The organism is Pseudomonas sp. BT-42-2 (assembly GCF_025847435.2).
Taxonomy (GTDB): domain Bacteria; phylum Pseudomonadota; class Gammaproteobacteria; order Pseudomonadales; family Pseudomonadaceae; genus Aquipseudomonas; species Aquipseudomonas urmiensis.
Genome location: NZ_JAOYTM010000013.1, coordinates 115,344 through 226,337 on the forward strand (window position 1 = coordinate 115,344; position 110,994 = coordinate 226,337).

Below are 110,994 nucleotides of genomic sequence, written 5' to 3' on the forward strand. Positions count from 1 at the left end.
AAGGTGATCAATCAATTGCCTGAGGCGACCATGCTGCGCATCGAAGGGCAGGGTGGCCAGCGCCAGGTCTACAGCCTGCTGCGCAACCGCGCGCACAGCAACGTGGCATTCCTGCTCGGTGAGGCTTATCGCTATCAGCCGGGGCTGGATACCTTGACCTTGTATCCGGGGGTGCTGAGCAGCTATCCCAACTTCATCTTCAACATTCCGGCGAGCGATGTGCCGGAGTGGGTCGAGGACATGGAAGCGGCTCGCGATGACCCTGCCAAGTTCGAACGGATCGTCATGCGCTGGGGCGTGCGGCGCAGCCACCCTGAGTTCTGGCGCTACTTCCATGACCTGAACAGCTTCATCAAGCAAACCCAACCGCTTGAGGCGGGGGTGCTGGACATGAACCGCTACGAGAATCTCTGAGGTGACCGCCGGGAAGATCGGCTGATCTTTCCCGGCATCCTGCGGTCCGACTCTGGGAGTGGTCCCGGATTGTGCTATCGCGGGGCAAGCCCGCTCCCACGCCATCGCTCGAATGCCAAGGGGCCTGGGAGCGGGCTTGCCCCGCGATAACCATTGACGCCGATACGGGACCTGAATGCACCCGGACACGCAGGGCTTTTCATGCTGTATTCGCTTCAGGCACTTCGGGCGTTCGCCGCCTGGGTGGTGGTCTGCCACCACTTCATGCAGATCTTCTTCGACTTCCACGCAACCGGCCCGGTCGGTCAATTGCTCAGCGATCGCGGGGCGGTGGGCGTGGACATCTTCTTCGTCATCAGCGGGTTGGTGATCTACCTGTCGACCCGCGACAAAGACATTGTGCCCAGCCAGTTCCTGCTCAATCGAGCGCTGCGGATCATTCCGGCCTACTGGTTCTATACGGTATTGATGGCGGTCCTGCTGCTGGCGGCCAGCCGCTGGATGCCGCACCAGGTGTTCGACTGGCAGCACCTGCTGTTGTCTTTGCTGTTCATTCCGGCGGAAAACCCCGGCGGATATGGGCTGTATCCGACGCTTAACGTAGGTTGGACGCTGAACTTCGAGATGTTCTTCTATCTGTTGTTCGGCTTGGCATTTCTGGTGCGTCAACGCCATCACCTGCTGCTGGTGACTGCCGCATTGCTGCTGGTGAGCGAGGTGCTGGGCCGGCTTGGCGTGCTCAGCCGGTTCTACAACAACGACATCATCTATGAGTTCGTGCTGGGCATCGGCCTGGGGGTGCTGTACCGCCGCGGCCTGATCCGTGAAGGGCTGTGGCTACCGCTGGCGATGCTGATGACCGCCGGTTACGCCCTTTATCACCTGGATGCCTCGCTGCGCCTGCTGCACTGGGGCCTGCCCAGCGCACTGGTGGTGTTGGCGTTCATCTCCCTGGAGCCGTACTTTCGCGGCAACCAGCTGCTCAAGGCGCTGGGTGATTGCTCCTATTCGGTGTACCTGATTCACGTGCTGGTACTGTATGCCGGCTGGTTCGTCAGTGAGCGATTCGCGCTTAACCCGTACCTGGTATTCGCCTTCTGCGTGCCGTCCATTGGACTAATGTCGTGGCTCAGTTATCAGTGGCTCGAACGTGGCGTGTATCAGCGGATGAAGGCCTGGTTCGCCACACGTTCGACGCAGGAGCCGGCATTGGCGCTTTCCCGAGTCAAATGCTAGGACTTTGTTCAAGGCCTGGGTTGGCGTACACTTGCCAGCAAGTCTGTGAGGAACTTCCATGAGCGCTATAACCATTACCGACGCCGCCCATGATTACCTGGCCGATCTGCTCTCCAAGCAGAACACCCCGGGTATCGGCATTCGTGTTTTCATCACTCAGCCGGGCACCCAGTACGCAGAGACGTGCATTGCCTACTGCAAGCCAGGCGAGGAAAAGCCCGAGGACACCGCCTTGGGTCTGAAGAGCTTCACCGCATACATCGACGCGGTCAGCGAGCCGTTCCTCGAGGACGCGCTGGTCGACTACGCCACCGACCGCATGGGTGGCCAGCTGACCATCAAGGCGCCGAACGCCAAGGTGCCGATGGTCAACGAAGACAGCCCGATCAACGAGCGGATCAACTACTACCTGCAGACCGAGATCAACCCAGGTCTGGCCAGCCATGGTGGCGCGGTGAGCCTGGTCGACGTGGTCGACGATGGTATCGCGGTGCTGCAGTTTGGCGGTGGTTGCCAGGGCTGTGGCCAGGCCGACGTGACCCTCAAGGATGGCATCGAGCGGACCTTGCTCGAACGTATTCCTGAGCTCAAGGGTGTTCGCGATGTGACTGACCACACGCAGAAAGAGAACGCCTACTACTGATAGTCGGTGGTTGTCTTGCCGGCCTCATCGCGGGCAAGCCCGCTCCTACACGAATCGTGTCGAGCACAGGTTTCGCGTAGGCGCGGGCTTGGCCCGCGATGAGGGCTGAATAAGCGCCCCAAGAATCAGCTCTCTAGCAACAATCTGTTACCGATTCAACCCCTGCGACAACAGGCCGCAGCCGCGAAATTCGTGGCTTGCAGCCCTATCGACCCCATCGTCGGGTAGAACACCCCAAGGTGTCATGCCAGAATGCCGCGGTTTTCGACCGGCCCTGCCCAAGGGCTGGCACCTTCCCTGTAAAGGATGGTTCCATGAATGATCTGTTGACCCGGCGCGCGGTTGTCGCCGGGATGGGCGTACTCGGGCTTGGCCTGCTGGCGGGTTGCAACCCGGCGCGGAGCTTGGACTTCAAGTACGGCAAGAACATGAGCAACGAGATCCTCGGGCGTTCTTTCCGCCTCAAGGACACTCAAGGCAATGTGCGCACCCTGTCGAGCTTCTATGGCTCGATGCCGATGATCTTCTTTGGTTTCACCCAGTGCCCGGCGGTCTGTCCGACCACCCTGGCGCGTGCGGCGCAGATCAAGAAGCTGATGGGCCGCGATGCCGGCTTCCTGCAAGTGGTGTTCATCACCCTCGACCCTGAGCGCGATACGCCAGAAGTGCTCGACGCCTACGTCAAGGCCTTCGACCCGTCGTTCACCGCGCTGACCGGCACCCCTGAGGAAATCGCCGAGGTGGCCCGGGAGTTCAAGGTGTTCTACGAGAAGGTGCCAGCGGGCGATACCTACACCATCTCCCACTCGTCCACCAGCTACGTCTATGATTCGCGCAGTACCCTGCGCTTGAGCCTGGGGCACTCCTTGAACGCCAAGGAATGCACAGAGGACCTGCTCACTTTGATGGAGATTTGCTAATGGCTGTTTTGCTGCAACCGATCAAGCGCGGCCTGGCCGCCCTGGCCCTGTTGGGCATGACTTTACCGGCCCTGGCTGAAACCAGCGTAAGTGATGCATGGGTACGCGCCACTGTGCCGCACCAGCAGTCCACTGGAGCCTTCATGGTGTTGACCGCGACCAGCGACAGCAAGCTGGTCGGCGTTGCCTCGCCAGTGGCCAAGACCGTTCAGGTGCATGAAATGACCATGAATGGCGACGTGATGGGCATGCGTGAAGTCAAGGCGGTCGAGCTGCCGGCAGGCCAGAAAGTGAGCCTCGATCCCAACGGCTTGCACGTGATGCTGATGGGTTTGCATGAGCAGGTCAAAGAAGGCCAGCAAGTGCCGCTGACCCTGACTATCGAAGATGCCAAGGGGGCCAAGCAGACCCTGCAAGTACAGGCGCCAGTACGCGCGCTGACCGCTGAAGCGGGAGCAGGCCACGGGCACGCCCACCAGCACTAAACGCTTGGGCTGCTGTGTAGCTCATTAGCGGCTCAAGGCCGCTCTGGCAGGGGCCGCGTTGCCCTCTGCGGGAGCGGCCTTTTTGCTCGACGGTGGGCTCAACCGCGAAAACGTGGCAGTGGCCGGTCGATCGTCAGCGAGGTCAAGGTTTTACGTACTTGTGCCTCTTCTGCCTCCAGCGCTTTGAGGCTATCGCGAATCTTGCCAGCTGCGGGCACATCGCCCTGCCGGTCGATCCATTCGGCGATTTCCTTGCACGCACTGGTCAAGCGGGTTTGGCGCTGGTTCATCAGCGTCAGGAGGGTGTTGAGCTCTTTTGCGGACATGACAGGATCCTCCGTTCAACCCTGTCAGTGTAGCAGTGGCTGGCATTGCTGCCGGATCCGGCTACAGGCTCAGGCAGGCCGTGCGATAGGCGCCGGGAGTCACTCCATAGGCCTGCTTGAACTGACGACTCAGATGGCTCTGGTCAGCGAAACCCAGGACAAACGCCACCTCGGCGGCGGCCATGCCCTTTTTCAATAGCTCCCGCGCGCGACCCAGTCGGCGTTGCTTGAGCCAGGCATGCGGCGGCAGGCCAGTGGCTTGGCGAAATACCCGGGCGAAATGGAAAGGCGAGAGGTTGACTGCCGCCGCCAGGCTTTCCAGTGACGGTGGATCGGCCAGCTGGCTTTCCAGCAGCTCGCGGGCGCGAGCTACCGCCAACGGTTCGTTACCCGGTGCGCGCGGCTGGGCGCCATGGCCGTGCCGCTGCACCAACGCCAGCACGGCGTGGCGCCAGGCGGTCTGCTGTTCCAGGGCGCTGGCACCGGATTCGGACAACTGATGCAATTGGCTGAAGGCAGCGGCCAGGGTTGGGTCCTGGATCACGCTCTGCTGAAAATGCGGCATGCCATGACGGCCCAGCTCCAGCTCTTCCAGTACCCCGGTGACCCGGGCATGTTCCGGATAAAAGCCGCGATAACGCCAACCGGCTTCATGAGCGGTGGCGCCGGTGTGCAGTTCATCGGGATTGATCAGTACCATGCTGCCGACCGGCGCCAGGTGCTCGCTGCCGCGGTGCCAAAAGCGTTGCGCGCCGGACTCGATCACGGTGAAGACGTAGCCTTCGTGCACGTGTGGGGCGAAGCGCTGCTGGAAATACCGCGCATGCAGCATCTCGACATCGCCAAGTGCAGGCGCCTGCCACAGATGGGTTTGTTCGCGCAGGGGCATGCTCATGCCAGCCAGCCGCGCAGCAAAAAGAAGATCAACATGCTCACCAGCATGCTCAGCAACACGCTGCGGGTCAACAGCACCAGGGCTATGGCGGCCAGGGCCCCGAGTAGGTAAGGGTTGCTGGGGCTCAGGTCGAGCTGATGGCCGGGCAGGAAGATGATCGGCCCGCAAATCGCAGTGAGCATGCCCGGTACCGCGAAACCAAGAAACTGCCGGGCATTTGAGCTCAGGCGCAGCGGCAGGCGCGGTTCCAGAAACGCATAGCGGTTGAGGAACACCACCAGGCCCATGGCCAAGATCAGTAGCCAAGTCATGTGCGTGCTCCCGAGAATTTCTGGCAAATGAAGCCGGCGCCCATGCCCAGCAGGCCGGCGGCGACCAGCGCGGTTTCCCAATGCCAGGCACTGAACAGCACCGAGCAAAACAGCGACACCGCCACGCACACTACGGTCGGCAGATTGCGCACTACCGGCGCGATCAAGGCGACGAACGTGGCGACAATCGAGAAGTCCAGGCCGAGTTGGTCCAGGTGGGGGATGTTCTGGCCCAAGATGATGCCGGCCAAGGTGAACAGGTTCCAGGCGACATAGAAGGTCAGGCCCACGCCCAGGGCATACCAGCGGTTGAATTGCTGCTGGTCGTAATGGCTGGTCAGGGCGAAGAATTCATCGGTCAGCAAGAACCCCAGGCCCAGCCGCCAGCCCAGCGGCTGGCCCGACAACAGCGGACGCATGGACAACCCGTACAGCAGGTGTTGGGAGGTCAGTAGCAGCGTGGTCAGCAGGATCGAGAGCAGGCTGGCGCCGCTTTTGAGCATGCCAATGGCCACCAGTTGCGCAGCCCCCGCAAACACGATGGCCGACAGGCCTTGGCCCTCCCAAGGGCTGAGGTTGGCTTCGATGGCCATCGAGCCTGCCAGCAGGCCCCATGGGGCTACGGCCAGGGATAGCGGCACAATGGTGATGGCGCCATGGAGGAAGGCGGTACGGGCGATGGGCTGACGACTGGACATGGTGGCTCAAACACATCTACAGGGCAGAGCAGCATGGCAGAGGGCGGGGGGCGCTGGCTTGAACGATCTTGCTTGTTTGTCTCCTGCCCGGCGCTATCGGCGGGCAGAGGACTTGGTCAGCGGTGGCTGGTCAAGCGCTGCTGCGCGGCAGCACAGCCATTGATCTCCACGGCTTTTTGCAGCAGCAGCTGACGATGCTGCGGATCAAGGTCGCCCAGCAGACGGTATACCTCGGCCTGATAGTCGCGCTGACGGCCCCACTGCATTTCCAGCCCCTGCGGCTGGCTGCGGTTGCAAGCCAGGCGTACCGCTGGCTGCGGATAGTACGGCGCATACAAGGTGGCCATGTTCGGAATCGCTTCCATGGCGTCACGGTAGGCAGGGCTGGCGTTATAGGGCGGGCACCAGGTAGAGATCGCTGGCGCGGGAGGCGCAAAGCCTTGCTTGAGGCTGGCTTGCAGCAACGGGCAGGCCGCATCGGGGATTTGCGCCGCTGGCAGGTAAGTCATGTAGTACAGCGCCAAGCGGTATTGCGCCACCGGATGACCCAGAGCGACCGACTTTTTCAGCAGGTCTACCGCAGTTGGCAGGGTACGGGCCAGCGCTTGGCCCTGACGGCTGAGTTCTGGATCGCTGTCGATCGCCGTGCGCAGCGCGCTGGGGCTGGCTTCGCGGTTGTCTGCCTGTTCCAACAAGGGTAGGGCCTGGCGGTACAGCAGATCGGCGTGCGGATCGATCTGGATCTCCAGTGCCTGCGCGCCGAGCGGAGCCAGGGCCATGAGCAGGGGCGAGAACAATACAGCGCGACTCACGGATGAGCCTCGTAGGCGGTCAGTTGCGACCAGATGGCGGTGGTGTTCATTGCGGTTACGCATGTGCCTCAGGCAAATCAGAGCGACGACGGCGTATTCTAGCCACCCCAAGGCCCCTGCCGAAAGACCATTGCCGCGTTTATCAGACGAGCTTGATCGGCGTCACTTTGCGTTGGCTGTACTTTTCCTGGGCCAGGCCCAGCTTTGCGGTGATCACCTTGGCCAGGGCATTGTTGCCTAAGTCATTGAAATGCAGGCGATCGACGAACAGCGACTGGCCAAAAACCGGCGAGCTGCTGAGCATGCTGTTCATGTCGTAGCAGGGCACCGACTCGGCTTCGCTTTTGATTCTTCGGAAAAAGGCTACATGCTGTTGACTGTCCTGCACGTCTGCCAGCAGGCGATCGAAGTTGGTCGGTTGACGTTGCGCCGCCATCATCCGTTGCTCGCCATCGGGCAAGCTTTCCCGGCACCAGGGCAACAATGGCTGGAGAATGAAGGTCAGGGTGGCGTGGCTGTCGGCCAGCAGGCGATCCCATTGGCGCAGAGTGCGCCCGATGCAGTCGGCGGCGCGCATCAGGCGTTTGTCCGGTGCGGGCAGTGACCAGTCGGGGGGTGGCGCCTCATGACGCGGCAGCAGGGCCTGGCCCAGGCGCTGCCACAGCGATTCGCGGCGCGGCGTGTCGAGCATCGGTACGCCTTCGTTGAAGCTGTTCAGGTAGCTCTGATAGGCGCCGCCCTGGTGCTGCGCATGACCGGCCGCCATGATTTCGCCCAAGGCTTCCTGGGCGAGGGTGTTAAGCCCGCTCAGAACCACCACGTGGCCAATGTTGCCCAAGCGATGCTGGTGACTGAGAAACATCAGCAATTCTTGAGTGGCATTGAGGCCACACCCGGCCAGGCTCAACCAGACTTCGCCGGTGAGCATCGACAGGTGCGAGGCCACCGTGTGTTCATCGTTGCTGGCGCCGATGCCTAGTGCGGTCGATCCGCCTACCAACAGGTTGACCCGGGCACTGGCGCCGCGCTCGGCGGGCGAGTAGCGCTTGCCCGCACAGTGGCTGTAGCGCAGGCCTAGCGCATCGGTATTGATCGTGTCGGAGCGATAGGCACGCTCGTGCATATATAGGGTATGCGGGGCTCGGCGACTGCCCAGTTGCAGGAAGCGTTGGTAGTCCTCCTGCAAGGGGAGGGGCGCGCCCAGGACGTCCGTAGCGGTGTCGATCGGTCTCATGGGCGTTCCTTGTGGGTGGGGAGTTCGGCGGCCGCGTCAGGCCGTCAGCTCCTTGAGGTTGTAGAGCAGGCCGCCAGCGGCAATCAGCAGCAAGGCCACGCCCGAAGCCAGGCTGATCAGGCGGTTGCTGCGCTGCGAGGCAATCTTGCCGATGGCGAAGATGTACAGGCTGAGCACGGCGAAATCGATGGCGATCCACAGCAATGACAGCACCACCATGCTCTTTTCGAACGACTCGGTGATCTGGATGAACTGGGGGAAGAAGGAGATGAAGAAGATGATGTCCTTGGGGTTGGAGATGCCCACCATGAACCCTTGCAGCAAGCCGCCACGCCCCGGTTTTACCGGCGCTGGCGCCATCTCGGTGTCCGCTACCGGGGCATGCAATGCTTCACGCAGCGTGGCGACGGCGATGTAGCCGATGAACAGGCAGCCCAGCAAACTCATGCCGTTGAGCCAGACCTTGTCGATGGCGGCGCTGGTCATGATGATCCAGGCTGCGGCGCCAATCAGCACCAGCGACGCCCAGTTGGTGCCGATCGCGGTAAACAGGGCTTTGCGCGACCCGGAGGCGGCGGCAGTGTTGACGATCAGCGCGACGACCGGGCCAGGGGTGGCGATCAGCAGCAGCACGGTCAGGGCGTAAGTGGCAGTCAATGCGGTATTCACGGTCAGTTCTCGATCAATGTGTCGGGTGTCGCATGGGCGTGGAATGGGCAACGTGCGGGGTTCAGCGAGCCGTGCTCCTGCAACTGGTATTGCTTCCACTCGTAGTTGTCTTGTTGGCCGAAGAAGCCCAGGGAGTCGGGCATCACGCCATCGTTGTAGTGCCTCACCCGCTCGCGGATCTTGCCGCGAATGCGCTGGCCGCTTTCGGTGGCAGCGCTGGCTACTTCGTCGAAGCTTTCCCGTGGGTTGATCACAAACACGATGCTGTCACCCAGGTTGCGGCTCTTCATCACGCGGTGGGCGGGAAAGTTCATGTTGATGAACAGCGGCATGCCGGCGAAGCAGAATGACCATTGGCTGTCATGCGGGTCACCGGGTACGTCCTGCGGCCAGGGTTGGGGGTCGCGCGCATGCACGCCCTGCAGGACTTTCCAGGCCAGTGCCTGCTGTTGCTCAAGGCTGCCGCCGGGGGCCGTTTCGAGAAACACCAGCAGTGGCGTGCCGATGCGCTGCTTGAGCGGGATCGGCTCGATGGTGCGGACATAATCGGCCAGGCCCTGAGCCATGTCGTCGGCCATGTGCTCGGCGCGGGCGAAGACGATGTGACAGGTCTTGGCGGCTACCGCCTTGCGCCCGAACAGGCAGGGAAAGTCGGGGTTGGCGAGAATGTCGCGAAAATGTTGGATAGTTTTGTACGTCCAGTGATTGGCATTCTGGACATGTTCATTGGCCAGCTCTAGCGCATCCAAGCGATAGCAGTTTCCGTAACCCGTAAACATGGTTTCCCCAGGAGTTCTAATAATCATTTCCGCCGTTAGTTAGACGGTTTCGCTCTATGTATTTGTTGTTTTCAAGCATTTTCTGAGAACCACTTGCAGTTGTAAAACGCCTGGAACTATGACCTACTATTAGTCTCACTCATGATTGGGAAGGCATCGATGTCGGAACGGATTCAGGCACTGCATGCGCTGCGCGCCTTCGAAGTGGCCTCGCGCTATGGCTCGTTCACCCGCGCGGCAGAGGAGCTGGCGCTGACCCAAGGCGCAGTGAGCCATCACATCAAGACCCTCGAGTCGCTGTTTGGCTGCGACTTGTTCGAGCGACGCGGCCCCAAACTGCGCCTGACCGAGCACGGCCGGCTGTTGGCTCAGGAGCTCAAGGTCGGCTTCAAGATCATCGAGAACGCTTGCGCGCTATTGCGTCAGGACCGCTATGGCCTGCGCCTCAAAGCGCCGTCGACCTTGACCGTGCGCTGGCTGCTGCGGGCGCTGGATGCGTTCAAGAAGGTCGAGAACAGTTGCAGCGTGCAACTGTCGAGCGTGTGGATGGACATCGACAGCGTCGATTTCTATTCCGAGCCCTACGACTGCGCCATCCTTCTGGCCAACGGACGCTTTGCGGCCGACGTCGAGAGCTTCAAGCTGTTTGATGAATGGCTGATCCCGGTCTGCCATCCCGACTACCTGCAGGACGATGCCCCCGCTCTGTCGGCGCTCAAGCAGTGCGAGTTTCTCCATCCCTCGACCGACCGGCGCGACTGGCGGCGCTGGCTGGCGCGGATGGACGCGCTGGACATCAGCATCGACCAGGGCCAGGTGTTCGACACACTCGATCAAGGTATCTCGGCGGCCCAGCAGGGGCTGGGGATTTCCGTGGTCGACCTGGTGCTGGCCAGTGCCGATATCGGCGCCGGGCGCTTGGTCACGCCGTTCAAGCACGCCGTGGCCACCGGTGATGGCTATTACATGACCTGGCTCAAAGCCAGCCCCAAGGCCCGGCAGATGCAGCGCCTGCGCGATTTTCTCCTGGCCCAGGTGCCGCCGCTGGCCTCCAAGGAGATCAACTACCTGTATGGCTAGGCCTGCGGTTCCTGGAACACCCGCTGCAGCATGAAGTCGATAAACACCCGCAGCTTCGGCGGCATCTGCCGACCTGAGGGCCACAGCAGGTAGAAGCTGCCGCGCCGCTCCATGAAGTCGTCGAGCACGCTCACCAGGCTGCCGCTGGCCACTTCTTTGCGCACGTTGAAATCTGGCAGGCAGGTAATGCCGCGGTGGTTGAGGGCGAAGCAGATGCGTGTCTCGACATGGTTGCAGACCATCGAGATGGGGATGTCATAGGCCTGCTCGGGATGTTCGCGGCGCAGTGGCCAGCTCTCCAGTTTGCCGTTGCTGGGGAAACGGTAGTGCAGGCAGGTATGGCCGCTCAGATCACGCGGATGGTCCGGCACGCCGCGTTCGCGCAGGTACTGCGGCGAGGCTACCAGGCGATGCTGGAAGTGGCCGAGGAACTTGGCATTGAGCCGCGAATCCACTGGCTGGCCGCCGCGCATGACCACGTCGAAGCCTTCGCCGATGATATCGACCATGCGGTCGCTGAAATCCAGGTCCAGTTCGATCTGTGGGTACAACGCCATGAAGTCGGCAAGGGCCGGCATCACTAAGCCGGTAACCTGCGGCAGGCTGACTCGCAGCCGTCCGCTCGGTGTTTCGCTGGCCTGCGACAGCGCCTGCTCAGTGGCTTCTATCTCCGCCAGGATGCGCCGACTGCGTTCCAGGAACAGCGTGCCCTCGGCGGTCAGGGTGATGCTGCGCGTGCTGCGATGGAACAAGCGTACTCCCAGACGCGCCTCCAGCCTCGCCACCCGCTTGCCCACCGCCGATGCACTGATGCCCAGCGATTGCCCGGCGGCGACGAAACTGCGGGTTTCGGCGACCCGGTTGAAGACCACAAAGCCGCTGAGGCTGTCCATGTGCTGCTCCCGATTACGGACATCAACGTCCGAGGTGAGCGGAATTCTACCCATCTTTTTCCGTAATCTACACCGACGCAAGATGCCTGCCTCTTGATCAGCAACATGAGGCATTCTTGCCATGCACCAGACTTCTCAAGCGGCCATCGCGACAGCGGCCGATACTCCCTCCTCAGCGCAGCGCTTGCCGCTCAGTGGCCTGCTCGCGCTGGCCATGACCGGCTTTATCGCCATTCTCAGCGAGACCCTGCCGGCCGGACTGCTCGGCCAGATTGCCGGTGGTATGCAAATCAGCCAGGCGATGGCCGGGCAATGGGTTACCGCCTATGCCTTGGGTTCGCTGCTGACCGCGATCCCCTTGGTGACCCTGACCCAGGGCTGGTGGCGGCGGCGCACGCTGCTGCTGGCGATTGCTGGGTTCATTGTGTTCAACGGTTTGACGGCGATCTCCGAATCCAATGGCCTGACCCTGGTGGCGCGCTTTCTTACGGGGGCCGCCGCGGGTTTGGCGTGGGGGCTGATCGCCGGGCATGCCCGGCGCATGGTGCCGGTGGCGCGCCAGGGCAAGGCGATGGCAGTGGCCATGGTCGGCGCGCCGATTGCGCTATCGCTGGGGGTGCCGGTTGGCACCTGGCTAGGTGAGTGGCTGGGCTGGCGCGCGACTTTTGTGCTGGTTACCCTGGCTTCGGTAGTGTTGGCGCTGTGGGTATTGCGGGCGGTGCCGGATTTCCCTGGACAGGCGCCAGGGCAGCGCGCCGGAGCCTTGCAGGTGTTGCGCACACCCGGTGTGGCAGTCGTTTTGCTGGTCATCCTGGCGTGGGTTCTGGGTCATAACATCCTGTACACCTACATCGTGCCGCTGTTGGCGGCAGCAGGCATGGCGGCGGACACTGGCCTGGTGCTGCTGACCTTTGGCCTGGCGGCGTTGCTGGGCATCGTGGTGGTTGGCCTGTGGGTCGATCGTCACTTGCGACTGCTGGTGTTGTTGAGCTTGGCAGGTTTTGCCTTGGCAACCCTGGCGCTTGGCCAGGAGGCGCCGACGCCTGGTTGGGTGCACGTGAGCGTAGCGCTCTGGGGGCTGACCTACGGCGGCGCGCCGACCCTGCTGCAAACGGCCTGCGCAGATGCCGCAGGCGAGGGCGGTGATGTCGCCCAGTCGATGTTGGTGACCGTGTGGAATAGCGCGATTGCTTTGGGTGGCGTGGCGGGTGGCTTGTTGCTTAGCGGTAGCGGGGTCGGCGCGTTTGGCAGTGTGGTGCTGGTGATGATCGCGCTGGCCGGGATTCTCGCCTGGTCGGGTCGCCGGGCCGGATTCGTCGCGGGCGGGCGCTGAAGCGAACGGCTGGCGATAAGGTCGACAACGCCGCAACAGGGTAGAATCGGCGCCTATCAATGTGTGGAGTTCAACGCGGTGGAGTTGCAGCAGGGTTTCGTTCTCACCCGGCACTGGCATGACACGCCCGAGGGCACCTGCGTGGAGTTCTGGTTGGCCACTGACCAAGGCCCGCGCCAGCTGCGCCTGGCGGTTCAGGCGTCGGTTGCGTTCATTCCAGCGATCCATGCCGCGCATGCCCGTGCCCTGCTCAAGGATGAGCAGGGCGTTGAGCTCAAGCCACTGCGTCTACGTGACTTCGAGCAGCGTCCGGTACTTGGCCTGTATTGTCGCCAGCATCGCCAGTTGATGCAGTTGGAACAGCGTCTGCGTGGCGCCGGGGTCGAGGTCTACGAGGCCGATATCCGCCCGCCGGAGCGCTACCTGATGGAGCGCTTCATCACCGCGCCGGTGCTGTTCGATGGCAAGCCCGATGCCCATGGCGTGCTCTGCGACGCCCAACTCAAGCCGCACCCCGACTACCGCCCGCCGCTGCGCCTGGTGTCGCTGGATATCGAAACCACTGAGCGCGGCGAGCTGTACAGCATCGCCCTGGAAGGGTGCGGGCAGCGCCAGGTGTACATGCTCGGCCCGGCCAATGGCGAGGCCAGCGGCTTGGATTTCGATCTGCAGTACTGCGACGACCGCGCGCAGCTGCTGCGTTGCCTGAACCAGTGGATGGCCGATCACGACCCCGATGCAATCATTGGTTGGAACCTGGTGCAGTTCGACCTGCGCCTGCTGCATGAGCACGCCGCCCGGCTGCACGTACCGTTGGCCTTGGGGCGCAATGGTGCGCCAATGACCTTGCGCGCCCATTCAGGCCGCAACCATGTGTTCGCCGACGCCCCGGGCCGGCTGTTGATCGACGGTATCGAGGCGCTGCGCTCGGCGACCTGGAGCTTTCCTTCGTTCAGCCTGGAAAACGTTGCCCAGACCTTGCTTGGCGAGGGCAAGTCGATCGATACGCCCTACCAGCGCATGGATGAGATCAACCGCATGTTCGCCGAGGATAAACCGGCCTTGGCCCGTTATAACCTCAAGGACTGCGAGTTGGTCACGCGGATCTTTGCCCACACCCGGCTGCTCGAATTTTTGCTTGAGCGTTCTACTGTCACCGGTTTGCCGGTGGACCGCAGCGGCGGTTCGGTAGCTGCGTTCAGCCATTTGTACATTCCCCACATGCACCGGTTGGGCTACGTCGCGCCGAACCTGGGCAGTCGACCTGATGAAGCCAGCCCGGGCGGCTTCGTCATGGACTCGCGACCTGGTCTGTACGACTCGGTACTGGTGCTGGATTACAAAAGCCTTTACCCATCGATCATTCGTACCTTCCTGATCGATCCGGTGGGCTTGGTCGAAGGCTTGCGTCAGCCCGACGATGATCACTCGGTAGAGGGCTTTCGCGGGGGGCGTTTTTCGCGCGCTCGCCACTGCCTGCCGGCTATCGTCGAGCGGGTGTGGCAGGGGCGCGAGGCGGCCAAGCGCGCCGATAACGCGCCGCTGTCTCAAGCGCTGAAGATCATCATGAATGCCTTCTATGGCGTGCTCGGCTCTAGCGGCTGTCGTTTCTTCGATCCGCGCCTGGCCTCGTCGATCACCATGCGCGGCCACCAGATCATGCGCCAGACCCGCGCGCTGATCGAAGCCGAGGGCTTCGATGTGATCTATGGCGATACCGACTCCACCTTCGTCTGGCTAAAAAGCGCCCACGATGAACAGGCTGCGGCGCGCATTGGCCGCGCGCTGGTGGCCAAGGTCAATCAGTGGTGGCGAGAGCATCTACGCCGGAGCATGGGCCTGGAGTGTGCTTTGGAGTTGCAGTTCGAAACGCATTATCGGCGCTTTTTGATGCCGACCATTCGTGGCGCTGAAGAGGGCAGCAAAAAGCGCTATGCCGGCCTGGTGCAGCGTGTCGATGGCCAGCAGCAGATGGTCTACAAAGGCCTGGAGTCGGTGCGTACCGACTGGTCGCCGCTGGCCAGGCAATTTCAGCAGGAGCTCTATGAGCGGATCTTCCGTGGCCAGCCCTATCGCGACTATGTGCGGGAGTATGTGCGTGCCACCCTGGGTGGCGAGCAGGATCAGCTGCTGATCTACCGCAAACGCCTGCGCCGGCCACTGGCTGACTACCAACGCAACGTCCCGCCGCATGTGCGCGCCGCGCGACTGGCCGATGAATTCAATCTGCGTCTGGGCCGACCACGGCAATACCAGAATGGCGGTTGGATCAGCTACATCATCACCACGGCAGGGCCTGAACCGTTGGAGAACCTGCAATCGCCGATTGACTACGATCACTACCTCAGTCGCCAGCTTCAACCGGTTGCCGACGCCATTCTGCCTTTTGTCGACGATGACTTTTCCGCGCTGACCGATCGGCAACTGCTGTTGTTCTGAGCGCCCGTAGTAGATATTTAGCTCTTCTCCTGTGCAGCGATCCTTAGGCTGGTCGTTTTAAATTCACAGGAGGTCCTGCCCATGGGTGCCGACCAGGTATCACCAGCAAACACCGATAAAACCACCGCAAGCGCGGACGATCCACGGCTTCAGACGCTGCGCAACACAGCGGCAGCGTTTCAGGACAGCATCATCGGCAAGCGCTTACCGGCTTGGCTGCTCAAGGTCCCGGTCGACCAGATGATCGTATTGGGCGAGGCACTGAGTAAAAGCCTGGAATATCGTCAGCAGTTGGCTCGAATGCTTGCGCGAGTAGACAGCATTGACGATTTCGTCGCATCCGCCCTGCAGACCGAATTGGACGAGCGATATGCACCAGGATACAACGTGCGGCGTTTGAGGTTTTTACAAGGCCACGGTGAGCCAATCATCAATGCGCAACCGGTGGGTAGCCATCTCACCAAAGTCGTGTACGAAGAGAAACCCTTGCTCGAAGTCGCCATGCGAAACTTCACCGCCAAGCAGGCCAAGGCTGACGGCCAGCCTAGTGGTAATCGCCTGCTTATCAGTCGCCAGGGAAAGCGCCCGGCACCCACTGCGATCGAGTTTGCCGCGTTGTGTCGCGAGCTCGACCTGGGTGAACACGACCAGCGTCACCTCAGCGCTGTTCTCAATCCAAGCGATGATCCAAAAGGTGTGGAGTCGCTGCTGGTCGACGCATACCGCTACGCCATGGCGGTAGATGCCTATCAGGCGCGGTTCACGGGCATCTTGGATGATAGCGAGTTGCAGTTGGTACTGGGGATGTCGTTCGAGGGCAAAACGAGGCGTCTGGCTGGAGATCTGGTGGTAGCCAAGCAGTTGCGCCTGGTAGGGTGCATGCTGGAGCAAATTGTCGTGCTCGAGGTCATCGACCAGGGTCCGCTTTTTAATACCACCCGCCAGATACTGTTGTACATCCCAGGTGATCCCTATGGCGCTTGGAGCAAATTCTCAAGTTTGACCCGGATGTCCAGAGCCCTCGGCCAGCGCTTTCGGAGCAACGCTTATCTGCAGTTTTTCAGGCGGTTTGTGCGCCTGCGCGATAGTCAGGCGTTTTTTTCCGTCATCATTCCTGCCTATGCAGACTTGCCTGTCTGGGCCAGTTTCGACTTGCAGGAGTACCTAGAGCCGTATCCGGTGCCCCTGTTCAACAGCCTGGCGCGTGCGCGTATCCGCCAGATCAAGGATGATGCGGCGCTGATTGCAACGCCCGTTGCCCAGCTTGATCGTGAAATTCAGCGTATGCATGACCAGCGTTTGGCTGCCGAAGGCTGGACGCTGGTCAATATCGCAGGATTGTTTGTTCCGGAGATTGGCATCGTGCTACTGGCGGTGACGGCTTGGGAATTGCTGGGCGAGGTTTACCACGGTATTGAGACATGGCGTGAGGGTGACACCAGCGAAGCGCTTGAGCACCTGCACAATGTTGCAGTCGATCTTGCGACAATCGCCGCCACTGCTGTCGGTGTAACGGCAGTGCGACGGATATGGAATCGCTCTGTGCTGGTCGACAACCTAGTACCCGCACGGTTGGAGGATGGCAGCACGAAATTGTGGCGGCAAGATCTGATGCCCTTTCGCAGTTCTATAACCCCCAGTGAAGCAGCGGTTGATGCGCAGGGAATCCAGCATCTGCATGGACAGTCTTGGATCGAGATGGACGGCCATACCTATCCAGTCATCCGCCCTGGTCCCCATCGACCTTGGCAACTGCGCCCGATTGATGGGCATGGTCCGCAACTGCAGAGCAATGGGGCGGGCGCCTGGCGTCTGTGGCACGAGCAGCCGGCTGAATGGGACGACAGATTTCATCTGTTTCGGCGTCTAGGTGGCAATTTTACTGGACTGGATGACGAGCAGATCGATCAAGTTTTGAGCTGTCATGGTCTTGAGGCCGATCATCTGCGGGCGCTGCATGTGAGTGACAAGCCTGCGCTGGCGGGACTGCTCGACAGCGTGTTGCGCTGCCGGTTGGATGCGCGTATTCGCCGCTTGGTTGGTCACTTGCGTTCAGGCAAAAAGGTTGAGGACATTACTGTGCTCCAGCATGCGCAAAGATTGACCGGAGCGTCCGGGCTTTCTGATCAGGCGCTTGCCGAACTGGCCTGGTCTGAACGTAGGCAGTTGTTCCAGCGCCTTTACGATGCCATGCAAGCCACTCAAAGCCCTGCCAGCAGCGCGCTGCGGCGGGTTTTCCCAAGCCTGCACCAGCCGGCTGCCGATGAGCTGATAGAGGCGGCGATCAGCAATGACCGGCGCCGCCTGCTGGAAAGTGGGCGGATCCCTTTGCGCCTGGCCGAGGCTGCGCGGGCCAGTTCGCTGGCCATCCGCGCGGTCCGTGGCTATGAAGCGTTCTACCTGGATACGCCACAGACTGCAGATTTGGCCAGGATAGCCCTTGGCATGTTCAAGCATCTTGCCGGGGCCGCACCGCGGCTTCGCTGGCGCTTGTTTGAAGGCGATGTCCATGGGCCCTTATTGCTGGCGACGGAGGAAGGTGGGCAAACGGTGGATCTGGCACATGTCAGTGGCCGATTCCTGCGCCTGAATGCTCAAGGGCAGGCCGACGGCGTGGCAGGCGAGTTGTTCGAAGTGATGGCGAGTGCCCGAACCGCGCAGCAGTGGGCTTCCATGGGTATTGGCGAGCCGTTCTCGCACAACTTGCGTGTGCTGCTGGCGCGCCAGGCTGTACAGCGGCGCGAAGAGGTCGCCCAGCTATTTACCCGAGTGCAGCGCAGTGGCACCTTCCGCCCACCGCAACGCCTGGCAGATGGACGCCTTGGCTATCTGATGGGAGGGTGTACGCCCAGTGGCTTGTGTGGTCGAGATAGGTCGATGCCCGCGATGTTGCGAGAGCTGTTTCCTACCTTCACTGACGAGCAAGTCATCGCCTGGGTCGAGAATGTCCTCCAGTCTGGTCGCAGGCCAGAAATCGTCATGGCCAGCCTGCGCGCGGAGCTGGCTGATCTCAACAGTTGCCTGGATAACTGGGTCATGGAGGGCGACGTCGAGCTGGCAGCTGAGCGCGTTTTCGTCAGGCGGACGCTGCTCAATGGCTGGCGACGCCGGACGGCCGCTCCCTACGATACCAGCCAACCAAACGCCAACTTTCACATGATGCTGTATGGGGCCAAGCCAGAAGGTTTGCCGCAGTTGCCGGCGCGGGTCAGCTTCGGTCATATATCCAATCTCGCACTGCTACACATGGATCTCGAGGAGATACCGACGAGTTTCCTGTTGGCGTTCAGTCGCCTGCGGGTGTTGGACTTGGGTGATAACCACTTGACCCGACTGCCGCAACTATTGTTGCAGATGCAGCACCTGCGCTCGTTGGTGCTGACCAACAATCAGATCGTCCTGGATCGGGCCCAGGCATCTGTTTTAGCCAGTTGTGAAGGGCTCGAGTACATCGACCTGTCTCATAACCCCTTGGGTCGTACCTTTACCCTGAGCGGAATGAGCCGACTGCGCTGGTTGAACCTGCGCGCCACCCGCATCAGCCAGCTCCCTTCGGCACTGACCGATCGACCGATGATGTATTACGCGGACTTGCGCGACAACCGCATCACCCACTTACCAGAACAGTTCTATCAAGCGCCGTTGCAAGTCAGGCGCAGGATCCGCCTGGCTGGTAATTCATTCGGGACGGCTGAGGTCTTGCGTTTGCAGAGGGCATTGATGGCACCTATGGAGCCAATCGATGCAGAAGCTGCAGGAGAGCAGTCGATCAATGCGCGCGAACTGTGGGGCGATGCCGTGGGGCCGGATTATCGCGGTTCGATGGTTAGTCGCTGGGACGCGATTGAGCAGCGGCCACAGTCAGAGCGTTTTTTCCAGGTATTGCGCCAGTTGCTGCACTCGGCGGACTTTCACCGTCGACCTCATCCGGTCGCGTTACGTGTGTTGGCGTTACTGCAATTGATGACTGACAACCAGGTACTGTGCGATGAACTGCTCAGCGTGGCCAATGATGAATGGGGCTGTCAGGACGGTGCTACCTGGTGTCTGAGTAATCTGGAATTAAAAGTCCTGGTGTGGAATGCCCGGAACAATATCCAAGGGGATCCAGAAAGCGCATTGCTGGACTTGGGTAAGCGCCTGTGGCGTCTGGATGAGGTCGATCGTTTGGCAGTGCAGGACATCGTTGCTCGCGCTGGCAATCCTGACGAAAGCGAAGTTGGCCTTGCTTATCGACTTGGTCTGCGTGAACGCCTGAACTTACCGCTGGAGGTGGGCGACATGAGCTTTCGGCCCATTGCCGGAGTTGATGAGACGCGCCTGGAGCAGGCGCATATGCAGGTCTTGGAGGCTGAAACACAAGAGCGACTGGCGCGTTCGTTGGTAGAGCGCGATTTTTGGCAGGCCCATCTGGAGCGCGCCCGGGCTGACGAATTCAGTCGCATGGATGAGCCATTTCATGAACGGCTCGAAGCGCTCTTGGATGATCAGGCATTGTCCGACCAGGACAAGAAGCTGCAATCGGACGCGATCAGAGAAGAGCAGCTGGCCGCGCGTCGAGGGCTGATGCTTGAGATGACGATCCGCGCCCTGGAGGAGGGACCGGCGGACCCGCCAATTCACGTACGTTGAGTATCGTCTAGCTGAAAGCGGCATGTCAGCTCGCCTCAGGCGGCTTTGAACTATGCTCTGTTTGGGTGTCGGCATTTTCCGGAGATGCCGATATCCCGGTCTGGATAAAGCTTGGAAATCGCCGGTAACTTTTCCTCTAACCACTTGCTCTGTCAGGTGGTTTAGTCTCCAGAGCGGATTTTTCTCCATGATCTGTAGTCACTGATTTATCGAGATAGTAAGGAGATGCACATGCTCGTCCGGTCACTGACCCTCGCCACCTTGCTCGCCGTTAGTGGCCCATTGTTCGCCGCCGACAGCGATGCCCCCCTGGCCAAAGAATTGGGTAAGGCACGGCCTTTGGTAGTCATTGCCCCAAGCTCGGCGGATCCAACCCTGCGTGGATTGAATGAAGCCCTGAAAGATCCTGCTACCCAGGCTGCTTTCAAGGAGCGTGGGCTGGTCCTGTATAGCGTTGCCAACATGATGGGCATGCGCGAGGACAAGAACCTTGAACAACAAACCACCATGGCCCTGATCCGTGAACTCAAATTAGGCGCAAGCAAAGGCACCAAGGTGATCTTGGTGGGCAAGGACGGCGAGCGGCACGTGCTCAAGGATGATGACAGTGGTGAGAAGATCGACCCGCAGGCGATCATCAAGGCTGTAGACGAACTGCCCGCTAACGAGAAAGCCGTAACGGCTCCAGAACCTGTCGCTGCCGCTGTGGCCGAGCCCAAGGCAAAGGACGCTAAACCGAGCAAACCGGCCAAGCCCGCGGCGCCTCCCAAGCCGTTGGAAGACTGAGGATCAAAGCCCCCGGTTAAAACCTTAGGCCGTCGTACCCAAGTCACCCCAACCTTAGGTACGATGGGCGATCAATTTTGTGCTTTGAGGATTACTGTGGAATTTCTTGCCGAATACGCAAGCTTTCTCGCTAAGACCGCAACCCTGGTAATTGCCATTCTGGTGGTGCTGTCGGCCATTGCTGGCCTGCGGGGCAAAGGGCGGCGCAAGCCAGGCGGGCAGTTGCAGGTCACCCGCCTCAACGATTTTTACAAGCAGCTGCGCGAGCGTCTAGAGTCAGGCCTGTACGACAAGGCTGAGCTAAAGGCCTTGCGCAAGCAGCAAGCCAAGGCGGATAAAAAGCTCAAGAAGACCAAGGCTGAGGATAAGGCCCGGGTCTTTGTGCTCGACTTCGATGGTGATATCAAAGCCTCGGCCACTGAGAGCCTGCGCAATGAGATTACTGCTTTGCTCACGCTCGCCACCCCTAGAGATGAAGTGGTGCTGCGCTTGGAGAGCGGCGGCGGCCTGGTGCACAGCTACGGCCTGGCAGCTTCGCAACTGGCGCGCATTCGCCAGGCTGGTATCCCGCTGACCATCTGTATCGACAAGGTGGCTGCCAGCGGCGGTTACATGATGGCCTGCATCGGCGAAAAGATCATCAGCGCGCCGTTCGCCGTGCTTGGCTCGATTGGCGTCGTGGCACAGCTGCCCAACGTCAACCGCTTGTTGAAAAAGCACGACATTGACTTTGAAGTGCTGACTGCGGGTGAATACAAGCGCACCTTGACCGTGTTTGGCGAGAATACCGAGAAAGGGAAGGAGAAGTTCCAGGAAGACCTGGACGTCACCCATCAGCTGTTCAAGGATTTTGTCGGACGTTATCGTCCGCAGTTGCACATTGATGAGGTGGCAACCGGCGAAGTCTGGTTGGGTGTCGCTGCATTGAACCGCAAGCTGGTTGACGAGCTGCGCACCAGTGACGAGTACCTGAGCGATCGCGCTCGCGAAGCGAATCTGTTTCACCTGCATTTCGCCGAGCGCAAGAGCCTGCAGGAGCGCATTGGCATGGCGGCGAGCGGAACTGTCGAGAACACGCTGGTGGGTTTATGGAGCAAACTCGGCCGCCTACGCTAAGACCTTGAACCCCTTGAAGATTTTTTCGGTTCAGGGGTTGCAAGGAACATCGAATGCAGACATAATGGCCTCCATCGAAACGCAGGTTGCTTGAAAAAGCGCTTAAGTTTCAAGGAGATAGCAAAGCGTAAGCCGCTAGATCCGAACTTTTTGAGGCCGAGTAGCAAAGTGGTTATGCTCCGGATTGCAAATCCGTCTACGCCGGTTCGATTCCGACCTCGGCCTCCATATTCGAAAGCCCCGCAGATTAACGTCTGCGGGGTTTTTCTTTGTGGGTCGGAAAATCTGTGAGTGGCTAAGCGGGGGCCTGCGCCATCCGGCCGATTGTATCTTGTCGAGATCTGCAGAAATTTTGCGGCGATTGGGCTTTATTTGTCATTTAAGCCTGCCTTGCCGGGAGTAGGTGTATAGTGGCGGGCGAGTCCTCTCTTTGGGTGGCTCACCAATGAGGTGTCAGCATGTACCATTCCACTACCCAGCAGGCGCAACTGCGCTTGAATGAGCAAATCGAGCAATTCCTCTCCAAAGGCGGCACGATCAAGGAAATTGCCAGGGGCGTTAGCGGATTTAATCCTGCCGCGCCTAAGGTGCACTGGACCAAAGCTCAGGCTGCCAAGGCCTGAGAGTCAATTGGGTGGTTGATTCATTCAAGGTCATCATGGCCACTGAGCTTGGTCAGCGACTGATTGGCAGTTTAAAGGTCAGGATCTGCCGAGCCTCAGCAGTGGCTCGGCAATTGGATCTTTCCTGATTCCCCCTGGCGCCGTTGAGCGCTCTTCGCGATCAGAGATTTGACACCTGCGGTTCGACAACTTCAGTAGAAGCTTCGGCGGTTGATGCTGCTGGCGTGTTGGAAAGTGGGGAGATCGTTACCGCATAGCGGCCAAGATCGCTCTCCTGGCGCTGGAAGTTGATCGCGACGTTCTCGCCTTTCCAGCTCATGACCTCGGCCAGATAGGACGCGCCCGAACTCATCTTGATCCAGTGACTCTGCTGAACACCAGGTTCGCCGAAGCGATCAGTGAGCATTTCAGTGACCAGATAGAGGCTGTTGGCGTTGCCGCTGAAAACCAGCTCATTCACCTTTCCGTCGGTGATGCTGGCGATCAGGCTGTAGCCTGGCGAGATAGGCAGGTAGGGCAGTCCACGAACTTCGAATTGGTTCGGTTGCGCGGTGGTGACACGGCACAGGGTGGTGGGTCTGACGCTATCGGTAGGGCACTCTTCAACTTGTTCGAGGAAGTTGCCCTGTAGGTCGATGCCGAGAAAATCCGTAGGTTCCTGGGTCCAGGGAGTAACGGATTCAGCAGCGGCAAATGCCGCCCACGCAGGAAGCGCGACGCACAGGCTCATCCTGGCGGCCAGGGAGAGAAGCGGTCTCATAAGACCTTCCTTGGATATAAGTGGATAAAGGCAGCAGAATACTGCCCTGAGAATGATTTTCAATAATACTAGTATGACATCATTCTGGGCTCTAAATCAACCTTCAGGTCGGCCTGGGGGCGGCTTGGCCTACCTCAAGATTGGGCAAGAAGGCGTGTTTAGCGGGGCGAGGAAAAGCCGGCAGAAAAAGAAAACCCGCCAGCAAAGGGGCGGGTTGAAAGAACGTACGAAGCACCATGATTCTGCCTACGCAGATGTCAGAAATTTGTGAAGACCATGTCGCCAGTCTGTTGAGGGCTTTCTGCTGAGCAGGCGTGCGTTCAGACCGATGTCAGCCAGCAGCGTTGCACTAGGCGCTGGTGCCTGGTGGTGCCCACAAAAAAGCCCGCCAGGAGGCGGGCAAGGACGTTTTGAAGGGAGAGGTTGCAGTCTGGTGTCGGGCAGTTAAGTCAGCATTAACGGCTCGGTGATTGACCGCGGCCGTTGAACGGCCTATACAGGCGTGCTTATTTCAGGAGCCCGGCATGCACGACGAAGATGACCTTCCAGAACCTGAGCATGATCATCTGCTCGACCACGAGTTTCTCTACCAGGATCTGGATTCCGAGGCCGATGCCCAGGGCCTGGAAGATGACATTGAGGAAGATGAAAATACCCTCGATGACTTCGATGAGCAGGATCATCCCGCCTGGCATGATGATGTCGACGGCGACTGAGCCTGCGCTGAACGGCCCTTACGCAGCGCAGCTCGGTACGCTGTCTTCAGCGACGATCAAGCGAGAATCGTCCAGCCCCAGTGACTGCCAGCAAAAGTAGACCGCCGACAATACTCAGGTTCTTGAAGAACTGGGTCATGTTGGCGCTACGTTCGGGGTCGACCATGTTCCAATAGGGATGGCCGATCAGCGCCGTTCCCAGCACGAACAGGGCAAACAGAAACGCCAGCGGCCGAGTATAGAAGCCCAGGATCAACACGATGGCGACGAAGAACTCCATGATCACCGCGATTGCCGCCGCCAGCGTTGGGGCCGGAGCGCCCAGTGAGCCGAGGTAGCCAACCGTGCCTTCGAAGCCAGTGAGTTTGCTCCAGCCAGACATGACGAACAGGATCATCAGCAGGATACGCGCAAGCAGAATTATCGCATCGCGTTGACCGTCGAACAGGGAGTAGCGCATGGCGGCATTCCAATGAACCGAGACATGTTCCACTCTAGCAGGCGCGCAAAGGTTTTGCGCCAGGCATGAAAAAGGCGCCTCATGGGCGCCTTTTCAAAGAAGATTGGTGCGAGTGGCGGGACTCGAACCCGCAAGGCTCACGCCGACAGATTTTAAGTCTGCTGTGTATACCAATTCCACCACACTCGCACGCTTGAAAGGGCCGCAAGGACCGGGCGCATCGTAGTTAAGGGCCACACAATCAAGCGCGCTTTATAACCCATCGTTATAGGTGAGTCAACTCAGCGGCTGGTAGGGCCCGATCAAACCGAGGCGTTCTCAAGGCTTTAGGCCATAATTGGCAAAGATGCAATTGACACGGTGCCAGCATTAGGCCACTGTTCGAAACTTTGGATCCAATGAGCTAAATGCCATGTCTGCTGAGCTCTCGTCTGTACCCTCAACGCGCGTCGTACGGCCTAGGCTGTTCTGGCGCATAATGTTCGCTCAGGTCTTCGTTCTAGCGGCTTTCCTTTACTTCAGCCTGTTGTGCCTGGGCGGCTATCTGCTGATGATCGGCTTCGACGCACAGCACACGGTTCAGCAGAGAGGGCTGGCAATCGCGGCTGGCGGCGGCGTTGTGTTGGCATGCCTGTGGCTGCTTAGGGTAACGATGCCGCGCAGACTCAGCCCGGTTGTAGTAGAGCGCATGACCTGAAGAGTTTCGCTTGATGGCCCGAGGGCGAGTAGACTCTGAACTACGCTCAATTTGTCTTTCCCTGCGGTGCCTGTGGAGCTTGCATGGTTTCAACCGACCGCCTGGATCAGCCTGAAGTGCCCACCAACCGCTATGAACAGCTGGTTCAGTCGGTAGTGGACTACGCCATCTATATGCTCGACCCTGACGGTAACGTGGTGTCGTGGAACGCCGGTGCCGAGCGCATCAAGGGTTATCGCGCCGATGAAATCATCGGCAAGCATTTCTCGCTGTTTTTCACGCCCCGAGATTGTGCCGAAGGGCGCCCTGCGCAACTGTTGCGCCAGGCACTGGAGCAGGGCGTTGCCCAGGATGAGGGCTGGCGAGTACGCAAGGACGGTACGCAGTTCTGGGCCTTGGCGGCCCTGGATGTGATTCGTGACGAGCACGGCCAGATTGTCGGCTTGGCCAAAGTTACCCGCGACATCACCGACCGGCGCGAGTCGGCACTGCAACTGGATACCATGCGTGCCCAACTATTCCAGGCGCAGAAGCTCGAAGCCCTAGGACAGTTGACCGGCGGCTTGGCGCATGACTTCAACAATCTGCTGACCATCATCCTCAGTTCTGCCCGCCTGGCTGCAAGTAGCCAGGATCCTGAGCGCGTGCGGCGCCTGCTCGAGCATATTCTCGATGCGGGCCAGCGCGGAACCCAGCTCACCCAGCGCTTGCTCAGCTTTGCTCGCCATCAGCAGTTGAACGTCACGCGTATCGCACCAGCCGAGCTGATCGATTCTACCCGTGGTCTATTGGAGCACGCGCTGCCCAGTGAGATAGTGCTTGAGCAACATCTGCAACTGGATGTACCGATGATCCAAGCCGATGCCGGGCAGTTGCAGATGGTCCTGCTCAACCTGTTATTCAATGCCCGTGACGCCATCGACGGTGAGGGGAGTATTCGCCTTGAGGTGAACGCTGTTGAGTTGTCAGGCGAAGTTGAGGGGTTGCACGGCAGCTTTGTGTGTTTCGCTGTGCAGGACACCGGTCAAGGTATCGAGGCGAAGGTGCTGCCACGCATCTTCGAGCCGTTTTTTACCACCAAGGCCTTCGGCAAAGGCACCGGGCTTGGGTTGAGCCAAGTCTATGGCTTTGCCAAGCAAAGCAATGGTGCGATCTGTGTAACTAGCGAAGTAGGGGTTGGCACGCGCATGAGCTTGTACTTGCCCGTTGCCCAGATTGGCCCATAGCACGACATCCAATTAGGTGGACACCATGGTAGAAGCACTCAAACGGCTGACCACTGGCATCGATGGGCTTGATGCGTTGCTCAAGGGCGGCTTGGTGGTGGGTGCCTCCTACATCATCCAAGGGCCGCCTGGCGCAGGCAAGACGATCTTGGCCAACCAGCTGGCCTGGGGGCATGTGGGTGAGGGCGGCAGAGTGTTGGTGGCGACCTTGCTTAGCGAGTCTCACGAGCGCTTGTTCCAATACCTTTCGACGCTGGAGTTCTTCGATCAGGCCCTGGTCGGCGATCAGATCCAGTTCGTCAGTGCCTTCGATACCCTGGAGCAGGAGGGGCTGGAGGCGGTGGTCAAGCTGTTGCGTCAGGAAATCGCCCGGCAACAGGCGACCTTGCTCATCGTCGATGGGTTGCTCAATGCCCGGGTGCGCGCTGAAACGACCCTGGATACCAAGAAATTCGTTGCTGAGCTGCAGGGCCATGCCGCCTTCGCCGGTTGCACAGTGTTGTTGTTGACCAGTGCTCGACTACAGGAAGGCAGCCCCGAGCATACGATGGTCGACGGGGTGGTTGAGCTCAGCGAGCAGTTGGTTGGAAGCCGGGCAATACGCCATATCCAACTGCGCAAGACCCGCGGCAGTGCTGCCCTGGCAGGATTGCATGAGTGCCTGATCGATCAGACCGGGCTCAAGGTATTTCCACGTCTGGAGTCGCTCTACAGCCATCCTAGCCAACCAGGCACCGCGACCCTGAGTCGGGTCACCAGCGGTGCGCCTACGCTGGACGAGATGCTTGGCGGTGGTGTGGCCACTGGCTCAACCAGTCTGGTGATGGGGCCCTCGGGGATTGGCAAGACGTCGCTGGGGCTGACCTTTCTGGCTGCCGCCACCGCGCAGGCGCCGGGTTTGCATTTTGGCTTCTATGAAACCCCAGCGCGCTTGCGCCTGAAGGCCGCCGCGTTGGGTTATGACTTTGCCACCCTGGAACGCGCGGGCGCCGTGCAGCTGTGTTGGCAACCAACCACCGAAGGCTTACTCGATCAGCTAGGTGCGCGCTTGCTTGCTCAAGTTAAGGCGTTGGGCGCCAAGCGAGTGGTCATCGATAGTCTGGGGGCGTTCAGTCGGCTGGCTGCTGACCCTGCGCGGCTCAATGGTTTTTTCCGTGCGCTGATCGGCGAGCTGCGCGCTCATGACGTCAGCGTGCTGATGACCTGGGAGATGCGTGACCTGTTCGGCGCCGAGATCAGCGCGCCCGCGCCGGATCTGTCGAGCATTGTCGACAACCTGCTGCTGACTCGCTTCGTCGAGCTGGATGCGCAGTTGCGGCGGATGCTATCAATTCTCAAAGTGCGCGACAGTCACCACGATCCTGCGCTTCATGAACTGTGCCTGGGGCCTCAGGGTGTCACTCTGCGCAAAGCGTTCGAGGGGGCCTCGGGAGTGCTCTCTGGTAGCGCTGTGCCGCAGGAGGGTGGGTGATGGGATGAGGCGATGAATACCATCCTGATCGTCGATGACGAGTACCTGATAGTCGAAATCCTTGCCTATGCATTGGAGGATGAGGGCTTTGCGGTTGAAAAAGCGGGTGATGGCACCAAGGCACTGGAAACCTTGAAGCAGAAGCGGGTAGACCTGGTCATTACTGACTTCATGATGCCGAAGAAAAACGGCGAAGAGCTTGCCAGGGCAATCCGTGACGAGCTGGAGCTTGCAGACCTGCCGGTGATTCTCATGAGTGGCGCGCAAGCCAGCCAGGCCAGTCCTGATCTGTTCGTTGCGGTGTTTGAAAAACCATTCAATCCGATAGAGCTGATCGCCAAAGTGCGGGAACTGCTGGGCGGCTGAAGGCCAGGCAAAATCCCGCATCGGCGGGCCGATCGGTCAAGCGCATCCGTGCGGCTTCAGGCGATGCAGATCAGTGCTATTCGTCGTTATGTTTTTCCGGCGCCGGGTTGCCAGCCTGGATACGTTTGAAAATCTCTTCACGATGAACCTGAACATCCTTCGGTGCATCGATGCCGATCCTCACTTGCATCCCTTTAACGCCCAGAATGGTGACTTTGATGTCATCGTTGATGACGATGCTTTCGCCAACCTTGCGGGTGAGTATCAGCATGTAGTTCTCCTTGGTAATGATGAAAACCGTGCGGCCATTTACCGCTGCGGCGGGAGCTTGTCCCTCTTCCTTCTCATTAAAGACGCTTTCGGCGGACAGGAATTCCCCCGCTGACAAAATCTGTTGCCTGTCTCTAGTTGCAGGTGCCGACTTAACCCATTAAAGCGCTATCGGCGAAGGTGCTCGGTGGCAAGAATAGGGGGCTTACGCTCATATTGGAAATTTCTCTGCTTGATGGTGAGGATAGGGTGAGTCAATCGAGGGTTTGCAGGCCCTGCAGAAAACGCAGCAAGGCGACTTCTTCAGGCTCCAGGCCCTTGCGCGTGCGGCTTTTGGGCAGTGTGGCGAGCCGGCCCAGGTGGAAGTGCTCGAGCACCGCTGGGTGAATGTAGCAACGGCGGCAGACTGCAGGGGTGTTGCCCAAGCGGCTGGCAACCTGGCGAACGATTGCGCTGACCTGGCGCTTGGCTTCGCTGTCGGGCTCCCAGGCCAGTGGGCGCAGCAGGCTCAGAGCCAAGCTGCTGCCGGCCCAGGTGCGGTAGTCCTTGGCCGTGAAGTCGGCACCGGTCAGCTGTTGCAGGAACAGGTTGATTTCACTGGAACCGATGCTGTGGCGTTGGCCATTTTCATCCAGGTATTGAAACAGCGACTGCCCCGGTAGCTCCATGCAACGCTTGATCAACCCGGCAAGACGGCGGTCGCGTAGCGTCACGTTGTGCTCCACGCCGCGCTTGCCGCGAAACTGAAAACGAATCGTGCTGCCCTCGACCTTGACGTGCCGCGCGTGCAGGGTGGTCAGACCATAAGACTTGTTATCGCGCAGGTATTGGCGGTTGCCAATGCGAATCAGCGTGGTGTCGAGCAGGCTGACGACCAGCGCCATGACCTTTTCCCGGTCCAGGCCTGGTCGGCGCAGGTGGTTGTCCAGTTGCTTGCGCAGCGCGGGCAGTACTTTGGCGAACGCCAGCATCCGGCCATATTTGTGCTGGTCACGCAGCTCGCGCCACTCACTGTGGTAGCGGTACTGCTTGCGCCCGCGTGCATCGCGCCCGGTCGCCTGCAAATGCCCCTGCGGGTCGGCGCAGATCCACACATCGGTATAGGCGGGTGGGATTACCAGTGCAGCGATGCGCGCCAGGGTCTGGCTATCTCGCACGCGATTGCCATCGGCATCCAGATAAATGAAGCGGTCGCGCCAACGACGCCGGCTCAGGCCGGGCTGGCTGTCGTCGACATAATGCAGGGTGCGGGGCAGGGGGCAATCGAGCATGAGGCGGCATCCATCGACCAGTTACCTGAGCAATGGACAACGGCAAAGCCGCCGATGCTCAGATCAACAGCGCCACTGATTTGATCTGGGCCCAGAGCATCTGGCCTGGGCGCAGGCAGAGCTGGTCTGCAGAGTAGCGGGTCACGCGTGCGAGCAGGGCGCTGTCGGCAGCGTCCAGACTGACCAGCACATGGGCGGGATTGTCCGCCTCGCGGAATTCACGAACCCGTACCGGCAAGCGATTGAGAATGCTTGAAGTGCTGTCGGCGGCCAGGGCCAGGCTGACGTCGCGCGCCTGCACCTTGAGCCGGTGAGTGCTGCCGACCACCAAAGACGGGTGGGCGATACGCAACACCTGAGCGTCACTGCCGGGTAGGCGCAGATCGAACAGCTGATAGTGTGGATCATGGCCCACCACCACGCCCTCGAGCACCACGCCCGCATCTTCGCCTTGGGCCAGCGACAGGTCGAGGCGGGCCAAGGTCTGGCCAATCGGCCCGCCGGCCACGGCCTTGCCCTGCTCGAGCAGTACCAGATGATCAGCCAGGCGGGCGACTTCATCCTGCGCATGACTGACGTACACCACGGGGATGTCCAGTTCATCGTGCAGCCGTTCCAGGTAAGGCAGGATCTCGCGCTTGCGCGGTCCGTCCAGGGCTGCCAAGGGTTCATCCATCAACAACAGCCGCGGGCTGCTGAGCAGAGCCCGAGCAATGCCTACTCGTTGCGCTTCGCCGCCTGACAGCGTGGCTGGCTTGCGCTCGAGCAAATGGCCGATACCGAGCAGTTGGCAGGCTTGGTCCAAACTGACTTTGCGCTCACTGGCCTTGATGCGTCGCCAGCCGAACTCAAGGTTGCCGCGCACCGAGAGATGCGGGAACAGGCTAGCCTCCTGAAACACATAGCCGACCGGGCGCAGATGCGGGGCCAGAAACCAGCCGCGTGCGCTGTCTTCCCAGACCTCGCCATTGACTTCGATATAAGCGCTGCTGGGGCGCTCAAGCCCAGCCAGGCAGCGCAGGCAAGAGGTCTTGCCGGAGCCGGAGTGGCCAAACAGCGCGCTGATCCCGCGACCTGGCAGGTGCAGGTCGACATCCAGGGTAAAATCGTCGCGGCCAAGGGTCAGCCGCGCCACTATCGATGAGCTCATTTCAGCTCCAGCCAGCCTTGCCGCGCCGGCCCGCATAGAGCAGGAGCAGCACCAGGAAGGAGAATACCAGCATGGCCCCGGCCAGCCAGTGCGCTTGCGAATAGGCCATGGCCTCGACGTGATCGAAGATCTGCACCGAGACCACGCGGGTCTTGTCTGGAATATTGCCGCCGATCATCAGCACTACGCCGAATTCGCCCACGGTGTGGGCAAAGCCAAGGATGCTGGCGGTGACAAAGCCTGGCCGGGCCAGCGGTAGAACCACGTGCACGAAGGTATCCCAAGGGCTGGCGCGCAAGGTTGCGGCGACTTCCAATGGGCGTGGGCCGATGGCGCTGAATGCGTTTTGCAACGGCTGCACCACGAACGGCATCGAATACACCACCGAGCCGATCACCAGTCCGGCAAAACTGAACACCACGCTACCCAGGCCGAGCGCCTGGGTGGCCTGGCCGATCCAACCGTGCGGGCCTAGGGCGATCAGCAGGTAGAAGCCAATTACCGTCGGCGGCAGCACCAGCGGCAAGGCCACCACCGCGCCGATTGGCCCGCGCAGCCATGACTGGGTACGCGCCAGCCACCAGGCGATAGGCGTACCCACCACCAGCAGGATCAAGGTGGTCAAGCTGGCCAGTTTGATGGTCAGCCAAATCGCCCCCAGGTCACTGGCGTCGAGTGGCATCAGATTTCATAGCCGTAGGATTTGATCAGCGCAGCGGCTTTGGGGCCCTTCAGATAATCGACCAGGGCTTTGGCCGCCGGATTGTCCTTGCCTTTATTGAGGATGACTGCGTCTTGACGGATCGGCTCGTGCAGATCGGCAGGCACGATCCAGGCCGAGCCGTTCTCGACCTTGCCGTCCTTGTAGATTTGCGAAAGGGCGACGAAGCCCAGTTCGGCATTGCCGGTGGAGACGAATTGGAACGCCTGGGTGATGTTCTGACCTTCGACGATCTTGCCTTTGGTGGCTTCGGTCAGTTGCAACTTGTGCAGAACCTGGGTGGCGGCCAGGCCGTAGGGCGCGGTCTTCGGGTTGGCGATGGACAGGTGCTTGTAGTCATTACTTTTTAATACAGCGCCTCTGTCGTCGACATAGCCAGGCTTGGCCGACCATAGCGCCAGAGTACCGATGGCATAGGTGAAGCGCGAGCCTGCCACGGTTTGTTTTTCCTGCTCCAGTTTGGCCGGGGTGCTGTCGTCGGCGGCGAGGAACACTTCGAATGGCGCGCCATTCTTGATCTGCGCATAAAACTGCCCGGTGGCACCATAGGCAGCCACCAGTTTGTGGCCGGTGTCCTTCTCGAAGTCCTTGGCAATGGCCTGGATCGGAGCGGTGAAGTTGGCGGCAACGGCAACCTGGACCTCATCTGCCCACGCGCTATTGAGGGTAATCAGGCCGGCCAGTGCGGTGACGGCCAGGTGGGACAGACGAATACGCATGAAGCAGCTCCAGAGGGCAGGTTATCGTTATGTGGTCGACTATATAGCGATAACCCGCTGATCGGGAAGAGGCACCCGCGAGAGGGGCCAGAACGATGACAATCCCTGACTCAGCGCCCCAATTGCGCCAATGCCTTCTCTGCAATGTCCCGGGTCAACTCGCCCGCCGGCATCGCTCGCCCTAGACGCAATGCCTGCCCCGACCACAGATTGCTGAAATCACTGCTGCCTTTGGCATCACTGATTGCCCGCAACGGCATTAACGCACCGCCGGCCAGCGGAAAGCGCGGCGCCAGGTCACTCATGGGCCCTAGCTCGCGCATGATCCGATTATTGATACCACGTGCCGGTCGCCCGGTGAACAGGTTGGTCAGTGCCGTATCGCTGGCAGGTGCGCTGTCTAGCGCCTGCCGGTGGGCAGGCGATACCTTGGCTTCGGGGCAGAACAGGTAGGCTGTGCCAATCTGCACTGCCGAGGCGCCCAGCGCCAGGGCCGCGACCAGTCCGCGGTGGTCGCTGATACCGCCCGCGGCGATCACGGGCACGCGTACCGCATCCACCACCTGCGGCACCAGGGCAAAGGTGCCGATCTGGCTGGTGATCTCCTCGCTCAAGAACATGCCGCGATGCCCACCCGCTTCATAGCCCATGGCGATGATCGCGTCGCAGCCATGGGCCTCTAGCCAGCGCGCCTCTTCTACCGTGGTGGCACTGGACAGCACCTTGGCGCCCGTTGCCTTGACCCGCTGGAGCAGGTCGGCACATGGCAGGCCGAAATGGAAGCTGACCACTTGCGGCCGTAATTGCTCGACTAGCTGGCAGCTGTGTTCATCGAACGGTGCGCGGTTGGAAACTGGCGTCGGGGCGTCAAAGTCTGCCCCCACTTCTTCATAGTACGGCTTGAGTGCCTGCTTCCAGCGCGCGTCACGCTCAACGTCGGCGACTGGCGGTTGGTGGCAGAAGAAGTTGAGATTCAGCGGTCCCAGGCAGGCTGCGCGGAAAGCGTCGATCTCGCTGCGCACCTGCTCCAGGCTGAGCATGGCGCAAGGTAACGCTGCCAGCCCACCGGCATTGCCCACCGCAATCGCCATGGCCGAGCCCGTGGCGCCGGCCATGGGCGCCTGGAGAATGGGTACCTCGATGCCCAACAGATCGAGAATGCGGCGGTCTGACCAGGTGCTCATGCGCGGCTCCTTGTGCGGTGTGACGACGGGGGCTTACCTCAGGGGGGGGGGTTACAGGGCCTTGCTGACCTGGATGTCGCTGATCTTCTCAGCGTCATCGCCATGGATCTTGCGCAACGCTTGCAGGGCCTGCTCGGTGGAGCTGTCGGGCATCAGGGCGAAGTCCCAACGGCGCTCGCCATCGAGTTTGTACTTGATCACGTATTTGATGGTCTGGGTCATGAGGCTTATCTCAGTTGCGACGACGAGCGACGGATGATCTTGATCTTGTGGGTGAAGGTCGGCTTACGCGTGACCGAGATCGGGCGCGGGGTGACGGTATCGATGGTGATGTTCCAGAAACCGGTGCTTGGCACGGTGATCTTGGCCGGGAAGCGATCGAAGGCGCCGCCGTGGTAGGTGTGACGGCCGCCATTCTTGAAGCTGCGGAAGTTGGCGTCGTTCATCAGGCGGATGTTGCAGCGCTGGGAACACTCGATAACGACGATATCGTCCTCGTTGAGATGCTCGCGCTGGTGTACGAATTTCATGTGATGCTCCGCAAGGTTTATCTCTGCAAACGCGAAAGATATCACGATGTAAGGGTACACTCGCGCCCCTGTTGACCGGGCTAGGGATAAATCCGCCAAAGCAGGGAGCAAATCCGCCCGGGCGTTGTCATACACAATCTTTAAAGGACAGAGGTACAACGAATGAAGTGGGTGGTGGCGGCGATGACCTTGACTTTGGGCGGCTGCGTCAGTGTTTCGGAACTGGAGCAATCGCGAGAAACCATGGATGTGATTTCTGGCAAGACCCCGCGCGCTTACGCTGACTGCGTCAAGGCTGAGCTGGCTGATAGCCGCGATGCTTTGCACGAAGAGCAGCGTGGTGATGGCTTGCGCCTGATCGTGCCGCAAAAGTTGACCGCAGGTACCGGCCCGGCCGCGCTGCTGGACATCGACAAACGCGGCAGTGGCAGCAGCATCAAGCTGCGTGAGCGTTTGAACAACTTCCCCCTGCGGTTGGGCGACGTGCGTACCGCCGCGACCAAGTGCATCTCAGGATCTTGATCCAGCTCAGCTCATGAGCAATTAACGGGCAGATTGCCATCTTCTTGTCCGGTAGGCGTTGTTCCCTGCCGGAGGATAAGCCTAGACTTTTTGTGCTTATACCCATTAAGCCTAAGCTTATAACAAGGAAATGGAGCGTCCCGTGATCAAACCGTTGAGTCGCGTCGCGATCAGCACTGCGCTGATCCTGACCTGGCCTGCGGCGCATGCCGCCGATGGCCAGAAAATCTTCACGCAAGGCGGGCAGAATCCTGCCGCCATGGCTTGCCTGGGCTGTCATGGCGCCGATGGCAAGGGCATTGCCGCCGCAGGCTTCCCCCGCTTGGCTGGACTCCCCGCCGGATACCTCAACAAGCAATTAGGCGACTTTCGCAAGGGCAGTCGCAAGCAGGCTGTCATGGAGCCGCTGGCCAAGGCCTTGAGCGAAGAAGAAGCCAAGGCCGTCAGTGCCTACCTTGCCAACCTGCCCAGTGACCCCGCCCCCGAGCAGCGCCGGCAACAGATCGCCACCGATCCGGTGACGCGCCTGGCGCTGTATGGCGACTGGAGTCGGCACATTCCAGGTTGTGTGCAGTGCCACGGGCCGGGCGGTAGCGGCGTTGGTGAGCACTTTCCGCCGTTGGCCGGGCAGCCGGCCAGTTACTTGGTGGCGCAACTCAATGCCTGGCGCGATGGCAGCCGCAGCAACGACCCCAACCAGTTGATGGTCGGCGTGGCCAAGGCGATGACCGATGCTGAGGTTACGGCAGTTGCCGCGTTCTTCGCCGAGCCCGGCAGCCAGGAGGTCAAGCCATGAAGCCGATGATCCCAGCCCTGTTACTGTTGGCCGTGGGCAGCCTTCAGGCGGCGCCGATTGCCATGGAAGATCAGTCCCAGCTCAAGGTGCCAGGCACCCAGGCTGCCCCGCAGTTCACCCCGCCAGCGGAAAGTGAGCTGCCGGACAACGCGTTTGGCAAAATGGTCCGCGAAGGTCATGCGCTGTTTGTCGATACGCGCAGACTGATGCCCGAGGCCGTGGGTAATGGCATGAACTGTAGCAACTGCCACCTTGACCAGGGACGCATGGCCTTCTCTGCGCCGTTGTGGGGTGCGTATCCGATGTATCCGGCGTATCGCAAGAAGAACGACAAGGTCAACACCTTCGCCGAGCGCATCCAAGGCTGCTTCCAGTTCAGCATGAACGGCAAGCCACCGGCTGCCGACAGCCCGCAGATGACTGCACTCAGTGTCTACGCCTACTGGCTCTCGACCCATGCGGCTACCGGTATCGAGACACCTGGTCGCGGCTACCCGGAGGTTCCTCAACCCAAGGGCGGCTACGACTTCAAACGTGGCCAGCAGGTGTATCGCGAGCAATGCGCGATTTGTCACGGCGACCAGGGCGAAGGCCAGCAAGTGGCAGGGGAATACGTGATGCCGCCGCTGTGGGGCAAGGACGCCTATAACTGGGGCGCAGGTATGCACCGAATCAACACCGCGGCGTCGTTTATCAAGTACAACATGCCGCTGGGCCGACCCGGCAGCCTGAGCGATCAGCAGGCCTGGGATGTCGCCGCCTGGATCAACCGTCACGAGCGCCCGCAGGATCCGCGCTTGGTCGAAGGTTCCATCGAAAAGACCCGGCTAAAGTTCCACGCCAATGATGGGGTAAACCTTTATGGACAGACGGTCGAAGGACTGCTGATCGGCCAGGGGAGCGATTAATCGCCGCAGAGGGGGCTGCAAGGCAGCCCCTACGCCTACAGTGCGGTTCTGAATGCTTTGATTCAAAGCGCTTCGCGCAGCTGCAATTGCCGCAGGATCGCGGGGGTGGTTAGTTTTCACTGAGCGCAATATTTACGATTGGCCGGAACTATCTACACTGGGTTATCTCTATCATGGCATCGGTCGCCCGAGGGCGGGGCATTGTAAGGTGCGTGCCGCCTGATTAGACTGCGCCGAATTTCGTACGCAAAGCCCTTGTTAAGGACGTATATGATCAAAAAATGCTTGTTCCCGGCAGCCGGCTACGGCACTCGCTTCCTGCCCGCTACCAAAGCCATGCCCAAGGAAATGCTGCCGGTGGTCAACAAGCCACTGATCCAGTATGGCGTTGAAGAGGCACTGGACGCTGGCCTGAACGAGATTTCCATCGTTACCGGCCGCGGCAAGCGTGCCCTGGAAGACCATTTCGACATCAGCTACGAGCTGGAAAACCAGATCAAGGGCACCGACAAGGAAAAATACCTGGTCGGTATCCGTCGCCTGCTTGACGAGTGCTCGTTCTCCTACACCCGTCAGACCGAAATGAAAGGTCTGGGTCACGCGATCCTCACCGGCCAGCCGCTGATCGGCGATGAACCGTTCGCCGTGGTGTTGGCAGACGACCTGTGCGTCAACCCGGAAGGCGATGGCGTGCTGACCCAGATGGTCAAGCTGTACAACCAGTTCCGCTGCTCGATCATCGCCATCCAGGAAGTCGATCCGCAGGAAACCAACAAGTACGGCGTCATCGCCGGTGACATGATCCGCGACGACATCTTCCGTGTGACCAACATGGTCGAGAAGCCGGCTCCAGAAGACGCTCCGTCGAACCTGGCGATCATCGGTCGTTACATCCTGACCCCGGATATCTTCGATATCATCAAGAACACCCCGCCGGGCAAAGGTGGCGAGATCCAGATCACCGACGCCCTGATGCAGCAGGCGCAGAACGGCTGCGTGATTGCCTACAAGTTCAAAGGCAAACGCTTCGACTGCGGTGGTGCCGAGGGCTACATCGACGCGACCAACTTCTGCTTCGAGAACTACTACAAGACCGGCAAGGCGTACTGATTCGCCACGCCAGGTCGACAAGCCACCCCTCGGGGTGGCTTTTTTGTTTGTGGCGGCCAACGGCGGTATGCTGAGCGCCAGCCAAGGAGACTGAATACATGGCCTACGATTTTGATCTGTTCGTGATTGGCGCCGGTTCCGGCGGTGTGCGTGCCGCGCGCTTCGCCGCGGGCTTCGGTGCAAAGGTCGCTGTGGCCGAGAGCCGCTACCTGGGCGGCACGTGCGTAAACGTTGGCTGCGTGCCGAAAAAACTGCTGGTCTACGGGGCTCACGTGGCCGACGAGCTGGAGCAAGCTGCAGGCTTCGGCTGGACCTTGGAAGAAGGGCACTTTGACTGGGGGACGCTGATCGCCAACAAAAACCGCGAGATCGAGCGCCTCAACGGCATCTATCGCAACCTGCTGGTCAACAGTGGAGTCACCTTGCTGCAAGGCCATGCTCGCCTGACCGGCGCCCACGAAGTGGAAGTCGAAGGCCAGCGCTACAGCGCCGCGCACATCCTCATCGCCACCGGTGGCTGGCCGCAGGTGCCGGACATTCCTGGCAAGGAGCTGGCTATCACCTCGAACGAGGCGTTCTACCTCAAGGAGCTGCCACGGCGGATCCTGGTAGTGGGTGGCGGCTATATCGCTGTCGAATTCGCCGGCATTTTCCAGGGACTGGGCAGCGATACCACGTTGCTTTATCGCGGCGACTTGTTCTTGCGCGGCTTCGATGGCTCGGTGCGTACCCATCTCAAAGAAGAGCTGGATAAACGCGGCCTGAATCTGCAATTCAACAGCGATATCCAGCGCATCGACCAGCAGGACGACGGCAGCCTCAAGGCCACCCTCAAGGACGGCCGCGAGCTGATCACCGACTGCGTGTTCTACGCCACCGGCCGACGGCCCATGCTGGATAACCTCGGACTGGAAAATACCGGTGTGGAGCTCGATCCGCGTGGCTTCGTGCGCGTCGACGAGCAGTACCAGACCACCGAGCCGTCGATCCTGGCCATTGGTGATGTCATCGGTCGCGTACAGCTGACGCCGGTCGCGCTGGCTGAAGGCATGGCGGTAGCGCGGCGGTTGTTCAAGCCTGAGCAATACCGCCCAGTGGACTATCAGAACATCCCGACTGCGGTGTTCAGCCAGCCGCCGATAGGCACGGTTGGACTGACCGAAGAGCAGGCGCTGGAAGCCGGGCACCACGTGCAGATATTCGAGAGCCGCTTCCGGGCGATGAAGCTGACCCTGACCGACATCCAGGAAAAGACCCTGATGAAGCTGGTGGTCGACGCCGACACCGACAAGGTACTGGGTTGTCACATGGTTGGGCCTGATGCCGGCGAGATCATCCAAGGCTTGGGTATCGCGCTCAAGGCGGGCGCCACCAAGCAGCAGTTTGACGAAACCATCGGCGTACACCCGACGGCGGCCGAAGAGTTCGTGACCATGCGTACGGTAACGCGATGAGTAAACGCTCACATACGTTCTGCTATGCAGGTTTCTGATCAGCTCGGTCGAGCTTTCCTGCCTGTTCTCTCTGCTTGCCTTACAGCGTGCTGCTGACGCCTTCTTGATACTGCCCCGGCGCTGCGCAAGCGGCGTCGGTCGGTATTGGCTGATCGTATTCATCAGCGTTGAGAGGAAAGCGAACATGCACACTTTGTCGAAGGTATTCTTTGTAGCGAGCAGTTTGCTGGTCTGGGCAGGGCAAGTGTCGGCTGATCGTGGTCAGATTAACTTCCAGGGTGAGTTGCGCTCATCGACTTGCGCCGTCAGCAACGAGAACGGAAACCCACAAGTTCAGCTTCCTGTCATCGATACCAGCGAGCTGCGCAGGGCAGGGAGTGTTGCTGGGCCAATACTGTTCAGGCTCGAAGTGGAAAACTGCCCACCTGGGTTGAGTGAGATTTCTGTGTACTTCGAGGGCCAGAACATAAGCCCGGAGGGACGCCTTAATGTCGCAGAAGGTGGCGCTGAGAATGTTCAGCTGCAGTTGCTCAATAACCAACAGCAGCCAATGGACCTTGCCGCCGCGAAAGGTTCTCAGAATGTGCAACGCATAGGTGTGCAAGACGGACGAGCCAACTTGGCCTTCTTCGTACGCTACTACTCAACCGGAAATGCCACGCCAGGCCCAGTAAGCTCCAACGTCCAGTACTCCCTCGACTACCTCTGAGTACTTCGCGCAGCTCGCATGCGGCTGCATTTTCCTGCGTATTCAAGTGAAAGTTCATGGAACGTTTTCTCAGCGTATTCAGGCGTGGAGCGCTGCTGGCTGGCTGTTTGCTTTCCATGCAGACCGACGCCGGTGTGGTCATCGGCGCTACGCGCCTCATCTTTCCCGCTGAACAGCGTGAAGTCACCGTGAAGATGAACAATGTTGGCAGTCACCCATCATTGATCCAGTCCTGGGTCGATGATGGCCGCCCTGAGGTCCCTCTCGAGCAACTGCGCGTACCGTTCAGGCTGGCGCCGCCGCTGTTTCGTCTTGACCCCGGCAAGGCGCAAAGTCTCAGACTGTTCCACACGGGCGATGTGATGCCAGGGGATCGGGAAAGCCTGTACTGGCTCAATGTTCTGGAGGTGCCTCCCAAGGGGGCGGGCAATTTTCTGCAGTTTTCTCTGCGTTCCCGGATCAAGCTGCTGTATCGCCCGCAGGGCCTGGCGGGCAACGCTACTGATGGACATAGAGCAGTCACCTGGCGAGTGGTGCGTGATGGCCCCGCCTGGGCGATGCAGGCAGACAATTCCGGGCCTTTTTTCGTCAATCTGGCAAGGGTGGAGATAACCCTGGGTGAGCAGGTAGTCAGCCTTGTGCCTACTCATGTCCCGCCTTTCTCGAGCGTTCGCTTTGCGCTAGAGGCACGCGAGCGGCCTGCCGCCATTGAGCTGCGTTATGCGGTCATTGATGACTATGGTGCGGTGCGTGACGCACCTGCGGTTTCTGTGGCGCAATGGGAGCAGTGAGGTGGGGTGCTTCAGCCCTGGCAAGGGCCGGTTCCTTAGCCCCTGTGGCCAAGTGCTTGTTGGATCGCTTAGCGCACTTGGTGGTGCTGTAGCAGTGGCTGTCGAATTCGACGCCGCCCTGTTACGCCAGGGTTCGTCGGCTGACTTGCGTCGCTTTGAACAGGGCGCTCAAGCGCCGCAAGGCAGCTTCAGCCTCGATATCACTCTGAACCAACAGTGGAAGGGGCGCCACGTCGTGGTGCTCAAGATTCCACCGGGAGCCGTAGAGAGCGCGGCTTGTTACAGTGAAACGCTGCTGCACAGCTTAGGGCTGGATGTGCAGCGGTTTGGTGATAGCGTCCGCGAGGCGTTGGCAGGCAGAGACGCGTGCGTTGCCCTTGACAGGCTCGGTGTAGTTGCCAGTGAAACGCTGGACCTGGGCAATCAGGGTCTGGATCTACAGATCGCGCAGGACGCTTTGCGCCGGCAGCCAAACGGCTATCTACCCCCTGATCAATGGGACAGTGGAGTCAGCGCGGGCTTCATCAATTACACTTTCAGCCACTATCAACGTCAGGACCGGCAACAGCGCAGCAATTTGCAACAGAGCTTTCTGGGGGTGCGCGCTGGGGTGAATACGGGTGACTGGTATTGGCGTCACGATGGCAGTTGGCAGGCTTCAAATAGCCGTGCGACCCGCTATCAAGCGGGTGCTACTTCAGTCAGAACCGACGTCCCGACCTGGTCGGCGCAGATTACCCTAGGTGATGGCTACAGCAATGCGGGTGTGTTCCCCGGTAGCGCATTTCGCGGGGTACTGCTGGGCACTGATGAGCGCATGCTGGCGCAGGAGCTGCGAGGCTTTGCGCCGACGGTAAAAGGAGTGGCAAGCAGCACCGCTTTATTAACTGTTCGTCAGCGGGGCGTACTGCTGCATGAGTCTACGGTCGCGCCAGGCCCCTTCGAGATCGATGACCTGCATGCCAGTGGTCTGAGCGAAGAGCTCGAGGTGAGCTTGCGCCAGGCCGATGGCAGCGTGCGCACGTTTTTTCTGCCAAATCAGGTAGCGCCTCTAGCCTTGCGGCCTGGCGCCAGCCGGTTCGAATTTAGCAGTGGCGTCTGGCGCAACGATTCAGGGCGGACCGGTCCAGGCTTTATTCAAGGTAGCTGGCAACAGGGCGTGGACAATCGCTTCAGCGTGCACGGCGGCGCCTGGCTCGCTGAGGATTATCTTGCCAGCGCTATGGGGGCCGCAATCAATAGCGGTGTCGGCGCCTTTGGCTTGACCCATTACCACAGCCGGACCACGTTATCCTCAGGGCAGAGTGGCAGAGGCCATGCCATGCGCCTGAGTTGGCGTCATCGCCTGTCACGGGCGGGAACGGACCTCGGCGCCACCCTTACCCAAAGCACCAGCGCGGATCACTACAGTTTCGATGAGTTCGCCAACGGAAGTCGCAGAGGCCGCGCAAGGCCGCTGCGAAGACGCCTGCAGTTGAGCGTGCATCAGCACTTGGGCGACAAGACCGGGCGCTTGAGCTTCACCACCAGCGACCGGCTTAATTGGTCTGGGGGTGGGCGCAGGATGGGCTACAACCTGGGCTACAGCAACTACCTCGGCGCGTTGACCTATGGGCTCAATATCAATCGTGAGCAGGGCGCCTTGGGACAAGCCTTCACGAACTATACGTTCAACGCCAGTGTGCCATTTGGAGAGCGCCGACGCTCGACACTCAGTAGTAGTGTCAATGTCGATTCGCTGGGGCGTAGTACCTCCAACCTGCGCTGGAGCGCTGTCGATGGCGAGCAGGGACAATGGGGGTATGGACTGGCAGTGGCCCAGCAGCAGGGCGTGCGCAACGATGCAGGGTTGGATGCCACTTTGCGCCACAGTGGCGCTGGCGGTCAAATCAGTGGCTCGCTGGTCAACCGCAGTGGCTATCGCCAGGCGGCGGTGGGGGCGCAAGGCGCGTTGGTCGCCCATGGGGGAGGGGTAATTGCCGCACCGCCGTTGGGCGATAGCTTCGCCATCGTGCAGGCGCCTGGCGCCGCCGGCGCGGGTATCCGCCAGCATCCACAGGTTCGCCTCGATCAACGCGGATACGCCGTGCTACCGTCGCTCGCGCCTTACCAACTCAATAGCGTGGAACTCGACCCTAAGGGCACCGCTCAGGATGTTGAACTGCAACTCACTGGCCAGTCGGTGGCGCCGCGGGCCGGCGCCGCCACGCTGCTGCATTATCCGACGCGTGTTGGCAGTCTGCAGGTGATCGAGGCTCGACTGAACGATGGCACAGCGCTGCCGTTTGGCGCACAGGTCTTTGATGAGCAAGGCCTGGAGCTGGGATTGGTTGGGCAGGGTAGCCAGTTGTATGTACGTAGTGCTAGCGATCAGCCTAAATGGCAGGTGGTGTGGGGCGATACTGAGGGTGAACAGTGCTGGATCGCATCCGAACCGAGGACTGAGCAAGAGCAGTCCGCGATCATTTGTACGCCGAGTGTTCGGGGCGGGTCTTAGGTCTGCCGGTAGCCTAGGAATCAAACAATCTATCGGTAACCCAGCTTTATAGCCAAAACCAATCAGCAGCATCAGGTTTGCCAATGAGCCTTTATCGGAGTGCGCGGTTAGGATTCTCTGCGTCAACCCATTTCAAACCCCATGAAGGAGCGCATCTCATGCCTATCATCAACAGCCAGGTCAAACCGTTCAACGCTACTGCCTTCCACAACGGCGAATTCGTTCAGGTGAGCGAAGCCGATCTGCAAGGCAAGTGGTCTGTCGTGTTCTTCTACCCGGCCGACTTTACCTTTGTCTGCCCAACCGAGCTGGGCGACCTGGCCGACAACTACGCTGAGTTCCAGAAGCTGGGCGTGGAAATCTACGGCGTGTCCACTGACACCCACTTCACCCACAAAGCGTGGCACGACACCTCGGAAACCATCGGCAAGATCAAGTACCCGCTGATTGGTGACCCGACCCACGTCATCTCGCGCAACTTCGACGTGCTGATCGAAGAAGCCGGCCTGGCCGATCGCGCTACCTTCGTGATCAACCCAGAAGGCCAGATCAAGATCGTCGAAATCAACGACGGTGGTGTAGGCCGCGACGCCAGCGAACTGCTGCGCAAGGTCAAGGCTGCCCAGTACGTTGCCGCCCACCCAGGCGAAGTCTGCCCTGCCAAGTGGAAAGAAGGTGAAGCTACCCTGGCGCCATCGCTGGACCTGGTTGGCAAGATCTAACGTCATGCCCCGGCTGCGGGCGGTGAGCAACCGCCACTTCTAAGTTGTCACCGCCCCGTAAAAAACGCCCGGGCGACCTCGCCTGGGCGTTTTTATTTACACGTTTGAACAAGGAATCGCCCGTATGTTGGACGCCACGCTTAAATCGCAACTGAAAACCTACCTGGAGCGGGTCACCCAGCCGATCGAGATCGTTGCCTCCCTCGACGACGGCGCGAAGTCCCGCGAATTGCACGACCTGCTGGTGGAAATCGCCGGCCTGTCGAACCTGATTACCTTGAGCAAGGATGGCACCGACGCCCGTCGTCCATCGTTCTCGCTCAATCGCCCTGGTGCGGACATTAGCCTGCGTTTCGCCGGCATCCCTATGGGCCACGAGTTCACCTCGCTGGTACTGGCGCTGCTGCAAGTCGGCGGCCATCCGTCCAAGGCCAGTGCTGAAGTGATCGAGCAGATCCAGGGGCTGGAGGGTGAGTTCACCTTCGAGACTTACTTCTCGCTGTCGTGTCAGAACTGCCCGGACGTGGTCCAGGCGCTGAACCTGATGGCCGTGCTCAACCCTAACGTGCGCCATGTGGCCATCGACGGTGCCCTGTTCCAGGAAGAGGTCGAGGCGCGCAAGGTCATGGCCGTGCCGAGCATCTACCTCAACGGCGAGGTGTTCGGCCAGGGCCGGATGGGCCTGGAAGAGATTCTTGGCAAGATCGACACCACCTCCGGTGCTCGCCAGGCCGAGAAGATCAACGCCAAGGACGCTTTCGACGTGCTGGTGGTCGGCGGTGGCCCGGCTGGCGCCGCAGCGGCGATCTACGCCGCGCGTAAAGGTATCCGCACCGGTGTTGCCGCTGAGCGCTTCGGCGGTCAGGTGCTCGACACCATGGCCATCGAGAACTTCATTTCGGTTCAGGAAACCGAAGGGCCGAAACTGGCTTCGGCGCTGGAAGAACACGTCAAGCAGTACGACGTCGACATCATGAACTTGCAACGCGGCGAAGCGCTGATCCCGGCCAGCGATGGCGGCCTGCATGAAGTGCGTCTGGCTGGCGGTGCGTCGCTCAAGACCAAGACCGTGATCCTGGCCACGGGCGCCCGCTGGCGCGAAATGAACGTGCCCGGTGAGCAGCAATACCGCGCCCGTGGCGTGGCCTACTGCCCGCACTGTGACGGCCCGCTATTCAAAGGCAAGCGCGTGGCAGTGATCGGGGGCGGTAACTCGGGGGTGGAGGCGGCCATCGACCTGGCGGGTATCGTAGCCCAGGTAACCCTGATCGAGTTCGACAGCCAACTGCGCGCAGACGCTGTCTTGCAACGCAAGCTGTACAGTCTGCCCAACGTAAAGGTGATCACCAGCGCACTGACGACTGAAGTGCTCGGTGATGGCGAGAAGGTCAACGGTCTGCGCTACAAGGACCGCACCAACGACCAGCAGCACGACCTGGCGCTGGAAGGCATCTTTGTGCAAATCGGCCTGCTGCCTAACACCGATTGGCTCAAGGGCACGGTCGAGTTGTCGCCGCGCGGTGAGATCATTGTCGACGCCAAGGGCCAGACCAACATCCCGGGCGTGTTCGCCGCAGGTGATGTGACCACGGTGCCGTACAAACAGATCGTGATCGCGGTGGGCGAGGGAGCCAAGGCATCGTTGTCGGCCTTCGATCACCTGATCCGGACCTCTGCGCCAGCTTGACTGCGCTAGCTGAATGAGAAACGCCGCCTGCTTGGGCGGCGTTTTTTTGCGCCAGTCAGCCCCGCCCTCATCGCGGGGCAAGCCCGCTCCCACGCCGACTTGCCCCGCGATAAGCTCGGACTGACACCTGATGATCATCGTTCGTACAGAGGCGTTCCAGGTGGGGTGTCTATAGTAAAGACAGACACCTGCCAAAGAGGCTTCTGATGCGTTTGATCAGCCGCGAACCCTGGTGGCTAAAGCCACCCCAGCCTGGGCAGAACGAGCAGGACCTGCACTGGGGCTATCTGGAAATCTACGCCGACGGTAGCACGATCTTTGTCGACCAGCGCCCCAGCGATCAGGAGCTGGCCGAGCGCAAGAGCTGTCGCAACTTCCCCGATCCCGCACCGCCCTGAATCAGCCTTCGAGCAGCGCCAGGCGCTCTTCCAGCGCAGCGATGCGTGCCTCAAGTGCTTCAATGCGCTCTTGCGAGACGCCCGCTGCCGGGCTTCTCTCGCCAGCACTTTGTTGGCGCGCAGCCAGAATGGCCTCGATTTCCGCCGGGTCACCCAGGGCATGGGTGTAGCGGTCTTCACGCTGCCCTGCCTGACGTGGCAAATGCACCGCCAGCTCACGGGAAATCAAGCGCTCCAGCTGATGCTGAACTTGATCGCCATCCTCGAATTCATGCAGACGATTGCTGCGTGTCAGCAGCTCATTAATGGTTTGTGGCCCGCGCAGGAACATCAGGCCCATCAACACCAACTGCGCCGGCACCAGCTCCAGCGCCTTGTCCACACGCTGCTCCCAGCGATCGGCACGGCTGCCCATCTGCAGGCGGGCAAAACCTTGCCCTTCGAGTGCGCGCAGTGCCTGGCCGACCTGGCCTGGAGAGAGGTTCATGACCGGCTCACGGCTGGTTTTCTGGTTACAGGCCAGGACCAGGGCATTGAGGGTCAAGGGGTAACTTTCAGGGCTGGTGGCCTGCTTTTCGATCAGCGAGCCAAGAATGCGGATTTCGGTGCTGGTGAAGCGGCCTTCGCTGGCGTTTTGCTGTTCTGACATGGCCCTGTCTCGTTGCGAGGAAAGGCCCCTAGACTAGGGGCCTGGCAGGGTAAAGACAAGCAGCCTCAGGCGCCGCGACGCGCCTGGGCTTCGCAGGCTGCGGCGGTGAAGATGACGTCGGTGGAAGAGTTCAGGGCTGTTTCCGCCGAGTCTTGCAGCACGCCGATGATGAAGCCGACTGCCACCACCTGCATGGCAATCTCGCTGGGGATGCCGAACAGGCTGCAGGCCAGTGGAATCAGCAGCAGCGACCCACCTGCCACACCCGAGGCGCCGCATGCGCACACCGCAGCGACAACGCTGAGCAGCACGGCGGTCGGCAGGTCGATTGCGATACCCAAGGTGTGCACTGCCGCCAGGGTCAGCACGGTGATGGTGATTGCCGCGCCGGCCATGTTGATGGTCGCACCCAGGGGGATCGACACCGAATAGGTATCCTCGTGCAGGCCGAGCTTGTGCGACAGTGCCAGGTTGACTGGGATGTTGGCCGCTGAGCTACGGGTAAAGAATGCGGTGATACCGCTTTCGCGCAGACACAGCAGTACCAGTGGGTAAGGGTTGCGGCGGATCTTCCAGAACACGATCAGCGGGTTCATCACCAGCGCCACGAACAGCATGCAGCCAATCAGTACCGCCAGCAGGTGCAAGTAGCCAAGCAGCGCTTGCAGGCCGGACTGGGCCAGGGTCGAGGCGACCAGGCCGAAGATCCCCAGCGGCGCGAAGCGGATCACGACGCGCACGATCAGGGTTACCCCGTTGGACAGGTCATCGACCACGGTGCGGGTAGTTTCGCCGGCATTGCGCAGGGCAATGCCCAGGCCGATGGCCCAGGTCAGCACGCCGATGAAATTGGCGTTCATCAAGGCGCTGATGGGGTTGTCTACGGCGCTGAGCAGCAGGTTTTGCATCACCTCGGTGATGCCCCCAGGGGCACTCAGCGCTGCCTCGCTGGCGCTCAACACCAAGGAGGAGGGGAACAGCATGCTGGCCACTACTGCGACAACGGCAGCGGCGAAAGTGCCCAGCAGGTACAGCCACAGAATAGGGCGGATGTGGGTTTCCTGACCGTGACGATGGTTGGCGATCGACGCCATGACCAGGATGAACACCAACACTGGCGCCACCGCTTTGAGGGCGCTGACGAATACCTTGCCCAGAAACGCCATATCACGCGCCACGGCAGGGGCGAGCAGGGCCAGGGCAATGCCGGCGACCAGGCCGATGACGATCTGGGTCACCAGGCTGGTACGGTTGAGCAGACGAAGGACGGGGGACATGTGCAGCACGATCTCAGGGACTTGGACGGGCGCGACTTTACCATAGACCTTTGTCGGCTGGTTTGGGCCTCTGCGCCGGTAATCGCTGCGCCGGACCGCTGGTAAACGCCCTGGCCATCACCAATTGAACAGCTCCCGCCGCGCGCCCTCGGTAATGGCCACGATCCCCGGATGCTTGACCTTGCGCTCCACCGAGATCGCATAGAACGACTCGTTCACTGCCTCGGTCTGGCCAATCAGCACTACCCCATACTGGCGGCAGACCTCCTCGGCAATCACGCTGGGGGCGACGAAAATGCCGCTGCCAGATTGGCCGAACGCCTGCATCAAGGCACTGTCGTCGAATTCGCCAATGATCCGCGGTTGCACATGTTGCTCGGATAACCAACGCAGCAGCCGGCTACGCACCACGGTTTCCTGGCCAGGGATCAGCAACGGCGCATCGTTGAGGCAGGCGGGGAAGGGCTGGTGGTGGCGTTCGGCCAGGGCAGGGGTGGCGAAGAAGCTCAAGCCACATTCGCCGAGCTTCTGGCTATAGCCCTTGATATCCAGGTGGCTCGGCATCGGACTGTCGGAAATCACTAGGTCCAGGCGCTGAATGGCCAGGTCCGCCAGCAAACGCTCGAGCTTGTCTTCCCGGCAATTGATGCGCAGCACGCCTTCAAGCTCCATGGTCGGCGCCAGCAGTCGATAGACGATCGACTTGGGCACCACGTCAGCCACCCCGACCCGGAACAAGATCTGCTCCTGCGGCCCGGCGCGCAGCATGGCCTCCAGCTCCCCGCCAATCTGAAACATCTGCTCGGCGTACACCAAGGCCTGGCGCCCGGTTTCGGTCAGCTCAAGCTGCCGACCCACTCGCTGGAACAGCTCCAGGCCGTGGGTCTGCTCGAACAGGCTGATCTGCCCGCTGATGGTCTGCGGGGTGAGGTTCAATTGCTCGCTGGCGCGGGCAATGCTGCCTGTGCGGGCGACCACCCAGAAATAATGCAACTGCCTGTAGTTAAGCATCTCGGGATTACCATTATTCGGAATAGCCGAAGTATAACCGCTAAAAAAACGAATTTTCCGGATGTTTCCATTTCACTAGAATGCCTTCCCATCAGGCATCGTGCGTGCCGCCCGGACATGACAAGTGAGGAACCCATGCTACAACTGAAATCCATTGGCACCCCATTGGTGCTGGCTTTGGCGCTGTTCACCATGGCAGGCTGCGACCAGGCGGAAAAATCTGCCCAGCAGATGCTCGATCAGGCCGCCGAATCGGCCAAGCAGGCGATCGACGACACTAATAAAGCCGCCCAGCAGGCTTTGAATGACGCCATCGGCGGCGAGGGCGAGAAGTCGTCCAAGCCAGCCGCTGAGCAAGACAAGACCCAGGACATCTGATTTACAGACCCCAAACAGGATTGATTCATGGAATATTTGCTGGAACTCGCCGCAAGCCCGACCGCCTGGGTTGCCCTGGCCACTCTGGTGGCGATGGAAGTCGTACTGGGTATCGACAACCTGATCTTCATCTCGATCCTGACCAACAAGCTGCCGGTGGAATATCGCTCCAAGGCTCGCCGTATCGGTATCAGCATGGCCTTGATCATGCGCCTGGCGCTGCTCAGCACCGTCGCTTGGATCGTCCAGTTGACCGATCCTGTGATCGAACTGTTCGGTAATGCCTTCTCCTGGAAGGACATGATCCTGATTGCCGGTGGTCTGTTCCTGCTGTGGAAGGCGACCAAAGAAATCCACGAAAGCGTCGACCCGCATGGCGCCAAGGAAGAGGCCAAGGTTTCCAGCACCGTCACCCTGGGCTTTGCGGCAGCGATCTTCCAGATCCTGCTGTTGGACATCGTGTTCTCGGTCGATAGCATCATCACCGCGGTGGGCATGACCGAGCACTTGCCGATCATGATCATTGCCGTGATCGCTGCCGTGATCGTGATGATGGTTGCGGCCGACCCGCTGGCCAACTTCATCAACGACAACCCGACCGTAGTCATGCTGGCCTTGGGCTTTTTGATCATGATCGGTATGACCCTGATCGCCGAAGGTTTCGGTGCGCATGTACCGAAGGGCTATGTGTATGCAGCGATGGCCTTCTCGACCGTGATCGAGATGCTCAACATCTTCGCTCGTCGGGCGCGGTTGAAGCGTGAGGCGGCTGAAGGTTAAGCAACAGTTGGCTGCAGGTTGCATTCAGTATTGGGGCCGCAAAGCGGCCCCAAGTCTTTTAAGAGCAACCGCAGTTAGGGGGCAGGCTTAATGCGCCCCAGCATGCCGTCGAGCGCGGCGCACAGACTGCTGCTTGGATTGGACCTGCGGCGGCAGGTGATGGTGCGAGTGCCGACGCACGATGCGCAGTACACCCCAGAGCATGGCGGCAGCGACACTGATCCACATACCCACCAGCATAAGAATTGCCATTGTCAGGCTCATGTGTGCCTCCTTCTCTCAGGCAAGCCCCAGGCTCGCCCTCCAGACACTGCTTTAGTCTAGCTCGCCCCCCGTGACGTTCCATTGACCAAAGGTCTATCCCTTGGGTCGATTTGTTCCAAGCCGGTGTCGGACTATACCCATGCGCGTCTGCAATCTATGATCTGTGCCCACGGCCGGGCGCTGCCTGCCTGGCATCCAGACAAGCGAGTGTCCATGTTGCAACAACCCCTCAAGTCGTCGGGCAGCCTGCCGCGTCATATCCTCGCTGCGTGTCTGCTGGTCGCCAGCCTGGCTGGTTGCGCGGGCGGCCCTGCGCCTGCATCCAAGGGCCTGCCACAGCGGGTCGAGATCAGCAGCGTGCCGTTCTTTCGTGGCAATGCCAACCACAGTGGCGCCATGGCCCTGGCAATGGCTTTGTCCCAGCAGGGCGTGCGCATTACCCCGGGCCTGCTCGATAAGCCCCTGAACTTGCCACAAGGCGTTGACTCGCTGCAGACGACCATTCCTGCTGCTGCGCGTGACTACGGCATGTTGGTCTACCCCTTGGACCCGCGCCTGGATGCCTTGCTGACCCAGGTGGCCGCTGGTAATCCAGTCTTGCTGCGCTATCAGGAAGGCTCTGCCTGGTGGAGCGAGCCGCGTTACGCCGTGTTGGTCGGTTATGACAGTTACAAGCAACGGGTGCTGCTGCGCTCGGGCATGCATCGGCGCCAGCTGATGGCGTTCGACGACTTTGCCGCGGCGTGGGAGAGTGCAGGGAGTTGGGCGGTGCTCGTGCAATCGCCACTGCAATTGCCAGCCCAAGTAGATCGCCAGCGCTGGCTGAAGGCCGCGGACGAACTGGCCCGCGCAGGCCAGGAAACTGCCGCCAAGCAGGCCATTGGCAGTATCGGCCAGTAACTCGAGACATAAAAAAGCCCACTCCTACCAAGACGCTATCGTCCCTGTAGGAGCGGGCTCGTGCCGCGATGAGGCGCTTAAAGCCCCCGTACCTCTATCAGAAGCCTAGGCGATCGCGCAGGCTGTAGTACCAGGCACCCATGGCGCTGAACGGAACCCGCAGCAGCTGGCCACCCGGGAACGGGTAGTGCGGCAGGCCGGCGAAGGCATCGAAACGCTCTGCCTGGCCACGCAAGGCCTCAGCCAGCACTTTGCCCGCCAAGTGGGTGTAGGTCACGCCGTGACCCGAGCAGCCCTGCGAGTAATAGATGTTGTCGCCGATGCGACCAACTTGCGGCAGGCGCGACAAGGTCAGCAGGAAGTTACCGGTCCAGGCGAAGTCGATCTTCACATCTTTGAGCTGCGGGAAGGCCTTGAGCATCTTCGGCCGGATGATCGCCTCGATGTTGGCCGGGTCGCGCGCGCCGTAGACCACGCCACCACCGAAGATCAAACGCTTGTCGCCCGTCAGGCGGTAGTAGTCGAGCAGGTAGTTGCAGTCTTCGACGCAGTAGTCTTGTGGCAGCAGCGTGCGCGCCAGCTCATCGCCCAGTGGCTCGGTGGTGATGACCTGGGTGCCGCACGGCATCGACTTGGAGGCCAGCTCAGGGACCAGGTTGCCCAGGTAAGCGTTGCCCGCAACGATGATGAACTTGGCACGGACTTTTCCCTGCGGTGTATGAACCACTGGATTGGCGCCGCGCTCGATGCGCACGGCTGGCGTCTGCTCGTAGATCACGCCACCGAGCGATTCGACCGCTGCCGCTTCGCCCAGCGCCAGATTGAGCGGGTGGATATGGCCGCCGCTCATGTCCAGCATGCCGCCGACATAGCTATCGCAAGCGACCACTTCGCGGATGCGTTTTTGGTCCATCAGCTCTAGTTGGGTGTGGCCGTAGCGTTCCCACAGGCGCTTTTGCGATTCCAGGTGGCCCATCTGCTTGCTGGTCAGTGCAGCGAATACACCGCCATCTTTGAGGTCGCACTGGATGTTGTACTTGGCCACGCGCTCACGGATGATGCGCCCGCCTTCAAAGGCCATCGCGCCCAGCAGTTCGGCTTGCTTGGGGCCGACGGTGCGTTCGATGACGTCGATATCACGGCTGTAGCTGTTGACGATCTGACCGCCGTTGCGGCCCGATGCGCCGAAGCCAACTTTGGCCGCTTCGACGATGGTCACTTTGAAGCCGTTTTCAAGCAGGAACAATGCGCTGGAAAGACCGGTGTAGCCGGCGCCGATTACGCAGATATCCGTCTCCACCTCACCCTGCAGCGCCGGACGTGGCGGCACCGGGTTAGCCGAGGCGGCGTAGTAGGACTGGGGGTAGGGGGTATTGGCCATGCTCGAGAAACCTCGTGTTTTATATTTTTAACGAATGTACCGATGCTATCAATAATAATAAACACCCGCTAGTCGTATGGTGAAAATCCTTTACGAGCAGCGCTTCTTTAGGCATGAGCAATAACGTTTAAGATTCAGCGGGTTAGCGTGAAAAAAGTGTTGACAGCTCATCTGCAATGCGTAGAATGCGCCCCACGACAGGCACATAGCTCAGTTGGTTAGAGCACCACCTTGACATGGTGGGGGTCGTTGGTTCGAGTCCAATTGTGCCTACCAAATCGAAGAAGGGCGATCCGAAAGGATCGCCCTTTTTGCATTTCGGCGGGTGGCTTTTGCCTCGTGGCTGCGGCGCTTTCGCGGGCAGGCTCGCTGCCCTAGGCTTGGTTGCTGCAAATGGCAAAGTTTTTGATTTTTCTGAAAAAAACGCTTTACAGCTTGGTGTATCACTCGTAATATGCGCCCCACACGACAGGCACATAGCTCAGTTGGTTAGAGCACCACCTTGACATGGTGGGGGTCGTTGGTTCGAGTCCAATTGTGCCTACCAAATCAGAAGAGGGCGATCCGAAAGGATCGCCCTTTTTGCATTTCACATTCCGGCTGGAAACACCTGCGGCAGCCTGCCCATCGGCGAGAGAGGGGCGTCATGCTAGACTGCGCCCCTTCGAATCTGGAGATACACGCGTGCGCAAACTGGCAGTGGTAATGGCAGTGCTGGCCCTGGCGGGCTGTAACAACGAAGTTGATGGCGTGCATAAAAAGGTAGCCGAGCACCTGAGCAACCCCAAGACCGCCAAGTTCGCCAACGTGCGCTTCGACACCCAGGGCTCCATCTGTGGTCAGTTCCGCGGCAAAGACGACGCGGGCAAGTTTGAGGCCTATCGCAGCTACGTGGCGATCAAGCACGATGGCCAGTACGAAATTATCGTCGATGACACCGGCAATAATCTGCGCATTCGTGAGATCTGCGGCGGTGCCGACTTGCAGCGGCGTGCCGAGGCAGTGGCAGATCAGCCGGCGCCTGAAGGCTGGGATGTGGAAGTGATCCAGGGGGCCAATATGGGCGCCTTGAGCGACATGACTGCGCGCCTGATCGAAAAGGGCATCCCCTCTTCGGTCGAATACCGAGATGGCAAACCGGTGGTATTGATGGGGCCTTTCCCGACCAAAGAAGAGGCTGAGGCGCGCAAGGCCGATGTCATGGCGCGGCAGGGTACTGATTCGATCGTTATTCAGCACGGCGTCCAGCGCTGAGCTTCATTGGTTTTCCGGACTCTTTCGCGGGGCAAACCCGCTCCCCCACCGATCGCGCCAACCTTTCGTTTGGGGTGAGTCTGTGGGTGCGGGCTTGCCCCGCGATGAGGCCCACATCTGCGATAGAGCCTACGCTTGCCATGTGCGGGCTGTCCTGCAACGCCCGTCCCAGCTATGCTTGCCCCTGAAGGCGCAGAGCAGGGAGGGGCCTCATGTCTACACTGGAGCGGGCCATCGTTGTGGCCGCCAGAGCGCATGAAGGGCAGTATGACAAGGGTGGCGCGGCGTATATCCTTCACCCATTACGGGTGATGATGCGGGTGTCCACGCCTGAGCAGCGCATTGTTGCCGTGCTTCACGACGTGTTGGAGGACACCCAACTGACCGTTGCCGATCTAGCACGCGAAGGCTTTCCACTGAAGATTCTCGCGGCGCTGCTGTCGCTGAGTCGGCGCAGGGGTGAGAGCTACGAGGCATTCGTGGTGCGTCTGGGTGATGATCCATTGGCCAGAGAGGTCAAGTTGGCCGACCTTGCCGACAATAGCGATCTCACCCGCATTGCCTGTCCGGGGCCTGCTGACCTGGCCAGGTTGACCCGTTATCGGGAGGCCAGCGCCTACTTGCAGACGCTGGCTTGAGCTTCAGCTGCAGGCCTTGAGGTTCACCGGGCCGACAAACTCGTTGCCGCGCCCCATCACGCAGGCCACCTGCTGGTTGCGTTGCAGCTCCCAGGTTTGCGGCGGGTAGGTCTTGTTCCAGGCTTCGAACAGTTGCCGGTCCTGTTTGGACAGGCGCAAGTTGTACTGTTTGCTCATGTAGAAGTAGGTGCGCGCGATCATCCCGCGGATCGAAGGCCGCGGCATGACTTTCTTGGCCTTGAAGTCCACCTGGGTCAGGCAGCTGCCATATTGCCCATGCTGCTCAGGTAGCCAGCCGAAACTGTAGTTGCTGCGGTCGCCATTAACCTCGCCAATACTGGGCACCAAGTTGTGCAGGTCAGCTTCTGCGCGTTTGTACACGGTGTCATTGCGCGAGCAATTCTTACGCCCGCCGTCTTGCCAGCACTGGCGTTGATGGCCAATCTGCCAGGCTGGAACGATGTGCTCCCATTCAATGCGGGAGGCGCGCTGGGCATTCTTGCGTGGCTGGTAACCGCAGGATGCCAGGTCAACCTTGTTGCCGTTGTACTTGCAGCCGCAATAGAACTCGGTGGATTGCGGCGCATACAGCCGCCACGCGACCTTCTTGGCTTCCTGGAAGGTGCGCGGGGCGTCGGCGTGGGCAAAGGGGGTGGTAAACAGCAGGCAAGCGGCGGCGAAAAGTGAAACTCTCATGTGCGATCAATCTTCCTTCGGCACGGTCCAGAAGATTTGCACGCCGCCGTCATCGCGGTGAGCGAGGGTGACGTTGTCGTTCTCGGCGATCTCATCGAGCAGGGTTGCCCAGTCTTCGGGCAGTTCATGTTCAAGGCGGAAAATCAGTGCGGCGCGGCTGCGCTGGGCAGTAGGGCTGTTGATGATCTTCTGAATGCGCTCCCCGAGCAGCTGATAGGGCGTAGGGATGGCTTGAGAGGTACTGGCCATTGGGCTTTTCCTTGTTTTGCTGTATGCGTATACAGTATTTCACTGTAGGTTATTTCGCAACAGCATGTAAGTCAAAAAGCCTATAAGACCGTGGTAGAGGGTTTCGTTCCGAGCGATACGATATTTTGCTTACTCAAAAGAAGATTAAGCTTATTGCTCTTGGGGCGGACTTGCCCGCGCGATAGGGTCGCAATGGTTCACATTGCGACCCCCACTTACGCGCCTATCAGTATTCCCAGAAAATCCGCTGCAGCTCTTTACTGTCCTGGGTCTTGGTCATCGCGACCATGGCCAGGATCCGCGCCTTCTGCGGATTCAGGTCATGGGCGACCACCCAGTCATTCTTGTCATCGGGCTGTTCTGCGTTGCGCAGGACAAAACCGCCAGCATTGACGTGTGAAGAGCGAATGATCTGCACGCCATTCTTACGCAGCTCTTGCAGGGCAGGGACTACCCGCGACGACACCGAGCCATTACCGGTGCCGGCGTGGATCAGTGCCTTGGCGCCATTTTGTGCCAATGCCTTGTAGGCGGTATCGGTCACGTTGCCGTAGCCATAGGCGATGTCCACTGCGGGCAGGCTGCTGATCTGTTTGATGTCGAACTCGGAATTGACCGTATGGCGCTTGGCTGGCAGGCGGAACCAGTACGACTTGCCCTCGACCACCATGCCCAGCGGCCCCCAGGCGCTCTTGAATGCTTCGGTCTTGATGTTGACCATCTTGCTCACATCGCGGCCCGACTGGATTTCATCGTTCATGGTCACCAGTACGCCTTTGCCACGCGAATCTTTGTTGCTGGCCACGGCGACCGCGTTGTACAGATTGAGCATGCCGTCAGCGGACATGGCGGTGCCTGGGCGCATCGAGCCAACTACTACGATCGGCTTATCGGTCTTTTCCACCAGGTTGAGGAAGTAGGCAGTCTCTTCCAGGGTGTCGGTGCCGTGAGTGATGACGATGCCGTCGACATCATTGCTTTCGGCCAGCTCTGCAACACGCTTGCCGAGCTTGAGCAGGTCTTCATTGCTGATGCTCTCGGAGGCAATCTGCATCACCTGCTCGCCACGCACATTGGCCAGTTGCGCCAGTTCAGGCACCCCGGCAATCAACTTGTCGACCCCAAGCTTGGCGGCCTGGTAGGTGGCGCTGTTGGCAGCGCTGGCACCGGCGCCAGCGATGGTTCCGCCGGTGGCGAGGATCACCACATTGGCCAGTTTCTGTTGTTGCTCGGCTTCTTTGGCCGAGACGGCGGTGGGCAGAATCATCAGTAGGGCGAGTGCCCCAGGGGCGAAGGATTTCAGTGCGGTTTTCATCGTTATTGTTCTCTCTCTTCCTAATGAGATTTATGAGTCGCACAGCTTTGAAGGCAGTTTTCGTACCAGATAGCGGCGTTCATCCTGGTGAGCCAGCAGCAATTGCTTCTCGGTCAATTCGCCCCCCTCAGGTACAGGGGAGGGCAGAGGTGTGTGCGAAGTCTACGGCCGATGTTTTGAGCAGCAAAAACCAGGCAGCAGCTACTGTCGTTCGGCTTCCCGAACAAGCGTAGGAAAAGATGTTCGGTTTTCCGTGTATTTTCCGGATATTCTCCACGCTCATGGCCAGGCGACACTACGGCAGAGGGATTTGACAAACGCGGGTCTTGTTTCCATAGTTATTCACCGCAAACGTTTGCGATCCGATAAAAAACACAAGATTCGGAGTCATCTTCCATGAAACTGCCGTTTTCCGCTCGTCTGTTGACCCTCGCTGTCGTCTCCACGCTGTCCTTGGCAGCGCCTTTCTCGGTTCAGGCTGAAGACAAACCTAAAGTCGCCCTGGTGATGAAGTCGCTGGCCAACGAGTTCTTCCGCACCATGGAAGACGGCGCCAAGGACTACCAGAAACAGCACCCCAACGACTTCGACCTGGTGGCCAACGGCATCAAGGACGAGTCCGATACCGGCAACCAGATCCGCATCGTCGAGCAGATGATCGCAACCGGTGCCAACGCCCTGGTGATTGCTCCGGCGGACTCCAAAGCCCTGGTACCGGTGATCAAGAGGGCCATGGATGCGGGCATCACCGTGGTCAATATCGACAACCGCCTCGACCCCGAGGTGCTCAAGAGCAAGAACCTCAGCGTGCCATTCGTTGGCCCCGACAACCGCAAGGGCGCGCGCCTGGTCGGGGATTACCTGGCCAAAGAGAAGCTTAAGGCGGGTGATCAGGTCGGCATCATCGAGGGCGTACCGACCACCACCAACGCCCAGCAGCGCACCGCCGGCTTCAAAGATGCCATGGACGCTGCGCAGATGAAGGTTGTCTCGGTGCAGTCGGGCAACTGGGAGATCGACAAGGGCAATGCCGTGGCCGCCGCCATGCTCAACGAATACCCTGAACTCAAGGCGCTGCTGGCGGGTAACGACAGCATGGCTCTGGGCGCGGTGTCTGCGGTACGTGCCGCTGGCAAGACTGGGCAAGTGCAGGTGGTTGGCTACGACAACATCAATGCCATCAAGCCGATGCTCAAGGATGGCCGCGTGCTCGCCACCCTCGACCAGGATGCCAAGAAACAAGCGGTCTACGGCATTCAGGCGGCGCTGCAGTTGATCAAGGGCGAAAAGCCTGAAGTGGATGCCGATAACGTCATCCAGACGCCGGTCGAACTGATCACCAAGCCTTGAGCCCAGCAGGAGATACGGCCATGTCTGCATCGGCCTATGAAACGGTGCTCTCTGTCAGCGGCCTGGGCAAGAGTTACGCCCAGCCGGTACTTGGCGACGTTGCCCTGAGCTTGCGCGCCGGCGAAGTGTTGGCGCTGACCGGCGAGAACGGCGCCGGCAAAAGCACCCTGTCCAAGCTGATCAGCGGCCTGGAGACCCCCAGCACCGGACACATGACCTACCGCGGCCAGGCTTACGCTCCAGGTAGCCGTAGCGAGGCCGAGGGTCTCGGTGTGCGCATGGTCATGCAGGAGCTCAATTTGCTGCCGACCCTGACCGTGGCTGAGAACCTGTTTCTCGATAATCTGCCCAGCCGTTTTGGTTGGATCAGTCACAAGCGACTGCGCCAGTTGGCTGGCGCCGCCATGGCTCAAGTCGGCCTGGAGGCGATCGATCCGGATACGCCGGTCGGCGAGCTGGGCATCGGTCATCAACAAATGGTTGAAATCGCTCGTAATCTGATCGGCGACTGCCATGTGCTGATTTTCGATGAGCCGACTGCGATGCTCACCGCTCGCGAGGTGGAGCTGCTGTTCACGCAAATCGAGCGTCTGCGCCAGCGCGGGGTGGCCATCGTCTATATCTCCCACCGCCTGGAAGAGCTGCAGCGGGTGGCCCAGCGCATCGCCGTATTGCGCGATGGCAAGCTGGTGTGTGTCGAGCCGATCCAACGATATAGCAGCGCCGAACTGGTCAACCTGATGGTTGGCCGTGAACTGGGCGAGCATATCGACCTGGGGCGCCGCGACATCGGTGCGCCGTTGCTCAAGGTCGACAAGCTCAGCCGCGGTGACAAGGTCCGCGAAGTGTCGTTCGAGGTGAGGGCAGGGGAGATCTTCGGTATTTCCGGCCTGATTGGCGCCGGACGCACCGAGCTGCTGCGGCTGATCTATGGCGCTGACCGTGCCGACAGCGGCAGCGTTGCCTTGGGCCTGCCGCCGGCGCCTGTGACCATTGATTCGCCCAAGGCTGCGGTGCGCGCGGGCATTGCCTTGATCACCGAAGACCGTAAGGGCGAAGGCCTGCTGCTGACCCAGTCGATCAGCGCCAATATCGCCTTGGGCAACTTGGGCGCGGTGTCCCGCGCTGGGGTGCTCGATGGCGCCGCTGAAAGGACGCTGGCTGAACGCCAGATCAACGCCATGCGCATCCGCAGTGCCAGCCCTGCCCAGGTCGTTGGCGAGTTGTCGGGCGGCAATCAGCAGAAGGTGGTGATTGGCCGCTGGCTGGAGCGCGACTGCCAAGTGTTGCTGTTCGATGAGCCGACCCGCGGCATCGACGTCGGCGCCAAGTTCGACATCTATGGCTTGCTCGCCGAGTTGGCCCGCCAAGGCAAGGCGTTGGTGGTGGTGTCCAGCGACTTGCGCGAGCTGATGCTGATCTGTGATCGCATCGCTGTGCTGTCCGCTGGCCGTCTTATCGAGACCTTCGAGCGCGATGCCTGGAGCCAGGACCAGCTGCTTGCCGCCGCATTTGCCGGCTACCAGAAACGTGACGCACTGCTGCACGACGCAGCCCCCAGGATGGACGCATGAAGACCACCCCCCTGCAAAACTCCGGTGCCGTTCCCGCGCGCCGTAGTGGTACCTACTTTGGCCTGGGCACCTACCTTGGGCTGGCTGGCGCCTTGTTGGCAATGATCGTGCTGTTCTCGCTGTTGAGCAGCCATTTCTTGTCCTACGCGACCTTCAGTACCTTGGCCAACCAGATACCCGACCTGATGGTGCTGGCAGTAGGGATGACGTTCGTACTGATCATTGGCGGTATCGATTTGTCGGTGGGCTCGGTATTGGCCCTGGCGGCCTCGGCGGTGAGCGTGGCGATCCTCGGCTGGGGCTGGAGTGTACTGCCTGCGGCGTTGCTGGGCATGGCAGTGGCGGCCATGGCCGGTAGCGTCACTGGCAGTATCACCGTAGCGTGGCGCATCCCGTCATTCATCGTCTCGCTTGGCGTACTGGAGATGGCGCGTGGCTTGGCCTACCAGTTCACCGATTCGCGTACCGCTTACATCGGTGACGCATTCGCCTGGTTCTCCAACCCCATCGCCTTTGGCATTGCGCCGGCGTTCATCATCGCCTTGGTGGTGATCATCGTTGCCCAGCTGGTGCTGACCCGCACAGTGTTCGGTCGCTACCTGATCGGCATTGGCACCAATGAAGAAGCCGTGCGCCTGGCAGGCATCGACCCGCGGCCATACAAGATCCTGGTCTTCACCCTGATGGGCCTGCTGGCTGGCCTGGCTGCGCTGTTTCAGATATCGCGCCTGGAGGCGGCCGATCCCAATGCGGGTTCTGGCCTCGAGCTGCAGGTGATCGCCGCCGTGGTGATCGGCGGCACCAGTCTGATGGGCGGGCGTGGCTCGGTCATCAGCACCTTCTTCGGCGTGTTGATCATCTCCGTGCTGGCCGCAGGCCTTGCGCAGATTGGCGCTTCGGAACCTACCAAACGCATCATCACCGGGGCGGTCATCGTCATCGCCGTGGTACTCGACACTTACCGCAGCCGGCGCGCGAGCCGGCGGAACTGAACCCATGGCAACCATCAAAGATGTCGCGGCACTGGCGGGTATCTCCTACACCACCGTGTCGCATGTACTGAACAAGACCCGTCCAGTCAGCGAGCAGGTGCGTCTGAAAGTCGAGGCGGCTATCGTCGAGCTGGATTACGTGCCCAGTGCCGTCGCCCGCTCGCTGAAAGCCCGTAGCACCGCCACCATTGGCTTGCTCGTGCCTAACAGCGTCAACCCGTACTTTGCCGAATTGGCCCGGGGTATCGAGGATGGCTGCGAACGCAATGGCTATTGCGTGATTCTGTGTAACTCCGACGACAACCCGCAGAAGCAACGCAGCTACCTGCGGGTGTTGCTGGAAAAACGCATCGATGGCTTGGTGGTGGCGTCGGTGGGCGAGGACAGCGATCTGCTGCAGAGCCTGTCTGGGGTGCGCACTCCGATGGTCATCGTCGACCGTGCGTTGGAGGGGGTGGATGCTGATCTGGTGCGCATCGACCACGAGCAGGGCGCCTATCTCGCCACGCGCCATTTATTGGAATTGGGCCATCGCGATATCGCCTGTATCGGGGGGCCTGCCGAGACCGGCGTCAGCCAGTTGCGTCTGGCCGGTTACCGTCGGGCGATGGCTGAGGCCGATGCGCCGATCGCTGCAGACCGTGTGCTGCACTGCGACTTCACCAGCCCCGGGGGGCATGCGGCCGCCGCGCGCTTGCTCGACGGCCCGCGCCCCACGGCGATTTTCGCGGGCAACGACATGATCGGCTTTGGCGTGCTGCGCGCAGCGGCCGAGCGCAATATCAATGTGCCCGGTGAGTTGTCGGTGATCGGCTTCGACGATATCGAGCTTAGCCGTTACGTCTATCCGCCGCTGACCACCGTTGGCCAATCGATCCGAGAGCTGGGTGAAAGCGCGGCCGAGCTGCTGCTCTCGCGGATCGCTACGCCCCGGCGCGAGGCGGCGCAAGCCGAGCAGCGGATCGTCGCGCCGCGCATCGTCATGCGTGAGTCCACCGGGCCGCGCCCGGACTTGTTCAATGATTACCGTTAAGGAATTGCCATGGATGCCAAGGTAGTAGTGGTCGGCAGCCTCAACATGGACCTGGTGGCCCGCGCCACGCGTTTGCCGCGCGGTGGTGAGACGCTGGCCGGCGACAGTTTCTTCACTGTTCCGGGAGGCAAGGGGGCCAATCAGGCGGTGGCGGTGGCACGCCTGGGCGGCAGCGTAGCGATGATCGGCAACGTCGGCGATGACGCCTATGGCCAGCAGTTGCGCCAGGCGCTACAGGTCGAAGGTGTTGACTGCCAGGCTGTGAGCGTGTGCGACGGCGTGTCCAGTGGGGTGGCGTTGATCGTGGTGGATGCCTCGAGCCAAAACGCCATTGTCATCATTCCCGGCGGCAATGGGCTCCTCAGCCCTGAGGCGGTGCAGCGTTTCGACGCCTTGTTGCAGGCTGCCGAGATCGTCATCTGTCAGCTTGAGGTGCCGCTGCCGACGGTAGGTTGGACCCTGGCTCGCGCCCGCGAGCTGGGCAAGACGGTCATTCTCAATCCTGCGCCGGCTAGCGGGCCGCTGCCGGCGCAGTGGTTTGCCCATATTGATTACCTCACCCCCAATGAAAGCGAGGCCGAGGCCCTGACTGGCCTGCCCGTGACGGACCAGGATAGCGCCCGTCGCGCCGCTGAGCAGTTGCTGAAGCTGGGGGCAGGCAAAGTGATCGTCACCCTCGGCGCTCAAGGTGCCTTGTTCGTCAATGCCGACGGCAGCCAGCACTTCCCGGCGCCGCCCGTCGAACCGCTGGACACCACTGCGGCCGGGGATACCTTCATTGGTGGTTTTGCGGCAGGGTTGTCGCAAGGGATGGAGGAGGGTGAGGCGATTGCTTTCGGTCAGCGCGCCGCGGCGTTGTCGGTCACCCGAGCGGGTGCCCAGCCGTCGATTCCTTACGCCAGGGAGTTGCAGTCGTGAAGAAAACCGCGCTGCTCAATATCGCCTTGTCCCGCACCATTGCCGGTTTGGGGCACGGCGATGTGGTGATTATTGGTGACGCGGGGCTGCCAGTGCCAGCGGGTGTCGAACTGATCGACTTGGCCCTGACCCCTGGGATTCCTGATTTGGCCAGTGTCCTGCGCGCGGTGCTGAGCGAGATGCAGGTCGAGCGACACGTGCTCGCCGAAGAGCTGTTTCAGGTTTCGCCGCCGGCCCTGGCGGAGATCCAACAGCTCCATGCGCAAGGCGTGCTCGGCGGGCGTGAACGTCTGCACCACAGCCAGTTCAAGGATCTGAGCAGGCAGGCCAAGGCTATCGTGCGCACGGGAGAATGCCAGCCCTATAGCAACATTGCCCTAATCGCTGGCGTTACCTTTTAAGTTCAGGGCGCAAGTCTTCCATTCATCACGCAGCAAGGAGTGCTCGATGCTCAAGCGTTTGCTACAAGGAGTCGTACTGATGTCCACCATCGCCGCCGCCAGTCTGCAGGCCGCGCCTCGCGACCTGATCATCGATACCGACCCCGGGGCGGACGATCTGGTGGCACTTTTTTTGGCCATGGCCTCGCCTGACGCGCTGAACATTCGCGCCATCACCACCGTTGCCGGCAATGTGAGATTGGCAAAAACCTCACGCAATGCTCGCCTGGCGCGCGAATGGGCAGGCCGGGAGGAGATCCCTGTATATGCTGGCGCCGGCCGCCCGCTGGTACGCCCGCCAATCTACGCCGCCGAAGTGCATGGCGAAGAAGGGCTTACGGGCGTCAGTGTGCACGAGCCAAAGCAGGGCCTGGCCAAGGGCAATGCGGTGCAGTATCTGGTCGATACCCTGGGCGCTGCCGAGCCGCATAGCATCACCATCGCCATGCTCGGGCCGCAAACCAACCTGGCCTTGGCGTTGATTCAGCAACCCGATATCGTCGACGGCATCAAGGAAGTGGTGGTGATGGGGGGTGCGCACTTCAATGGCGGCAATATCACCCCAGCTGCGGAATTCAATCTGTTCGCCGACCCGCATGCCGCGCAAGTGGTGCTGGCCAGTGGCGTCAAGCTTACCTATCTGCCGCTGGATGTCACGCACAAGCTATTGACCAGCGAGACTCGCCTCAAGCAATTGGCTGCGGTGAATAATCGGGCCAGCAAGCAGGTAGTGGATATTCTCAACGCCTACATCAAGCACGATATGGACCTTTACGGCATGCCCGGCGGCCCGGTGCATGATGCCAGCGTCATTGCCTACCTGCTCAAGCCCGAGTTGTTCAGCGGGCGGCAGATCCACATGACAGTCGATAGCCGCGAAGGGCCAACTTTCGGCCAGACCGTGGCGGATTGGTACGGTGTGCTCAAGCAACCGGCCAATGTGCTGTGGATCGGAGATGGCGACGCCCAGGGCTTGTTCGACCTGCTCAGCGAGCGTCTGGCTCGATTGCAATAGCTTCGTGTGGCGCGTAGCGCTCGAGCACCTGTTCGATGAAGCTGCGCGTCGCCTCACTGCCGCGATCGCGCACCAGTAGATCGACGGCAATCAACAGCAGCTCCTCGGGTGTGCCAGGGCTGTAGGCGCTCTGGCCCTCGGCCCATTTGACCTTGATATCGGCATCGATGGTATGACTGCTCATGGGAGATTCTCGTGACGGCCCGGGCGATGAGGCGAACACCTGACCCTGGCGTTCGTAGGGAGGCATGCTGCGCTCCACTTATTGCAGTAAATCATGCCTTTGCGTCAATAGCCCTGCGACTTAGGCATAAGAACGCTCGGCTGGCAAACTATCGGTGTGGTGCAAAATCCGGTCACGATTAGCGTTTCGCCTCAAGCGGCCGATTCAGGCAGACTTGTGCGGTTTTGCAACAAATTTTGCGTGGAGCTGTCGCATAGAGCAGTTCCCATGATGATTAGGAGGATTCATGTTCCGTACCCGTGCTTCCCTGGCAACCCTGCTGGTGGCTACAGTCCTGGCAGGTTGCAGCACAGGCGGCTCTTCCGGCACTGCTGGCAACACCCCGGCGGCTCCAGCCGGTAACGACGGCCGCTGCGAAGCCAGTGGCGCCGACTTTGCAGTTGGCAAGCCGGGCACCCCAGACCTGCTCGAGCAGGCGCGCAAGGCCAGTGGCTCGCAGATGGCACGAATCCTTAAGCCACACGATGTAATTACCCTGGAGTATCGCTCTGAGCGCTTGAACTTGAACGTTGACGAGCAGGGCAAGGTCATTCGCGTTAACTGCGGTTGATCCGCTCCTGCCGTCGGGGGCAAGTCCGCTGCCACGTATTCGTTTGAGCGATTGCGTGGGGGCGGGCTTGTCCCGCGATGGGAAGCCCTGCCACTGGCAGAGCAGATCCCCAGCATAAAAAAACCCGCCACAAGGGCGGGTTTTTTTACAACAATCCGAATTACTCCGGACGAACCTGTGCAGCCTGCATGCCCTTCTGGCCGCGTTCAGCGACGAAGGAAACAGTCTGGCCTTCTTTCAGGCTCTTGAAGCCGTCGGTTTCGATGGCTTTGAAGTGTACGAACAGGTCGTCGCCGCCGCCTTGAGGAGTGATGAAGCCGAAGCCTTTCTCATCGTTGAACCACTTGACGGTGCCGGTTTGGCGATTGGACATGGGGTGAATCTCCAGAAACATGATTTTTTATCGAGGTGCAAATGTGGCCGAAGCTACGTGCGCCAGGTACATCATAGTCTAATTCTGCGGATGTCGCGCCTTTTACCTTCGGATTATGCTGATCCATCGCAAATAAAAGCGCAGTAAGCCACAAAATCGACGTATCAATTAGCGTTGCAGGCCTGCTGGACCACGGTTTGCGCCTTTTTCATCAATATGGCATCCACTCCGTCCTGGCTGTCCAAATCCTTGATTTCCTCGTCTGTGAAATTCTTTTTGATGGCTTGTGCGCCACATTCACAGTGTTTTTTGGCCGTATTGGCATCGACGCCCTGGCCGGTTGCCACCTGCTGGCACTGTGTCATGTAGGTCGCTTGCTTGCCGGCAGGGAAGTCGCCAGCGGTTGCGGCCATGGGCAGCAGCAGGGCGCCGGCGGCAGTCAAGGCCAAAAGAGACTGAAATCGCATAACCAGACACTCCTTGGGTTAGGTCTCATACAGAGTAGGATGCTTCAGAAAGTCTGATAGGCAAATTTCCCCACAAGTTCAGCACGGGGCGTAATTTCCAAATATTTCTGCCTGGGCTGCAACCCGCGTGCTAGCATGCTTGGCTTGCGGCGGGCCTGGTGCCGGCCGTAATCATTTTATTTTCCAGTCACTCTGGTTCGTCCCTGGCAAGCCGAAAGGCTTCTGCCACTGTGAGGCAGGCTTTCCCGCGGGAAAGGCAGGTCGGATCTTGTACTGGCTCATCCCAACCCACGTGACCTTTGGTAGGGGTCACCACTAGGAGAGGAGGCGCCATGCCCACTATTACTCTTCCCGATGGCAGTCAACGTTCGTTCGATCACGCCGTATCCGTAGCTGAAGTCGCTGCCTCTATTGGCGCAGGCCTGGCCAAGGCCACCCTGGCCGGCAAGGTCGACGGCAAACTGGTCGATGCGTGCGATCTGATCGAGCACGACGCCACCCTGCAGATCATCACCCCTAAAGATGAAGAGGGACTGGAGATCATCCGTCACTCGTGCGCCCACCTGATCGGCCACGCAGTGAAGCAGCTGTACCCGACCGCCAAGATGGTGATCGGCCCGGTGATCGACGAAGGCTTCTATTACGACATTGCCTACGAGCGCCCCTTCACTCCTGACGACCTCGCGGCCATCGAAAAGCGCATGCAACAGCTGATCGAGAAGGACTACGACGTCATCAAGAAGATGACCCCGCGCGCCGAAGTCATCGACGTGTTCCGCAATCGCGGTGAAGACTACAAGCTGCGCTTGGTCGAAGACATGCCCGATGAGCAGGCCATGGGCCTGTACTATCACGAAGAATACGTCGACATGTGCCGCGGTCCGCACGTGCCGAACACCCGCTTCCTCAAGGCATTCAAGCTGACCAAGCTGTCCGGCGCCTACTGGCGCGGCGATGCCAAGAACGAGCAATTGCAACGTGTGTACGGCACCGCCTGGGCTGACAAGAAGCAGCTGGCAGCCTACATCCAGCGCATCGAAGAAGCCGAAAAACGCGACCACCGCAAGATCGGCAAGCAGCTGGATCTGTTCCACCTGCAGGAAGAAGCCCCGGGCATGGTCTTCTGGCACCCGAACGGCTGGACCGTGTATCAGGTGCTCGAGCAATACATGCGCAACGTCCAGCGTATCAATGGCTACCTTGAGATCAAGACCCCGCAAGTGGTCGACCGCATCCTGTGGGAGAAGTCCGGTCACTGGTCCAACTACGCCGAAAACATGTTCACCACTTCGTCGGAAAGCCGCGACTACGCGGTAAAGCCGATGAACTGCCCATGCCACGTGCAGGTGTTCAATCAGGGCCTGAAGTCGTACCGCGATCTGCCGCTGCGTCTGGCTGAATTCGGTGCTTGCCATCGCAATGAGCCATCCGGCGCCCTGCACGGCATCATGCGTGTGCGTGGCTTCGTGCAAGACGACGCGCACATTTTCTGCACCGAAGATCAGGTGAAGAAAGAAGCCGCCGACTTCATCAAGCTGACCTTGGATGTGTACAAGGACTTCGGCTTCACCGACATCGCCATGAAGCTCTCGACCCGTCCGGTCAAGCGCGTCGGTTCCGAAGAGCTGTGGGATCGCGCTGAAGGTGCGCTGGCCGATGCCCTGAACGAGTCGGGCTTGGAGTGGGAATATCAGCCGGGCGAGGGCGCGTTCTACGGTCCGAAGATCGAGTTCACCCTGCGCGACTGCCTGGGCCGTAACTGGCAGTGTGGTACCCTGCAATACGATCCGAACCTGCCTGAGCGTCTGGACGCCAGCTACATCGCCGAAGACAACGCCCGTAAGCGTCCGGTGATGCTGCACCGCGCCATCCTCGGTTCGTTCGAGCGCTTCATCGGCATGCTCATCGAGCACTATGCCGGTGTCTTCCCAGCCTGGCTGGCGCCAACCCAGGCGGTGATCATGAATATCACCGACAAACAGGCCGATTTCGCCCTTGAGGTGGAAAAAAACCTGACCGATAGCGGTTTCCGTGCCAAGTCTGACTTGAGAAATGAGAAGATCGGCTTTAAAATCCGCGAGCATACTTTGCTCAAGGTCCCGTACCTTTTGGTTATAGGGGACCGTGAAGTCGAAACGCAAACCGTCGCTGTGCGTACTCGCGAAGGCGCTGACCTGGGCTCCATGCCCGTCGCCCAATTCGCTGAGCTCCTTGCGCATGCGGTTTCCCGGCGTGGTCGCCAAGAATCGGAGTAATAACTATTAAGCGTGAAATGAGAAACGATAAACGAACTGCACCGAAGGCCCCGATCAACGAGAATATCTCGGCCCGCGAGGTTCGGTTAATTGGCGCTGACGGCGAGCAGATTGGCATCGTCTCGATTGATGAAGCGCTTCGTATCGCTGAAGAAGCGAAGCTGGATCTGGTAGAGATTTCTGCTGACGCCGTACCTCCTGTCTGCAAGGTCATGGACTACGGCAAGCACCTCTTCGAGAAGAAGAAGCAGGCCAACGAGGCCAAGAAAAACCAGAAGCAGATCCAGATCAAAGAAATCAAGTTTCGTCCAGGGACGGAGGAAGGGGATTACCAGGTAAAACTACGCAACCTGGTACGTTTCCTTAGTGATGGGGACAAGGCCAAGATCTCTCTGAGATTCCGTGGTCGTGAGATGGCCCACCAGGAGCTGGGCATGGAGCTGTTGAAGCGGGTTGAAGCTGACCTGATCGAATACGGCACCGTTGAGCAGCATCCGAAGATGGAAGGACGCCAGCTTATGATGGTCATCGCCCCCAAAAAGAAGAAGTAATCTCCCGGGCACGGCAGGCCTGATGATTATTGTGTAATTTTATCGAATGCGGAGTTCCAACATGCCAAAAATGAAAACCAAGAGCGGTGCTGCGAAGCGTTTCCTGAAAACGGCTTCCGGCTTCAAGCACAAGCACGCTTTCAAGAGCCACATCCTGACCAAAATGTCGACTAAGCGTAAGCGTCAACTGCGTGGTAGCAGCCTGCTGCACCCGTCTGACGTGGCAAAAGTCGCGCGCATGCTGCGCGTTCGTTAATTCTGGTCTAGATAGAGGAAGTTACTCATGGCTCGTGTAAAGCGCGGCGTAATCGCTCGTAAGCGTCACAAGAAAATTCTGAAACTGGCTAAAGGCTACTACGGTGCGCGTTCGCGCGTATTCCGTGTTGCCAAGCAGGCTGTCATCAAGGCTGGTCAATACGCCTACCGTGACCGTCGCCAGAAAAAGCGTCAGTTCCGCGCTCTGTGGATCGCTCGTATCAACGCCGGTGCCCGCACCAACGGTCTGTCTTACAGCCGTCTGATTGCTGGCCTGAAAAAAGCGTCGATCGAAATCGACCGCAAAGTTCTGGCTGACCTGGCAGTGAACGAAAAAGCGGCGTTTGCTGCGATTGTCGAGAAGGCTAAAGCCGTTCTGGCTTAAGTACCCACGACAATCACCCGGCGATGCTAGCGTCGCTGGGTGTTGAACGTCATCGATAGGGGAAGAGCCTTCAAAGCTCTTCCCCTATTTTCGTATCTGGAGTCTGTACATGGAAAACCTGGATGCGCTGGTCTCCCAAGCCCTGGAAGCTGTGGAGCGCGCTGAAGACATCAATGCCCTGGAACAGATCCGGGTTCAATTTCTCGGCAAGAAGGGCGAGCTGACCCAGGTGATGAAGACCCTGGGCAACCTGCCAGCCGAAGAGCGCCCCAAGGTTGGAGCGCTGATCAACGACGCCAAGGAACGCGTCACCGAAGTGCTCAACGCACGCAAAGCTGCCTTTGAAGAGGCTGAGCTCAGCGCTCGCCTGGCGGCCGAATGCATTGATGTGACCTTGCCAGGTCGTGGCCAGACCACCGGTGGCCTGCACCCGATCACCCGCACCCTCGAGCGTATCGAGCAGTTCTTCACCCACATCGGCTACGGCATTGCCGAAGGCCCTGAGGTCGAAGACGACTACCATAACTTCGAAGCGCTCAACATCCCTGGCCACCACCCGGCGCGGGCGATGCACGACACCTTCTATTTCAATGCCAACATGCTGCTGCGTACCCACACCTCGCCGGTGCAGGTGCGGACCATGGAGTCCACTCAGCCGCCAATCCGCATTGTTTGCCCGGGCCGCGTCTATCGCTGCGACTCGGATATCACTCACTCGCCGATGTTCCACCAGGTCGAAGGCCTGTTGATCGATCGCGACATCAATTTCGCCGACCTCAAGGGCACCATCGAAGAATTCCTGCGCGTGTTCTTCGAAAAACAACTGGACGTGCGTTTCCGTCCGTCGTTCTTCCCCTTCACCGAGCCCTCTGCTGAAGTCGATATCCAGTGTGTGATGTGCTCCGGCAAAGGCTGCCGCGTCTGCAAGCAGACGGGCTGGCTGGAAGTCATGGGCTGCGGCATGGTCCACCCGAACGTGCTGCGCATGTCCGGTATCGATCCGGAAGAGTTCCAAGGCTTCGCCTTCGGCATGGGTGCCGAGCGCCTGGCCATGCTGCGCTATGGCGTCAACGATTTGCGTCTGTTCTTCGACAACGACCTGCGGTTCCTCGCCCAATTCCGCTAGGCCCAATCGACGCAACTTTCAGGAGAACAGCATGAAATTCAGTGAACAGTGGCTGCGCGGTTGGGTCAACCCGCACGTCTCCCGTGACGAGCTGGTCGCTCGTCTGTCCATGGCCGGCCTCGAAGTCGACAGCGTTACCCCGGCTGCTGGTCAGTTCAGCGGTATCGTCGTTGGCGAAATCCTGAGCACCGAGCAACACCCGGACGCCGATAAGCTGCGCGTCTGCCAGGTGAGCAGCGGCCAGGAAACCTTCCAAGTGGTTTGCGGCGCGCCCAATGCGCGTCCAGGCATTAAGATCCCGTTCGCCATGATCGGCGCCGAACTGCCGGGCGACTTCAAGATCAAGAAGGCCAAGCTGCGGGGTGTCGAGTCGTTCGGCATGCTCTGCTCGGCGGCCGAACTGCAGATCAGCGAAGAAAACGATGGCCTGCTCGAACTGGCAGCCGATGCCCCGGTTGGTGAAGACATTCGTCAATACCTGAACCTGGACGACGCCAGCATCGAGATTGGCCTGACCCCGAACCGCGGCGACTGCTTGTCGGTAGTCGGTCTGGCGCGCGATGTCAGCGCTCTGTACAACGTTCCGGTCACTCGTCTGGCGGTGCCAGCAGTCGCGCCCGCTCACGACGAAGTACGCTCGGTCGAAGTCAGCGCTCCGGCTGCGTGCCCGCGCTACCTGGGTCGGGTCATCCGCAATGTCGACCTGTCCAGGCCAAGCCCGCTTTGGCTGGTCGAGCGCCTGCGCCGCAGCGATGTGCGCAGTATCGACGCTGCCGTCGACATCACCAACTACGTGATGCTTGAGCTTGGGCAACCGATGCACGCTTTCGACCTCGCGGAAATCAACGGCGGCATCCGCGTGCGGATGGCCGAAGAGGGCGAGAAACTGGTCCTGCTCGACGGCCAGGAAGTGGCCCTGCGTAGCGACACCCTGGTCATCGCCGACCACACCCGGGCCCTGGCTATCGCTGGCGTCATGGGGGGCGAGCATAGCGGTGTCAATACTGAGAAGACCCGCGACTTGTTCCTTGAGAGCGCCTTCTTCGAGCCTATTTCGGTCGCAGGCAAGGCCCGTTCCTACGGCCTGCACACCGATGCCTCGCATCGCTACGAGCGCGGCGTCGACTCGCAACTGGCGCGCGAAGCCATGGAGCGCGCTACCGCGCTGGTGCTGGAGATCGTTGGTGGCGAAGCTGGCCCGATCATCGAGAGTGTCAGCGAGCAGCACCTGCCTAAAGTGGCGCCGATCACCCTGCGCGCCGAACGCATCACCCAGATGCTCGGCATGGAGATGGAGCCAGCACAGGTCGAGCAACTGCTCAACGCCCTGGAGCTCACCACTACCAGCAATGGGGCAGGGCAGTGGACCGTCAACGTACCAAGCCACCGCTTCGACATCAGCCTGGAAGTCGACCTGATCGAAGAGCTGGCTCGCCTGTACGGCTACAACCACCTGCCGGTCCGCTACCCGCAAGCGCGTCTGGCGCCAAAAGGTGCTCCGGAAGCCCGTGGCGAGTTGCCAACCCTGCGCCGCCTGCTGGTTGCTCGCGGCTACCAGGAGGCAATCACCTACAGCTTCATCGATCCGAAGCTGTTCGAGCTGTTCACTCCTGGCGTCGAGCCGTTGCTGCTGGCCAACCCGATTTCCAACGACATGGCTGCCATGCGCGCCTCGTTGTGGCCGGGCCTGGTCAAGGCGCTGCAGCACAACCTCAATCGCCAGCAAGATCGCGTACGCTTGTTCGAAAGCGGCCAGCGCTTCGTCGGCCAGCTGGGTGATCTCAAGCAGCAGCCGATGATCGCCGGCGTCGTCACGGGCACCCGCCTGCCGGAAGGCTGGGCCAACGCCCGTGACAGCATCGACTTCTTCGACGTCAAGGCCGACGTAGAAGCCCTGCTGGGCTATTCTGGCGCGCTCAACGACTTCACCTTCGTCGCCGGCAAACATCCTGCCCTGCACCCAGGTCAGACTGCTCGCATCGAACGTGACGGCAAGGAAGTCGGCTACCTCGGCGCCCTTCACCCAGAACTCGCCAAGACCCTCGACCTGGACCGCCCGGTGTTCGTCTTCGAGCTTATCCTGGAGGAAGTGGTCGAAGGTCGCCTGCCGAAATTCAGCGAACTGTCCAAGTTCCCTGAAACCAGGCGTGACCTGGCTTTGATCGCGGGACGTGATGTAGCTTCGAGCTCGGTCCTTGAAGTAATTCGTGACAATGCAGGCGAATGGCTCACAGACCTCAGGCTGTTTGATGTCTACCAGGGTAAAGGTATTGATCCTGATAGAAAAAGCCTGGCCGTCGGCTTGACCTGGCAGCATCCATCGCGCACTCTTAATGACGATGAGGTGAACGCCACCCTGCAGTTGATCCTCACCTCGCTCGAACAAAGGTTGAACACCACGTTAAGGAAATAACGGCATGGGTGCTCTGACGAAAGCTGAGATGGCCGAAAGGCTGTACGAGGAGCTGGGGCTCAACAAGCGCGAAGCGAAGGAACTGGTCGAGTTGTTCTTCGAAGAGATTCGCCACGCGCTTGAAGACAACGAGCAGGTCAAGTTGTCCGGTTTCGGCAACTTTGACCTTCGCGACAAACGCCAGCGGCCGGGCCGCAACCCCAAGACTGGGGAAGAGATCCCGATTACCGCACGCCGTGTCGTCACCTTTCGTCCAGGGCAGAAACTGAAAGCCCGGGTTGAGGCCTATGCTGGAACCAAGCCATAACGACGAGCTGCCCCCCATACCGGGCAAACGCTACTTCACCATTGGTGAAGTCAGCGAGCTCTGCGCGGTAAAACCGCACGTGTTGCGTTATTGGGAGCAGGAGTTCCCGCAACTCAACCCAGTCAAGCGCCGCGGAAACCGGCGGTATTATCAGCGCCAAGATGTGCTGATGATCCGCCAGATCCGCGCGCTGCTGTATGACCAAGGCTTCACCATCGGCGGCGCGCGGTTGCGTTTGTCCAGTGATGAAGCCAAGGACGATACCACCCAGTACAAGCAACTGATCCGGCAGATGATTGCTGAATTGGAAGATGTGCTAGTGGTGCTGAAGAAGTGATCTGATCCGACGAGTGGAAAGTTTTTTTAAAAAAAGCTTCCATTAATCAGACGCTTAGGGTAGATTTCTCAACGTTCTCAGCAGTATCGAGAGCAGTTCGGGGCGTAGCGCAGCCCGGTAGCGCACTTGCATGGGGTGCAAGGGGTCGAGTGTTCGAATCACTCCGTCCCGACCAAAAATCCCTAGAAAATCCAGTCACTTAGCGGTGACTGGATTTTTTTATGGGTGGCCTTTTCTTAACAGGAAGCGAGCGACAACTTCTGGAACATCACTCCGCCTGATGAAAGCCAGGACGAGTGATTCAAGCCATGACTCGCTCCCTCGCACTCGCTGTGTTGGCTTAGTTCAGCAGCTGGAGCGGCCGAGGCAGTAATACTGTACTGCCGGGAGCGCATAGATCCTCAAGGCTATTCGGGAGCAGAGCTCTCGCTCTTTGCAAATGGAAACAATGTGATACCTTTTGCGTCCTTCAATCGACTTCAGGAAGAGGTCTCATGCAATTGGCTGTTGTTGCAAACGAACATAACGCCGCGCAAGTAATGAAAAAGGCTTGCAAAAACGCTCATCTGAAGGGGTTAAGTGTCTTAGCTGGCGCGACTCTTGCCGCCCTCGCAAGCACGGCAACCCTGGCAGCAGACGATATTGCCGGCGTTACCATCGGTTCTTCGTTGGCTGAAGCCAAGGCCGCCATCGCCAAGGCCAACCCCGACTACAAAATTTCTTCGTTGATGCTCACTACCGGCCAGGAAGCTGGCGTCACGGCGAAGACGGACGACCGGATGCCATGGACTGGCACTACCAATGCAGGCGGGCCATCCGACGAGTTTGCAGCACTGCAGAACGAGTCTGGTAAGGTTTGGTTCATCGCTCGCGTTCAGCGCTTCGATGAAGGCGGGCGTATCAAGATCGACGCGCTCAAGGCAGCCCTGACGGAAAAGTTCGGTAAACCTTCCAGCACCTCGAACATAATGGGGCTCGGCTTCAGCTGGCAATACGACCGCAACGGCAAGCAGTGGTTTGGCTCTGGCGTGGCGCCTTGCCAAGGCGGCGGTGGCAGCAGCGATATCCCGGGCGTGTCGGTAAGCGCCCCGCGCACGTTCAGCCCAAACTGCGGCAAAATCATCTCGGTTGGCGCTTCGACGCAAAGCGATGACATGGTGCCTCACTACACTGTGTCGATCACCGACGCCAAGTCGATGTTTGATGAGTTGGCTGCTAGCGATGCCAAGGCAGAAGCTGAGCGCAAACAGAAACTGGCAGACGAGCAAGCAAGGGCGGTCAAGCCGAAGATCTGATAGCCGTTGGGTTTGAGCCGTTATTTGCCTAGGGTTAGGCGTGCGTTGCAGAAGTTGGGAGGCTGCGACTATCGCCAAACCCTATGTTTCCCCTTGTAATATCATTTCTAGCCGCCGCGGATTTCGAGCTCGTCAGCGAACATGGGCCTAGGCACGTGTGCATGGGGGTGTAGAGCAGTTAGAGCAAGGAGGCAGGGATGCTGTGGTTCGGAACTGACAAGGCCAGGTTCAAGCTTCAGCGGCGCATCATGGGCGTCGTTCTTTTGCTCGCCCTGTTGTTCCTGGCAGTGCAGGTCGAAGGCTATCTGTCGGGGTGCGGTACTGTCGGCGATGTGCTCGATGGCGTTTTCATCAGTTGCTTTGCTGGAGGTATGTTCTACCTCGCAGGCAGATGGTGAGGGCGCCAATGAAGAGGCCACGGATTCTGCAGCATACGCAGTGTCCAGCGAACATTGTCAGCCCAATTACTTGAAGACCCTTCCTGACAACAAAGCTCGGGAAAATCTGGTCGAACAGTGCATGACTGGCGGCTCCTTCAAGAAGTCCGAACGCAAGACCTGGTAGCTGAACACTCATGCCGGGCGTCTGTGGAGGCGCTGGTGATCAGCGCCGCTGGGCAGGCTGGAGCGCCTTGCGGGTAGCTCCAGCCTCAACCCATTCAGAACAGCTTGACCGTATAACTCAGAATCAACCGGTTCTCATCGATATCCGTGCGGTAGTTCGAGCGTGCCATAACGTTGCGTAGCCGCACCCCCAGCCCGGCCAACGGCCCGCTCTGCACCACATAGGCCAGGTCCAGGTCGCGCTCGCGGTCACGCCCTTCGAAGCCCAGCCCAGTCTCTACATCACGCCCTTGTACATAGCGCAGGGTCGAAGTCAGCCCAGGAATACCCAATGCAACGAAGTTGTAGTCATGGCGCACCTGCCATGAGCGCTCGCCCGGCGCCGAGAACTCGTAGGTGGGCAGGGTGTTGCCCATCGGGTTGGTGTTGGCACCGACCTGGATGAAGCCGTCGTCGCCGCCGATCTGCTGATAACCGACGTAGAAGGTATGCCCTCCGGTCTTGGCCGAGAACAGGCTGAACAGCGCATGGTTGTCGTATTTACCAGCGATCTGGCGGCCATCCTCGCGAGCATCGAAGTAGCCGGCATTGACCCCAAGCGTCCAGTCACCGAGCGGCTCGGCGTGCTTGAAGCTGTAGAAGCGCTGTTGATAGATGTCCTCCAGTTGCGCCTGCCATACGCCGACACTGGTGCGGTTGTCGTTGAAGGCATAGTCGGCGCCGAGGTAGTTGAAGCGGTCACTGGTAAACCGCGCCAGACGCGCCGGATTGATCGGGTCGTTGACCAGCGCATACATCTTCTGGCTGTTGGAAGAGTCGCGCAGGCTGGTCGAGCGGAACTGCCCGGCGCTCATGGTCAGCCCGGCAAACTCGCGTGACTCGAGCATCGCGCCTTGATAGGTCGGCGGTAGCAGGCGCAGGTCGCTGAACAGCAGCACCGGCAGGTTGGGCATCAACTCGCCGACTTTGAGCTCGGTCTGCGATAGCTTGAACTTGATCGCCGCGCCCAGGCGGCTGTAGTTGTCGGCAGACTTGCCGCTTTCAAGGCTGGGCAACAGCCCGGACTTGGCGTGCTCAGGGCTGCTGTCGAGTTTGAAGCCGAGCAGGCCGGTGACGTCGATGCCGACGCCCAGGGTGCCCTGGGTGTAGCCGGAGCTGGCATTGAGGATAAAGCCCTGAGCCCACTCCTGGGTGCGCGACTGGGTGCTGCTGCCTTTGATATCGGTATAGTCGCGGCTGAAGAAATAATTGCGGGCTTGCAGCGTGGCCTTGGCGCCTTCGATGAAGCCTGCTTCTTCGGCCGTCGCTTCGGCGCACAGGGCGGCGGCAAGACAACCGCCAGTCAGGCGTGCGGTGCAGGCTAAGCGTTGATGGGTGTGACCTTGCATGTGAGCTACTCCTGAATTCAGGCAACAGCAACCCTGCGTGGCGGCCAGGCGATCGTCCACGACGGGGGTGCGTTGAAAGGGATCGGCAAGCGGGCTGCGAGCCCGCTTGCGCTGCCGTTGCGCGAAGCGCTGGACCGTTAGCGGTTGACCAGCTTCGCGGGCAGGGCGATCACTAAAAAGCAGCTAAGCAGCAGGCACAGGGCGAACACCCACAGCGCCGCATGGGAGGTGCCGGTGAGGTCGGTGACCATGCCCATCAGTGAGTTGCTCACCAAGCCTGCGATATTGGCCAGTGAGCAGGCCAGGGCGAAACCGGTGGCTGCCGCCGTGCTCTTGAGGAAGGTCGCCGGCAGGCTGAAGAACACCGGCACGGCACCGATGATCGCCGCCGAAGCGATGGCGAACAGCAGTACGGTCATCACCAGGTTCTGGCTGAACAGGGTGCTGCTGGCCATGGCGATCGCGCCGATGATGAAGGGCACGATGATGTGCCAGCGGCGTTCGCGATGGCGGTCGGAGCTGGCCCCGATCATCAGCATGCCAAGCAGCGCGGCCAGGCTCGGGATCGCCGTGAGCAGGCCAATGTGGAAGGTGTCGCTAACGCCGGCATCGCGGATGAAGGTCGGCATCCAGAAGCCCATGGCATAGGCGCTGAGCAGGATCGAGAAGTCGATGCCACCGAGCATCCACACCTTCAGGTTGAAGAAACCATCGCGGAAGCTGTGCTTGCTGCCCTTGCCCTCGGCATCGTCGGCGGCAAGGTCCGCTGCCAGCTGCGCCTTGTCGTCATCCGACAGCCACTTGGCCTGCTGGAAGTTGTTCGGCAACGCCCAGAACGTCAGGATGCCGAGCAGCACGCTGGGGATTGCTTCGAGCAAGAACAGCCACTGCCAGCCATGCAGGCCGTGGACCTGGTCGAAATGGCCCATGATCCAGCCAGAGATCGGCCCGCCGATCACGCTCGACAGCGGCAGGCCGATCATGAACAGGGCTATGATCCGCCCGCGGCGGTAGGTCGGGTACCACATGGTCAGGTAGAACAGCACCCCTGGCAGAAAGCCCGCTTCGGCCGCGCCGAGCAGAAAGCGCAGGATGTAGAACTGCGTGGTGCTGGTGACGAACATGGTGCAGGCCGAGAGCAGGCCCCAGGTGATCATGATGCGGGCGATCCACAGCTTGGCGCCGACCCGCTGCAGGATCAGGTTGCTCGGCACTTCGAAAATGATATAGCCGACGAAGAACAGCCCCGCACCCAGGCCATAGGCTGCGGTGCTGAACTGCAGGTCTTCGAGCATTTGCAGCTTGGCGAAGCCGACGTTGATGCGGTCTAGATAGGCTGCGAGGTAGCAGAAGCACAGGAAGGGGATGAGCCTCCAAGTGATCCGGCGGTAAAGCGCTTGAGTACCCTGGTCGACTTCAGCGTGGACCGTGGTTGCATTCGCAATTGGCATTTCCTGTCTCCTGGCGGGCGACTTTGTGGTTGTTTTTAGGCCAGCAGTTTTCGACGCTCCAGGCGCGCCGCGCACTATACGCGACGTTTCTGGGCAGCGTCACAAGGCCCCGAGCGCTCCTGCGGGGCGGCCGTCTGCACAGCGGACGGTCATGCAACGGGCTTCCCGCGCCGTTGCGTAATTGTTATGGGCAAAAGGGCGGCCGGGTTTTAGGCGGCCAGACGCTGCAATTGAGCCATGGCCTCCTGCCGGCTGATGACATCGCCGTACTTGCTGTCGATGTCGAACAGGTTGGCTTCATGTGGATCGTTGTGCCGATCACCGACGCACTCGCGCACCACGATGGTTCTGAAACCATGCTGCAGCGCATCGACTGCACTGGCACGGATGCAGCCGCTGGTCGAGCACCCGGCCAGTACCACGGTGTCGATGCCTTGGGCATGCAGTAGCGAGGCTAGGCTGGTGCCGAAAAAGGCGCTGGCGTATTGCTTGCTGAGCACCACTTCATCTGCCCGGGGCAGCACCGCCTCACAGAACTCAGCCAGCGGGTTGCCTTCGACCATGTCCTTCATCACCGGCGCCTTGCGTACCCACACCCCGCCATCGGTGAAGTGGGGGGCCTGGTAGCGGATGTTGGTGTGCACCACCAGCGTACCGCAGTCACGGGCCAGTGCCAGCAGGCCGGCGGCCTGCTCGACAGCCGTTACCACGCCAGGGGCGTAGAGCGGCGCACCGGGGGTGGTGTAGCCCTGCATGAAGTCGATCATCAGCAGGGCCGCCTTGCGCCCGAAGCCGATGCGCTGGCCCCATACGCCCTGGTAGTTGTCGCTGGCGCTTTGTGCGTCGCTCATGTGCGTCTCCCGATTCAGTAAGCGCCCGACAGTAGGGCGCCGGCACCTGGAACCACGGGCTCCAGGTCCAATGCCTTGAGCATGGCGTAGGTAGTGGCAATGGCGGCGGTGACCACCGGCTTGCCGGTTTGTGCCTCGACCTTGGCCACCGCTGGCAACGATTGCATTTGCACGCAGGCCGAAAGCACCACCACATCGACGCCTTCAAGGTTCATGCCGGCGACGATGCCAGGCAGGTTGGCCGGATCGTGGCGGGCCACGGCGAGGTTGTCGGGAATCTCCAGCGCACGCCAATCCTGCACCTCGAAGCCTTCTTCGCGGATGTAGTTGACCACCAATTCGGTCAGCGGCTTCATGTAAGGCGCGACGATGGCGATGCGCTTGGCTTTCATCACGTGCAGAGCTTGCACCAGCGCCCCGGCACTGGTGATCACCGGCGCCAGTGCATCGTTGTCGGCGGTGGCTTTCTGCAGGCGTTTCTCCGACTGGCGGTGGTAGCCCAGGCCCATGGCCATGATTGCTACCAGGCAGGCGTAGCCCAGGACGTCGACCTTGGCGTCGGACAGCTCCAGTGCGCAGCGGTCGGACTCCGCGTCCATCGCTGCCAGTTCTTCCTTCTTTACCTGCTTCATGCGCATGCGGCTGGAGTGGAAGGTGAAGCGCTCGGGGCGAATCGCCTGACGCGCCAGGAGCATCGCCGGGATCTCGGTTTCCATGGTGGTGTTCGAGCTCGGCACGATCTGGCCGATGCGGTACAGCTTGGTCATGTCTTGTGCTCCTTCAGACGAGAGGATGGTCGAGGAAATCAGCGAAGGCAGCGAAGAAGCCTTCCAGGTCATCCCAGGGAATCATGTGTCCGGCGTTTTCCACTTGGACGACCTGGATGTCCGGCTTGAGCTCGCGGATTTCGGCGATGTCCTGCGGCTGGATCACGCCGCCGCGCCCGGCCACCATCAGCAACGCCGGTTGATGCACGTGGGGCAGGTCCTGGTGAATGTCGACCTCGTGAAAATCGTTGAAGGCGCGCACGATTGCCGGCTCATAGCAGGTGTGCAGCCATTCGGCGCGCAGCGCTAGCTGTTCGTCGGTCCAGGTCGCGCAGAAGGCGCGCATGTCGTCGCCACTCATGCCGAGCGTGGCCTGGCGGATCGAGTCTACGTACCAGGGCAGCTTGCTTGGGTACTCGCGACGACCCGGGCCGGACACCGGCGGATCGATCAGCACCAATCGCTGCAATCCAGGCGCACCCTGGGCGGCGGCGCGGATGGCGAAGCGCGCGCCCATCGAGTGGCCGACCAGGTGATAGCGGTCCAGGCCCAGTGCCGCCGCGAAGGCCGGGATATCCGCCGCGCAGGCATCGATGCCGTAGTCCAGTTCGGGCCCGCTCGAGGACAGGCCGCGGCCGCGTACATCCAGCACATAGGTGTCAAAGTGCTGGCCCAGGCGCTCGGCGACGAAGCCCCAGGTAATCGCCGGGCTGGTGATACCCGGCACCAGGATCAGGGCCGGGCCTTTGCCACCGTAGCGCAGGTAATGCTGGCGGATGCCGTTGGCGCTGACATTGCCGCCGGCGATAAAGCTGCTCATGCTGCCTCCCCGCTCTTGAGTTCTTGGGCGTAGAGGTCGTAGCCGTAGACCCAGGCTGGGTCTTCCTGGGTGTAGAGGAAGGTGTTGGCGTTGGATACCGACTGCACCCGGGAGGCGCGTTCCTTGCGGTTGGCCTCATACAGGGCGAAGGCGCTGCGGTGGTCGGACAGCCCGGTTTCTTGCAGGCAGCGGGTGAGCATCGCCGCGTCTTCGATCGCCATGCACGCACCCTGCGCCATGTGTGGCTTCATCGGATGGCAGGCATCGCCCAGCAGTACCAGGCGACCACGGCTCCACAGCGGCAGTGGGTTGCGGTTGCGCAGCGGCCATTTGGTAATCGACTCGGTGGCGCCGATCAGCTTCTGCACGGTGGGGTGGTAGCCGTCGAAGGCGGCGCGCATTTCTTCCTGGCTGCTGTCGACGAATGGGCCCTGGAAGTCCCAGGCTTCGTGCGGTACGCCGGTGACGAAGTAGTACTCGTCGCGCTTGCCGGTGGTGTAGTAGACCATCATGTGGCGATCTTCGGTCCACCATTTCACGCAGTCCTCGAACACATCGGCGTGCTGCGCCAGGTGCTCGCCGCGAATCAATGCGCGGTGGGCGACCCAGCCGCTGTAGATCGGCGCTTCGACGCCCAGCAGCTCTTCGCGGATCTTCGAGTGGATGCCGTCGGCGCCGATGACGATGTCGGCCACGGTGTGGGTGCCGTCGGCGAAGTCCAGGCGTACCTGATCACCCTCGTCGACAATCTTTTCCAGGCGCTTGCCGAAGTGCACCGTGCCTGGCTTGATCGCATCGATCTGCAGGGCGTGCAGGTCGCCACGGTGGATGGTGATGTACGAGGCGCCGTACTCGCGGCGGGCGAACTCGCCGAGGGGGATGCGCGACAGGTAGTCACCGCTGACGCCGTCGCGGCTGAACCAGAAATCTGGATGCGAGCTCATCAGCTCCAGCTTTTGCTCCAGCCCCATGCGGCGGAAGATCTTCATCACGTTAGGGCCGATATGAATGCCCGCGCCCAGGCGGGTGAATTCCGGTGCCTGCTCGTACACGTCGACCTCAAAACCAGCCTGCTGCAGCAACGTGGCGGCAGCCGCGCCACCCAGACCTGCACCGACGATTGCGATTTTCTGCCTGCCCCGCATAGGTATCTCTCCTCTTGTTCTGTGATGTGCTCAGCGGCTCGGCCGTCTGATGAAATTGAGTGTATACGCTATAAATTTTCAATGGGAAGAGCGCGAATGAATTAATTTCAAACAAGTGATCGAAAGTGGTATTCAGCAGTTTGTCACCGTAAATGCTGGGTTATGTGTGGAATGGTAACGTTTTGGTGCGCCACTTGCGCTTGTCGGCTGGATGCGCTTTCATCTAGATAAATAGGGTGTATACACTATTAATTCGCACCGAGATGAAGCGCCGTGCACTACGCCAGTGCAGCATCTCGAGCCCATCCAGGCATGCTCAGGAGAAAACCGATGCCGGTTAGCAATGCAGAACTGACCCAGATGTTCGAACACGTGCTGAAGCTGTCCCGTGTGGACGAAACGCAGAGCGTCGCCGTGCTCAAAAGCCACTATTCCGACCCGCGTACGGTGAACGCGGCAATGGAGGCGGCGCAGCGCCTCAAGGCCAAGGTGTATGCGGTGGAGCTGCCATCGTTCAATCACCCCACGGCGATGGGCAACGACATGACCGCCTACTGCGGTGACACCGCCTTGACCGGTAACCTGGCCGCGCAGCGGGCGCTGGAAGCTGCCGACCTGATCGTCGACACCATGATGCTGCTGCATTCCCCTGAGCAAGAGCAGATTCTCAAGACCGGCACACGCATCCTGTTGGCGGTCGAGCCCCCGGAAGTCCTGGCGCGCATGCTGCCGAGCGAGGACGACAAGCGTCGCGTGCAGGCCGCTGAAACCGTGCTCAAACAGGCGCGCAGCATGCATGTGCGGTCAAAGGCAGGCAGTGATTTCCATGCGCCGCTCGGCCAGTATCCAGCCGTCACCGAATACGGCTACGCCGATGAGCCAGGCCGTTGGGACCACTGGCCCAGTGGCTTTCTGTTCACCTGGCCGAACGAAGACAGCGCCGAAGGCACCCTGGTGCTGGATGTCGGCGACATCATCCTGCCGTTCAAGAACTACTGCCGCGAGCGCATTACCCTGGAGATCGAAAAGGGCTTCATCACTGGCATCCATGGCGGTTTCGAAGCTGAGTACCTGCGCGACTACATGAAGTACTTCAATGACCCTGAGGTCTACGGCATTTCCCACATCGGCTGGGGCCTGCAGCCGCGTGCGCAGTGGACGGCGATGGGCCTGCACGACCGCAACGACGGCATGTGCATGGACGCCCGCGCGTTCTATGGCAACTTCCTGTTTTCCACAGGCCCTAACACCGAGGTCGGCGGCAAGCGCAAGACCCCGTGTCACCTGGATATACCGCTGCGCAATTGCGATATCTATCTGGACGACCTTGCTGTGGTCCTGGCCGGGGATGTGGTTGCGCCTGAGCAGTCCAAGGCGCGTTAGTGGTTATACTGGCCTGGCGCTCCGCTCTTCGGGGCCCCGGCCAGCCCAATCCTCACAGCCCAAGCCATCACATGTCGAACAAAACTCCGAACGCTACTGCTGCACCTGATACCGCACCCTACGACGTTACCGAACAGGTCGGCCACTTGCTGCGCAAGGCCTATCAGCGGCATACGGCGATCTTCCAGCAGCAGGCGTGCGACCCGCAGCTGACCTCGATCCAGTTCGTTACCCTGTGCGCCTTGCGCGATCATGGGCCTAGTTCCCAGGCTGAGTTGATCAAGGCGACTGCGGTGGATCAGGCGACCATCCGGGGTATCGTCGAGCGGCTCAAGGCGCGCGGGCTGATTCAGCTGTCGCCTGATCCGGGGGATCGGCGCAAGGTGATTTGCGAGCTGACCGACAGTGGGGCGGCGCTGCTCGATGCGATGATTCCCTGTGCTCGGCAGATCAGTGAGCTGAGCATGGGGTGTTTGAATGCGGCTGAGCGGGTGGCGATTTTGTTTTTGCTGCGCAAGATGATTGATGGGGATGAGGGGGTTGCGGGGTGATCTTTGTGTTGGGCTGATTTCTTGATTTCTTGATTTGGGAGCTTATCCATTCTTTGTGGTGAGGCCGCTGGCGCCTTCCGCCCTTACGGCGGGTCACTTTTGGTCGTGGCCAAAAGTAACCAAAAGCCGTGCGCTCCACCATCCGGCCCTACGCTGCGCTTCGGGTTCCCTCGCGCCGGCGCCTTCCGGGCCCGCGCGGCCTACGATTTGCTGCGCAAATCTACATCTCGCGCCTTCGGCTACGCCGAAGGGTGCTGCGCACCTGGCCCTCCAGGCACCTCTGCTCGGCCTCCTGAAGTCGCGAAGTTAGTGGCGGCGTCTGGGCTGGCGTTATCTGGCGATAGTGACAGGTGTGGTGGATATTCCGGCCTCTTCGCGGGCAAGCCCGCTCCCACACGCTCACCGCCAGCCAGAAGAAAAGCGCCGTACCTGTGGTTGGTGGGGTGTATATTCTGGCCTCTTCGCGGGCAAGCCCGCTCCCACACGCTCACCGCCAGTCAGAAGAACAGCGCAGTACCTGTGGTTGGTTGGGTGGATATTCTGGCCACTTCGCGGGCAAGCCCGCTCGCACAGGCTCACCGCCAGCCGGAAGAGCGGCGCCGTACCTGTGGCAGATGTGCTGGATGTTCTGGCCTTCGCGGGCAAGTCCGCTCGCACAGGCTCACCGCCAGCCGGAAGAGCGGCGCGGTACCTGTGGCAGATGTGGTGGATGTTCTGGCCTCTTCGCGGACAAGCCCGCACACAGGCTCCCCGCCAGCCGGAAGAACGGTGCGGTACCTGTGGGAGCGGGCTTGCCCGCGAAGAGGTCGGAACAAACAACACAAATTAGATGATCAAACCTTCGCCTTGGCGGCTTTGGCTTTGGCTTTGGCTTCTGCGAGAGCGCAGCGATTCGCCTGCTCTTGATCTTCGTGCGCGCAAGTTCAGACGACGCAGATTCGCGACTTCAGGACGCCGCGCGGGCCCGGAAGGCGCCGGGGCGAAGGGACCCGTAGCGCAGCGGAGGGCCGTATGTAGGAGCGAGCGGTTTTGCTTACTTTTCCCAAGAGAAAAGTAAGCCGCCGTAAAGACGGAAGGGGCCAGAGGCCGCGCCACATCTAATGGATAATCTCACAACCCAACCCCCAACCCCAATCCCCAGAATCACCCCTGGCCTGCTTCTTGCCTGATCATTTCATGTAGTGAGTACTTACCTAAAAAGCGCACCATTTGAGTTGTTTGGTAGCGCCCAGGTACTCGCCCTGAACGGCATGCAACCACCAGAGATGAGCCAACAATGCAAACAACCATCTCCCTGCGAATCAACGGTCAGCCCGTCGAAGTCAACGCCATGGCCGACACCCCCTTGCTGCTGATCCTGCGCAACGACCTGTGCCTGAACGGCCCCAAGTACGGCTGCGGCCTAGGCGAATGCGGAGCCTGCACGGTGATCATCGACGGCGTCGCCGCACGCTCCTGCGTGATCCCGCTGTCCGGCGCCGCCAACCGCGACATCACCACCCTCGAAGGGCTCGGCAGCAAGGCCGCGCCGCATCCGGTACAGCAGGCGTTCATCGATGAACAGGCGGCCCAATGCGGCTACTGCATGAACGGCATGATCATGACCGCCAAGGCCCTGCTTGACCGCATTCCCGATGCCAGCGACGAGCAGATCCGCAACGAGCTATCCGGCAACCTCTGCCGTTGCGGTACCCACGTCGAAATTCTGCGCGCCGTGCGCCGCGCTGCCGGCCGCCTGGCCTGAGATCCGGAGCTGAACATGAACCACTCACAACACGTTCCCAGCCGCGAGCAACTGCTGGGCAAAAGCAACGTATTGCTGATCGTCGACCAGATCACGCCGCCCTCAGGCCCGGTGGCCAAGGGCGTGACGCCCACGCTCAAGGCCCGCGAGCTGGCGCTGTTTCTTGCGGTCAGTGACGACGGCATGGTCTACGCCTTCAACGGCCACGTCGACCTGGGCACCGGCATTCGCACCTCGCTGGCGCAAATCGTTGCCGAAGAGCTCGACCTGCGCATGGATCAGGTGCACATGGTACTGGGCGACACCGAGCGCGCTCCCAACCAGGGCGCGACCATCGCCAGCGCAACCTTACAGATTTCCGCCGTGCCGCTGCGCAAGGCCGCGGCCACGGCGCGGCGCTTCCTCCTGCAGCAGGCCGCCCAGCGCTTGGCCTGTGCGCCAGATACGCTGCGCATGGAGGAGGGCGCAGTGATCAGCAGCGACGGCCGGAGCCTGCGTTTTGCCGAGCTGGTTCAGGGCGAAAACCAGCAACTGCCGATTGCCGACGATGCGCCGCTCAAGGCGGTAGACGACTATCGCCTGGTCGGACGCAGTGCGGCGCGGGTAGACATCCCTGGCAAAGCCACTGGCGAGCTGACCTACGTCCACGACATGCGCCTGCCCGACATGCTCCATGGCCGGGTGATCCGCCCGCCCTACGCTGGCCACGACAGCGGCGATTTCGTTGGCAACAGCCTGCTGGCGGTGGACCATGACTCCATCGCCCATCTCCCCGGAGTGATCGCGGTGGTGGTCATCCGCGACTTCGTCGGTGTCGTCGCCGAGCGTGAAGAGCAGGCGATCCGCGCCGCCCAAGAACTGAAGATCAGCTGGAAACCGTATACCGGCAAGCTGCCGGATCTGAGCGATATCGCCCAGGCGATCCGCGACAACCCTCGCGTGCAGCGTACTGTGCTGGATCAGGGCGATGTCGACGGCGGCATCGCCAATGCCAGTCAGCGCCTGAGCCGCAGTTATCTGTGGCCCTATCAGCTGCATGGCTCGATTGGCCCGTCGTGCGCCTTGGCCGACTTTACCGAGGGGCCGATCCGCGTCTGGTCCGGCACCCAGAACCCGCACCTGCTGCGCGCCGACCTGGCTTGGCTGTTGGCGTGTGAGGAACAGCGCATCGAGATCATCCGCATGGAAGCCGCTGGCTGCTATGGCCGCAACTGCGCTGACGATGTCTGCGCTGACGCGGTGCTGTTGTCCCGTGCGGTCGGCCGCCCGGTGCGGGTGCAACTGACCCGCGAGCAGGAGCATGCCTGGGAGCCCAAGGGCACCGCACAGTTGATGGAAATCGACGGCGGCTTGAATGCCGATGGCACAGTGGCCGCCTACGATTTCCAGACCAGCTACCCCTCCAACGGCGCCCCCACCTTGGCCTTGCTGCTCACCGGCGCGGTAGAGCCAGTGCCGGCGCTGTTCGAGATGGGCGACCGAACCTCGATCCCGCCGTATGACTATGAGCACATGCGCGTGACCATCAACGACATGACGCCGCTGGTGCGCGCGTCGTGGATGCGCGGTGTGTCGGCGATGCCCAACAGCTTCGCCCACGAGTCGTACATCGACGAGCTGGCCTTTGCCGCAGGCGTCGATCCGGTTGAGTACCGCCTCAAGCATCTGTCCGATCCGCGCGCCATCGACTTGGTCAAAGCCACCGCCGAACGGGCCGACTGGCAGCCGCGCAGCGAACCCATGCAAACCCCTGCCGAAGGCGATGTGTTGCGTGGCCGCGGGTTCGCTTACGCGCGCTACATCCACAGCAAGTTCCCAGGTTTTGGTGCTGCGTGGGCTGCTTGGGTTGCCGATGTCGCGGTTGACCGGCGTACCGGCGAGGTGGCGGTGACCCGCGTGGTAATCGGCCATGACGCCGGAATGATGGTCAACCCCGAAGGGGTGCGGCATCAGATTCACGGCAATGTGATCCAGTCGACCAGCCGCGTGCTCAAGGAACAGGTGAGCTTCGAGGAGTCCACCGTGGCGAGCAAGGAGTGGGGTGGCTACCCAATCCTGACCTTCCCCGAGGTGCCGGCGATCGATGTGATGATGCTGCCGCGCCAACATGAACCACCGATGGGCAGCGGTGAGTCGGCTTCGGTGCCGAGCGCGGCGGCCATCGCCAACGCGATCTTCGATGCCACGGGTATCCGCTTTCGCGAACTGCCGATCACCGCCGAACGGGTGCGCGCGGCGCTGAACGCTGAAAAGCAGGCCCCTGAGCCGCCAGCGCAGCCTGCGAGCAAACGCTCGAAATGGTGGTTCGGCTCGCTCGCCGGGGTAATCGGTGCGGCATTGGGCATGGCCGCCACGGCGTTGCCCTGGCGCGCCGAGATCGCCCCGGTAACGCCACCGGCCGCCGGTAGCTGGTCGGCCTCGATGCTCGAACGTGGGCGCCAAGTGGCGGCGGCCGGTGATTGCGCGGTGTGTCATACGGTCAGCGGTGGCAAGGTCAATGTCGGCGGCCTGGCGATGGATACGCCGTTCGGCACGCTGTACAGCACCAACATCACCCCCGACCCGGAAACCGGCATTGGTCGCTGGTCATTCGCCGCGTTCGAGCGAGCCATGCGCGAGGGCATCAGCCGCGATGGCCGACATTTGTACCCGGCGTTTCCCTACACCTCGTTTCGTACTATCACCGACGCAGACATGCAGGCGCTGTACGCCTACCTGATGTCGCAGACCCCGGTCCGCCAGGAGGCGCCGGCCAACCAGATGCGTTTCCCGTTCAACCAGCGCCCGCTGATGGCGGGTTGGAACGCGCTGTTTCTCAAGCGCGGCGAATACCAGCCCGACCCGCAGCGCAGCGCACAGTGGAATCGTGGTGCCTATCTGGTCGATGGTCTGGGGCACTGCACTGCCTGTCATTCGCCGCGCAACCTGATGGGCGCGGAAAAGGGCGGTTCCAGCTATTTGGCCGGCGGTATGGTCGATGGCTGGGAAGCGCCAGCGCTGAACGCGCTAGGCAAGTCTGCGACGCCGTGGAGCGAGAGTGAGTTGTTCACGTATCTGAGCACTGGCTTTTCCGATAAGCACGGCGTTGCCACAGGCCCCATGGGGCCGGTGGTCAGCGAGCTGGCCAGCTTGCCGCAGAGCGATGTGCGGGCGATCGCCCATTACCTGACATCCCTCGACGGCACACCGCAGCAGGTTGCAGCCAAGCCCGCGCCACAAGTCGATTCGCAGGTTTCGTTGAGTAACGGTGAGCGCCTATTCAAGGGCGCCTGCCTGGCCTGTCACAGCGATGGGCTTGGGCCGAAACTGTTCGGCGTCAGCCCGTCGATGGCAGTCAACAGCAACGTCCATAGCGCGCTGCCAGACAACCTGCTGCGCGTGGTGCTACATGGCATTGCCCATCCAGCAACCCCCGACCTGGGCTACATGCCAGGGTTCAAGGACAGCTTGTCGGACCGCCAGGTAGCCGACCTTGCCGCATACCTGCGCCAGCGTTTTGCTGGCAGCCAGCCGGCCTGGGAGGGGCTGCAGGCCAAGAGTGCTCAGGTGCGTGCCAATCCTGGCAGCCACTGAAGCTCAGCGGCGCAGGCCGCGCAGGGCCAGGTCGCTGATGAACGCCAGCCAGTCGGACTTGGCCTGCTTGTCGGCCAGGTCCACGGCAAGGAAGGAGCTGAGGGTGTACCGATTGGAGTTATAGAAGTAGCACAGCGAGGCGATCATCAAGTAGGTGTGCTTGATGTCGATATCGAGGCGGAACAGGCCCTGGGCCTGGCCCGCCTCGATGATTGGCCGCAATACGCCGACCGCCTCGCCGGACAGCGCCTTGAGGTTCTGCGACTTCTTGGCGTGCTTGCCCTGATGAAGGTTTTCCGTGGCCAGGATGGTGACGAATTCCGGGTGGCGCACGTAGTAGTTCCAGATGAACGCCACCAGTTCGCGAAGGGCGTTTTCGGGGTCGCTGAGGTCCAGGCGCAGCTTGGCTTCGGCTTGGTTGAAGCTTGCGTAGATATGCTCCAGCACGCTGATGAACAGCTGCTCCTTGTTGCCGAAGTAGTAATAGATCATGCGGTCATTGGATTTGGCCAACGAGGAGATCTGCTCGATGCGCCCGCCGGTAAAGCCTTCCTTGCTGAACACCTTCACCGCGGCCTGGAGGATGTTGTGTTTGGTGCGGTCGGCCTGCTGGGCGCGAACGCCGGTTTTGCGAGTCTGCATGGGGGATCACTGTGCGGCTGGCAAGAGCGCTAACACTGCCATAGACCCTAGGGCCTTTGCGCGGCTTTTTCAGCACAACGGTTAATGATGCCAATGAGGTAAGCGAACATGCAGCATCTGGATTTGCAGGTCATCGACAAGGCCCTGCAATGGGCGCGGGCCGGCGAGACGATCTGGCTTTGCACGGTACTGTCCACCTATGGCTCGGCCCCACGCTCCCCAGGCGCGATGCTGGTCAGCAATGGCGGGCTGGAGTACGTCGGCTCGTTGTCGGGTGGCTGCGTCGAGGAGGAGTTTCTCGCAAGCCTTGGGCGCGGAGCCTTTACCCAGTCGGCGCAGGTGGTGCGCTATGGCGATGGGCAGGCGCAGAGCCGTCGTTTGCGTTTGCCGTGCGGCGGCGTGTTGGTGGTGTTGGTCGAACGTCGTGAATCGAATGCTCGCTGGCTGACGCATTTGCAGGCGCTGCGCAGTGCGCTCCTGGGGCAGCAGCGGGTGGCGCGCAGGATCGCGCTGGCAAGCGGCGACTTCGAGGTTTATGCCGACAGCAGCGTTGCCGTGCGCATGGGCGAGGAGGTGGTGGAGATCGGCATCGGTCCGGCACTGCGCTTGTTGCTGGCTGGGTTATCCCCGGTGGCCGAGGCCTGCGCTGCTATCGCCCGCACCCTCGGTTGCGAGGTCATCGCCTGTGATCCGCGTGAAGAGATGGCGCATGTGCAGCTTGAAGGCGTGCAGATGCATCGCGTGCTGCCCTCGTTGTTCATTGCTGAGGGTGGCTGCCATGGCGCCACGGCCGTGGTCGCGTTGACGCACGATCCGAAGATCGATGATTTGGCCTTGCTGGAGGCGGTCAATACCCAGGCATTCTACATCGGCGCCATGGGTTCGCTGGCAACTTCCGCCAAGCGCGCTGAGCGCTTGCGGCGTATTGGTGGATTGACCGAGGCGCAAATCAGGCGCTTGCACATGCCAATCGGTCTGGACCTGGGGAGCAAGTCGCCGGCAGAGATCGCGCTGGCGGTCATGGCGGACGTATTACGGGTGTATCGAGGGAAAGCGCGGGACGCCTTGTAGGACGGTTTTTGCCGGCATTGGTATCGAGCAAGGCGGTAATTTGTAGGAAAGCGCGCTTTTCTTCCTCAATGCTTGTAGTCCAATTCCCAATGGCGTCGTTTCCCTGCTCAGTCCATTGTGACACCCCGGCGGCAGGTCTAGTCTCGCTATGCCTGTCGCGCTTCACCCCAGCATTTGCCGGTTCCACGGGCAGAGATTCGCGTAGGGTTGCGTTGAATCGGTCTGGCAGGAGCTTGGGTGTGGCGCGAGAGGTTCTATCGATCATGGACAAGAGAAGGGCGGCACAATGGACGACCAAACGCTGTTGAACCAGATTATGAAATTGAAGACCACAGGTGTAGCCACGTTTGCCTGTGATACGCCCAAGGGCAAAGTCGAGCTGCTCCGGGTGATGCCAGGGCTGGCGGCCGAAGAGGTGCTGCAGGATGTGGTGAAAATGTTGAGCTGTATGACCGAGCTCACTCGCCGCGCCATGGCCCGGCCGGACGATGTGGAAGTGTTGATGCGCTCGGGTTACTACCTCAATGGCATGGCCAAGGCGTTGGTCGAGGATCTGTTGCTGGGCTTGCATGGCGAGTCGGGCGCTACCGCGCATTAAGTTTTGCGGACATCGGCCTTTATCAGGGGACACGTCGCAGCGGCGCACCGCCGCTGCTAATGAAAGCGCAGCGATTCGCCCGTTCCCCTCATTATTGAGCCGAGGTACCCAGCAATGCCTCGATCTCAGCCAAGCTCTTCTTCGCCGGCGCACAGGCGATCGGTTCGAAACGATAACCCAGCTTGTCGTCAGAGATAGCGATAGCAGCAGTATCGTTAGGCAAAGGCGCAATCATGGCACCACGCTTGTCCGAAAGGCCGCAGTAGGAAGCCGGCAACGTGAAGGCAGCGAAGGCAATTGCCTCGCGTGCTGGTTTTTCATACGTCGATTTGCGTGAGAGTTCGGCCATCGCAGTCAGCGCTATCAACGCGCACAGGTAGATCGCCACCACCGCAGCCAAGTCAGGCAACGCGTCATATTTCTGTTTTTTGCGCATGCTGAAGTAGTCGCGCACCATCGAGCGCAGCATCAGGAACAACGAGCCGAACACCACCGCCCCCAGCGCTATCGCCACGCCCGCCGACCACAGTGACACAGTCATGATCACACTCAGCAGAAGTTGTGCGCCGACCAACTCGCGCGGTGGCAAGTGGGTCAGCTCGGCAATGACGTGATCGGCGAGAACCTTCGAAAGTGTCGCCACCCCGATCGCCAGCAGACCTGCCAGGGATTTCCACGGCAGGCGGTCGCGCAGTTTGCTGATCTCGAAGTAGCAGTACAGGAAGGCCATTCCAGACAACCAGGTCAAACCCAGCAGTGATCGGCCGAAGAGAGGGTTGAGCGGCATGCCCAGCTTGGCCAGGGCGCCAGTGGCGTAAAGAACCACAGCAAAGAAGCCGAAGATCATCATCACATGCCGCGTCAACGACCAGTCCTTGACGATCAGGTAGCGGCGATAGCACCAGACCCGTTTGCGTGGTGTGGCATAGACATTGGCGCCATAGCCCGATAACGCTGGGGCGATGATGAACAGGGTGACGCAGAGCAGTACCTCAAGCATTGCCTTTCCTTGTTTGATCTCTCTTGCCCGCCGGTCGAACTAGCGACCGGCGCGGCGTCCATGGTTGCAGTGTGCACGTGGCGTGAGTTGCGATTGTGCAGGCCATGGCAGAGAGATACATCCCTAGGGACGGCATTTCGGAAGCGTCTGACGTGATGCAGAAGCTTGGTAGTAGGAATTGTTAACCACAACGCCGATGGAAGGGGCTGGGCCTGCGGTCAGGGGAAAATGGTCAATAGCGCTCAAGGCCAGCTCGATTGTTTTCGTTTCTGAACTACTCAGCACGTCCCCAAACAGTGCAGGCATGCTTTAAAATGAGTCTCCAAGCACAATAATTTTGCCTTTAGTTGGTTTTAGCTATGCATGTTGCATATAAATCGATATTCGAATTGCTGACTTTTTCCGCCTGCACCTGGTACCGCGTAAGCGGCCCACATATTGCTCTAGCTGCTGCCATCGACAACCCGGAGCCCCAGCCATGAGCGCGCCCAGCGAATTCCCCCTCTCAGAAGCCCCTCAATCAGCCCGCAAGGGCTTGCTACCGATTGCCATGGTGCTGTTCAGCTTCACCTTCTTCACCGGCACGATGTTCGCCGGTGGCAAATTGGGCATGGCCTTCAACTTCGTCGACATGCTGTGGATCGCGACCATTGGCAACAGCTTGCTGGCGCTGTATGCCGCCACCCTGGCTTTCATCGCCTCGCGCAGCGGTCTGAACACGGTGCTGATGGGGCGCTTCTGCTTTGGCGAGGCAGGCAGCCGGCTTTCGGATTTTCTCCTGGGCTTTGCCGAACTGGGCTGGTACGCCTGGGGCACGGCGACGGTGGCGATCGTGCTGGTCAAGCTTCTTGGTCTTGCCGATGGTTTTACCATCCCGCTGATGGTGCTGTTTGGCCTGGGCTTCAGCATCACCGCAATCATTGGTTTCAAGGGCCTGGACCTGCTGTCACGGGTGTCGGTGCCCTTGATGTTCGTCCTGCTGGTGGTGTCGATGGTCATCGCCACCCGCGATGCCGGGGGCTTTGCCGGGCTGGCGGCGGTCATGCCGCATGAGGCGATGAGCTTTTCCGCGGCGGTGACCATGGTCTTTGGCACCTTCGCCAGCGGCGCCACCCAGGCCACCAACTGGACGCGGCTGTCGCGCAGCGGGCGGGTGGCAGTGACTGCGAGTGTGGTGAGTTTTCTGCTGGGTAACGGGCTGATGGTGGTCGCGGGGGCCTGGTGTGCGATGGTTTACCAGCAAGCGGATATCGTCGAGGTGATGATCCTTCAGGGCCTGTCGTTCGCGGCGGTGGTGATGCTCTGCCTGAACCTGTGGACCATCCAGGGGCCGACTATCTACAACGTTTCGGCGGCGGCCTGCCATTTGCTGCGCAGCGAGCGTCGGCGCACGGCGACTCTGGTGGCGGCGGCGGTAGGCATCGTGCTGGCGATTGGCGGTATGTACGAGTTGCTCATCCCGTTCCTGGTACTGCTGGGCTCGATCATTCCACCCGTGGGCGGGGTGATCATGGCCGACTTCTGGTATCGCCACCGTGGTCAGTATCCGGCCTTGGCGTCGGTGAGCCTGCCGCGCTACAACCTCAAGGGCTTGTCGGCCTACGCGGTGGGCGCGTTGTTGGCCTATTGCTCGCCGTGGGTTGCGCCACTGGTGGGGATTGGCGCCTCGGCGCTGTGCTACATCCTGCTGCTTGAACTCAGTGGCCGGCGGCGCACCCTGGCGCAGGTCGAGCCGTGAGCCTGGCGCTGGAAGAGATCCTCTCCTTGCCTGGGCTGCAGGACATGGTGGTTCGCGCCGGGTCGCGCAACTTGCAGCGGCGCGTGCGCTGGCCTTATGTGGCGGAGAACGAGGGCATCGCTGAGTGGGTGATGGGCGGCGAGCTGGTGTTCGTCACCGGCATCAACCATCCGCGCGGCGAGGCCAATCTGTTGAGCCTGGTCGAAGACGGCGAGGCGGTTGGCATTGCCGGGATGGTGATCCTCACCGGCGGTACGTTCATCCAGGGTATTCCGCCTGCGGTGATCGCGCGCGCCGAGCAGTTGGGCCTGCCGCTGATCGAGCAGCCCTATGCGCTGAAGATGGTGGTGGTCACTCATTTGATCGGCACGGCGTTGGTGCAGATGAGCCAGGTACGGCGCTCGCGCAACGATATCCTGGGCCAATTGCTGACTGGGGATTACCCAAGCCTGGCCATCGCTCGCCAGCGCGCAGCGCATCTGGAACTGGCGCTGGATATGCCGCGGCGTTTGGTGGCGCTACGCCTGTCAGCGGTCGATGAGTTGTTCGAGCGCCATGGTCCGTCGCACGGTGAGCGTCTCTGGCAAAGCACCCGCCAAGCACTGGAAGACCATCTTCACGCTTGGTGCCGCAATCGCCCAGGCGCGGTGATGGCGCAGTTGCCAGGTGATCTGTTGGTGCTGTTGTTGGCCGAGGATGGCGACCTGCGCATGGCCTTGGCCGAGTTGCATCGGCAACTGCTGGAAGTGGCCGGGGAGATGGGCCTGTACATGGGGCTGTCGAGCCTCGCCGAGGACTGTGCACATTACCGCCAGGCCCTAAACCAGGCGCGCCAGGCCCTGGAGGTGGCGCAAAACCTGCGCCCAGCCACGGGCCTGTGCGACTTCAGCGAGCTAGGTGTATTGCGCTTGCTCCAGGGCATCGTCGACCGCTCGCTGATCGACGACTTCGTCGCCCAGACCCTCGGCCCGCTGATCACGCCTGGGCGCAAACACCCGTACTCGCTGGTGCATACCCTCGACGCGCTGCTCAAGGAAAACGGCAATGGCCTGAAGGCCGCGCAGCGTCTGGGCTTGCATCGCAACACCATCAACCAACGTATGCAACGTATCGAGCACTTGAGCGGGCAGTCGCTGGACGACCCGCTTTTCCGTATGAATGCTTCGGTCGCTATGCTGATATGGCGCATGACCGAAGCCCAAGGCAAGGAGTAACCCCATGAACATCATCAACGCACGCCTGCGTGGCAAACCCGGCCTGTTTCGGATCGAACTCAATGGCGAGCGCATCGCCGCCATCGAGCCGCAAACCGCGGCGCTGGCGCTGAGCAATGCCGATGACCTGGACGCCCAGCAGAACCTGGTGGTAGCGCCGTTCATCGAGCCGCATATCCACCTCGATGCCACGCTCACCGCGGGTGAGCCGAACTGGAACATGAGCGGCACGCTGTTCGAGGGCATCGAGCGCTGGGCCGAACGCAAAGAACTCAACACCCACGAAGACACCAAGGCTCGTGCCACCAAGACCATCGGCATGCTGGTCGATCACGGCATCCAGCATGTGCGTACCCACGTCGACGTGACCGACCCCAAGTTGACGGCGCTCAAGGCGATGATCGAGGTGCGCGAAGAAGTCCGTCACCTGATCGATCTGCAGATCGTGGCTTTCCCGCAGGAGGGCATCGAGTCGTACGCCAATGGCCGGGCGCTGATGAGCGAGGCGGTGGCGATGGGTGCCGATGTGGTCGGTGGTATTCCGCACTTTGAGAACACCCGTGACCAGGGCGTGTCGTCGATCAAGTTTCTGATGGACCTGGCCGAGCGCAGCGGCTGCCTAGTGGATGTGCACTGCGACGAGACCGATGACCCGCAGTCGCGCTTTCTCGAAGTATTGGCCGAGGAGGCGCGGGTACGTGGCATGGGCGCGCGGGTCACTGCCAGCCATACCACGGCCATGGGCTCCTACGACAATGCCTACTGCTCCAAGCTGTTTCGTCTGTTGAAGATGAGTGGGATCAACTTCGTTTCCTGCCCGACCGAGAGCATCCACCTGCAGGGGCGTTTCGATACCTATCCCAAGCGCCGTGGCCTGACCCGGGTGGCCGAAATCGACCGGGCGGGGATGAATGTGTGCTTTGGCCAGGACTCGATCGTCGACCCGTGGTATCCGCTAGGCAATGGCAACATCTTGCGCATTCTCGAGGCGGGGCTGCACATCTGCCACATGCTCGGTTATGAAGATTTGCAGCGTGGCCTGGACCTGATTACCGATAACAGTGCCCGCACCCTCAACCTGGGTGAGCGCTATGGCATCGAGGTGGGGCGGCCGGCGAATCTGCTGTTGTTGTCGGCGCCGGATGATTACGAGATGGTTCGCAGCCAAGGGCATGCGTTGGTGTCGGTGCGTGCTGGCAAGGTATTGATGCGCCGCACGCCGGCGCAGGTTCAGCGGTTTGCTTGAGGTGTAGAGGCTGGGGCTGCAAAGCAGCCCCCACAATCTCAAACCTTGCGATTAGACTACGAGGTTTTAAGGCAAAGGCCATCCGTAAATGGACCCGCTTTACCTCATCGCGCTGGGCGCCATCGTTGCCGGCTTTGTCCAAGGCCTCTCCGGTTTCGCCTTCGGCATGGTCGCCATGTCGTTCTGGGCCTGGGGCCTAGAACCGCGTCTGGCCGCGTCGCTGACCGTATTCGGCAGCCTCACCGGCCAACTGATCGCGGTGTTCAGCGTACGCCGCGGTTTCAGCTGGCCGTTGCTGTGGCCGTTCGTACTCGGCGGCCTGGCGGGCATCCCGCTCGGGGTCTGGGTCTTGCCCTATCTGGACATGCTCTGGTTCAAGGCGGTATTTGGCACCTTGCTGGTGCTCTGGTGCCCATTGATGCTGATGGCGCCACGCCTGCCGCGTCTGCAAGGCAACCGCCTGGCCGACGGCGCCGTGGGGATGGTTGGTGGCGCGCTGGGCGGCATCGGTGGCTTCACCGGCACCGTACCGACGCTGTGGTGCACCCTGCGCGGCTTCGACCGCGATACCCAGCGTGCGGTGATCCAGAACTTCAACCTGTCGATGCTGCTGGTGACCATGCTCACCTACCTGGGTACCGGAGTTGTCACGCAACAGATGCTACCCTCGTTTGGCGTGGTGGCCTTGGCGATGGCGCTGCCGGCTTTGTTGGGCACGCGGCTCTACCTGGGGATCAGCGAACAGACCTTCCGCCGGCTGGTGCTGGGCTTGTTGACCTTGTCCGGGGTGGCCATGCTGATTGCGTCGGTACCCGCGCTTGTAGCCCGTTAAGAGCAATTCACAATTGCCCCACAGGCCGATCGGTGGCAGGCTTTGCCGGCGCTTTTGCATCACCCATACTGCGAACAATAAGGAACCGCCAAGGTGAGTTGGGAAAAAGTCGGGAAGTCCCTCGTGGGCCTGTTGGTCGTCGGCGCCTGCGCAGCAGGGCTGTATACCGCCTTCAAGGAAGAACCAGCCCTGCAGGCACGCCTGACCTACGCCTACCTGACCTACCCGAGCCAGTTCAACGAGCGCATCAGCAAGGCCAATGACTTGCTCAAGTACGAGCGCCTGCATGAGCGGATGAGCGATATCAGCAAAGGCCTGCTCAGCCACCAGCAGCTCGACAAACTGGTCGACGTCGCCCAGGAACCCTACCTGCAGCTGTTCGCCAAGCCGTTCGAAGCAGGGCTGGTCGACCATCGCACCGGCTTGCAGATCGAGCTGGAAAATACCAGCGATAGCGCCCTCAAGGACGTGCAGATCCGCCTGCCGGCCAAAGGCCTGGTGCAGGTGCGTGACGATGCCGGCAACGATGCGATTCCCCAGGCGGCGACCAATATCATCGACATTCCGAGCATCGCCGGGCGTGCGGCGTGCAAGGTGTGGATCTATTTTGATTCGGATTACTCGCAGATTCGCCAGGGTGGCCTGAGCATCCGCCATGCCGATGGGCTGGCACAGATCAGCACCTACCGCGAATACATAGGCGTGCCCGCAACGGTGGCCAAGTACAGCCAGCTGCTAATGGCACTGCTGGTGGTACTGACCCTGGCGGTGCTTGGCCTGGCCTACACCTGCCTGCGCCGAGAGGGCAGCGCCTCGAGCGCGTCCAGATAACTCACTCGCCGTCGTGCAGCGCCAGGCCCTGGCGCAGTTGTGCAAGCATCGCTGTGCGTAGCTGCGCGGGCGCGTACAGCTGAATTGCCCCGGCGTGGGCCAGCAGCCAGCCCAGCAAGGGGCGATTGTCTTCGACGGTAGCCTCAAGGTGAGCGCTGCCGTCTTCCTGATATTCAAGGCGCATATCCGCAGAAAGCGGCTGTTGTTGCAGGCGCTGGGCCAGTGCTGGGTTGACCCAGGCGCGTAACGCCACCCGCTGTGGCCGGTCGAGGTCGTTTGGTTGCAGCAGCTGCGCCTCGCCCAGGCTCAAGCCCGGTTGCCAGTACCAGCCATAGGGCATGCCTTTGCTGTTGCAGTGTAAAGGGAACAACCCGGCCAGCTCATTCAGATCACGTTCCACCGTACGCTTGCTGGTTGGGTGACCAACCTTGGCCAGCGCCTGTTGCAACTGGGTGGAGCTCAAGCCCGGAGGGTAGTCGGGCAGCAGCCTGAGCAACTGCCACTGACGGGCGATGGTGTGGCGAGTGGGATTGCTGGGCAAAACACGGATCCTTGGCGCAGCGGGTGGCTCGCCTAGCTAGTGGCAATTGGCTATTCCTGCGCAGCATACCTTGGCGCAGGATCGGATCCAAATTTAGTTAGCGCCTTCGCGCAACGGTTGCTGGATGACTTCGTATCTTGCAGTTCCCTCGACTACTAGCGTGCCTTGCTCATCCCAGAGTTTTCCTCTGGCATAACGCCTATGTCCTCTGGACATGTATTGGGTACCGACGCCGACGAAGCGCCCAGGAGTGACAGGCACCCGCAGTTGGATATCCAGCCCAGTACAGCGGGCCGCTTGGTTACTGGCGAGCATGGCGAAGACTGCCGGCCCCATGCATTCCTCGATCATCGCCGAGAGCATACCGGCGTGGATAAAGCCCTCTTCGTTGGTCAGGGATGACGTAGCCGTGAACAGCACCTCGGCCTGGCGCTTGACCTTGTGATACAAGATCAGCTGCCAGCCGAGCAGGCTGGCGGCGTGAGGCAACGAATGCTGGCCATCTGTGGTTCTGCAGAACAGCGTGTCCTTGTCCATCAGGTGATGCGCTCCATAGCCGAGGGCATCACCTAGCCTGCAATGGACAGTGGGGCAGGTCTACTGGCAAAAATGCCAGGTGTGCAGCTAGGCCTTACCTGCTTGCAGGCCGGCTCAACTGCGCCACCCATTTGCCCCCGCTATTGCCCTCTTTGAGCTGGCGCAGAGCCTGGGGCAGCTCAGCGAAGTCGAACAGCCGGCGTTGCGGGGTGAGCAGTTGGCCGTCGGCGACGTGTTGCAGCAACTGCTGCGCTGCGGCCCGCAGTGCCTGATGATCGAGCAGGCGGCCGTAGGCGTGAATGCTGTTCAGGGCGACTTCATGCAGTGAAATCGCGCTGCTGAAGGCGGGCAGTGGCGCGGTTTCCTGGCGGTCCTGGATGCATACCAAGTGGCCGTTGTAGCCGAGCAGAGGGGCGAGGCTGGCAGCGTGGGCGCCGCTGACGGTGTCGAACAGCGCATGCAGAGGGCGCTCGCCTAAGGCGGTTTGCAGCTGTGCCTGCCACTGGGCGTTGTGGTAGTCGAACACGTCGACCACGCCTAGGGCCTTGAGCGCTGCATGGTGCTGCGGGCCGGCAGTGGCCCATACGCGCAAGCCGCGTTGGACGGCCAGTTGCGCGAGATAGAACCCCACCGCGCCACCGGCGCCAATTACCAGCACATCGCTTGAGGCGCCTGGGGGGACCTTGGCCAGTGCCTGCCAGGCAGTGATGGCGGGGCAGGGCACGGCGGCAGCGACGCTGTCATCAATAGTGGCTGGCAATTGCATGAGCAAGTAGGCGTCGACCAGGCAGTACTCGGCGAAGCTGCCATCGCGTGAGAGCGACTGGTGATAGGCGACGCGGGTGCCGAGCGGGATGTCCACGCCAGCGCCGACGGCTGCGACGACGCCAACCCCGTCAACCCCGGGCACGGTGCCCTGATGCCAGTCGGGGTGGCCCCATTCGCAGATCTTCCAGTCCACCGGGTTGAGGCCGATGGCGCGGTTGGCCACCAGCACTTCGCCGGGGCCAGGTTGCGCCAAGGGTTTGCTGATCAGTTGCAGGCCATCGAGGCCAGCGCCTGGGGTCCAGCCCCAGGCTTGGTAGGTGTTGGGCATGAGGGAGTCCTCGGGTTTAGAGCGTGTGGTTGTGTAGGGTAGTGCTGGCCTCTTCGCGGGCAAGCCCGCTCCCACAGGTATTGCTCCCACCCAGCGGCAGGGGTTGGAACAGTGGGTCGTTGCGCATGGTGGTCTCCGGGGGAGTCGATGGGTTGATTCTCGGCAGCGGCGCACGAGGGAAACAGCCGCTGTGAGGACAATCACTTTTGCCGCCACGGCACGAGTGGGCGCGCGGTGTCGCTGATGGAGTTGCGCGAGCCCTTTGTGCTCGGCGCACAAAATTGATTTCTGCGCGCCGCTATTTTTCTCCTGCAGCCAGATGGGGCCGCTGCTCAGCACCTTCCAAATTCCAGGCCGATGCTCAGGCCGCCAGCGCTGAGTTTTGCCAGGGCGCCGCTCATGCTTGCGCTCCTGCCTGTGCACCGGCGCCAACCGCTGGGTGTTTGCCGCGCCAGACCAGCCACGCCAGCGGCACGTGCACCAGTACCGCGGCGACCACGCCTGCCCAAGGGGTGAGGGCCAGTTGGCCGTGGGTCACCAGGTAGCTGCCGGCGGTCTCACCCAGGGTGATGCCCAGGTTGAACGCCGAGATGTTCAGCCCAGAGGCGAAATCCACCGCTTTAGGGGTGTAGCGCCCAGCGGTGTCGAGCATGCCGGCCTGAAAGCCCGGCGTCATGCCAAAAGCCAGAACGCCCCAGACGAACAGCAGTACCACCATGGCCACTGGCGACGACAACGAAAAGCCCAGCAACACCAGCACCGCCGCGAGCAAGACGAACAGCACGCGCAGCGCCCGTTGCCAGCCCAGGCGGTCGGCCAGCCGACCCCCGGCGAGGTTGCCGATCAGCGTGGCGATGCCGAACACCACCAGCAGGCTGCTGGCCGTGGCCGAGGAGAAACCGGTGATGTCGGTGAGGATCGGCGTGATGAAGGTGAATGCGGCAAAGCTTGCGCCAAAGCCCAGAATGGTCACCAGCATCATCGACCAGATCGCCGGTTGACCGAGCGCAGCCAGCTGGGTGCGGATGCTCCCGGCTTCCCCGGTTTTTAGCGCCGGCAGCCAGAACAGGGTGGCGAGCAAGGCCAGTGCGCTGAGCGCGGCCACCGCGTAGAACGGCAGGCGCCAGCCCATGGCATTGCCCAGGAAGCTGCCCAGCGGCACCCCGATGACCATGGCCAGGGTCAGCCCGGCGAACATGATGGCGATGGCTTTGCTGGCCTGGCCCTTGGGTGCCAGGCTCGCCGCGACCGTGGCGCCAATGGCGAAGAAGCTGCCATGGGCGACGGCGGTGATCAGTCGCCCGATCAGCAGTGTCGAGTAGTCACTGGACAACGCTGAAAGCAGGTTGCCAGCCAGGAAGATTGCCACCAGGCCAGCCAACACCGGCTTGCGGGGCAAGCGCCCCAGCAGCAAGACGATGAACGGGGTGAACACCGCCAGCGCCAAGGCGTACAGGCCGACCAGGCCGCCAGCGGTGGCCAGGGTCACGCCCAGGTCGTTGGAAATTGCCGGGAGAATGCCGACCACGATGAACTCGGCCACGCCAATGGCGAAGGCGGTCAGGGCCAGCACATACACCCCGGGGTGAATGCGTGTGGAGGAGGGGGTAGTCATGAAAATGCTCGCAAGGTGAAAGATGCAGCACACGATACGAGGCTCACGGTTTGTGACGTAGACTCGTGCAATTCCAACCAGCTGTGAATTCAAATCATGCAAATCCGAGCCAAGGACATCAATCGCTCTGGCGAGATGGAAGTGTTTGCCGAGGTGGTCGCCTGCGGTACTTTCTCGGAAGCGGCGCGGCGCCTGGACATGACCCCATCGGCGGTGAGCAAGCTGATCGCCCGCCTTGAGCAGCGCCTGGGCGCCCGTCTGCTGCTGCGCTCGACCCGGCGCCTGGAACTGACCGCCGAGGGTGAGCGCTTCCATGTCGAGAGCCTGCGTATTCTTGAGCAGATCGACAACGCCGAGCGCGATGTGGCCAATGCCGCCTGCCCCAGCGGGATCATCCATATCAACAGCAACCTGCCGTTTGGCCTGCATTGCCTGGCGCCGCTGGTGCCGGCATTTCTGGAGGCTTATCCGCAGATCACCTTGAACATCGAGCTGACCGACACGGTGGTCGATCTGCTCGAACGGCGAGCCGATGTGGCGATCCGTTCGGGGCCGCTGAAGGCCTCACGGCTGGTGCAGCGGCACTTGGGCCGTAGTCGTTTGTTGACCGTGGCCGCCCCGGCCTACTTGGCACGCCGGGGCACCCCGCGTACGCCACAGGAGTTGCATGAGCACAATCGATTGGGCTTTGGCTTTCACCGGCATTCGCAGGCCTGGGTGTATCAGGGCGCCGATGGCCAGCGGGTCGAGGTTGAACCGCAAGGGAATCTGCTGCTGCAAGACGGTGAGAGCATGCGCCAGCTGACCCTCGGCGGCGCAGGGATTGCCCGCTTGGCCAATTTCCATGTGGGGGCGGATATCGCGGCAGGGCGGCTGGTGCCGTTGCTGGAAGAATTTGACAGTGGCGAGGAAGATATCCTGCATGCGGTGTTCATTGGGCCAGGACGGCAGTTGCCGCAGCGGGTGAGGGTGTTTATCGACTTTCTGGTCGAGCGCTTGGATGTGCGCTATTTCAGTTGAGTGTCTGCGCTAGCCATCCCGGCTGATGACAAGCCACCCCCCCTCCTGTATACCTAGTCGCCACCAAGGGGAGCCCGGCAACGGGCTGAGAAACCGCTGAGATCACCAGCGCGGTGACCCTTCGAACCTGATCCGGATCATGCCGGCGAAGGGATGGGACTGCCGACCTGCCTTTTTGCCGGCCTCACTGCGAGGCCGCTTCATGCCACACCGCCACGGTCTCGCTGTCACCCTACAGAGGACAGCACCATGACCGAACGCTTCACCCAAACCCTGCGCCGCCAAAGCGAGCCGACCTGGTCTGCGGCGGTCGGCCACCGCTTCGTCAAAGCGCTGTGCGACGGCAGCGTGGCGGACCCTGTCATGGTCCGCTACCTGGTCCAGGATCACCGCTTTCTCGATAGCTTCCTGACCCTGCTGGGCGCCGCCATCGCCACGGCCGACACCTTCGAGGCACGCCTGCGCCTGGGGCGCTTCGCCGGCATGATCAGTAGCGACGAGAACACCTACTTCCTGCGCGCTTTCCAAGCCCTGGACGTCAGCCCGGCGCAGCGCGACGAGCCTGCCGACACCCTACCGACCGCAGGCTTCAAGGCGATCATGCGCGAAGCGGCGGCCACCCGTTCGTATGCCGCCGCCCTGGCGGTACTCAATGTCGCCGAGGGCCTGTACCTGGACTGGGCGACCAAGGCACCGCAACCGTTGCCGGCCAACTTTGTTCACGCCGAGTGGATCACCCTGCATGACAACCCGTTCTTCCGCGACTTCGTCGCCTTCCTGCAAGCAGAGCTGGATCGGGTCGGGCCACAGCAGGCGGCACTGAGCAGCGACTTCTACCTGCGCACGGTGGAACTGGAACTGGCCTTCTTCGATGCCATCTACCCAGGGGAGGCGTGAGCATGGATATCTTCGACCGCCTCAAGGGCGCGTGCGCGGCCCAATGGTCCAGCTATGTCGATCACCCGTTCGTGCGGCAGATGGGTGAGGGCAGCCTGAGCGAGGAGGCCTTCCGTACTTACCTGGTGCAGGATTACCTGTTCCTCATCCAGTTTGCCCGCGCCTGGGCCCTGGCTGCGTACAAAAGCCGTTTGCCAAGCGACATCCGTGCGGCCCAGGCGGGGCTGGCGGCGATCCTCGATGAGACCGAGCTGCACCTGCGCCTTTGCGCGCGCTGGGGATTGTCCAAGGCCGATATCGAGGCCGCGCCTGAGCATCAGGCGACAGTGGCCTATACCCGCTATGTACTCGATTGTGGTGCGGCAGGTGACCTGCTGGAATTGCACGCGGCGCTGGCGCCTTGTGTGATCGGCTATGCAGAGATTGGCCGGGCGTTGGCCGCGCAGATTGGCGATTTGCGTGATCATCCCTATCGCGAATGGATCGGCGAGTATGCCGGGGAGGCTTACCAAGGGGTGGCGGCTGCGGCGCGCAAGCATCTGGATGAACTGGCGGCGCGGAGCATGACCGAGCAGCGCTTTGTCGAGTTGGCGGCGATCTTTGGCCAGGCGTCGAAGCTGGAGGCAGATTTCTGGCAGATGGGGTTGGACGCCACCGTGTAACGCTTTGGATTTTTGGGGCCGCACAGCGGCCCCAGAAGCTGAAGGCATCACTGCACCCCCAGGCACTCCTGCAACGCCTCGATAAACACCCGCTCCGCCCGACTCAAACGCTGCTCACGATTCCACAGCAGGTGAATATCGACATCCGCAATCCCTTCATGCGGCGGTAATCGCCAGAGCAATCCAGCCTGCACATCAGGCGCCACCACGTGTTCGGGCAAACAGCCAATGCCAAACCCGGCGATCACCAGCCGGCGCACTTCCTCAAGGCTCGGCGATGACGCCACGATGCGTCCGCTGAACCCCTGCTGATCACGAAAAATGGTCAACGGCGAGAGCATGCCGCCAATCTGGTCGCTGGTGAAACTGACGAAATTCTCCCGCTGCAGATCGCCTTCCAGCTTGCCGAACAAACCATGGTGCTTGCCGCAGAAAAAGGCATAGCGCTGCCGCAGGAACAAGCGCTGCTCCAGGCGTGGTTGCGGCCGGCGATTGAGGCTCAAGCCTGCGGTGGCGGTTTTCTCTTGCAGGGCGGCGACGATGTCTGAGCTGCGCATCACGTCGATCTCCAGGTCCACCCGTGGATGCTGGCGATGAAAGCCTGCGAGAAAATCGTCGAAGCGCTCCGAGCAGATCCGGCTGATCATCAATAGCCGCACTTTGCCGACCAACTCATCGGCCGGCTGCTCGAGCAGGCCGCCGATCTGCGACATCTGCCCATACACCTCGCCAGCCAACTGGAACAGCTGCTCGCCCATTTCCGTCAGCACGAAGCGCGGCCCGCGGCGGGCGATCAGCTGGCGACCGAGCTGCTCTTCAAGGCGCTTGAGCGCTTGGCTGACGGCCGGCTGGGTCAAGTGCAGGCGCGCGGCGGCGCGGCTGATGGACAGCTCCTGGCCGATCACCCGGAAGGTGCGCAGCAGGTTCCAGTCGAGGCGATCGTTGAGCAGGCGGTCAGACATGGCGGGCTCGCGATAATAAATGGTCGTTATAGTTCGAATAATAAATAGAAAATTGACTAATCATAGCCCTCGGCCGAAAAATCACTTCAAGGAAACATTGCGCAACAGCCTTGGAACGGTGGTGAATTTTTCGCGGGCAAGCCCGCTCCCACAGGGAGCAGCAGCGCTACGCAACCTGTGGGAGCGGGCTTGCCCGCGACCAATTCACCGCCGATCTCACTGACGCAACCCAAGCGCCCCCAGAGCGCCCCGTGACCCCTTACTCCTGCCAAAAAAACAAGCAAAGGAGCCTGACCCATGAAGCCTTCCGCTTCGCCCCAACCGCGCCGGGCCGCGGCCGCCGCGTTTATCGGCACCATGATCGAGTGGTACGACTTCTACATCTACGCCACCGCCGCCGCATTGGTTTTCGGCGCCTTGTTCTTCCCCTCCGACAACAGCCTGTTCAGCACCATGGCCGCCTTTGGCACCTTTGCCGTGGGCTTCTTCGCCAGACCCTTGGGCGGTATCGTCTTCGGCCATATCGGCGACCGCATCGGCCGCAAGAAATCCCTGGTCATTACCCTGCTGATGATGGGCGTGGTCACCGTGGGCATCGGCCTGTTGCCGACCTACGCACAAATCGGCGCCGCCGCACCCGTGCTGCTGATTGTGCTGCGGGTGATCCAAGGCATCGCCGTTGGGGGCGAGTGGGGCGGTGCAGTGCTGATGGCCGGCGAGCATGCGCCCAAGGGCCGGCGTACGTTCTTCGCCTCGTTCGCCCAACTGGGCAGCCCGGCGGGCTTGATCCTCTCGCTGCTGGCGTTTGGCGCGGTCACCCGCTTGCCCGAAGAAGAGCTCATGAGTTGGGGCTGGCGCGTGCCGTTCCTGGCCAGTGCCTTGCTGTTGCTGGTTGGCCTGGCGATCCGCCTGGGCGTGAACGAGTCGCCAGAGTTTCTCGCCAGCCGCGAACAGGCCGAGAAGTCGCGCCGCAAGGAGCAGGCGCCGGTGCTGGAAGTGCTGCGTACCGCGTGGCGGCCGCTGCTGCTGTGCATCGGCGCCAATACCCTGGGGATTGCCGGGGTGTATTTCACCAACACCTTCATGATCAGCTACACCACCCAGCAACTGCACCTGGAGCGCTCGCTGATCCTGGAATGCCTGTTCTTCGTTGCGGTCATCCAGTTCTGTGTCCAGCCGCTGGCAGCGTGGCTGTCGGAGAAGATCGGCGCTACCCGATTCCTGGCCCTGGTCGCCTTGCTGGCGATGGCCTCGCCGTATCCGATGTTCGTGCTGGTCAGCACCGGCCAGGGGCCGTTGATCGTGCTCGGTATCGCCTTGGCGGCGGCGTGCATGGCCTCGTTCTACGCAGTGATTGCCGGCTACGTCAGTGGCATGTTCGAGACTCGCGTGCGCTACACCGCGATCTCCATGGCTTATCAGGTCTGCGGCGCTATCGCCGGTGGCCTGACCCCGCTGATCGGCACTTGGCTGGCGCACAGCTTCACCGGCCAGTGGTGGCCGATGGCGGTGTTCTACACCCTGATCGCGACAATTTCCCTGGTCTGTGTGCTGGCCCTTGCCCGCCAGTACAGCCGCAGCCAGCAGCTTGAGCTGGCCTGACCCACCCCCTGGATTGCTGGAGTAACCGCACATGTTGAAAAGCAACGGCGAGCGCCTGTGGGCGAGCCTGATGGCCATGGCCGAAGTCGGCGCCACCGCCCGTGGTGGTAGTTGCCGCCTGGCCTTGAGCGACGAAGACAAAGCCGGCCGTGAACTGTTCCAGGCCTGGTGCCGCGAGGCGGGCCTGAGCCTGTCGGTGGACGCCATCGGCAACCTGTTCGCCCGCCGCGCCGGTAGCGACCCCGAGGCCGCGCCGGTGATGATGGGCAGCCACCTGGATACCCAACCTGAAGGCGGCCGCTTCGATGGCGTCTACGGTGTGCTGGCCGGGCTTGAGGTGGTGCGCCGCCTCAATGACCTCGGCATCCGCACCCATAAGCCCTTGGAGATCGCGGTCTGGACCAACGAGGAAGGCGCGCGCTTCACCCCGGCGATGTTCGGCTCGGCGGTGTTCACCGGCACCCTGGCGCTGGAGCAAGCCCTGGCCATTCGCGATGCCAATGGCATCAGCGTCGCCGACGAACTGCAGCGCACCGGCTACGCCGGCCAACGCCCGCTGGGCGGCGCGGTCGATGCCTATTTCGAGGCGCATATCGAACAGGGGCCGATCCTTGAAGACAACGCCAAGAGCATCGGCGTGGTCAGCGGCGGCCAGGCCATTCGTTGGCTCGATGTCACCGTCGAGGGCATGGCCGCACATGCCGGCACCACGCCGATGAAGCTGCGCAAGGATGCCCTCTATGGCGCCGCACGAATGATCCAGGTGGTCGAGCAACTGGCGGCCGACTTCGCCCCTGAAGGCCTGACCACAGTCGGTGAGCTGGCCATTGCCAAGTCCTCGCGCAACACCATTCCTGGCGTGGTCAAGTTCACCGTCGATTTGCGTCATCACCGCGATGAAGCCATCGAAGCCATGGAACGCAGCCTTGGCCAGCAGCTACAGGCCATCGCCGCACAGCGCGGCCTGAACGTGCGTATCGAGCGCCACTGGGTGAGCCCCGCCACGCCGTTCGACGGCGCCTGTGTGGCAGCGGTACAGCACGCGGTCGATGGTCTGGGCTATGCCCAACAATCCATCGTCAGCGGCGCAGGCCATGACGCCATTCTGCTGGCCCGTTACTGCCCGACGGCGATGGTGTTCATTCCTTGCGTGGGCGGCTTGAGCCACAACGAAGCCGAAGATGTATTGCCCGACGATGCCCGCCAAGGCGTCGATGTACTGCTCAACGCCGTGCTGGCCCGCGCCGGTCAAGTCGAACCAGGAGAGTTCTGATGCGCTGCTATTTCCATCCCGAGCAATTGCTGCACCATCCGCGCAGCTACTACTCACGCGGCGCCATGCGCACCCCGCAGGAAGTCCCCGAGCGCGCCCAGCGCCTGTTGCAGGCAGCCAAGGACCTGGGCTTCGACATCCGCCAACCTGCAGATGCCGGCCTGGCGCCGTTGCAAGCGGTGCATGGCACGGCCTATCTGGCGTTTCTTGAAGAAGCTCATGCGCGCTGGAAAGAGGTGCCCGAGGATTGGGGCGATGAAGTCATGTCGAACATCTTCGTTCGCGAGCCCAACGCCCTGCGCGGCATCCTCGCCCAGGCCGGCCGTTATCTGGCCGACGGCAGCTGCCCGGTCGGCGAGCACACCTGGCGCTCGGCCTACTGGTCGGCGCAAAGCGCGGTAGCAGCGGCCCAGGCCCTGCTCGACGGCGAGCCAGCGGCCTATGCCCTGTGCCGTCCACCGGGGCATCACGCCCGCTTTGATGCCGCGGGCGGCTTCTGCTACGTGAACAACGCCGCCGTCGCTGCGCAGGTGCTGCGTAGCCGCTACAGCCGCGTGGCGATTGTCGATACCGACATGCACCACGGCCAAGGTATTCAGGAGATCTTCTACGCGCGCAATGATGTGCTGTACGTCTCCACCCATGGCGACCCCACCAACTTCTACCCAGGCGTGGCTGGCTTTGCCGATGAACGCGGCGCCGGTGCAGGGGAGGGCTACAACCTCAACCTGCCGATGCCGCATGGGGCCAGTGAAGCGGACTTCATGAGCCAGCTGGAGATTGCCCTGGATGCCGTGAAGGACTTTGCTGCCGAGGTGCTGGTGCTGTCGCTAGGCTTTGACATCTATGAGCTCGACCCGCAGAGCAAGGTGGCCGTGACCCGTGAAGGGTTCGCCGCATTGGGCGAGCGTATCCGTGCGCTGCGGCTGCCGTGCCTGATCGTGCAGGAGGGGGGCTATCACCTGGAGAGCCTGGAAGCGAATGCGCAGGCGTTCTTCGCTGACAAGCAAGATTGGCGCTAATTTGCGCTGCTAATGGCGGTCTCATCGCGGGGCAAGCCTGTTCCTGCATGCCTTGCGCCGTTGCTGAAATCGGCGCAGGACCTGTAGGAGCGGGCTTGTCCCGCGATGAGGCCAGCACTGAAAAACTACAGACCGCTCCTGCGCACATGCTTGACCAGCACCTTCTCCAGCAACTCCCACATCGCCGGATCGGTACTGAACGCCACGTTGAAGCGCATCCAGCCGGTCGCCTGGGCATCGACCATGAATAGCTGCCCAGGCCCGAGCATGATGCCTTGCTCCAGGGCATCGTCCAGCAGCGCGGCGCTGTCGGGCAGAGCCGGGTGGCGAGTCCAGACGTACATGCCTTCATCGGACTCGATGAACAGTTCGAAGCCAAGCCGGTGCAGATGCCGGCCAACTTCCTGGTGCGCCTCGGCCAGGCGCTGGCGCAGGCGCTTGAGGTGCTTGCGCCAGCGTCCGTCGATGATCGCGGCATAGACCACGCGCTCCATCACCTGCGAGGTGGTCAGGCCCGAGCGCATCTTCAGGTGCAGCAACTGCTGCATCAGCTCGGGGTTGGCGACCAGGTAGCCGACCCGTACATTGGGCGAGATGCTTTTCGAGTAACTGCCCACGTAGACCACCTGTTGCAGATGATCGAGGCTGGCCAGGCAGGGCTGCGGTTCGGCGACCATGTCGGCGTACAAGTTGTTTTCCACCAGACGGAAACCGTGCTGGGAAGACAACTGCAACAGGCGGTGCAGCTGTGGCAATGGGGTGCGCGAGCAGGTCGGGCTGTGCAGGTGCGGCTGGGTGAAGAAGGCGGTTGGGCGGTGATGCGCCAGCAGCCGTTCGAGCTGGTCGAGGTCGTAGCCGGCCGGGGTGCGCGGCACGCCGACCAGGGTTGCGCCCTGAAAGCGCAGGATGCTCATCAGGTTGGGGTAGCCGGGATCGTCCACCAGCACCACGTCACCTGGGCGCACCAGGGTGCGCACGGCCAGGTCCAGCGCCTGGCTGGCGCCGTGGGTGAGCATCAGTTGCGCCGGGTTGGCGACGATCGACAGTTCCTGTTGCAGGTTCTGCGCGGTCAGTGCGCGCAGTTCCGGCAGGCCCATCGGGTCGCCGTAGCCGGACAACTCCAGGGGGCTGCCGGCGACCTGGCGCATGCCGCGGCGCAGGCCGTCTTCGTACATCCAGTCGTTGGGCAGCCAGCCGCAACCGGGCTTGAACGGCAATTGGCGGGTTTCGAAGATCTGTTGCAGGTACCACTCGGAGTTGAACGAGGGTCGAGTGGTGTCGGCTCCCTGATTCTGACTATCCAGCAACTCGCCTGCTGCGCGATTGACGAAGAACCCCGCGTTGCCGCGGCTGACCAGCAGCCCTTGGGCGACCAGACGGTCATAGGCTTCGACCACGGTAAAGGTGCTCACCGAGTAGGTCGCGGCAAAGGCGCGGATAGACGGGACCTTGGCGCCGGGCTTGAGGGTCTGGTTGTCGATCAGCTCGCGTAACCCGTCGATGATCTGGTTGACCAGCGGGGTGGAGGAGTCTGGATGTAGTACGAGCATTGGGCTGCCTTCAGGTTTGCATAACGCCAAGCGCCTGCAGGGTGTCGCGGGTGTATTGCATCGACGGCCTGTACAGTGCAGTGCGACTTTCATGCCACTGTGCATGGCTCTCTGTGTCCGACATTTTTACATTAGGTGTCTGAGATCGCCAGACACCTTTTGCAGTGCAGGCACACCAGCGTCATGAACAATCATAATTTTGCTGCTTTTTCGTCGAGGCCCGCCTCGCATCATCTTTTCGCCAAGTCGAATGGGCTGGAGTCTAGCCGCCGTTCGGCTTGCGCACGCGTGATCAACCGGTTCAGTTCGTCCGGGGGCCAGCCCTCGAACGCGTAAGCAGGCCGCCATGGATGGCCTGCGTGTGCCGTGTGCACACCTCCTGCCCGCATTAGCACTGATGTACAGGTGAAACCGCTAGCCATCGGGGTTTCACGGATTTCCTTGGATAAAAAGAAGCACGGGGTACACAACTGATGGACGCAACATCCACATCCACCGCATCCGCCAAAGGGGCACCGGAGAGCAAGCTCAACGCTTCGCTCAAGTCGCGCCACCTGACGATGATGTCGATCGCCGGGGTTATCGGCGGCGCACTGTTCGTCGGCTCCGGCAGCGTGATCCACAGCGCCGGTCCCGCCGCTGTCCTGGCCTATCTGGCCGGCGGCATCCTGGTGGTGC

Annotated in this window: 114 protein-coding genes, 5 tRNA genes and 1 riboswitch (2 of these 120 running past the window's edge); of the genes, 74 read left to right on the forward strand and 45 right to left on the reverse strand. The window is 61.0% G+C overall.

Translation table 11 applies throughout. The features are described from left to right. From OIU19_RS16515 to OIU19_RS16535, 5 genes are all read left to right on the forward strand, one after another. A protein-coding gene (locus tag OIU19_RS16515; protein WP_372353325.1) for a fatty acid cis/trans isomerase crosses the window boundary here: on the forward strand, positions 1–414 show its 3' end. 1,872 nt of this gene lie to the left of the window's left edge; 414 of the gene's 2,286 nt are visible here — the last part of the coding sequence; the start codon falls outside the window, past its left edge; its stop codon occupies positions 412–414. Positions 415–615: 201 nt separating this feature from the next. Then, the gene (locus OIU19_RS16520; protein ID WP_264235912.1) at positions 616–1,650 is read left to right on the forward strand and encodes an acyltransferase; all 1,035 of its coding nucleotides are present in this window, start codon (positions 616–618) and stop codon (positions 1,648–1,650) included. 58 nt (positions 1,651–1,708) lie between these two features. Next, positions 1,709–2,293 carry a Fe-S biogenesis protein NfuA gene (nfuA, locus tag OIU19_RS16525; RefSeq protein WP_186556756.1) on the forward strand — a complete coding sequence of 195 codons (585 nt, stop codon included), beginning with the start codon at positions 1,709–1,711 and terminating at the stop codon, positions 2,291–2,293. A gap of 314 nt (positions 2,294–2,607) precedes the next feature. Further along, the gene (locus OIU19_RS16530) at positions 2,608–3,213 is read left to right on the forward strand and encodes an SCO family protein (protein WP_186556755.1); all 606 of its coding nucleotides are present in this window, start codon (positions 2,608–2,610) and stop codon (positions 3,211–3,213) included. Next, positions 3,213–3,698 carry a copper chaperone PCu(A)C gene (locus tag OIU19_RS16535; RefSeq protein ID WP_264235913.1) on the forward strand — a complete coding sequence of 162 codons (486 nt, stop codon included), beginning with the start codon at positions 3,213–3,215 and terminating at the stop codon, positions 3,696–3,698. Before OIU19_RS16530 ends, OIU19_RS16535 begins: the two co-directional genes overlap by 1 nt. 98 nt (positions 3,699–3,796) lie before the next feature. On the opposite strand, the gene OIU19_RS16540 is transcribed toward OIU19_RS16535, so the two are convergent. The 8 genes from OIU19_RS16540 to OIU19_RS16575 all read right to left on the reverse strand — a co-directional run bounded on the left by OIU19_RS16540 (position 3,797) and on the right by OIU19_RS16575 (position 9,422). Beyond that, positions 3,797–4,024: a hypothetical protein gene (locus OIU19_RS16540; RefSeq protein WP_186556753.1), complete on the reverse strand. Its 228-nt coding sequence runs from the start codon at positions 4,022–4,024 to the stop codon at positions 3,797–3,799. Between the two features lie 61 nt (positions 4,025–4,085). Continuing rightward, a complete protein-coding gene (locus OIU19_RS16545; RefSeq protein ID WP_264235914.1) occupies positions 4,086–4,919 on the reverse strand; it encodes an AraC family transcriptional regulator in 834 nt (277 codons plus the stop codon). Continuing rightward, on the reverse strand, positions 4,916–5,230 hold the full coding sequence (locus OIU19_RS16550) for an AzlD domain-containing protein (protein WP_264235915.1): 315 nt from the start codon (positions 5,228–5,230) through the stop codon (positions 4,916–4,918). Before OIU19_RS16550 ends, OIU19_RS16545 begins: the two co-directional genes overlap by 4 nt. Continuing rightward, on the reverse strand, positions 5,227–5,928 hold the full coding sequence (locus OIU19_RS16555; RefSeq protein ID WP_264235916.1) for an AzlC family ABC transporter permease: 702 nt from the start codon (positions 5,926–5,928) through the stop codon (positions 5,227–5,229). The genes OIU19_RS16550 and OIU19_RS16555 overlap by 4 nt, the downstream gene beginning before the upstream one ends. 116 nt (positions 5,929–6,044) lie before the next feature. Beyond that, a complete protein-coding gene (locus tag OIU19_RS16560; RefSeq protein WP_264236052.1) occupies positions 6,045–6,707 on the reverse strand; it encodes a sel1 repeat family protein in 663 nt (220 codons plus the stop codon). A 175-nt stretch (positions 6,708–6,882) separates the two neighbouring features. Continuing rightward, complete coding sequence (locus tag OIU19_RS16565; RefSeq protein ID WP_264235917.1) at positions 6,883–7,974, reverse strand: hypothetical protein; 1,092 nt, start codon at positions 7,972–7,974, stop codon at positions 6,883–6,885. Between the two features lie 36 nt (positions 7,975–8,010). Next, positions 8,011–8,643 carry a LysE family translocator gene (locus OIU19_RS16570; protein ID WP_264235918.1) on the reverse strand — a complete coding sequence of 211 codons (633 nt, stop codon included), beginning with the start codon at positions 8,641–8,643 and terminating at the stop codon, positions 8,011–8,013. A gap of 2 nt (positions 8,644–8,645) precedes the next feature. Next, positions 8,646–9,422 (reverse strand): YqcI/YcgG family protein, encoded by a 777-nt coding sequence (locus OIU19_RS16575; RefSeq protein WP_186556747.1) that lies wholly within the window; start codon positions 9,420–9,422, stop codon positions 8,646–8,648. A gap of 159 nt (positions 9,423–9,581) precedes the next feature. Between OIU19_RS16575 and OIU19_RS16580 the strand changes: the two genes are divergently transcribed. Continuing rightward, positions 9,582–10,502, forward strand: a complete 921-nt coding sequence (locus tag OIU19_RS16580) for a LysR substrate-binding domain-containing protein (protein ID WP_264235919.1) — start codon at positions 9,582–9,584, stop codon at positions 10,500–10,502. On the opposite strand, the gene OIU19_RS16585 is transcribed toward OIU19_RS16580, so the two are convergent. Continuing rightward, positions 10,499–11,395 carry a LysR family transcriptional regulator gene (locus OIU19_RS16585; RefSeq protein ID WP_264235920.1) on the reverse strand — a complete coding sequence of 299 codons (897 nt, stop codon included), beginning with the start codon at positions 11,393–11,395 and terminating at the stop codon, positions 10,499–10,501. The genes OIU19_RS16580 and OIU19_RS16585 overlap by 4 nt on opposite strands. Positions 11,396–11,516: 121 nt before the next feature. Between OIU19_RS16585 and OIU19_RS16590 the strand changes: the two genes are divergently transcribed. The 7 genes from OIU19_RS16590 to OIU19_RS16620 all read left to right on the forward strand — a co-directional run bounded on the left by OIU19_RS16590 (position 11,517) and on the right by OIU19_RS16620 (position 22,324). Next, positions 11,517–12,728 carry an MFS transporter gene (locus tag OIU19_RS16590; RefSeq protein WP_264235921.1) on the forward strand — a complete coding sequence of 404 codons (1,212 nt, stop codon included), beginning with the start codon at positions 11,517–11,519 and terminating at the stop codon, positions 12,726–12,728. A 78-nt stretch (positions 12,729–12,806) separates the two neighbouring features. Further along, positions 12,807–15,167, forward strand: coding sequence for a DNA polymerase II (locus OIU19_RS16595; RefSeq protein ID WP_264235922.1), 2,361 nt, complete (start codon positions 12,807–12,809; stop codon positions 15,165–15,167). A gap of 81 nt (positions 15,168–15,248) precedes the next feature. Then, entirely contained in the window at positions 15,249–19,799 is a 4,551-nt protein-coding gene (locus OIU19_RS16600; RefSeq protein ID WP_264235923.1) for an NEL-type E3 ubiquitin ligase domain-containing protein, read from the forward strand. A gap of 231 nt (positions 19,800–20,030) precedes the next feature. Continuing rightward, the gene (locus OIU19_RS16605; RefSeq protein WP_264235924.1) at positions 20,031–20,585 is read left to right on the forward strand and encodes a DUF4174 domain-containing protein; all 555 of its coding nucleotides are present in this window, start codon (positions 20,031–20,033) and stop codon (positions 20,583–20,585) included. Positions 20,586–20,681: 96 nt separating this feature from the next. Continuing rightward, positions 20,682–21,701: a protease SohB gene (sohB, locus tag OIU19_RS16610; RefSeq protein ID WP_264235925.1), complete on the forward strand. Its 1,020-nt coding sequence runs from the start codon at positions 20,682–20,684 to the stop codon at positions 21,699–21,701. 154 nt (positions 21,702–21,855) lie between these two features. After that, positions 21,856–21,929 (forward strand) — tRNA-Cys (locus OIU19_RS16615). A gap of 230 nt (positions 21,930–22,159) precedes the next feature. After that, entirely contained in the window at positions 22,160–22,324 is a 165-nt protein-coding gene (locus OIU19_RS16620) for a hypothetical protein (protein WP_186556739.1), read from the forward strand. A gap of 160 nt (positions 22,325–22,484) precedes the next feature. Here OIU19_RS16620 and OIU19_RS16625 read toward each other — a convergent pair whose 3' ends face one another. Beyond that, a complete protein-coding gene (locus tag OIU19_RS16625; protein WP_264235926.1) occupies positions 22,485–23,084 on the reverse strand; it encodes a hypothetical protein in 600 nt (199 codons plus the stop codon). Positions 23,085–23,608: 524 nt separating this feature from the next. Here OIU19_RS16625 and OIU19_RS16630 point away from each other — a divergent pair. Then, positions 23,609–23,800 (forward strand): hypothetical protein, encoded by a 192-nt coding sequence (locus tag OIU19_RS16630; RefSeq protein ID WP_264235927.1) that lies wholly within the window; start codon positions 23,609–23,611, stop codon positions 23,798–23,800. Positions 23,801–23,846: 46 nt separating this feature from the next. Here the strand turns inward: OIU19_RS16630 and OIU19_RS16635 are convergent, their stop codons facing one another. After that, positions 23,847–24,260 carry a DoxX family protein gene (locus OIU19_RS16635; RefSeq protein WP_264235928.1) on the reverse strand — a complete coding sequence of 138 codons (414 nt, stop codon included), beginning with the start codon at positions 24,258–24,260 and terminating at the stop codon, positions 23,847–23,849. Positions 24,261–24,364: 104 nt separating this feature from the next. Then, positions 24,365–24,449: transfer RNA gene (locus tag OIU19_RS16640), tRNA-Leu, on the reverse strand. A 289-nt stretch (positions 24,450–24,738) separates the two neighbouring features. On the opposite strand from OIU19_RS16640, the gene OIU19_RS16645 reads away from it, so the two are divergent. From OIU19_RS16645 to OIU19_RS16660, 4 genes are all read left to right on the forward strand, one after another. Continuing rightward, the gene (locus OIU19_RS16645; protein WP_319004530.1) at positions 24,739–24,957 is read left to right on the forward strand and encodes a hypothetical protein; all 219 of its coding nucleotides are present in this window, start codon (positions 24,739–24,741) and stop codon (positions 24,955–24,957) included. An 83-nt stretch (positions 24,958–25,040) separates the two neighbouring features. Then, entirely contained in the window at positions 25,041–26,183 is a 1,143-nt protein-coding gene (locus OIU19_RS16650) for a nitrogen regulation protein NR(II) (protein ID WP_264235930.1), read from the forward strand. A gap of 25 nt (positions 26,184–26,208) precedes the next feature. Next, positions 26,209–27,654: an ATPase domain-containing protein gene (locus OIU19_RS16655; protein WP_264235931.1), complete on the forward strand. Its 1,446-nt coding sequence runs from the start codon at positions 26,209–26,211 to the stop codon at positions 27,652–27,654. A gap of 12 nt (positions 27,655–27,666) precedes the next feature. After that, the gene (locus OIU19_RS16660; RefSeq protein ID WP_264235932.1) at positions 27,667–28,020 is read left to right on the forward strand and encodes a response regulator; all 354 of its coding nucleotides are present in this window, start codon (positions 27,667–27,669) and stop codon (positions 28,018–28,020) included. A 76-nt stretch (positions 28,021–28,096) separates the two neighbouring features. On the opposite strand, the gene csrA is transcribed toward OIU19_RS16660, so the two are convergent. The 8 genes from csrA to OIU19_RS16700 form a co-directional block, all read right to left on the reverse strand. Continuing rightward, positions 28,097–28,291: a carbon storage regulator CsrA gene (gene csrA, locus OIU19_RS16665; protein ID WP_186556731.1), complete on the reverse strand. Its 195-nt coding sequence runs from the start codon at positions 28,289–28,291 to the stop codon at positions 28,097–28,099. Positions 28,292–28,544: 253 nt separating this feature from the next. Further along, complete coding sequence (locus tag OIU19_RS16670) at positions 28,545–29,561, reverse strand: DNA topoisomerase IB (RefSeq protein WP_264235933.1); 1,017 nt, start codon at positions 29,559–29,561, stop codon at positions 28,545–28,547. Between the two features lie 58 nt (positions 29,562–29,619). Continuing rightward, on the reverse strand, positions 29,620–30,711 hold the full coding sequence (gene modC, locus OIU19_RS16675; protein WP_264235934.1) for a molybdenum ABC transporter ATP-binding protein: 1,092 nt from the start codon (positions 30,709–30,711) through the stop codon (positions 29,620–29,622). Between the two features lies 1 nt (position 30,712). Then, positions 30,713–31,393, reverse strand: a complete 681-nt coding sequence (modB, locus tag OIU19_RS16680; RefSeq protein WP_264235935.1) for a molybdate ABC transporter permease subunit — start codon at positions 31,391–31,393, stop codon at positions 30,713–30,715. Beyond that, positions 31,393–32,151 (reverse strand): molybdate ABC transporter substrate-binding protein, encoded by a 759-nt coding sequence (modA, locus tag OIU19_RS16685; protein WP_264235936.1) that lies wholly within the window; start codon positions 32,149–32,151, stop codon positions 31,393–31,395. Before modA ends, modB begins: the two co-directional genes overlap by 1 nt. A gap of 110 nt (positions 32,152–32,261) precedes the next feature. Next, entirely contained in the window at positions 32,262–33,335 is a 1,074-nt protein-coding gene (locus OIU19_RS16690) for a nitronate monooxygenase family protein (protein WP_264235937.1), read from the reverse strand. A 51-nt stretch (positions 33,336–33,386) separates the two neighbouring features. Beyond that, positions 33,387–33,557: a hypothetical protein gene (locus tag OIU19_RS16695; protein WP_186556725.1), complete on the reverse strand. Its 171-nt coding sequence runs from the start codon at positions 33,555–33,557 to the stop codon at positions 33,387–33,389. 5 nt (positions 33,558–33,562) lie between these two features. After that, positions 33,563–33,865, reverse strand: a complete 303-nt coding sequence (locus OIU19_RS16700) for a DUF1883 domain-containing protein (protein ID WP_186556724.1) — start codon at positions 33,863–33,865, stop codon at positions 33,563–33,565. A gap of 162 nt (positions 33,866–34,027) precedes the next feature. Here OIU19_RS16700 and OIU19_RS16705 point away from each other — a divergent pair, with 162 nt between their 5' ends. The 11 genes from OIU19_RS16705 (at position 34,028) to OIU19_RS16755 (ending at position 45,459) form a co-directional block, all read left to right on the forward strand. Then, positions 34,028–34,387: a hypothetical protein gene (locus OIU19_RS16705; RefSeq protein ID WP_264235938.1), complete on the forward strand. Its 360-nt coding sequence runs from the start codon at positions 34,028–34,030 to the stop codon at positions 34,385–34,387. A gap of 145 nt (positions 34,388–34,532) precedes the next feature. Next, complete coding sequence (locus tag OIU19_RS16710) at positions 34,533–35,183, forward strand: cytochrome c (protein ID WP_264236053.1); 651 nt, start codon at positions 34,533–34,535, stop codon at positions 35,181–35,183. After that, entirely contained in the window at positions 35,180–36,091 is a 912-nt protein-coding gene (locus OIU19_RS16715) for a c-type cytochrome (RefSeq protein WP_264235939.1), read from the forward strand. Before OIU19_RS16710 ends, OIU19_RS16715 begins: the two co-directional genes overlap by 4 nt. A gap of 270 nt (positions 36,092–36,361) precedes the next feature. Continuing rightward, entirely contained in the window at positions 36,362–37,201 is an 840-nt protein-coding gene (gene galU, locus OIU19_RS16720; protein WP_016391540.1) for a UTP--glucose-1-phosphate uridylyltransferase GalU, read from the forward strand. Positions 37,202–37,299: 98 nt separating this feature from the next. Continuing rightward, the gene (gorA, locus tag OIU19_RS16725; protein ID WP_264235940.1) at positions 37,300–38,655 is read left to right on the forward strand and encodes a glutathione-disulfide reductase; all 1,356 of its coding nucleotides are present in this window, start codon (positions 37,300–37,302) and stop codon (positions 38,653–38,655) included. Between the two features lie 184 nt (positions 38,656–38,839). Next, positions 38,840–39,364 carry a fimbrial protein gene (locus tag OIU19_RS16730; protein WP_264235941.1) on the forward strand — a complete coding sequence of 175 codons (525 nt, stop codon included), beginning with the start codon at positions 38,840–38,842 and terminating at the stop codon, positions 39,362–39,364. A 56-nt stretch (positions 39,365–39,420) separates the two neighbouring features. Then, complete coding sequence (locus OIU19_RS16735) at positions 39,421–40,155, forward strand: molecular chaperone (RefSeq protein WP_264235942.1); 735 nt, start codon at positions 39,421–39,423, stop codon at positions 40,153–40,155. A 94-nt stretch (positions 40,156–40,249) separates the two neighbouring features. After that, a complete protein-coding gene (locus tag OIU19_RS16740) occupies positions 40,250–42,652 on the forward strand; it encodes a fimbria/pilus outer membrane usher protein (RefSeq protein ID WP_264235943.1) in 2,403 nt (800 codons plus the stop codon). A gap of 158 nt (positions 42,653–42,810) precedes the next feature. Beyond that, positions 42,811–43,374 carry an alkyl hydroperoxide reductase subunit C gene (gene ahpC, locus OIU19_RS16745; protein ID WP_264235945.1) on the forward strand — a complete coding sequence of 188 codons (564 nt, stop codon included), beginning with the start codon at positions 42,811–42,813 and terminating at the stop codon, positions 43,372–43,374. Between the two features lie 124 nt (positions 43,375–43,498). After that, on the forward strand, positions 43,499–45,061 hold the full coding sequence (ahpF, locus tag OIU19_RS16750) for an alkyl hydroperoxide reductase subunit F (protein ID WP_264235946.1): 1,563 nt from the start codon (positions 43,499–43,501) through the stop codon (positions 45,059–45,061). Between the two features lie 206 nt (positions 45,062–45,267). After that, positions 45,268–45,459 (forward strand): hypothetical protein, encoded by a 192-nt coding sequence (locus OIU19_RS16755; protein WP_264235947.1) that lies wholly within the window; start codon positions 45,268–45,270, stop codon positions 45,457–45,459. 1 nt (position 45,460) lies between these two features. Here the strand turns inward: OIU19_RS16755 and OIU19_RS16760 are convergent, their stop codons facing one another. The 3 genes from OIU19_RS16760 to nhaR all read right to left on the reverse strand — a co-directional run bounded on the left by OIU19_RS16760 (position 45,461) and on the right by nhaR (position 48,396). Next, positions 45,461–46,108: a YceH family protein gene (locus OIU19_RS16760; protein WP_264235948.1), complete on the reverse strand. Its 648-nt coding sequence runs from the start codon at positions 46,106–46,108 to the stop codon at positions 45,461–45,463. 65 nt (positions 46,109–46,173) lie between these two features. Then, a complete protein-coding gene (sstT, locus tag OIU19_RS16765) occupies positions 46,174–47,385 on the reverse strand; it encodes a serine/threonine transporter SstT (protein WP_264235949.1) in 1,212 nt (403 codons plus the stop codon). A gap of 117 nt (positions 47,386–47,502) precedes the next feature. Next, entirely contained in the window at positions 47,503–48,396 is an 894-nt protein-coding gene (gene nhaR / locus OIU19_RS16770; protein ID WP_186556712.1) for a transcriptional activator NhaR, read from the reverse strand. Positions 48,397–48,531: 135 nt separating this feature from the next. Between nhaR and OIU19_RS16775 the strand changes: the two genes are divergently transcribed. Continuing rightward, on the forward strand, positions 48,532–48,774 hold the full coding sequence (locus OIU19_RS16775) for a hypothetical protein (protein ID WP_186556711.1): 243 nt from the start codon (positions 48,532–48,534) through the stop codon (positions 48,772–48,774). Between the two features lie 27 nt (positions 48,775–48,801). Continuing rightward, positions 48,802–49,554, forward strand: coding sequence for a TerC family protein (locus OIU19_RS16780; RefSeq protein ID WP_186556710.1), 753 nt, complete (start codon positions 48,802–48,804; stop codon positions 49,552–49,554). An 87-nt stretch (positions 49,555–49,641) separates the two neighbouring features. On the opposite strand, the gene OIU19_RS16785 is transcribed toward OIU19_RS16780, so the two are convergent. Further along, positions 49,642–49,818, reverse strand: coding sequence for a hypothetical protein (locus OIU19_RS16785; RefSeq protein ID WP_264235950.1), 177 nt, complete (start codon positions 49,816–49,818; stop codon positions 49,642–49,644). Positions 49,819–49,974: 156 nt separating this feature from the next. Here OIU19_RS16785 and OIU19_RS16790 point away from each other — a divergent pair, with 156 nt between their 5' ends. Beyond that, positions 49,975–50,718, forward strand: coding sequence for a PA2778 family cysteine peptidase (locus tag OIU19_RS16790; protein WP_264235951.1), 744 nt, complete (start codon positions 49,975–49,977; stop codon positions 50,716–50,718). A 97-nt stretch (positions 50,719–50,815) separates the two neighbouring features. Here OIU19_RS16790 and OIU19_RS16795 read toward each other — a convergent pair whose 3' ends face one another. Continuing rightward, positions 50,816–52,099: an FAD-binding oxidoreductase gene (locus OIU19_RS16795; RefSeq protein WP_264235952.1), complete on the reverse strand. Its 1,284-nt coding sequence runs from the start codon at positions 52,097–52,099 to the stop codon at positions 50,816–50,818. A gap of 199 nt (positions 52,100–52,298) precedes the next feature. On the opposite strand from OIU19_RS16795, the gene OIU19_RS16800 reads away from it, so the two are divergent. The 4 genes from OIU19_RS16800 (at position 52,299) to OIU19_RS16815 (ending at position 53,991) form a co-directional block, all read left to right on the forward strand. Then, a tRNA-Val gene (locus OIU19_RS16800) sits at positions 52,299–52,375 on the forward strand. A gap of 194 nt (positions 52,376–52,569) precedes the next feature. Then, positions 52,570–52,646 (forward strand) — tRNA-Val (locus OIU19_RS16805). Positions 52,647–52,783: 137 nt separating this feature from the next. Further along, the gene (locus tag OIU19_RS16810; protein ID WP_186556136.1) at positions 52,784–53,353 is read left to right on the forward strand and encodes an SPOR domain-containing protein; all 570 of its coding nucleotides are present in this window, start codon (positions 52,784–52,786) and stop codon (positions 53,351–53,353) included. Positions 53,354–53,565: 212 nt separating this feature from the next. Continuing rightward, positions 53,566–53,991 (forward strand): GTP pyrophosphokinase, encoded by a 426-nt coding sequence (locus tag OIU19_RS16815; protein ID WP_264235953.1) that lies wholly within the window; start codon positions 53,566–53,568, stop codon positions 53,989–53,991. A 3-nt stretch (positions 53,992–53,994) separates the two neighbouring features. On the opposite strand, the gene OIU19_RS16820 is transcribed toward OIU19_RS16815, so the two are convergent. From OIU19_RS16820 to OIU19_RS16830, 3 genes are all read right to left on the reverse strand, one after another. Continuing rightward, entirely contained in the window at positions 53,995–54,687 is a 693-nt protein-coding gene (locus OIU19_RS16820) for an endonuclease I family protein (protein ID WP_264235954.1), read from the reverse strand. A 6-nt stretch (positions 54,688–54,693) separates the two neighbouring features. Further along, positions 54,694–54,936, reverse strand: coding sequence for a DUF1654 domain-containing protein (locus tag OIU19_RS16825; RefSeq protein WP_264235955.1), 243 nt, complete (start codon positions 54,934–54,936; stop codon positions 54,694–54,696). A gap of 226 nt (positions 54,937–55,162) precedes the next feature. Then, on the reverse strand, positions 55,163–56,251 hold the full coding sequence (locus tag OIU19_RS16830; RefSeq protein ID WP_264235956.1) for an asparaginase: 1,089 nt from the start codon (positions 56,249–56,251) through the stop codon (positions 55,163–55,165). A gap of 396 nt (positions 56,252–56,647) precedes the next feature. Here OIU19_RS16830 and OIU19_RS16835 point away from each other — a divergent pair, with 396 nt between their 5' ends. From OIU19_RS16835 to OIU19_RS16865, 7 genes are read left to right on the forward strand one after another with little or no spacing between them, the layout of a single operon-like run. Further along, positions 56,648–57,601, forward strand: coding sequence for a sugar ABC transporter substrate-binding protein (locus OIU19_RS16835; RefSeq protein WP_264235957.1), 954 nt, complete (start codon positions 56,648–56,650; stop codon positions 57,599–57,601). 20 nt (positions 57,602–57,621) lie between these two features. Further along, positions 57,622–59,175, forward strand: a complete 1,554-nt coding sequence (locus OIU19_RS16840) for a sugar ABC transporter ATP-binding protein (protein WP_264235958.1) — start codon at positions 57,622–57,624, stop codon at positions 59,173–59,175. Continuing rightward, positions 59,172–60,167, forward strand: coding sequence for an ABC transporter permease (locus OIU19_RS16845; protein ID WP_264235959.1), 996 nt, complete (start codon positions 59,172–59,174; stop codon positions 60,165–60,167). The genes OIU19_RS16840 and OIU19_RS16845 overlap by 4 nt, the downstream gene beginning before the upstream one ends. Positions 60,168–60,171: 4 nt before the next feature. Next, complete coding sequence (locus tag OIU19_RS16850) at positions 60,172–61,200, forward strand: LacI family DNA-binding transcriptional regulator (RefSeq protein WP_264235960.1); 1,029 nt, start codon at positions 60,172–60,174, stop codon at positions 61,198–61,200. Positions 61,201–61,209: 9 nt separating this feature from the next. Next, the gene (rbsK, locus tag OIU19_RS16855) at positions 61,210–62,118 is read left to right on the forward strand and encodes a ribokinase (RefSeq protein WP_264235961.1); all 909 of its coding nucleotides are present in this window, start codon (positions 61,210–61,212) and stop codon (positions 62,116–62,118) included. Next, on the forward strand, positions 62,115–62,519 hold the full coding sequence (gene rbsD / locus OIU19_RS16860) for a D-ribose pyranase (RefSeq protein WP_264235962.1): 405 nt from the start codon (positions 62,115–62,117) through the stop codon (positions 62,517–62,519). The genes rbsK and rbsD overlap by 4 nt, the downstream gene beginning before the upstream one ends. A gap of 46 nt (positions 62,520–62,565) precedes the next feature. Further along, positions 62,566–63,573, forward strand: a complete 1,008-nt coding sequence (locus OIU19_RS16865) for a nucleoside hydrolase (RefSeq protein ID WP_264235963.1) — start codon at positions 62,566–62,568, stop codon at positions 63,571–63,573. Here the strand turns inward: OIU19_RS16865 and OIU19_RS16870 are convergent. Further along, complete coding sequence (locus OIU19_RS16870; protein ID WP_264235964.1) at positions 63,545–63,757, reverse strand: hypothetical protein; 213 nt, start codon at positions 63,755–63,757, stop codon at positions 63,545–63,547. The genes OIU19_RS16865 and OIU19_RS16870 overlap by 29 nt on opposite strands. Before the next feature lie 286 nt (positions 63,758–64,043). On the opposite strand from OIU19_RS16870, the gene OIU19_RS16875 reads away from it, so the two are divergent. After that, complete coding sequence (locus OIU19_RS16875) at positions 64,044–64,367, forward strand: I78 family peptidase inhibitor (RefSeq protein ID WP_264235965.1); 324 nt, start codon at positions 64,044–64,046, stop codon at positions 64,365–64,367. Between the two features lie 160 nt (positions 64,368–64,527). Here OIU19_RS16875 and OIU19_RS16880 read toward each other — a convergent pair whose 3' ends face one another. Together OIU19_RS16880 and OIU19_RS16885 are read right to left on the reverse strand one after the other, a co-directional pair. After that, the gene (locus OIU19_RS16880; protein ID WP_110993890.1) at positions 64,528–64,740 is read right to left on the reverse strand and encodes a cold-shock protein; all 213 of its coding nucleotides are present in this window, start codon (positions 64,738–64,740) and stop codon (positions 64,528–64,530) included. A gap of 164 nt (positions 64,741–64,904) precedes the next feature. After that, positions 64,905–65,207, reverse strand: a complete 303-nt coding sequence (locus OIU19_RS16885) for a hypothetical protein (RefSeq protein ID WP_264235966.1) — start codon at positions 65,205–65,207, stop codon at positions 64,905–64,907. Positions 65,208–65,539: 332 nt separating this feature from the next. On the opposite strand from OIU19_RS16885, the gene thrS reads away from it, so the two are divergent. The 12 genes from thrS (at position 65,540) to trbK (ending at position 74,695) form a co-directional block, all read left to right on the forward strand. Beyond that, positions 65,540–67,462 carry a threonine--tRNA ligase gene (thrS, locus tag OIU19_RS16890; protein ID WP_264235967.1) on the forward strand — a complete coding sequence of 641 codons (1,923 nt, stop codon included), beginning with the start codon at positions 65,540–65,542 and terminating at the stop codon, positions 67,460–67,462. Then, the gene (gene infC, locus OIU19_RS16895; protein ID WP_186556145.1) at positions 67,462–68,013 is read left to right on the forward strand and encodes a translation initiation factor IF-3; all 552 of its coding nucleotides are present in this window, start codon (positions 67,462–67,464) and stop codon (positions 68,011–68,013) included. The genes thrS and infC overlap by 1 nt, the downstream gene beginning before the upstream one ends. A gap of 61 nt (positions 68,014–68,074) precedes the next feature. Beyond that, positions 68,075–68,269, forward strand: a complete 195-nt coding sequence (gene rpmI, locus OIU19_RS16900) for a 50S ribosomal protein L35 (protein WP_008100408.1) — start codon at positions 68,075–68,077, stop codon at positions 68,267–68,269. A gap of 27 nt (positions 68,270–68,296) precedes the next feature. Then, positions 68,297–68,653 (forward strand): 50S ribosomal protein L20, encoded by a 357-nt coding sequence (rplT, locus tag OIU19_RS16905; RefSeq protein ID WP_003250671.1) that lies wholly within the window; start codon positions 68,297–68,299, stop codon positions 68,651–68,653. Between the two features lie 109 nt (positions 68,654–68,762). Then, positions 68,763–69,779: a phenylalanine--tRNA ligase subunit alpha gene (gene pheS / locus OIU19_RS16910; protein WP_186556120.1), complete on the forward strand. Its 1,017-nt coding sequence runs from the start codon at positions 68,763–68,765 to the stop codon at positions 69,777–69,779. A 31-nt stretch (positions 69,780–69,810) separates the two neighbouring features. After that, the gene (gene pheT / locus OIU19_RS16915; protein WP_264235968.1) at positions 69,811–72,192 is read left to right on the forward strand and encodes a phenylalanine--tRNA ligase subunit beta; all 2,382 of its coding nucleotides are present in this window, start codon (positions 69,811–69,813) and stop codon (positions 72,190–72,192) included. 4 nt (positions 72,193–72,196) lie between these two features. After that, positions 72,197–72,499: an integration host factor subunit alpha gene (gene ihfA / locus OIU19_RS16920; RefSeq protein ID WP_009394049.1), complete on the forward strand. Its 303-nt coding sequence runs from the start codon at positions 72,197–72,199 to the stop codon at positions 72,497–72,499. Beyond that, entirely contained in the window at positions 72,480–72,836 is a 357-nt protein-coding gene (locus OIU19_RS16925; RefSeq protein ID WP_043213594.1) for a MerR family transcriptional regulator, read from the forward strand. The genes ihfA and OIU19_RS16925 overlap by 20 nt, the downstream gene beginning before the upstream one ends. Before the next feature lie 98 nt (positions 72,837–72,934). After that, positions 72,935–73,011, forward strand: a tRNA-Pro gene (locus OIU19_RS16930). A 319-nt stretch (positions 73,012–73,330) separates the two neighbouring features. Continuing rightward, positions 73,331–74,131 (forward strand): hypothetical protein, encoded by an 801-nt coding sequence (locus OIU19_RS16935; protein ID WP_264235972.1) that lies wholly within the window; start codon positions 73,331–73,333, stop codon positions 74,129–74,131. Between the two features lie 197 nt (positions 74,132–74,328). Then, positions 74,329–74,529 (forward strand): hypothetical protein, encoded by a 201-nt coding sequence (locus OIU19_RS16940; protein WP_264236059.1) that lies wholly within the window; start codon positions 74,329–74,331, stop codon positions 74,527–74,529. Beyond that, positions 74,471–74,695 carry an entry exclusion lipoprotein TrbK gene (gene trbK / locus OIU19_RS16945; RefSeq protein WP_264235973.1) on the forward strand — a complete coding sequence of 75 codons (225 nt, stop codon included), beginning with the start codon at positions 74,471–74,473 and terminating at the stop codon, positions 74,693–74,695. The genes OIU19_RS16940 and trbK overlap by 59 nt, the downstream gene beginning before the upstream one ends. 94 nt (positions 74,696–74,789) lie before the next feature. Here trbK and OIU19_RS16950 read toward each other — a convergent pair whose 3' ends face one another. From OIU19_RS16950 to OIU19_RS16975, 6 genes are all read right to left on the reverse strand, one after another. Next, on the reverse strand, positions 74,790–76,082 hold the full coding sequence (locus tag OIU19_RS16950) for an OprD family porin (protein WP_264235974.1): 1,293 nt from the start codon (positions 76,080–76,082) through the stop codon (positions 74,790–74,792). A gap of 137 nt (positions 76,083–76,219) precedes the next feature. Beyond that, the gene (locus OIU19_RS16955; RefSeq protein WP_264235976.1) at positions 76,220–77,533 is read right to left on the reverse strand and encodes an MFS transporter; all 1,314 of its coding nucleotides are present in this window, start codon (positions 77,531–77,533) and stop codon (positions 76,220–76,222) included. A gap of 209 nt (positions 77,534–77,742) precedes the next feature. Next, the gene (locus OIU19_RS16960; RefSeq protein ID WP_264235977.1) at positions 77,743–78,384 is read right to left on the reverse strand and encodes an N-carbamoylsarcosine amidohydrolase; all 642 of its coding nucleotides are present in this window, start codon (positions 78,382–78,384) and stop codon (positions 77,743–77,745) included. Positions 78,385–78,398: 14 nt separating this feature from the next. Next, on the reverse strand, positions 78,399–79,151 hold the full coding sequence (locus OIU19_RS16965; RefSeq protein WP_186553609.1) for an Asp/Glu racemase: 753 nt from the start codon (positions 79,149–79,151) through the stop codon (positions 78,399–78,401). 13 nt (positions 79,152–79,164) lie between these two features. Beyond that, a complete protein-coding gene (gene nicD / locus OIU19_RS16970; RefSeq protein ID WP_264235979.1) occupies positions 79,165–79,971 on the reverse strand; it encodes an N-formylmaleamate deformylase in 807 nt (268 codons plus the stop codon). Next, on the reverse strand, positions 79,968–81,116 hold the full coding sequence (locus OIU19_RS16975; protein WP_264235980.1) for an FAD-dependent monooxygenase: 1,149 nt from the start codon (positions 81,114–81,116) through the stop codon (positions 79,968–79,970). The genes nicD and OIU19_RS16975 overlap by 4 nt, the downstream gene beginning before the upstream one ends. 330 nt (positions 81,117–81,446) lie before the next feature. On the opposite strand from OIU19_RS16975, the gene OIU19_RS16980 reads away from it, so the two are divergent. From OIU19_RS16980 to OIU19_RS16995, 4 genes are all read left to right on the forward strand, one after another. Further along, positions 81,447–82,499: a 2,5-dihydroxypyridine 5,6-dioxygenase gene (locus tag OIU19_RS16980; protein ID WP_264235981.1), complete on the forward strand. Its 1,053-nt coding sequence runs from the start codon at positions 81,447–81,449 to the stop codon at positions 82,497–82,499. Positions 82,500–82,570: 71 nt separating this feature from the next. Beyond that, entirely contained in the window at positions 82,571–83,050 is a 480-nt protein-coding gene (locus tag OIU19_RS16985; RefSeq protein ID WP_264235982.1) for a MarR family winged helix-turn-helix transcriptional regulator, read from the forward strand. A gap of 1,276 nt (positions 83,051–84,326) precedes the next feature. Then, positions 84,327–84,794 carry a (2Fe-2S)-binding protein gene (locus OIU19_RS16990; protein WP_186553604.1) on the forward strand — a complete coding sequence of 156 codons (468 nt, stop codon included), beginning with the start codon at positions 84,327–84,329 and terminating at the stop codon, positions 84,792–84,794. A 15-nt stretch (positions 84,795–84,809) separates the two neighbouring features. After that, positions 84,810–88,367 carry a molybdopterin-dependent oxidoreductase gene (locus tag OIU19_RS16995; RefSeq protein WP_264235983.1) on the forward strand — a complete coding sequence of 1,186 codons (3,558 nt, stop codon included), beginning with the start codon at positions 84,810–84,812 and terminating at the stop codon, positions 88,365–88,367. A 3-nt stretch (positions 88,368–88,370) separates the two neighbouring features. On the opposite strand, the gene OIU19_RS17000 is transcribed toward OIU19_RS16995, so the two are convergent. Beyond that, positions 88,371–89,009, reverse strand: coding sequence for a TetR family transcriptional regulator (locus tag OIU19_RS17000; protein WP_264235984.1), 639 nt, complete (start codon positions 89,007–89,009; stop codon positions 88,371–88,373). Between the two features lie 108 nt (positions 89,010–89,117). On the opposite strand from OIU19_RS17000, the gene OIU19_RS17005 reads away from it, so the two are divergent. Together OIU19_RS17005 and OIU19_RS17010 are read left to right on the forward strand one after the other, a co-directional pair. Then, on the forward strand, positions 89,118–90,080 hold the full coding sequence (locus OIU19_RS17005) for an XdhC family protein (protein ID WP_264235985.1): 963 nt from the start codon (positions 89,118–89,120) through the stop codon (positions 90,078–90,080). A 316-nt stretch (positions 90,081–90,396) separates the two neighbouring features. After that, entirely contained in the window at positions 90,397–90,678 is a 282-nt protein-coding gene (locus OIU19_RS17010) for a DUF3077 domain-containing protein (RefSeq protein ID WP_186553600.1), read from the forward strand. Between the two features lie 91 nt (positions 90,679–90,769). Here OIU19_RS17010 and OIU19_RS17015 read toward each other — a convergent pair whose 3' ends face one another. Next, positions 90,770–91,678, reverse strand: a complete 909-nt coding sequence (locus OIU19_RS17015) for a hypothetical protein (RefSeq protein WP_264235987.1) — start codon at positions 91,676–91,678, stop codon at positions 90,770–90,772. A 478-nt stretch (positions 91,679–92,156) separates the two neighbouring features. Between OIU19_RS17015 and codB the strand changes: the two genes are divergently transcribed. The 5 genes from codB to OIU19_RS17040 all read left to right on the forward strand — a co-directional run bounded on the left by codB (position 92,157) and on the right by OIU19_RS17040 (position 97,539). Beyond that, positions 92,157–93,416: a cytosine permease gene (gene codB / locus OIU19_RS17020; protein WP_264235988.1), complete on the forward strand. Its 1,260-nt coding sequence runs from the start codon at positions 92,157–92,159 to the stop codon at positions 93,414–93,416. Continuing rightward, a complete protein-coding gene (locus tag OIU19_RS17025) occupies positions 93,413–94,630 on the forward strand; it encodes a PucR family transcriptional regulator (RefSeq protein ID WP_264235989.1) in 1,218 nt (405 codons plus the stop codon). Before codB ends, OIU19_RS17025 begins: the two co-directional genes overlap by 4 nt. Positions 94,631–94,634: 4 nt before the next feature. Further along, entirely contained in the window at positions 94,635–95,876 is a 1,242-nt protein-coding gene (gene codA / locus OIU19_RS17030; protein ID WP_264235990.1) for a cytosine deaminase, read from the forward strand. Positions 95,877–95,964: 88 nt separating this feature from the next. Continuing rightward, positions 95,965–96,708, forward strand: a complete 744-nt coding sequence (locus tag OIU19_RS17035; RefSeq protein WP_264235991.1) for a sulfite exporter TauE/SafE family protein — start codon at positions 95,965–95,967, stop codon at positions 96,706–96,708. A 93-nt stretch (positions 96,709–96,801) separates the two neighbouring features. Continuing rightward, entirely contained in the window at positions 96,802–97,539 is a 738-nt protein-coding gene (locus OIU19_RS17040) for a hypothetical protein (protein WP_264235992.1), read from the forward strand. Position 97,540: 1 nt separating this feature from the next. Here the strand turns inward: OIU19_RS17040 and OIU19_RS17045 are convergent, their stop codons facing one another. The 4 genes from OIU19_RS17045 to OIU19_RS17060 form a co-directional block, all read right to left on the reverse strand. Continuing rightward, positions 97,541–98,080 (reverse strand): WYL domain-containing protein, encoded by a 540-nt coding sequence (locus OIU19_RS17045; RefSeq protein WP_264235993.1) that lies wholly within the window; start codon positions 98,078–98,080, stop codon positions 97,541–97,543. A 93-nt stretch (positions 98,081–98,173) separates the two neighbouring features. Continuing rightward, entirely contained in the window at positions 98,174–98,617 is a 444-nt protein-coding gene (locus OIU19_RS17050; protein WP_264235994.1) for a PaaI family thioesterase, read from the reverse strand. Between the two features lie 94 nt (positions 98,618–98,711). Beyond that, positions 98,712–99,713 carry a zinc-binding dehydrogenase gene (locus OIU19_RS17055; RefSeq protein WP_264235995.1) on the reverse strand — a complete coding sequence of 334 codons (1,002 nt, stop codon included), beginning with the start codon at positions 99,711–99,713 and terminating at the stop codon, positions 98,712–98,714. A 397-nt stretch (positions 99,714–100,110) separates the two neighbouring features. Next, positions 100,111–101,328 (reverse strand): MFS transporter, encoded by a 1,218-nt coding sequence (locus tag OIU19_RS17060; protein WP_264235996.1) that lies wholly within the window; start codon positions 101,326–101,328, stop codon positions 100,111–100,113. A gap of 102 nt (positions 101,329–101,430) precedes the next feature. On the opposite strand from OIU19_RS17060, the gene OIU19_RS17065 reads away from it, so the two are divergent. The 3 genes from OIU19_RS17065 to tenA all read left to right on the forward strand — a co-directional run bounded on the left by OIU19_RS17065 (position 101,431) and on the right by tenA (position 103,907). Beyond that, on the forward strand, positions 101,431–102,348 hold the full coding sequence (locus OIU19_RS17065; RefSeq protein ID WP_264236055.1) for a LysR family transcriptional regulator: 918 nt from the start codon (positions 101,431–101,433) through the stop codon (positions 102,346–102,348). A gap of 56 nt (positions 102,349–102,404) precedes the next feature. Beyond that, positions 102,405–102,519: riboswitch (TPP riboswitch) on the forward strand. 78 nt (positions 102,520–102,597) lie between these two features. Then, entirely contained in the window at positions 102,598–103,245 is a 648-nt protein-coding gene (locus OIU19_RS17070) for a TenA family protein (protein WP_264235997.1), read from the forward strand. 2 nt (positions 103,246–103,247) lie between these two features. Next, entirely contained in the window at positions 103,248–103,907 is a 660-nt protein-coding gene (tenA, locus tag OIU19_RS17075; protein ID WP_264235998.1) for a thiaminase II, read from the forward strand. A 47-nt stretch (positions 103,908–103,954) separates the two neighbouring features. Here the strand turns inward: tenA and OIU19_RS17080 are convergent, their stop codons facing one another. After that, complete coding sequence (locus tag OIU19_RS17080; protein ID WP_264235999.1) at positions 103,955–104,869, reverse strand: LysR family transcriptional regulator; 915 nt, start codon at positions 104,867–104,869, stop codon at positions 103,955–103,957. Positions 104,870–105,166: 297 nt separating this feature from the next. On the opposite strand from OIU19_RS17080, the gene OIU19_RS17085 reads away from it, so the two are divergent. Genes OIU19_RS17085 through OIU19_RS17095 form a run of 3 tightly spaced genes read left to right on the forward strand, consistent with a single transcriptional unit; the run spans position 105,167 to position 108,766 of the window. Then, positions 105,167–106,471, forward strand: a complete 1,305-nt coding sequence (locus tag OIU19_RS17085; RefSeq protein WP_186553589.1) for an MFS transporter — start codon at positions 105,167–105,169, stop codon at positions 106,469–106,471. Between the two features lie 31 nt (positions 106,472–106,502). Continuing rightward, positions 106,503–107,744: a Zn-dependent hydrolase gene (locus OIU19_RS17090; protein ID WP_264236000.1), complete on the forward strand. Its 1,242-nt coding sequence runs from the start codon at positions 106,503–106,505 to the stop codon at positions 107,742–107,744. Further along, positions 107,744–108,766 (forward strand): histone deacetylase family protein, encoded by a 1,023-nt coding sequence (locus OIU19_RS17095; protein ID WP_186553587.1) that lies wholly within the window; start codon positions 107,744–107,746, stop codon positions 108,764–108,766. The genes OIU19_RS17090 and OIU19_RS17095 overlap by 1 nt, the downstream gene beginning before the upstream one ends. A 125-nt stretch (positions 108,767–108,891) precedes the next feature. On the opposite strand, the gene OIU19_RS17100 is transcribed toward OIU19_RS17095, so the two are convergent. Next, positions 108,892–110,316 carry a PLP-dependent aminotransferase family protein gene (locus OIU19_RS17100; RefSeq protein WP_264236001.1) on the reverse strand — a complete coding sequence of 475 codons (1,425 nt, stop codon included), beginning with the start codon at positions 110,314–110,316 and terminating at the stop codon, positions 108,892–108,894. Positions 110,317–110,789: 473 nt separating this feature from the next. Between OIU19_RS17100 and OIU19_RS17105 the strand changes: the two genes are divergently transcribed. Continuing rightward, on the forward strand, positions 110,790–110,994 hold the 5' portion of the coding sequence (locus tag OIU19_RS17105; RefSeq protein WP_264236002.1) for an amino acid permease. It continues 1,208 nt past the right edge of the window; the window shows 205 of its 1,413 coding nt (coding positions 1–205); its start codon is at positions 110,790–110,792; the stop codon falls past the right edge of the window.

Coding starts and splice junctions, on each gene's coding strand:
- OIU19_RS16995 (WP_264235983.1), top strand. CDS start 84,810: ATGAACCACTCACAACACGTTCCCAGCCGCGAGCAACTGCTGGGCAAA.
- OIU19_RS16795 (WP_264235952.1), bottom strand. CDS start 52,099: ATGGCCAATACCCCCTACCCCCAGTCCTACTACGCCGCCTCGGCTAAC.
- OIU19_RS17010 (WP_186553600.1), top strand. CDS start 90,397: ATGAAATTGAAGACCACAGGTGTAGCCACGTTTGCCTGTGATACGCCC.
- rplT (WP_003250671.1), top strand. CDS start 68,297: ATGGCTCGTGTAAAGCGCGGCGTAATCGCTCGTAAGCGTCACAAGAAA.
- OIU19_RS16950 (WP_264235974.1), bottom strand. CDS start 76,082: ATGCAAGGTCACACCCATCAACGCTTAGCCTGCACCGCACGCCTGACT.
- OIU19_RS17005 (WP_264235985.1), top strand. CDS start 89,118: ATGCAGCATCTGGATTTGCAGGTCATCGACAAGGCCCTGCAATGGGCG.
- codB (WP_264235988.1), top strand. CDS start 92,157: ATGAGCGCGCCCAGCGAATTCCCCCTCTCAGAAGCCCCTCAATCAGCC.
- csrA (WP_186556731.1), bottom strand. CDS start 28,291: ATGCTGATACTCACCCGCAAGGTTGGCGAAAGCATCGTCATCAACGAT.
- OIU19_RS17060 (WP_264235996.1), bottom strand. CDS start 101,328: ATGACTACCCCCTCCTCCACACGCATTCACCCCGGGGTGTATGTGCTG.
- OIU19_RS16655 (WP_264235931.1), top strand. CDS start 26,209: ATGGTAGAAGCACTCAAACGGCTGACCACTGGCATCGATGGGCTTGAT.
- OIU19_RS16755 (WP_264235947.1), top strand. CDS start 45,268: ATGCGTTTGATCAGCCGCGAACCCTGGTGGCTAAAGCCACCCCAGCCT.
- OIU19_RS16815 (WP_264235953.1), top strand. CDS start 53,566: ATGTCTACACTGGAGCGGGCCATCGTTGTGGCCGCCAGAGCGCATGAA.
- OIU19_RS16880 (WP_110993890.1), bottom strand. CDS start 64,740: ATGTCCAATCGCCAAACCGGCACCGTCAAGTGGTTCAACGATGAGAAA.
- OIU19_RS16955 (WP_264235976.1), bottom strand. CDS start 77,533: ATGCCAATTGCGAATGCAACCACGGTCCACGCTGAAGTCGACCAGGGT.
- OIU19_RS16535 (WP_264235913.1), top strand. CDS start 3,213: ATGGCTGTTTTGCTGCAACCGATCAAGCGCGGCCTGGCCGCCCTGGCC.
- OIU19_RS16870 (WP_264235964.1), bottom strand. CDS start 63,757: ATGAGCAGTCATACCATCGATGCCGATATCAAGGTCAAATGGGCCGAG.
- OIU19_RS16545 (WP_264235914.1), bottom strand. CDS start 4,919: ATGAGCATGCCCCTGCGCGAACAAACCCATCTGTGGCAGGCGCCTGCA.
- codA (WP_264235990.1), top strand. CDS start 94,635: ATGAACATCATCAACGCACGCCTGCGTGGCAAACCCGGCCTGTTTCGG.
- modC (WP_264235934.1), bottom strand. CDS start 30,711: ATGAGCTCATCGATAGTGGCGCGGCTGACCCTTGGCCGCGACGATTTT.
- OIU19_RS17000 (WP_264235984.1), bottom strand. CDS start 89,009: ATGCAGACTCGCAAAACCGGCGTTCGCGCCCAGCAGGCCGACCGCACC.
- OIU19_RS16550 (WP_264235915.1), bottom strand. CDS start 5,230: ATGACTTGGCTACTGATCTTGGCCATGGGCCTGGTGGTGTTCCTCAAC.
- OIU19_RS16705 (WP_264235938.1), top strand. CDS start 34,028: ATGAAGTGGGTGGTGGCGGCGATGACCTTGACTTTGGGCGGCTGCGTC.
- OIU19_RS16660 (WP_264235932.1), top strand. CDS start 27,667: ATGAATACCATCCTGATCGTCGATGACGAGTACCTGATAGTCGAAATC.
- nfuA (WP_186556756.1), top strand. CDS start 1,709: ATGAGCGCTATAACCATTACCGACGCCGCCCATGATTACCTGGCCGAT.
- OIU19_RS16980 (WP_264235981.1), top strand. CDS start 81,447: ATGCCGGTTAGCAATGCAGAACTGACCCAGATGTTCGAACACGTGCTG.
- tenA (WP_264235998.1), top strand. CDS start 103,248: ATGGATATCTTCGACCGCCTCAAGGGCGCGTGCGCGGCCCAATGGTCC.
- OIU19_RS16565 (WP_264235917.1), bottom strand. CDS start 7,974: ATGAGACCGATCGACACCGCTACGGACGTCCTGGGCGCGCCCCTCCCC.
- OIU19_RS16965 (WP_186553609.1), bottom strand. CDS start 79,151: ATGACCAAGCTGTACCGCATCGGCCAGATCGTGCCGAGCTCGAACACC.
- OIU19_RS16935 (WP_264235972.1), top strand. CDS start 73,331: ATGCAATTGGCTGTTGTTGCAAACGAACATAACGCCGCGCAAGTAATG.
- OIU19_RS16575 (WP_186556747.1), bottom strand. CDS start 9,422: ATGTTTACGGGTTACGGAAACTGCTATCGCTTGGATGCGCTAGAGCTG.
- OIU19_RS16730 (WP_264235941.1), top strand. CDS start 38,840: ATGCACACTTTGTCGAAGGTATTCTTTGTAGCGAGCAGTTTGCTGGTC.
- OIU19_RS16635 (WP_264235928.1), bottom strand. CDS start 24,260: ATGCGCTACTCCCTGTTCGACGGTCAACGCGATGCGATAATTCTGCTT.
- OIU19_RS16760 (WP_264235948.1), bottom strand. CDS start 46,108: ATGTCAGAACAGCAAAACGCCAGCGAAGGCCGCTTCACCAGCACCGAA.
- OIU19_RS16600 (WP_264235923.1), top strand. CDS start 15,249: ATGGGTGCCGACCAGGTATCACCAGCAAACACCGATAAAACCACCGCA.
- OIU19_RS16885 (WP_264235966.1), bottom strand. CDS start 65,207: ATGCGATTTCAGTCTCTTTTGGCCTTGACTGCCGCCGGCGCCCTGCTG.
- ahpF (WP_264235946.1), top strand. CDS start 43,499: ATGTTGGACGCCACGCTTAAATCGCAACTGAAAACCTACCTGGAGCGG.
- OIU19_RS16645 (WP_319004530.1), top strand. CDS start 24,739: ATGTTCGCTCAGGTCTTCGTTCTAGCGGCTTTCCTTTACTTCAGCCTG.
- OIU19_RS16790 (WP_264235951.1), top strand. CDS start 49,975: ATGATCTGTGCCCACGGCCGGGCGCTGCCTGCCTGGCATCCAGACAAG.
- OIU19_RS16605 (WP_264235924.1), top strand. CDS start 20,031: ATGCTCGTCCGGTCACTGACCCTCGCCACCTTGCTCGCCGTTAGTGGC.
- OIU19_RS16650 (WP_264235930.1), top strand. CDS start 25,041: ATGGTTTCAACCGACCGCCTGGATCAGCCTGAAGTGCCCACCAACCGC.
- OIU19_RS16840 (WP_264235958.1), top strand. CDS start 57,622: ATGTCTGCATCGGCCTATGAAACGGTGCTCTCTGTCAGCGGCCTGGGC.
- OIU19_RS16825 (WP_264235955.1), bottom strand. CDS start 54,936: ATGGCCAGTACCTCTCAAGCCATCCCTACGCCCTATCAGCTGCTCGGG.
- OIU19_RS16835 (WP_264235957.1), top strand. CDS start 56,648: ATGAAACTGCCGTTTTCCGCTCGTCTGTTGACCCTCGCTGTCGTCTCC.
- OIU19_RS16620 (WP_186556739.1), top strand. CDS start 22,160: ATGTACCATTCCACTACCCAGCAGGCGCAACTGCGCTTGAATGAGCAA.
- OIU19_RS16555 (WP_264235916.1), bottom strand. CDS start 5,928: ATGTCCAGTCGTCAGCCCATCGCCCGTACCGCCTTCCTCCATGGCGCC.
- pheS (WP_186556120.1), top strand. CDS start 68,763: ATGGAAAACCTGGATGCGCTGGTCTCCCAAGCCCTGGAAGCTGTGGAG.
- thrS (WP_264235967.1), top strand. CDS start 65,540: ATGCCCACTATTACTCTTCCCGATGGCAGTCAACGTTCGTTCGATCAC.
- trbK (WP_264235973.1), top strand. CDS start 74,471: ATGGCGTTTTCATCAGTTGCTTTGCTGGAGGTATGTTCTACCTCGCAG.
- OIU19_RS16940 (WP_264236059.1), top strand. CDS start 74,329: ATGCTGTGGTTCGGAACTGACAAGGCCAGGTTCAAGCTTCAGCGGCGC.
- OIU19_RS16785 (WP_264235950.1), bottom strand. CDS start 49,818: ATGAGCCTGACAATGGCAATTCTTATGCTGGTGGGTATGTGGATCAGT.
- modB (WP_264235935.1), bottom strand. CDS start 31,393: ATGCCACTCGACGCCAGTGACCTGGGGGCGATTTGGCTGACCATCAAA.
- OIU19_RS16580 (WP_264235919.1), top strand. CDS start 9,582: ATGTCGGAACGGATTCAGGCACTGCATGCGCTGCGCGCCTTCGAAGTG.
- rbsK (WP_264235961.1), top strand. CDS start 61,210: ATGGATGCCAAGGTAGTAGTGGTCGGCAGCCTCAACATGGACCTGGTG.
- OIU19_RS16700 (WP_186556724.1), bottom strand. CDS start 33,865: ATGAAATTCGTACACCAGCGCGAGCATCTCAACGAGGACGATATCGTC.
- pheT (WP_264235968.1), top strand. CDS start 69,811: ATGAAATTCAGTGAACAGTGGCTGCGCGGTTGGGTCAACCCGCACGTC.
- OIU19_RS16820 (WP_264235954.1), bottom strand. CDS start 54,687: ATGAGAGTTTCACTTTTCGCCGCCGCTTGCCTGCTGTTTACCACCCCC.
- OIU19_RS16530 (WP_186556755.1), top strand. CDS start 2,608: ATGAATGATCTGTTGACCCGGCGCGCGGTTGTCGCCGGGATGGGCGTA.
- OIU19_RS16715 (WP_264235939.1), top strand. CDS start 35,180: ATGAAGCCGATGATCCCAGCCCTGTTACTGTTGGCCGTGGGCAGCCTT.
- OIU19_RS17035 (WP_264235991.1), top strand. CDS start 95,965: ATGGACCCGCTTTACCTCATCGCGCTGGGCGCCATCGTTGCCGGCTTT.
- OIU19_RS16625 (WP_264235926.1), bottom strand. CDS start 23,084: ATGAGACCGCTTCTCTCCCTGGCCGCCAGGATGAGCCTGTGCGTCGCG.
- OIU19_RS16925 (WP_043213594.1), top strand. CDS start 72,480: ATGCTGGAACCAAGCCATAACGACGAGCTGCCCCCCATACCGGGCAAA.
- OIU19_RS16960 (WP_264235977.1), bottom strand. CDS start 78,384: ATGAGCGACGCACAAAGCGCCAGCGACAACTACCAGGGCGTATGGGGC.
- OIU19_RS16780 (WP_186556710.1), top strand. CDS start 48,802: ATGGAATATTTGCTGGAACTCGCCGCAAGCCCGACCGCCTGGGTTGCC.
- OIU19_RS16670 (WP_264235933.1), bottom strand. CDS start 29,561: ATGCTCGATTGCCCCCTGCCCCGCACCCTGCATTATGTCGACGACAGC.
- OIU19_RS16630 (WP_264235927.1), top strand. CDS start 23,609: ATGCACGACGAAGATGACCTTCCAGAACCTGAGCATGATCATCTGCTC.
- modA (WP_264235936.1), bottom strand. CDS start 32,151: ATGCGTATTCGTCTGTCCCACCTGGCCGTCACCGCACTGGCCGGCCTG.
- ihfA (WP_009394049.1), top strand. CDS start 72,197: ATGGGTGCTCTGACGAAAGCTGAGATGGCCGAAAGGCTGTACGAGGAG.
- OIU19_RS16875 (WP_264235965.1), top strand. CDS start 64,044: ATGTTCCGTACCCGTGCTTCCCTGGCAACCCTGCTGGTGGCTACAGTC.
- OIU19_RS16585 (WP_264235920.1), bottom strand. CDS start 11,395: ATGGACAGCCTCAGCGGCTTTGTGGTCTTCAACCGGGTCGCCGAAACC.
- OIU19_RS16560 (WP_264236052.1), bottom strand. CDS start 6,707: ATGGCCCTGGCTCCGCTCGGCGCGCAGGCACTGGAGATCCAGATCGAT.
- OIU19_RS16775 (WP_186556711.1), top strand. CDS start 48,532: ATGCTACAACTGAAATCCATTGGCACCCCATTGGTGCTGGCTTTGGCG.
- nhaR (WP_186556712.1), bottom strand. CDS start 48,396: ATGCTTAACTACAGGCAGTTGCATTATTTCTGGGTGGTCGCCCGCACA.
- OIU19_RS16865 (WP_264235963.1), top strand. CDS start 62,566: ATGCTCAAGCGTTTGCTACAAGGAGTCGTACTGATGTCCACCATCGCC.
- OIU19_RS17015 (WP_264235987.1), bottom strand. CDS start 91,678: ATGCTTGAGGTACTGCTCTGCGTCACCCTGTTCATCATCGCCCCAGCG.
- OIU19_RS17085 (WP_186553589.1), top strand. CDS start 105,167: ATGAAGCCTTCCGCTTCGCCCCAACCGCGCCGGGCCGCGGCCGCCGCG.
- OIU19_RS16520 (WP_264235912.1), top strand. CDS start 616: ATGCTGTATTCGCTTCAGGCACTTCGGGCGTTCGCCGCCTGGGTGGTG.
- OIU19_RS17090 (WP_264236000.1), top strand. CDS start 106,503: ATGTTGAAAAGCAACGGCGAGCGCCTGTGGGCGAGCCTGATGGCCATG.
- OIU19_RS17050 (WP_264235994.1), bottom strand. CDS start 98,617: ATGGACAAGGACACGCTGTTCTGCAGAACCACAGATGGCCAGCATTCG.
- galU (WP_016391540.1), top strand. CDS start 36,362: ATGATCAAAAAATGCTTGTTCCCGGCAGCCGGCTACGGCACTCGCTTC.
- OIU19_RS17095 (WP_186553587.1), top strand. CDS start 107,744: ATGCGCTGCTATTTCCATCCCGAGCAATTGCTGCACCATCCGCGCAGC.
- ahpC (WP_264235945.1), top strand. CDS start 42,811: ATGCCTATCATCAACAGCCAGGTCAAACCGTTCAACGCTACTGCCTTC.
- OIU19_RS16975 (WP_264235980.1), bottom strand. CDS start 81,116: ATGCGGGGCAGGCAGAAAATCGCAATCGTCGGTGCAGGTCTGGGTGGC.
- OIU19_RS16735 (WP_264235942.1), top strand. CDS start 39,421: ATGGAACGTTTTCTCAGCGTATTCAGGCGTGGAGCGCTGCTGGCTGGC.
- OIU19_RS17055 (WP_264235995.1), bottom strand. CDS start 99,713: ATGCCCAACACCTACCAAGCCTGGGGCTGGACCCCAGGCGCTGGCCTC.
- OIU19_RS17080 (WP_264235999.1), bottom strand. CDS start 104,869: ATGTCTGACCGCCTGCTCAACGATCGCCTCGACTGGAACCTGCTGCGC.
- OIU19_RS16695 (WP_186556725.1), bottom strand. CDS start 33,557: ATGACCCAGACCATCAAATACGTGATCAAGTACAAACTCGATGGCGAG.
- OIU19_RS16850 (WP_264235960.1), top strand. CDS start 60,172: ATGGCAACCATCAAAGATGTCGCGGCACTGGCGGGTATCTCCTACACC.
- sstT (WP_264235949.1), bottom strand. CDS start 47,385: ATGTCCCCCGTCCTTCGTCTGCTCAACCGTACCAGCCTGGTGACCCAG.
- OIU19_RS17100 (WP_264236001.1), bottom strand. CDS start 110,316: ATGCTCGTACTACATCCAGACTCCTCCACCCCGCTGGTCAACCAGATC.
- OIU19_RS16590 (WP_264235921.1), top strand. CDS start 11,517: ATGCACCAGACTTCTCAAGCGGCCATCGCGACAGCGGCCGATACTCCC.
- nicD (WP_264235979.1), bottom strand. CDS start 79,971: ATGAGCAGCTTTATCGCCGGCGGCAATGTCAGCGCCAACGGCATCCGC.
- OIU19_RS16985 (WP_264235982.1), top strand. CDS start 82,571: ATGTCGAACAAAACTCCGAACGCTACTGCTGCACCTGATACCGCACCC.
- OIU19_RS16830 (WP_264235956.1), bottom strand. CDS start 56,251: ATGAAAACCGCACTGAAATCCTTCGCCCCTGGGGCACTCGCCCTACTG.
- OIU19_RS16690 (WP_264235937.1), bottom strand. CDS start 33,335: ATGAGCACCTGGTCAGACCGCCGCATTCTCGATCTGTTGGGCATCGAG.
- gorA (WP_264235940.1), top strand. CDS start 37,300: ATGGCCTACGATTTTGATCTGTTCGTGATTGGCGCCGGTTCCGGCGGT.
- rpmI (WP_008100408.1), top strand. CDS start 68,075: ATGCCAAAAATGAAAACCAAGAGCGGTGCTGCGAAGCGTTTCCTGAAA.
- OIU19_RS16845 (WP_264235959.1), top strand. CDS start 59,172: ATGAAGACCACCCCCCTGCAAAACTCCGGTGCCGTTCCCGCGCGCCGT.
- OIU19_RS16540 (WP_186556753.1), bottom strand. CDS start 4,024: ATGTCCGCAAAAGAGCTCAACACCCTCCTGACGCTGATGAACCAGCGC.
- OIU19_RS16990 (WP_186553604.1), top strand. CDS start 84,327: ATGCAAACAACCATCTCCCTGCGAATCAACGGTCAGCCCGTCGAAGTC.
- OIU19_RS17070 (WP_264235997.1), top strand. CDS start 102,598: ATGACCGAACGCTTCACCCAAACCCTGCGCCGCCAAAGCGAGCCGACC.